109 protein-coding genes and 2 pseudogenes are annotated in these 102981 nt (G+C 56.2%); 56 read left to right on the top strand and 55 right to left on the bottom strand.

The genetic code is table 11. The features are described from left to right. Nucleotides 1-206: 206 nt before the first annotated feature. The 3 genes and pseudogenes from LDK53_RS01130 to paaZ form a co-directional block, all read right to left on the bottom strand. A complete protein-coding gene (locus LDK53_RS01130) occupies nucleotides 207-602 on the bottom strand; it encodes a hypothetical protein (RefSeq protein WP_095440735.1) in 396 nt (131 codons plus the stop codon). Next, a pseudogene (locus LDK53_RS01125) lies at nucleotides 580-937 on the bottom strand (type VI secretion system tube protein Hcp). Before LDK53_RS01125 ends, LDK53_RS01130 begins: the two are co-directional and overlap by 23 nt. A gap of 183 nt (nucleotides 938-1120) precedes the next feature. Further along, a complete protein-coding gene (gene paaZ, locus LDK53_RS01120; RefSeq protein WP_225283392.1) occupies nucleotides 1121-3160 on the bottom strand; it encodes a phenylacetic acid degradation bifunctional protein PaaZ in 2040 nt (679 codons plus the stop codon). 284 nt (nucleotides 3161-3444) lie between these two features. Between paaZ and paaA the strand changes: the two genes are divergently transcribed. The 13 genes from paaA (at nucleotide 3445) to paaY (ending at nucleotide 14687) form a co-directional block, all read left to right on the top strand. Further along, nucleotides 3445-4374: a 1,2-phenylacetyl-CoA epoxidase subunit PaaA gene (gene paaA, locus LDK53_RS01115; protein ID WP_047958490.1), complete on the top strand. Its 930-nt coding sequence runs from the start codon at nucleotides 3445-3447 to the stop codon at nucleotides 4372-4374. Nucleotides 4375-4386: 12 nt separating this feature from the next. Next, nucleotides 4387-4674: a 1,2-phenylacetyl-CoA epoxidase subunit PaaB gene (paaB, locus tag LDK53_RS01110; RefSeq protein ID WP_025757972.1), complete on the top strand. Its 288-nt coding sequence runs from the start codon at nucleotides 4387-4389 to the stop codon at nucleotides 4672-4674. Nucleotides 4675-4682: 8 nt separating this feature from the next. After that, nucleotides 4683-5429 carry a 1,2-phenylacetyl-CoA epoxidase subunit PaaC gene (gene paaC / locus LDK53_RS01105; RefSeq protein ID WP_095449705.1) on the top strand — a complete coding sequence of 249 codons (747 nt, stop codon included), beginning with the start codon at nucleotides 4683-4685 and terminating at the stop codon, nucleotides 5427-5429. An 11-nt stretch (nucleotides 5430-5440) separates the two neighbouring features. Further along, complete coding sequence (gene paaD, locus LDK53_RS01100) at nucleotides 5441-5938, top strand: 1,2-phenylacetyl-CoA epoxidase subunit PaaD (protein ID WP_225283382.1); 498 nt, start codon at nucleotides 5441-5443, stop codon at nucleotides 5936-5938. A gap of 7 nt (nucleotides 5939-5945) precedes the next feature. Beyond that, on the top strand, nucleotides 5946-7016 hold the full coding sequence (gene paaE, locus LDK53_RS01095; protein ID WP_225283380.1) for a 1,2-phenylacetyl-CoA epoxidase subunit PaaE: 1071 nt from the start codon (nucleotides 5946-5948) through the stop codon (nucleotides 7014-7016). Beyond that, nucleotides 7013-7780 (top strand): 2,3-dehydroadipyl-CoA hydratase PaaF, encoded by a 768-nt coding sequence (gene paaF / locus LDK53_RS01090; protein ID WP_225283378.1) that lies wholly within the window; start codon nucleotides 7013-7015, stop codon nucleotides 7778-7780. The genes paaE and paaF overlap by 4 nt, the downstream gene beginning before the upstream one ends. Continuing rightward, complete coding sequence (paaG, locus tag LDK53_RS01085; RefSeq protein WP_025757967.1) at nucleotides 7780-8568, top strand: 2-(1,2-epoxy-1,2-dihydrophenyl)acetyl-CoA isomerase PaaG; 789 nt, start codon at nucleotides 7780-7782, stop codon at nucleotides 8566-8568. The genes paaF and paaG overlap by 1 nt, the downstream gene beginning before the upstream one ends. A 1-nt stretch (nucleotide 8569) precedes the next feature. Next, entirely contained in the window at nucleotides 8570-9994 is a 1425-nt protein-coding gene (gene paaH / locus LDK53_RS01080) for a 3-hydroxyacyl-CoA dehydrogenase PaaH (RefSeq protein WP_225283376.1), read from the top strand. Beyond that, entirely contained in the window at nucleotides 9984-10406 is a 423-nt protein-coding gene (paaI, locus tag LDK53_RS01075; protein WP_225283374.1) for a hydroxyphenylacetyl-CoA thioesterase PaaI, read from the top strand. The genes paaH and paaI overlap by 11 nt, the downstream gene beginning before the upstream one ends. Further along, nucleotides 10406-11611 carry a 3-oxoadipyl-CoA thiolase gene (pcaF, locus tag LDK53_RS01070; RefSeq protein ID WP_225283372.1) on the top strand — a complete coding sequence of 402 codons (1206 nt, stop codon included), beginning with the start codon at nucleotides 10406-10408 and terminating at the stop codon, nucleotides 11609-11611. Before paaI ends, pcaF begins: the two co-directional genes overlap by 1 nt. Nucleotides 11612-11638: 27 nt before the next feature. Next, nucleotides 11639-12961, top strand: coding sequence for a phenylacetate--CoA ligase PaaK (gene paaK / locus LDK53_RS01065; protein WP_225283364.1), 1323 nt, complete (start codon nucleotides 11639-11641; stop codon nucleotides 12959-12961). Nucleotides 12962-13145: 184 nt separating this feature from the next. After that, complete coding sequence (gene paaX / locus LDK53_RS01060; protein ID WP_025757961.1) at nucleotides 13146-14081, top strand: phenylacetic acid degradation operon negative regulatory protein PaaX; 936 nt, start codon at nucleotides 13146-13148, stop codon at nucleotides 14079-14081. A gap of 9 nt (nucleotides 14082-14090) precedes the next feature. Next, a complete protein-coding gene (gene paaY / locus LDK53_RS01055; RefSeq protein ID WP_059385330.1) occupies nucleotides 14091-14687 on the top strand; it encodes a phenylacetic acid degradation protein PaaY in 597 nt (198 codons plus the stop codon). 40 nt (nucleotides 14688-14727) lie between these two features. Here paaY and LDK53_RS01050 read toward each other — a convergent pair whose 3' ends face one another. After that, the gene (locus LDK53_RS01050; protein ID WP_047958500.1) at nucleotides 14728-15348 is read right to left on the bottom strand and encodes a LysE family translocator; all 621 of its coding nucleotides are present in this window, start codon (nucleotides 15346-15348) and stop codon (nucleotides 14728-14730) included. 208 nt (nucleotides 15349-15556) lie between these two features. On the opposite strand from LDK53_RS01050, the gene LDK53_RS01045 reads away from it, so the two are divergent. The 3 genes from LDK53_RS01045 (at nucleotide 15557) to LDK53_RS01035 (ending at nucleotide 17094) form a co-directional block, all read left to right on the top strand. Then, nucleotides 15557-15949 (top strand): hypothetical protein, encoded by a 393-nt coding sequence (locus LDK53_RS01045; RefSeq protein ID WP_095451376.1) that lies wholly within the window; start codon nucleotides 15557-15559, stop codon nucleotides 15947-15949. Between the two features lie 171 nt (nucleotides 15950-16120). Continuing rightward, complete coding sequence (locus LDK53_RS01040) at nucleotides 16121-16603, top strand: glutathione peroxidase (protein ID WP_225283361.1); 483 nt, start codon at nucleotides 16121-16123, stop codon at nucleotides 16601-16603. A gap of 116 nt (nucleotides 16604-16719) precedes the next feature. Next, complete coding sequence (locus LDK53_RS01035; protein ID WP_126801635.1) at nucleotides 16720-17094, top strand: cell envelope integrity TolA C-terminal domain-containing protein; 375 nt, start codon at nucleotides 16720-16722, stop codon at nucleotides 17092-17094. A 39-nt stretch (nucleotides 17095-17133) separates the two neighbouring features. On the opposite strand, the gene LDK53_RS01030 is transcribed toward LDK53_RS01035, so the two are convergent. Together LDK53_RS01030 and LDK53_RS01025 are read right to left on the bottom strand one after the other, a co-directional pair. Continuing rightward, nucleotides 17134-17601 (bottom strand): GNAT family N-acetyltransferase, encoded by a 468-nt coding sequence (locus tag LDK53_RS01030; protein ID WP_128339575.1) that lies wholly within the window; start codon nucleotides 17599-17601, stop codon nucleotides 17134-17136. Between the two features lie 119 nt (nucleotides 17602-17720). Next, nucleotides 17721-18659 (bottom strand): omptin family outer membrane protease, encoded by a 939-nt coding sequence (locus LDK53_RS01025; RefSeq protein WP_059385332.1) that lies wholly within the window; start codon nucleotides 18657-18659, stop codon nucleotides 17721-17723. A 242-nt stretch (nucleotides 18660-18901) separates the two neighbouring features. Between LDK53_RS01025 and LDK53_RS01020 the strand changes: the two genes are divergently transcribed. Next, nucleotides 18902-19813, top strand: coding sequence for a LysR substrate-binding domain-containing protein (locus LDK53_RS01020; protein WP_225283348.1), 912 nt, complete (start codon nucleotides 18902-18904; stop codon nucleotides 19811-19813). Between the two features lie 97 nt (nucleotides 19814-19910). Here the strand turns inward: LDK53_RS01020 and LDK53_RS01015 are convergent, their stop codons facing one another. Beyond that, nucleotides 19911-20381 (bottom strand): hypothetical protein, encoded by a 471-nt coding sequence (locus tag LDK53_RS01015; RefSeq protein WP_225283346.1) that lies wholly within the window; start codon nucleotides 20379-20381, stop codon nucleotides 19911-19913. A gap of 184 nt (nucleotides 20382-20565) precedes the next feature. Here LDK53_RS01015 and LDK53_RS01010 point away from each other — a divergent pair, with 184 nt between their 5' ends. After that, nucleotides 20566-21351, top strand: coding sequence for a phosphotransferase family protein (locus LDK53_RS01010; protein ID WP_225283344.1), 786 nt, complete (start codon nucleotides 20566-20568; stop codon nucleotides 21349-21351). A 159-nt stretch (nucleotides 21352-21510) separates the two neighbouring features. On the opposite strand, the gene LDK53_RS01005 is transcribed toward LDK53_RS01010, so the two are convergent. From LDK53_RS01005 to LDK53_RS00975, 7 genes are all read right to left on the bottom strand, one after another. Further along, nucleotides 21511-22056 carry a cysteine hydrolase family protein gene (locus LDK53_RS01005; protein WP_225283342.1) on the bottom strand — a complete coding sequence of 182 codons (546 nt, stop codon included), beginning with the start codon at nucleotides 22054-22056 and terminating at the stop codon, nucleotides 21511-21513. A gap of 289 nt (nucleotides 22057-22345) precedes the next feature. Next, a complete protein-coding gene (locus LDK53_RS01000) occupies nucleotides 22346-22945 on the bottom strand; it encodes an NAD(P)H-dependent oxidoreductase (protein WP_045284310.1) in 600 nt (199 codons plus the stop codon). Nucleotides 22946-23018: 73 nt separating this feature from the next. Beyond that, the gene (locus LDK53_RS00995; RefSeq protein ID WP_225283340.1) at nucleotides 23019-23612 is read right to left on the bottom strand and encodes a TetR/AcrR family transcriptional regulator; all 594 of its coding nucleotides are present in this window, start codon (nucleotides 23610-23612) and stop codon (nucleotides 23019-23021) included. Nucleotides 23613-23646: 34 nt separating this feature from the next. Then, the gene (locus tag LDK53_RS00990) at nucleotides 23647-26736 is read right to left on the bottom strand and encodes an efflux RND transporter permease subunit (RefSeq protein WP_225283338.1); all 3090 of its coding nucleotides are present in this window, start codon (nucleotides 26734-26736) and stop codon (nucleotides 23647-23649) included. Continuing rightward, nucleotides 26733-27839 (bottom strand): efflux RND transporter periplasmic adaptor subunit, encoded by a 1107-nt coding sequence (locus LDK53_RS00985; protein ID WP_225283336.1) that lies wholly within the window; start codon nucleotides 27837-27839, stop codon nucleotides 26733-26735. The genes LDK53_RS00990 and LDK53_RS00985 overlap by 4 nt, the downstream gene beginning before the upstream one ends. Before the next feature lie 74 nt (nucleotides 27840-27913). Further along, nucleotides 27914-28528, bottom strand: coding sequence for a TetR/AcrR family transcriptional regulator (locus LDK53_RS00980; RefSeq protein WP_047958511.1), 615 nt, complete (start codon nucleotides 28526-28528; stop codon nucleotides 27914-27916). Nucleotides 28529-28663: 135 nt separating this feature from the next. Further along, nucleotides 28664-29575 carry a LysR family transcriptional regulator gene (locus LDK53_RS00975; RefSeq protein ID WP_225283333.1) on the bottom strand — a complete coding sequence of 304 codons (912 nt, stop codon included), beginning with the start codon at nucleotides 29573-29575 and terminating at the stop codon, nucleotides 28664-28666. 99 nt (nucleotides 29576-29674) lie between these two features. Here LDK53_RS00975 and LDK53_RS00970 point away from each other — a divergent pair, with 99 nt between their 5' ends. Beyond that, nucleotides 29675-30781: an alkene reductase gene (locus LDK53_RS00970; protein WP_225283331.1), complete on the top strand. Its 1107-nt coding sequence runs from the start codon at nucleotides 29675-29677 to the stop codon at nucleotides 30779-30781. 22 nt (nucleotides 30782-30803) lie between these two features. After that, nucleotides 30804-31343: an ester cyclase gene (locus LDK53_RS00965; protein WP_225283318.1), complete on the top strand. Its 540-nt coding sequence runs from the start codon at nucleotides 30804-30806 to the stop codon at nucleotides 31341-31343. Between the two features lie 39 nt (nucleotides 31344-31382). Here LDK53_RS00965 and LDK53_RS00960 read toward each other — a convergent pair whose 3' ends face one another. Further along, on the bottom strand, nucleotides 31383-31850 hold the full coding sequence (locus LDK53_RS00960) for a DUF1348 family protein (RefSeq protein WP_032645324.1): 468 nt from the start codon (nucleotides 31848-31850) through the stop codon (nucleotides 31383-31385). Nucleotides 31851-31953: 103 nt separating this feature from the next. Here LDK53_RS00960 and LDK53_RS00955 point away from each other — a divergent pair, with 103 nt between their 5' ends. Then, entirely contained in the window at nucleotides 31954-32556 is a 603-nt protein-coding gene (locus tag LDK53_RS00955; protein ID WP_059385343.1) for a TetR/AcrR family transcriptional regulator, read from the top strand. On the opposite strand, the gene LDK53_RS00950 is transcribed toward LDK53_RS00955, so the two are convergent. Next, nucleotides 32534-33184 (bottom strand): GntR family transcriptional regulator, encoded by a 651-nt coding sequence (locus LDK53_RS00950; RefSeq protein WP_225283316.1) that lies wholly within the window; start codon nucleotides 33182-33184, stop codon nucleotides 32534-32536. The two genes, LDK53_RS00955 and LDK53_RS00950, sit on opposite strands and share 23 nt — an antisense overlap. A gap of 120 nt (nucleotides 33185-33304) precedes the next feature. On the opposite strand from LDK53_RS00950, the gene LDK53_RS00945 reads away from it, so the two are divergent. The 3 genes from LDK53_RS00945 to LDK53_RS00935 all read left to right on the top strand — a co-directional run bounded on the left by LDK53_RS00945 (nucleotide 33305) and on the right by LDK53_RS00935 (nucleotide 35789). Further along, nucleotides 33305-33796, top strand: a complete 492-nt coding sequence (locus LDK53_RS00945; RefSeq protein WP_059385358.1) for an OsmC family protein — start codon at nucleotides 33305-33307, stop codon at nucleotides 33794-33796. A 38-nt stretch (nucleotides 33797-33834) separates the two neighbouring features. Further along, entirely contained in the window at nucleotides 33835-34842 is a 1008-nt protein-coding gene (locus LDK53_RS00940) for an AraC family transcriptional regulator (RefSeq protein WP_225283314.1), read from the top strand. Nucleotides 34843-34958: 116 nt separating this feature from the next. Beyond that, complete coding sequence (locus LDK53_RS00935) at nucleotides 34959-35789, top strand: oxidoreductase (RefSeq protein WP_059385345.1); 831 nt, start codon at nucleotides 34959-34961, stop codon at nucleotides 35787-35789. A gap of 69 nt (nucleotides 35790-35858) precedes the next feature. On the opposite strand, the gene LDK53_RS00930 is transcribed toward LDK53_RS00935, so the two are convergent. Further along, nucleotides 35859-36377 carry a histidine phosphatase family protein gene (locus tag LDK53_RS00930; RefSeq protein WP_225283403.1) on the bottom strand — a complete coding sequence of 173 codons (519 nt, stop codon included), beginning with the start codon at nucleotides 36375-36377 and terminating at the stop codon, nucleotides 35859-35861. Nucleotides 36378-36616: 239 nt separating this feature from the next. Between LDK53_RS00930 and LDK53_RS00925 the strand changes: the two genes are divergently transcribed. Beyond that, complete coding sequence (locus LDK53_RS00925; RefSeq protein ID WP_225283312.1) at nucleotides 36617-37129, top strand: GNAT family N-acetyltransferase; 513 nt, start codon at nucleotides 36617-36619, stop codon at nucleotides 37127-37129. On the opposite strand, the gene LDK53_RS00920 is transcribed toward LDK53_RS00925, so the two are convergent. Further along, nucleotides 37110-37892 carry a hypothetical protein gene (locus LDK53_RS00920; RefSeq protein WP_225283310.1) on the bottom strand — a complete coding sequence of 261 codons (783 nt, stop codon included), beginning with the start codon at nucleotides 37890-37892 and terminating at the stop codon, nucleotides 37110-37112. The two genes, LDK53_RS00925 and LDK53_RS00920, sit on opposite strands and share 20 nt — an antisense overlap. A gap of 1 nt (nucleotide 37893) precedes the next feature. After that, nucleotides 37894-38091, bottom strand: coding sequence for a hypothetical protein (locus tag LDK53_RS00915; protein WP_008502331.1), 198 nt, complete (start codon nucleotides 38089-38091; stop codon nucleotides 37894-37896). Between the two features lie 258 nt (nucleotides 38092-38349). On the opposite strand from LDK53_RS00915, the gene LDK53_RS00910 reads away from it, so the two are divergent. Genes LDK53_RS00910 through LDK53_RS00875 form a run of 8 tightly spaced genes read left to right on the top strand, consistent with a single transcriptional unit; the run spans nucleotide 38350 to nucleotide 44224 of the window. Beyond that, entirely contained in the window at nucleotides 38350-38784 is a 435-nt protein-coding gene (locus tag LDK53_RS00910; protein ID WP_225283308.1) for a nuclear transport factor 2 family protein, read from the top strand. Continuing rightward, nucleotides 38781-39500 (top strand): SDR family NAD(P)-dependent oxidoreductase, encoded by a 720-nt coding sequence (locus LDK53_RS00905; protein ID WP_225283306.1) that lies wholly within the window; start codon nucleotides 38781-38783, stop codon nucleotides 39498-39500. Before LDK53_RS00910 ends, LDK53_RS00905 begins: the two co-directional genes overlap by 4 nt. Further along, nucleotides 39497-40756 (top strand): NAD(P)/FAD-dependent oxidoreductase, encoded by a 1260-nt coding sequence (locus LDK53_RS00900; protein WP_225283304.1) that lies wholly within the window; start codon nucleotides 39497-39499, stop codon nucleotides 40754-40756. The genes LDK53_RS00905 and LDK53_RS00900 overlap by 4 nt, the downstream gene beginning before the upstream one ends. A gap of 1 nt (nucleotide 40757) precedes the next feature. Further along, the gene (locus LDK53_RS00895; RefSeq protein WP_225283294.1) at nucleotides 40758-41480 is read left to right on the top strand and encodes a DUF1365 domain-containing protein; all 723 of its coding nucleotides are present in this window, start codon (nucleotides 40758-40760) and stop codon (nucleotides 41478-41480) included. Then, a complete protein-coding gene (locus tag LDK53_RS00890; protein ID WP_025757924.1) occupies nucleotides 41477-42697 on the top strand; it encodes an SAM-dependent methyltransferase in 1221 nt (406 codons plus the stop codon). Before LDK53_RS00895 ends, LDK53_RS00890 begins: the two co-directional genes overlap by 4 nt. Then, on the top strand, nucleotides 42694-43179 hold the full coding sequence (locus LDK53_RS00885) for a DUF2878 domain-containing protein (protein ID WP_047958521.1): 486 nt from the start codon (nucleotides 42694-42696) through the stop codon (nucleotides 43177-43179). The genes LDK53_RS00890 and LDK53_RS00885 overlap by 4 nt, the downstream gene beginning before the upstream one ends. After that, nucleotides 43176-43700, top strand: a complete 525-nt coding sequence (locus tag LDK53_RS00880) for a chalcone isomerase family protein (protein WP_225283292.1) — start codon at nucleotides 43176-43178, stop codon at nucleotides 43698-43700. The genes LDK53_RS00885 and LDK53_RS00880 overlap by 4 nt, the downstream gene beginning before the upstream one ends. Continuing rightward, nucleotides 43697-44224, top strand: a complete 528-nt coding sequence (locus tag LDK53_RS00875; RefSeq protein WP_045284326.1) for a DUF3833 domain-containing protein — start codon at nucleotides 43697-43699, stop codon at nucleotides 44222-44224. The genes LDK53_RS00880 and LDK53_RS00875 overlap by 4 nt, the downstream gene beginning before the upstream one ends. 2 nt (nucleotides 44225-44226) lie before the next feature. Here LDK53_RS00875 and LDK53_RS00870 read toward each other — a convergent pair whose 3' ends face one another. Together LDK53_RS00870 and LDK53_RS00865 are read right to left on the bottom strand one after the other, a co-directional pair. After that, entirely contained in the window at nucleotides 44227-44685 is a 459-nt protein-coding gene (locus LDK53_RS00870) for a DMT family transporter (RefSeq protein ID WP_095451358.1), read from the bottom strand. A 3-nt stretch (nucleotides 44686-44688) separates the two neighbouring features. After that, the gene (locus LDK53_RS00865; RefSeq protein ID WP_045284328.1) at nucleotides 44689-45123 is read right to left on the bottom strand and encodes a DMT family transporter; all 435 of its coding nucleotides are present in this window, start codon (nucleotides 45121-45123) and stop codon (nucleotides 44689-44691) included. A gap of 93 nt (nucleotides 45124-45216) precedes the next feature. Between LDK53_RS00865 and LDK53_RS00860 the strand changes: the two genes are divergently transcribed. Continuing rightward, complete coding sequence (locus tag LDK53_RS00860) at nucleotides 45217-46149, top strand: LysR family transcriptional regulator (protein WP_059385352.1); 933 nt, start codon at nucleotides 45217-45219, stop codon at nucleotides 46147-46149. Between the two features lie 5 nt (nucleotides 46150-46154). On the opposite strand, the gene LDK53_RS00855 is transcribed toward LDK53_RS00860, so the two are convergent. The 3 genes from LDK53_RS00855 to LDK53_RS00845 form a co-directional block, all read right to left on the bottom strand. Then, nucleotides 46155-47183 carry a methionine synthase gene (locus tag LDK53_RS00855; protein ID WP_021241377.1) on the bottom strand — a complete coding sequence of 343 codons (1029 nt, stop codon included), beginning with the start codon at nucleotides 47181-47183 and terminating at the stop codon, nucleotides 46155-46157. A 23-nt stretch (nucleotides 47184-47206) separates the two neighbouring features. Further along, the gene (locus LDK53_RS00850; protein ID WP_095451356.1) at nucleotides 47207-48181 is read right to left on the bottom strand and encodes a DUF1852 domain-containing protein; all 975 of its coding nucleotides are present in this window, start codon (nucleotides 48179-48181) and stop codon (nucleotides 47207-47209) included. A gap of 141 nt (nucleotides 48182-48322) precedes the next feature. Further along, nucleotides 48323-48814: a GNAT family N-acetyltransferase gene (locus tag LDK53_RS00845; RefSeq protein WP_225283290.1), complete on the bottom strand. Its 492-nt coding sequence runs from the start codon at nucleotides 48812-48814 to the stop codon at nucleotides 48323-48325. 107 nt (nucleotides 48815-48921) lie between these two features. Between LDK53_RS00845 and LDK53_RS00840 the strand changes: the two genes are divergently transcribed. Next, the gene (locus LDK53_RS00840; protein WP_025757909.1) at nucleotides 48922-49461 is read left to right on the top strand and encodes a DUF2058 domain-containing protein; all 540 of its coding nucleotides are present in this window, start codon (nucleotides 48922-48924) and stop codon (nucleotides 49459-49461) included. 7 nt (nucleotides 49462-49468) lie between these two features. Here LDK53_RS00840 and LDK53_RS00835 read toward each other — a convergent pair whose 3' ends face one another. Both LDK53_RS00835 and azoR read right to left on the bottom strand, forming a co-directional pair. Beyond that, entirely contained in the window at nucleotides 49469-50155 is a 687-nt protein-coding gene (locus tag LDK53_RS00835) for an RluA family pseudouridine synthase (protein WP_225283288.1), read from the bottom strand. Nucleotides 50156-50245: 90 nt separating this feature from the next. Next, complete coding sequence (gene azoR / locus LDK53_RS00830) at nucleotides 50246-50851, bottom strand: FMN-dependent NADH-azoreductase (protein WP_025757907.1); 606 nt, start codon at nucleotides 50849-50851, stop codon at nucleotides 50246-50248. Between the two features lie 205 nt (nucleotides 50852-51056). Here azoR and hrpA point away from each other — a divergent pair, with 205 nt between their 5' ends. Then, nucleotides 51057-54959 carry an ATP-dependent RNA helicase HrpA gene (gene hrpA, locus LDK53_RS00825; RefSeq protein WP_225283284.1) on the top strand — a complete coding sequence of 1301 codons (3903 nt, stop codon included), beginning with the start codon at nucleotides 51057-51059 and terminating at the stop codon, nucleotides 54957-54959. A gap of 82 nt (nucleotides 54960-55041) precedes the next feature. On the opposite strand, the gene LDK53_RS00820 is transcribed toward hrpA, so the two are convergent. The 4 genes from LDK53_RS00820 to LDK53_RS00805 form a co-directional block, all read right to left on the bottom strand. Then, nucleotides 55042-55701, bottom strand: a complete 660-nt coding sequence (locus LDK53_RS00820) for an O-methyltransferase (RefSeq protein ID WP_225283282.1) — start codon at nucleotides 55699-55701, stop codon at nucleotides 55042-55044. Nucleotides 55702-55802: 101 nt separating this feature from the next. Continuing rightward, nucleotides 55803-57182: an efflux transporter outer membrane subunit gene (locus LDK53_RS00815; RefSeq protein WP_225283272.1), complete on the bottom strand. Its 1380-nt coding sequence runs from the start codon at nucleotides 57180-57182 to the stop codon at nucleotides 55803-55805. Next, a complete protein-coding gene (locus LDK53_RS00810; protein WP_025759962.1) occupies nucleotides 57182-58261 on the bottom strand; it encodes an HlyD family secretion protein in 1080 nt (359 codons plus the stop codon). Before LDK53_RS00810 ends, LDK53_RS00815 begins: the two co-directional genes overlap by 1 nt. 22 nt (nucleotides 58262-58283) lie before the next feature. Beyond that, nucleotides 58284-59936, bottom strand: a complete 1653-nt coding sequence (locus LDK53_RS00805) for an MFS transporter (protein WP_032672683.1) — start codon at nucleotides 59934-59936, stop codon at nucleotides 58284-58286. Between the two features lie 222 nt (nucleotides 59937-60158). On the opposite strand from LDK53_RS00805, the gene LDK53_RS00800 reads away from it, so the two are divergent. Beyond that, nucleotides 60159-60953: a YdcF family protein gene (locus LDK53_RS00800; protein ID WP_225283270.1), complete on the top strand. Its 795-nt coding sequence runs from the start codon at nucleotides 60159-60161 to the stop codon at nucleotides 60951-60953. 85 nt (nucleotides 60954-61038) lie between these two features. Here LDK53_RS00800 and LDK53_RS00795 read toward each other — a convergent pair whose 3' ends face one another. The 3 genes from LDK53_RS00795 to gap all read right to left on the bottom strand — a co-directional run bounded on the left by LDK53_RS00795 (nucleotide 61039) and on the right by gap (nucleotide 63938). Further along, nucleotides 61039-61692 carry a DUF1120 domain-containing protein gene (locus LDK53_RS00795; RefSeq protein WP_225283267.1) on the bottom strand — a complete coding sequence of 218 codons (654 nt, stop codon included), beginning with the start codon at nucleotides 61690-61692 and terminating at the stop codon, nucleotides 61039-61041. A gap of 104 nt (nucleotides 61693-61796) precedes the next feature. Further along, nucleotides 61797-62459 carry a DUF1120 domain-containing protein gene (locus LDK53_RS00790; RefSeq protein WP_225283265.1) on the bottom strand — a complete coding sequence of 221 codons (663 nt, stop codon included), beginning with the start codon at nucleotides 62457-62459 and terminating at the stop codon, nucleotides 61797-61799. Nucleotides 62460-62936: 477 nt separating this feature from the next. Further along, nucleotides 62937-63938 (bottom strand): type I glyceraldehyde-3-phosphate dehydrogenase, encoded by a 1002-nt coding sequence (gene gap, locus LDK53_RS00785; RefSeq protein ID WP_225283263.1) that lies wholly within the window; start codon nucleotides 63936-63938, stop codon nucleotides 62937-62939. 190 nt (nucleotides 63939-64128) lie between these two features. On the opposite strand from gap, the gene cybB reads away from it, so the two are divergent. Beyond that, nucleotides 64129-64659, top strand: a complete 531-nt coding sequence (gene cybB, locus LDK53_RS00780) for a cytochrome b561 (RefSeq protein ID WP_025759957.1) — start codon at nucleotides 64129-64131, stop codon at nucleotides 64657-64659. Nucleotides 64660-64732: 73 nt separating this feature from the next. Here the strand turns inward: cybB and LDK53_RS00775 are convergent, their stop codons facing one another. The 4 genes from LDK53_RS00775 to LDK53_RS00760 form a co-directional block, all read right to left on the bottom strand. Next, entirely contained in the window at nucleotides 64733-65800 is a 1068-nt protein-coding gene (locus LDK53_RS00775; protein WP_155031148.1) for an oxidoreductase, read from the bottom strand. A gap of 16 nt (nucleotides 65801-65816) precedes the next feature. Next, nucleotides 65817-66557 (bottom strand): DeoR/GlpR family DNA-binding transcription regulator, encoded by a 741-nt coding sequence (locus LDK53_RS00770; RefSeq protein WP_025759955.1) that lies wholly within the window; start codon nucleotides 66555-66557, stop codon nucleotides 65817-65819. A 139-nt stretch (nucleotides 66558-66696) separates the two neighbouring features. Further along, nucleotides 66697-66969, bottom strand: a complete 273-nt coding sequence (locus LDK53_RS00765) for a DUF883 family protein (protein WP_025759954.1) — start codon at nucleotides 66967-66969, stop codon at nucleotides 66697-66699. Nucleotides 66970-67101: 132 nt separating this feature from the next. Further along, nucleotides 67102-67578 carry a GNAT family N-acetyltransferase gene (locus tag LDK53_RS00760; RefSeq protein ID WP_047958539.1) on the bottom strand — a complete coding sequence of 159 codons (477 nt, stop codon included), beginning with the start codon at nucleotides 67576-67578 and terminating at the stop codon, nucleotides 67102-67104. A gap of 89 nt (nucleotides 67579-67667) precedes the next feature. On the opposite strand from LDK53_RS00760, the gene LDK53_RS00755 reads away from it, so the two are divergent. Continuing rightward, nucleotides 67668-68597: a LysR family transcriptional regulator gene (locus LDK53_RS00755; protein WP_225283261.1), complete on the top strand. Its 930-nt coding sequence runs from the start codon at nucleotides 67668-67670 to the stop codon at nucleotides 68595-68597. A 78-nt stretch (nucleotides 68598-68675) separates the two neighbouring features. On the opposite strand, the gene LDK53_RS00750 is transcribed toward LDK53_RS00755, so the two are convergent. Both LDK53_RS00750 and LDK53_RS00745 read right to left on the bottom strand, forming a co-directional pair. Beyond that, the gene (locus LDK53_RS00750; RefSeq protein ID WP_225283252.1) at nucleotides 68676-69179 is read right to left on the bottom strand and encodes a YbjP/YqhG family protein; all 504 of its coding nucleotides are present in this window, start codon (nucleotides 69177-69179) and stop codon (nucleotides 68676-68678) included. Next, a complete protein-coding gene (locus LDK53_RS00745; protein WP_225283250.1) occupies nucleotides 69179-69547 on the bottom strand; it encodes an NlpC/P60 family protein in 369 nt (122 codons plus the stop codon). Before LDK53_RS00745 ends, LDK53_RS00750 begins: the two co-directional genes overlap by 1 nt. Nucleotides 69548-69776: 229 nt before the next feature. On the opposite strand from LDK53_RS00745, the gene LDK53_RS00740 reads away from it, so the two are divergent. The 3 genes from LDK53_RS00740 to LDK53_RS00730 all read left to right on the top strand — a co-directional run bounded on the left by LDK53_RS00740 (nucleotide 69777) and on the right by LDK53_RS00730 (nucleotide 73054). Continuing rightward, nucleotides 69777-70052 carry a metal/formaldehyde-sensitive transcriptional repressor gene (locus LDK53_RS00740; RefSeq protein WP_025759946.1) on the top strand — a complete coding sequence of 92 codons (276 nt, stop codon included), beginning with the start codon at nucleotides 69777-69779 and terminating at the stop codon, nucleotides 70050-70052. A 31-nt stretch (nucleotides 70053-70083) separates the two neighbouring features. Next, nucleotides 70084-71202, top strand: coding sequence for an S-(hydroxymethyl)glutathione dehydrogenase/class III alcohol dehydrogenase (locus LDK53_RS00735; protein WP_225283248.1), 1119 nt, complete (start codon nucleotides 70084-70086; stop codon nucleotides 71200-71202). Nucleotides 71203-71362: 160 nt separating this feature from the next. Continuing rightward, entirely contained in the window at nucleotides 71363-73054 is a 1692-nt protein-coding gene (locus tag LDK53_RS00730; RefSeq protein ID WP_025759944.1) for a methyl-accepting chemotaxis protein, read from the top strand. Nucleotides 73055-73141: 87 nt separating this feature from the next. Here the strand turns inward: LDK53_RS00730 and LDK53_RS00725 are convergent, their stop codons facing one another. The 4 genes from LDK53_RS00725 to LDK53_RS00710 all read right to left on the bottom strand — a co-directional run bounded on the left by LDK53_RS00725 (nucleotide 73142) and on the right by LDK53_RS00710 (nucleotide 78215). Continuing rightward, nucleotides 73142-75523: a glucose/quinate/shikimate family membrane-bound PQQ-dependent dehydrogenase gene (locus LDK53_RS00725; protein ID WP_225283246.1), complete on the bottom strand. Its 2382-nt coding sequence runs from the start codon at nucleotides 75521-75523 to the stop codon at nucleotides 73142-73144. A 250-nt stretch (nucleotides 75524-75773) separates the two neighbouring features. Continuing rightward, nucleotides 75774-76697, bottom strand: a complete 924-nt coding sequence (locus LDK53_RS00720; RefSeq protein WP_225283244.1) for a LysR substrate-binding domain-containing protein — start codon at nucleotides 76695-76697, stop codon at nucleotides 75774-75776. 182 nt (nucleotides 76698-76879) lie between these two features. After that, nucleotides 76880-77761, bottom strand: coding sequence for an SDR family oxidoreductase (locus LDK53_RS00715; protein WP_045284350.1), 882 nt, complete (start codon nucleotides 77759-77761; stop codon nucleotides 76880-76882). A 64-nt stretch (nucleotides 77762-77825) separates the two neighbouring features. Next, a complete protein-coding gene (locus LDK53_RS00710; protein ID WP_225283242.1) occupies nucleotides 77826-78215 on the bottom strand; it encodes a YdeI family stress tolerance OB fold protein in 390 nt (129 codons plus the stop codon). Nucleotides 78216-78353: 138 nt separating this feature from the next. Between LDK53_RS00710 and LDK53_RS00705 the strand changes: the two genes are divergently transcribed. The 4 genes from LDK53_RS00705 to LDK53_RS00690 are packed head-to-tail and all read left to right on the top strand — an operon-like array spanning nucleotide 78354 to nucleotide 80847. After that, nucleotides 78354-78857, top strand: coding sequence for a hypothetical protein (locus LDK53_RS00705; RefSeq protein WP_225283233.1), 504 nt, complete (start codon nucleotides 78354-78356; stop codon nucleotides 78855-78857). A 9-nt stretch (nucleotides 78858-78866) separates the two neighbouring features. Next, the gene (locus tag LDK53_RS00700; RefSeq protein WP_047958546.1) at nucleotides 78867-79313 is read left to right on the top strand and encodes a DUF421 domain-containing protein; all 447 of its coding nucleotides are present in this window, start codon (nucleotides 78867-78869) and stop codon (nucleotides 79311-79313) included. Nucleotides 79314-79324: 11 nt separating this feature from the next. After that, nucleotides 79325-79843 carry a 2-oxo-tetronate isomerase gene (locus LDK53_RS00695; RefSeq protein ID WP_225283231.1) on the top strand — a complete coding sequence of 173 codons (519 nt, stop codon included), beginning with the start codon at nucleotides 79325-79327 and terminating at the stop codon, nucleotides 79841-79843. Nucleotides 79844-79860: 17 nt separating this feature from the next. Next, nucleotides 79861-80847 carry an SDR family oxidoreductase gene (locus LDK53_RS00690; protein WP_225283229.1) on the top strand — a complete coding sequence of 329 codons (987 nt, stop codon included), beginning with the start codon at nucleotides 79861-79863 and terminating at the stop codon, nucleotides 80845-80847. Here the strand turns inward: LDK53_RS00690 and LDK53_RS00685 are convergent, their stop codons facing one another. The 8 genes from LDK53_RS00685 to LDK53_RS00650 form a co-directional block, all read right to left on the bottom strand. Further along, the gene (locus LDK53_RS00685) at nucleotides 80848-82473 is read right to left on the bottom strand and encodes an alpha-amylase family protein (protein WP_225283211.1); all 1626 of its coding nucleotides are present in this window, start codon (nucleotides 82471-82473) and stop codon (nucleotides 80848-80850) included. Between the two features lie 8 nt (nucleotides 82474-82481). After that, the gene (cydB, locus tag LDK53_RS00680) at nucleotides 82482-83492 is read right to left on the bottom strand and encodes a cytochrome d ubiquinol oxidase subunit II (RefSeq protein ID WP_047958550.1); all 1011 of its coding nucleotides are present in this window, start codon (nucleotides 83490-83492) and stop codon (nucleotides 82482-82484) included. Then, nucleotides 83492-84895 carry a cytochrome ubiquinol oxidase subunit I gene (locus LDK53_RS00675; protein ID WP_088244198.1) on the bottom strand — a complete coding sequence of 468 codons (1404 nt, stop codon included), beginning with the start codon at nucleotides 84893-84895 and terminating at the stop codon, nucleotides 83492-83494. The genes cydB and LDK53_RS00675 overlap by 1 nt, the downstream gene beginning before the upstream one ends. A gap of 68 nt (nucleotides 84896-84963) precedes the next feature. Further along, nucleotides 84964-85836 (bottom strand): manganese catalase family protein, encoded by an 873-nt coding sequence (locus LDK53_RS00670; RefSeq protein ID WP_059310143.1) that lies wholly within the window; start codon nucleotides 85834-85836, stop codon nucleotides 84964-84966. A gap of 17 nt (nucleotides 85837-85853) precedes the next feature. Next, nucleotides 85854-86360, bottom strand: coding sequence for a ferritin-like domain-containing protein (locus LDK53_RS00665; protein WP_014883791.1), 507 nt, complete (start codon nucleotides 86358-86360; stop codon nucleotides 85854-85856). A gap of 25 nt (nucleotides 86361-86385) precedes the next feature. Further along, entirely contained in the window at nucleotides 86386-86589 is a 204-nt protein-coding gene (locus LDK53_RS00660) for a hypothetical protein (protein ID WP_013096662.1), read from the bottom strand. A 23-nt stretch (nucleotides 86590-86612) separates the two neighbouring features. Then, complete coding sequence (locus LDK53_RS00655) at nucleotides 86613-87107, bottom strand: ferritin-like domain-containing protein (RefSeq protein ID WP_008502272.1); 495 nt, start codon at nucleotides 87105-87107, stop codon at nucleotides 86613-86615. A 94-nt stretch (nucleotides 87108-87201) separates the two neighbouring features. Continuing rightward, nucleotides 87202-87387: a general stress protein gene (locus LDK53_RS00650; protein ID WP_004150795.1), complete on the bottom strand. Its 186-nt coding sequence runs from the start codon at nucleotides 87385-87387 to the stop codon at nucleotides 87202-87204. A gap of 528 nt (nucleotides 87388-87915) precedes the next feature. Here LDK53_RS00650 and LDK53_RS00645 point away from each other — a divergent pair. Together LDK53_RS00645 and LDK53_RS00640 are read left to right on the top strand one after the other, a co-directional pair. Next, nucleotides 87916-89259: a VOC family protein gene (locus tag LDK53_RS00645; protein ID WP_059386576.1), complete on the top strand. Its 1344-nt coding sequence runs from the start codon at nucleotides 87916-87918 to the stop codon at nucleotides 89257-89259. A gap of 43 nt (nucleotides 89260-89302) precedes the next feature. After that, the gene (locus LDK53_RS00640; RefSeq protein ID WP_225283208.1) at nucleotides 89303-90808 is read left to right on the top strand and encodes a carboxylesterase/lipase family protein; all 1506 of its coding nucleotides are present in this window, start codon (nucleotides 89303-89305) and stop codon (nucleotides 90806-90808) included. Here the strand turns inward: LDK53_RS00640 and LDK53_RS00635 are convergent. Then, complete coding sequence (locus tag LDK53_RS00635) at nucleotides 90795-91637, bottom strand: LysR family transcriptional regulator (RefSeq protein WP_225283206.1); 843 nt, start codon at nucleotides 91635-91637, stop codon at nucleotides 90795-90797. The genes LDK53_RS00640 and LDK53_RS00635 overlap by 14 nt on opposite strands. Before the next feature lie 114 nt (nucleotides 91638-91751). On the opposite strand from LDK53_RS00635, the gene LDK53_RS00630 reads away from it, so the two are divergent. The 4 genes from LDK53_RS00630 (at nucleotide 91752) to rimL (ending at nucleotide 96238) form a co-directional block, all read left to right on the top strand. Beyond that, a complete protein-coding gene (locus LDK53_RS00630) occupies nucleotides 91752-92921 on the top strand; it encodes a pyridoxal phosphate-dependent aminotransferase (protein ID WP_222697707.1) in 1170 nt (389 codons plus the stop codon). Nucleotides 92922-92931: 10 nt separating this feature from the next. Beyond that, complete coding sequence (locus LDK53_RS00625) at nucleotides 92932-93705, top strand: transporter substrate-binding domain-containing protein (RefSeq protein ID WP_225283204.1); 774 nt, start codon at nucleotides 92932-92934, stop codon at nucleotides 93703-93705. A gap of 242 nt (nucleotides 93706-93947) precedes the next feature. Further along, on the top strand, nucleotides 93948-95603 hold the full coding sequence (locus tag LDK53_RS00620) for a glucan biosynthesis protein D (RefSeq protein WP_126800689.1): 1656 nt from the start codon (nucleotides 93948-93950) through the stop codon (nucleotides 95601-95603). 95 nt (nucleotides 95604-95698) lie between these two features. Then, on the top strand, nucleotides 95699-96238 hold the full coding sequence (gene rimL / locus LDK53_RS00615; protein ID WP_225283202.1) for a 50S ribosomal protein L7/L12-serine acetyltransferase: 540 nt from the start codon (nucleotides 95699-95701) through the stop codon (nucleotides 96236-96238). Here the strand turns inward: rimL and ydcK are convergent. Next, a complete protein-coding gene (ydcK, locus tag LDK53_RS00610) occupies nucleotides 96233-97213 on the bottom strand; it encodes a YdcK family protein (RefSeq protein ID WP_047958561.1) in 981 nt (326 codons plus the stop codon). The two genes, rimL and ydcK, sit on opposite strands and share 6 nt — an antisense overlap. A gap of 128 nt (nucleotides 97214-97341) precedes the next feature. Here ydcK and tehB point away from each other — a divergent pair, with 128 nt between their 5' ends. Then, nucleotides 97342-97935, top strand: a complete 594-nt coding sequence (tehB, locus tag LDK53_RS00605; protein WP_225283200.1) for a tellurite resistance methyltransferase TehB — start codon at nucleotides 97342-97344, stop codon at nucleotides 97933-97935. On the opposite strand, the gene pepT is transcribed toward tehB, so the two are convergent. After that, nucleotides 97932-99161 carry a peptidase T gene (pepT, locus tag LDK53_RS00600; protein ID WP_025756397.1) on the bottom strand — a complete coding sequence of 410 codons (1230 nt, stop codon included), beginning with the start codon at nucleotides 99159-99161 and terminating at the stop codon, nucleotides 97932-97934. The genes tehB and pepT overlap by 4 nt on opposite strands. A gap of 111 nt (nucleotides 99162-99272) precedes the next feature. On the opposite strand from pepT, the gene LDK53_RS00595 reads away from it, so the two are divergent. Together LDK53_RS00595 and LDK53_RS00590 are read left to right on the top strand one after the other, a co-directional pair. Further along, nucleotides 99273-100868, top strand: a complete 1596-nt coding sequence (locus tag LDK53_RS00595; protein WP_208283409.1) for an ABC transporter substrate-binding protein — start codon at nucleotides 99273-99275, stop codon at nucleotides 100866-100868. 135 nt (nucleotides 100869-101003) lie between these two features. Beyond that, nucleotides 101004-101678: a DUF3313 domain-containing protein gene (locus LDK53_RS00590; RefSeq protein ID WP_225283190.1), complete on the top strand. Its 675-nt coding sequence runs from the start codon at nucleotides 101004-101006 to the stop codon at nucleotides 101676-101678. Nucleotides 101679-101713: 35 nt separating this feature from the next. On the opposite strand, the gene LDK53_RS00585 is transcribed toward LDK53_RS00590, so the two are convergent. Next, a complete protein-coding gene (locus LDK53_RS00585; RefSeq protein WP_045284367.1) occupies nucleotides 101714-102610 on the bottom strand; it encodes a DMT family transporter in 897 nt (298 codons plus the stop codon). A gap of 173 nt (nucleotides 102611-102783) precedes the next feature. Between LDK53_RS00585 and LDK53_RS00580 the strand changes: the two are divergent. After that, nucleotides 102784-102981, top strand: a pseudogene (locus LDK53_RS00580) (AraC family transcriptional regulator); the annotation flags it as partial.

The following is a 102981-nucleotide window of genomic DNA, read 5'->3' as shown; positions in this document are numbered from 1 at the left end:
CGTACTTGTGTACGCTCCCGGGGATTCGTTCCCTTGCCGCCTTCCTGCCACTCGAATTATTTAGGGTATATTCTGTTGTGATAGCCTTATCCTGACAGGCGCATGAGAAAAGCGTTTGCCTGCATCTGCCAGATTATTTGTCAGTCTTGCCAGGTTAAAAAAAGAGCGAGGATACATCACATCCCCGTGATAACGACCCCATGCGATCAGTCAGCGGATCTATCGAGATGAATAGGTACATCGAACCCAACTGCAGTGAAAGCGTAAATATTTCCGCGAACGCGTAGATAAATTTCTCCGTTGGTAACCGTTGCAGTGGCTTTAGCATCGTTGGTAATCATGACAGGCTTGATGTCTGACAGGTGAGACATAAACTCTTCAGTGCTTTTTCTCGCATCATAGAGATAAAAGTGAAACGTATTTTTGGATAAAGAACTCGCTTCAACCTGGGTGATATAGAGAGTTAATTGATCGTTAACGCTAATCTTTTCCTGAATATTTTCATACACGGTGAAAAGATTACGGAACGGATACATGATAAACACCAGGAAAATGACAACCACTATCCCGGCTCGCCAGTTAAAAACCCGACCGTCGCGCATAATCTATTCCGCTATCCACGAACTGCACGTTACCGTCGCAATATGTCCAGGTTCTTTTATCGTTGCGTAGTTCCACGACTTCAAGATGATTGTGTTTTTCTTTTGTCGGGTCTTTAGTGTCATGCATCAATCGCGTAACAGAAACGACGTGAATATTATCGAGATGCATATTCGACTTCCTGCCCGGCATTATTAATGCGATAGCACCTGAATTCTGCAGTATTAAGGGGGTGGCCAGTGACTTCAATACTTCCCTCACGGTTACGAATATCTACCGAGCCTGTGATTTTTGAGCCGCCATCGTCAGTTAAGAAAAGGTAAACAGGAATTGCCATAATCTATTAATCTTCCATGTAATTTAATCAGGGAACATTCCCGGCATTAAATAATAACCATGCTAACTATCTGGTCAATTTGCTTAATGTTTCTGGTTGTAACTTATCCAGACTACGTTGACTGGATGGTTTGCTTAACCAAATCCATCCAGTCCTTTTCTCTGCAGGTGGTGTTGCTGCGGATTAAAAATCATCCTGCTGGCGTGCCACCAGCGTCAGAATGGAGTAGAGCGCCACCGCCTGCTGGTGCTGGTTGAAAATCTCAACCGCCCATTCCACCACGCCGGTGGGTTTTTCCTCTGCGGTACGCTGTTTCTTCAGCGTTTTACGTTTGCAGGTGAGACGTACCTGAATGGTATCGCCCGGTTTCACCGCCTCGATAAAGCGCAGGTTTTCCATACCGTAGTTGGCAATAACCGGCCCGACGCCGGCGTCGACAAACAGGCCTGCCGCGGCGGAGATCAGGAAGTAGCCGTGCACCACGCGCTCGCCAAATATCGACTCTGCCGCGCCGATCTTGTCCATATGGGCATAGAAGTGGTCGCCGCTCAGGCAGGCAAAGTTCACGATGTCCGCTTCCGTCAGGGTACGACGCGGCGTCAGCAGGCTGTCGCCCGGCTGCAGCTCCTCGAAGTATTTGCGGAACGGATGCACGCGATCTTCCTGCACCGTTGCGCCGCGCACCCACTGTTTACCAATGGCGGCCAGCATGGTCGGACTGCCCTGGATTGCGGTGCGCTGCAGGTAGTGCTTCACCGCGCGCAGTCCACCCAGCTCTTCGCCGCCGCCCGCGCGGCCCGGACCGCCGTGAACCAGCTGCGGCAGCGGGGAGCCGTGGCCGGTAGACTCTTTTGCGGATTCCTCGTTAAGGATCTGAATACGGCCGTGGGCGCGCGCCGCACCGGCAATAAACTGGCGGGCAATGGCCGAATCGGCGGTAACCAGCGTTCCCGCCAGGCTGCCGCCGCCGGCGCGGGCAAGCTGCATCGCGTGCTGTGCATTGCGATATGGCATCAGAGTTGCAACCGGGCCGAAAGCCTCTGTCGCGTGGACCGCAGGGGTTTCATCCGGCTGCGGACAGAACAGCAGGGTCGGTGGGAAGAATGCGCCAGCGGCCTGCATATCCGCTTTTCCACCCAGACGGATCTCACAGCCAGCGGCGATCAGCTGATTCACCTTCTCCTGCACGTCCGTGCGCTGTTCAGCGTTGACCAGCGCGCCCATCTTCACCCCTTCCTGCGCCGGGTCGCCCACCACCACCTTTTCCAGCCGCGCAATCAGCGCCTGGCTGACGGCCTGAATCTGGTTTTGCGGGACGATAATGCGGCGGATGGCGGTACATTTCTGTCCGGCCTTGGCGGTCATCTCACGCACCACTTCCCGGATGAACAGGGCGAACTCCGGCTGTTCCGGGGTGACGTCTTCACCCAGCACGCAGCAGTTCAGGGAGTCGGCCTCCATGGTGAATGGAATGGAATTCGCCACAATGTTGGGGTGCACGCGCAGGCTTTGTCCGGTGCTGGCGGAGCCGGTAAAGGTGACCACGTCCTGGCTGTCGAGCTGTTCGAGCAGATCGCCCGCGCCGCCGCAGATCAGGCTAATGGCGCCGTCCGGCACCAGTCCGCTGTCCACGATGGATTTCACCATCGCCTGCGTGACCTGCGCGGTAGCGGTCGCGGGTTTGATAATGGCGGGCATGCCGGCAAGCCACGTCGGCGCCAGTTTTTCCAGCATCCCCCAGCAGGGGAAGTTAAAGGCGTTGATATGCACCGCCACGCCGGACTTCGAGGTCAGAACGTGACGCGCCGCAAAGCCGCCTTCTTTTGACAGTGGGATCAGTTCATCCTCCGGCCACAGCGTGTCATCCGGCAGTTCACGGCTGCCCAGGCTGGCGTAAGTGAAGAGGGTGCCGATGCCGCCTTCAATATCGACCCAGCTGTCTGCTTTCGTCGCCCCGGTCTGGGCGGAGAGGGCATAAAACGTCTCTTTCTCACCAAGCAGGTGCTTTGCCACCGCCTTCAGCATGGCCGCACGTTCGATAAAGGTCATCGCGTGAAGTGCTTCGCCGCCGCGCTCAATCGCATAGCGTCGGGCGGCTGCCATATCCAGCCCTTCGCTGGTCACGCTCCACAGCGCTTCGCCACTGATGGCGTGATGAATAGTGCGTTCACCTCCCCGGCCAGACTGCCAGGTACCGGACAAGAAGCTGGCTAACTGCTGCATCGCTTATCTCCAAATGTTACGTAATTTCACTATTAATAGTTTGATCGTGAATCATAAAAATCAAGCTGAGTTTTAATGAATTGTTAACATTGTGATCCGGAATGACGAATCATTGCGCTCACATCGCAGTGATGAGAGGGGCTCAGGTAAAGCCTTGCGAGCGACATCACAAAACCAGGAAACAATTCTTGGGGTTATATTTAACCTTTGTGTAACTTTTAAAAAACAAAGTGATTCAGCATTACACTTTAGTTTGCAATCTAACGAATCATAAAGGTGATGACGTGACGCAAGAACAACGGTTTGAGCAGCGCATAGCGCAGGAGACGGCGATTGAGCCTCAGGACTGGATGCCTGATGCCTACCGTAAGACGTTGATCCGCCAGATTGGACAGCATGCGCACTCCGAAATTGTCGGCATGCTGCCGGAGGGGAACTGGATCACCCGCGCGCCGACGCTGCGTCGAAAGGCGATCCTGCTGGCGAAGGTGCAGGACGAAGCCGGACATGGGCTCTACCTCTACAGCGCAGCCGAAACGCTGGGCTGTGCGCGGGAAGACCTCTACCAGAAGATGCTCGACGGCAAGATGAAGTACTCCTCCATTTTTAACTATCCGACCCTGAGCTGGGCCGATATCGGCGTGATTGGCTGGCTGGTAGATGGCGCCGCCATCGTCAACCAGGTGGCACTGTGTCGCACCTCTTACGGGCCCTATGCCCGGGCGATGGTGAAAATCTGTAAAGAAGAGAGCTTCCACCAGCGTCAGGGCTTTGAAGCCTGCATGGCGCTGGCGCAGGGGAGCGAGGCCCAGCGCCAGATGCTGCAGGACGCCATCAACCGCTTCTGGTGGCCGGCGCTGATGATGTTCGGGCCGAACGATGACAACTCGCCGAACAGCGCCCGCAGCCTGGCCTGGAAAATCAAACGTTTCGGTAATGACGAACTGCGCCAGCGCTTTGTCGACAACACAGTGCCGCAGGTGGAGATGCTGGGCATGACGGTGCCCGATCCCGATCTGCGCTTTGACGAAGAGAGCGGTCACTACCGCTTCGGTGAGATTGACTGGCAGGAGTTTGAAGAGGTCATTAACGGACGCGGGATCTGCAATCACGAACGCCTGGCGGCCAAGCGTAAAGCCTGGGAAGAGGGGGCATGGGTGCGGGAAGCCGCGCTGGCACATGCTGAAAAACAACGCGCCCGTCAGGCCGCATAAGAGGAAATAACCATGAGCAATGTCTACTGGCCGCTGTACGAGGTGTTCGTACGCAGCAAACAAGGGTTGTCCCACCGTCATGTGGGCAGCCTGCATGCCGCCGACGACCGCATGGCGCTGGAAAATGCCCGTGATGCCTACACCCGGCGCAGCGAAGGGTGCTCTATCTGGGTGGTTAAGGCGAGCGAGATTGTCGCTTCCCAGCCGGAAGAGAGCGGCGAGTTCTTCGACCCGGCGGAAAGCAAGGTTTACCGCCACCCGACGTTTTACACCCTCCCCGACGGCATCGAGCACATGTGAGGCAAAGAATGAATTCAGTGACTGCCTATGCCCTCCGTCTGGGCGACAACGGTCTGGTGCTCTCCCAGCGTCTGGGCGCCTGGTGTGGCCACGCCCCGGAGCTGGAAATTGACCTCGCGCTCGCCAATATCGGGCTTGACCTGCTGGGCCAGGCGCGCAATTTCCTGAGCTATGCTGCCGGGCTGGAAGGACAGGGTGATGAAGACACGCTGGCGTTTGGTCGTGACGAGCGTCAGTTCCGCAATCTTCTGCTGGTGGAACAGCCGAACGGCAGCTTCGCCGACACGATTGCCCGCCAGTATCTGATGGATGCCTGGAACGTCGCGCTGTACGAACGCCTGACCCAAAGCCGCGACAGCCAGCTTGCCGCCATCGCCGCCAAAGCGATTAAAGAGGCACGCTACCACCTGCGCTTTAGCCGCGGCTGGCTGGTGCGGCTGGGGGACGGCACCGAAACCTCCGCGCAAAAAATGCAGCAGGCCATCGACAACCTGTGGCGTTTTACGGCGGAGCTGTTTGAGGCGGATGACGTCGAGCTGGAATTGATTGACGCCGGCGTGGCGGTTGACCCGCGCACGCTGCGTCAGCCGTGGGAAAGCGAAGTTTTTGCCGGTCTGAATGAAGCCTGCCTGCGGGTGCCCGAAGAGGTGGCGTACCGCACCGGGGGCAAGAAAGGGCTGCATACCGAACATCTCGGTCCGATGCTGGCGGAAATGCAGTATCTCCAGCGCGCGTATCCCGGTCAGCAGTGGTAAAGGAGAACGCTATGCAACGCCTCGTCGACATCGCGCCTGCGCAAATTCCGCAAATCTGGGCGCTGTTAAGCCAGATCCCGGACCCGGAAGTGCCGGTACTCACCATCACCGATTTAGGCATGGTGCGCAGCGTGAAGGCGCAGAGGGAAGGCTGGGTTATTGGCTTCACGCCCACCTACTCGGGGTGTCCGGCAACGGAACATCTGCTGGGGGCGATCCGCGACGCGATGACCGCCCATGGCTTTACCCCGGTGCATATCGTGCTCCAGCTTGAACCCGCCTGGACCACCGACTGGATGACCGCCGACGCGCGCGAGCGCCTGCGGGCATACGGCATCAGCCCACCCGTGGGCCATAGCTGTCACGCGCACGCGCCGGCCGGGGTGAGCTGCCCGCGCTGCGCCAGCACCGACACCTCGCTTATCAGTGAATTTGGTTCGACGGCCTGCAAAGCGCTCTATCGCTGTAATGCCTGCCGTGAGCCCTTCGACTATTTCAAATGTATTTGAGGCTGCCATGACAACGTTTCATTCATTAACAGTGGCAAAAGTGGAACCCGAAACCCGCGACGCGGTGACCATCACGTTCGCGGTGCCGCAGGCGCTGCAGGAAGCCTACCGCTTTCGTCCCGGCCAGCACCTGACCCTGAAAACGACGCTGGGCGGGGATGAGTTGCGCCGCTGCTACTCCATCTGCCGGAGTAGCGCTCCGGGCGAGATCAGTGTGGCGGTTAAAGCCATCGAAGGCGGTCGCTTTTCCCGCTTTGCCCGGGATGAGATCAAAGCGGGTATGGCGCTGGAGGTGATGGTTCCCCAGGGGCAGTTTGGCTACCAACCCCAGGCAGAGCGCGAGGGGCACTATCTGGCGATTGCAGCAGGCTCCGGGATCACCCCGATGCTGGCGATTATCTCCGCGACGCTGGCGACCGAACCGAACAGCCATTTCACGCTGATTTACGGCAACCGCAGCAGCCAGAGCATGATGTTCCGCCAGGCGCTGGCGGACCTGAAGGACAAATACCCGCAGCGGCTGCAGCTGGTCTCCATTTTCAGCCAGGAGCGGCTGGACAGCGACCTGCTTTATGGCCGCATCGACGGGGAAAAGCTGCAGGCGCTGGCGAAAACCCTGATCAACTTCCGCCAGTATGACGAAGCGTTTATCTGCGGCCCATCGGCGATGATGGACGACGCCGAAGCCGCGCTGAAGGCGCTGGGAATGCCGGATAAATCGATTCATCTTGAGCGCTTCAATACCGCCGGAATCACTGTTAAACGCGCGGTGCACGTGCAGGCTCAAGGTCAGAAAGTGACCGTGCGCCAGGACGGACGCGACCGTGAAATAACCCTGACGGCGGACGACGAAAGCATACTTGATGCCGCCCTGCGCCAGGGGGCGGATCTCCCGTATGCCTGCAAGGGCGGCGTGTGCGCCACCTGTAAATGCAAAGTGCTGCGCGGGAAGGTGGACATGGCGACCAACTACAGCCTGGAGCCGGACGAGCTGGCCGCCGGGTATGTGCTGAGCTGCCAGTCGTTGCCGCTTACCGCTGATGTGATCGTGGATTTTGACGCGAAGGGGATGGCATGAGCGAACTGACTGTCACCCGTCATGGCCGCGTGCTGCAGCTGACGCTGAACCGTCCGGCGGCACGCAACGCCCTCAATAATGCGCTGTTAACGCAGCTGGCGGAGCAGCTTGAGGCCGCCGCAGCGGATACCGGAGTCGCTGTCTGCGTGATTTACGGCAACGAACGCTGCTTTGCCGCCGGGGCGGATCTCAGTGAAATGGCGGAGAAAGACCTGCCTGCCACCCTGAACGATATTCGCCCGCAGCTGTGGGCACGTATCAACGCTTTTCCTAAACCGCTGATCGCCGCCGTGAACGGCTTCGCGCTGGGAGCGGGCTGCGAGCTGGCGCTGCTGTGCGACGTGGTGATTGCCGGTGACAACGCCCGTTTTGGCCTGCCGGAAATCACGCTCGGCATTATGCCCGGCGCGGGCGGTACCCAGCGTCTTATCCGCTGCGTCGGTAAATCGCTGGCCAGCAAAATGGTGCTGACCGGCGAGAGCATTTCCGCAGAGCAGGCGCTGAGCGCCGGGCTGGTCAGCGACGTTTTCCCGGCCGCGCTGACGCTGGAGTATGCCCTGAAGCAGGCGAGCCTGATGGCGCGCCACTCGCCGCTGGCACTGCAGGCGGCGAAACAGGCGCTGCGCCAGTCTCAGGAGGTGCCGCTGCAGGCCGGGCTGGCCCAGGAGCGTCAGCTGTTTACGCTGCTCTCTGCCACTGAAGACCGCCGGGAAGGCATCGACGCCTTCTTACAAAAACGCACCCCCGACTTTAAAGGACGCTAATTGTGGAATTTATTCTCAGTCATGTAGAACAGGGCGTAATGACCCTTACGCTGAACCGTCCGGAGCGTCTGAACAGCTTCAATGACGTGATGCATCAGCAACTCGCCGAGTGCCTGAAACAGGCTGAGCGTGATGACACCGTTCGCTGCCTGCTGATCACCGGCGCCGGACGCGGTTTCTGTGCCGGTCAGGATCTGAATGACCGTAATGTCGACCCCAACGGCCCGGCGCCGGATCTGGGAATGTCCGTTGAAACCTTTTACAACCCGCTGGTTCGTCGCCTGGCAAAACTGCCGAAGCCGGTCATCTGCGCGGTCAACGGCGTGGCGGCCGGAGCCGGTGCCACGCTGGCGCTCGGGTGCGACATGGTGATTGCGGCGCGTTCCGCCAGTTTTGTGATGGCCTTCAGCAAGCTCGGGTTAGTCCCGGACTGCGGTGGCACCTGGCTGCTGCCGCGGGTAGCCGGACGCGCCCGTGCCATGGGGCTGGCGCTGCTCGGTGACAAGCTGAGCGCCGAACAGGCGCAGGCCTGGGGGATGATCTGGCAGGTGGTGGATGACGAACAGCTCTCCGCTACCGCGCAGCAGATGGCGCTGCACTTTGCGTCGCAGCCGACCTTCGGACTGGGACTGATCAAGCAGGCGATCAATGCCGCGGAAACCAACACCCTGGACGCTCAACTCGATCTCGAGCGCGACTATCAACGTCTGGCCGGGCGCAGCGACGACTATCGCGAGGGCGTCAGCGCCTTCCTGGCGAAGCGCGCGCCACACTTTACGGGGAAATAAGATGTTGAACATACGGACTGTCGCCGTGATTGGCAGCGGCACGATGGGGGCCGGCATTGCCGAGGTTGCTGCCAGCCACGGCCATCAGGTGCTGATTTACGACATCTCTGCTGATGCGATTTCACGCGCCATTGAGGGGATCCGCCAGCGTCTGGCTTCCCGGGTCACGCGCGGCAAACTCTCTGCAGATGCCAGCGGACAGATCCTCGCCCGGCTGCTCCCGGTCACTGATATCAGCGCACTCTCAATGGCGGAGCTGGTGATAGAGGCCGCTTCTGAGCGTCTTGAGGTGAAAAAAGCACTGTTTGTCCGGCTGGCTGAGATCTGCCCGGCGCAGACGGTACTGACCAGCAACACCTCTTCCATTTCGATCACGGCAATCGCGGCGGATGTACACCACCCGGAACGCGTCGCGGGGCTGCATTTTTTTAACCCGGCGCCGGTGATGAAGCTGGTGGAAGTGGTCAGCGGGCTGGCGACCTCCCCGGAAGTGGCCGACACGCTGTGCGAGCTGGCGCTCAACTGGGGGAAACAGCCGGTTCGCTGCCAGTCAACGCCGGGGTTCATCGTCAACCGCGTCGCGCGTCCGTTCTATTCCGAAGCCTGGCGCGCGCTGGAAGAGCAGGTGGCCGCGCCGGAGGTGATTGACGCTGCCCTGCGCGAAGGGGGCGGTTTCCCGATGGGGCCGCTGGAGCTGACCGACATGATTGGTCAGGACGTTAATTTTGCGGTGACCTGCTCGGTATTTAACGCCTTCTGGCAGGAGCGGCGTTTTCTCCCCTCGCTGGTGCAGCAGGAGCTGGTGCTGGCTGGAAGGCTGGGCAAAAAGAGCGGGAAGGGCGTTTACGACTGGCAGGGTGACAAACCCACCGTACAGTGGATTGAGACCGTAGATGACAGCTACAGCCCGATGCGCGTTGAGAAAGAAGGTGACGGTGTCACAAAAATTGATGATGTATATCTCATCGAAACGCAGGGGGAAACCGCGCAGGCCCTGGCGTTACGCCTGAGCGGCCCGGTGGTGGTGGTAGACCGCATTGAAGGTGACGTGGCGGTGATTGCGGCCGCCGCCAGTAACCCCCTGACCTCGACGCAAAAAGTCATCCGTTACCTGCAACAGCAGGGAAAAAGGGTGGTGCAAATCGCCGATTATCCTGGCCTGTTGATCTGGCGCACGGTGGCGATGATTGCCAATGAAGCGCTGGATGCCCTGCAAAAAGGGGTGGCCAGCGAGAAGGATATCGATACCGCCATGCGTCTTGGCGTCAACTACCCGAGCGGCCCGATCGCCTGGGGGGAACGACTGGGCTGGCAGCGCCTGCTGACGCTGCTGGAGAACCTGCAGCGCCATTATGGTGAAGAACGCTATCGCCCCTGTTCACTGCTGCGCCAGCGCGCGCTTCTGGAGAGTAGCTATGAGTCATAACGCCTGGCACAACGCCCGCGCCATGTACGAACGGGATGCCTGCGCGCAGGCTATGGGGATGGACATTGTCGAGATGGACGAGGGCTACGCGGTGGTGACCATGACCATCACCCCGCAGATGCTCAACGGGCACAACACCTGCCATGGCGGACAGCTGTTTTCGCTGGCGGACACCGCTTTTGCCTACGCCTGCAACAGCCAGGGGCTGGCAGCGGTGGCCTCAGGCTGCTCGATTGATTTTCTGCGTCCGGGCTTTGCCGGGGACACGCTTACCGCGACCGCGCGGGTGAAGCATCAGGGCAAGCTGACGGGCGTGTATGACATTGAGATCCATAATCAACAACAGAAAACCGTCGCCCTTTTTCGCGGGAAATCTCACCGCATCGGCGGCAGTGTGACAGGAGAGGTCTGATGGGTGATGCATTTATTTGTGATGGCGTTCGAACCCCGGTGGGGCGCTACGGTGGCGCGCTTTCCACGGTAAGGACCGACGATCTCGGTGCCGTGCCGCTGCGTGCGCTGCTGGCCCGCTACCCGCAGCTCGACCTCGAGCGGATAGATGATGTGATTTTCGGCTGCGCCAACCAGGCGGGGGAAGATAACCGCAACGTGGCGCGTATGTCGGCATTGCTGGCCGGGCTCCCGCAAACGGTCTCCGGGACCACCATCAACCGCCTGTGCGGCTCCGGGCTGGACGCGATTGGTTTTGCCGCACGCGCTATCAGGGCGGGCGACGGCGATCTGCTGATTGCGGGCGGCGTGGAGTCGATGTCCCGTGCGCCGTTTGTGATGGGCAAAGCCACCGCCGCGTTTCAGCGTCAGGCGGAGATCTTTGATACCACCATCGGCTGGCGATTTGTGAATCCGCTCATGCATCAGCACTTCGGAACGGACAGTATGCCGGAAACGGCAGAGAATGTAGCTGAACTGTTAAATATCAGTCGTGCCGATCAGGACGCTTTTGCGCTGCGCAGCCAGCAGCGTACCGCACAGGCGCAGCAGAACGGCATTCTGGCGCAGGAGATCGTGCCGGTGCAGGTAGCGGGTAAAAAGGGCGCGGTCACCGAATTCAGCGTGGATGAACATCCGCGTGCGGACACCACGCTTGAACAGCTGGCTGCACTGAAAACGCCGTTCCGTCAGAACGGGGTAGTCACGGCGGGCAATGCCTCCGGCGTCAACGACGGCGCGGCGGCGCTGATCGTTGCCAGCGAGCAGACGGCGCTGGCGCAGGGGTTAGTCCCGCGCACGCGGATCGTGGCGATGGCAACGGCTGGCGTGGCGCCACGCCTGATGGGATTAGGCCCGGTACCTGCCACCCGCAAGGTGCTGGAGCGTGCCGGGCTCAGTATTAACGATATGGACGTTATCGAACTTAACGAAGCTTTCGCCTCCCAGGCGCTGGGCGTGCTGCGTCAGCTGGGGCTGCCGGATGATGCCGCACACGTTAACCCAAACGGTGGCGCGATTGCGCTTGGCCACCCGCTCGGCATGAGCGGGGCCAGGCTGGCGCTGGCAGCCAGCAATGAACTGCATCGACGCGGCGGGCGGTACGCGCTGTGTACGATGTGCATCGGTGTGGGTCAGGGCATTGCCCTGATCCTTGAGCGTGTTTGATCAAATTTTCAATGTGAGTACCCTGCAATGACAACGACAAATACAACAAAGCTTGATCCGATTGAGACGGCCTCCATTGACGAGTTACAGGCGCTGCAGACCGAGCGTCTGAAATGGACGCTGCATCACGCCTATAACAACGTGCCGATGTACAAACGCAAGTTTGACGCCGCGGGCGTTCACCCTGACGATTTCAAAGAGCTGGCGGATATCCGTAAATTCCCGTGCACCACCAAGCAGGACCTGCGGGATAACTACCCATTCGATACCTTTGCCGTGCCGATGGAGCAGGTGGTGCGTATTCACGCCTCATCCGGTACCACTGGCAAACCGACGGTTGTCGGCTACACGCAAGGCGACATTGACAACTGGGCCAATCTGGTGGCCCGTTCCCTGCGCGCCGCGGGCGGCAGCGCGAAGGACAAGATTCACGTGGCGTATGGCTATGGCCTGTTTACCGGCGGGCTGGGGGCACACTATGGTGCCGAGCGCTTAGGGGCGACGGTGATCCCGATGTCCGGCGGCCAGACGGAGAAACAGGCGCAGCTGATCCGCGATTTCCAGCCGGATATGATCATGGTGACGCCCTCCTACTGTCTCAACCTGATTGAGGAGCTGGAGCGGCAGATGGGCGGCGATGCCAGCAGTTGTTCCCTGCGCGTGGGTGTCTTCGGCGCCGAGCCGTGGACCCAGGCGATGCGCCGCGAAATTGAGAAACGCTTAGGCATCACGGCGCTGGACATCTATGGCCTCTCGGAGGTCATGGGACCCGGGGTGGCGATGGAGTGTATCGAAACCGTTGATGGCCCGACCATCTGGGAAGATCACTTCTACCCGGAAATCGTCAACCCGAACGATGGCACGCCGCTGGATGACGGCGAGCAGGGCGAACTGCTGTTCACCACGCTGACCAAAGAGGCGTTGCCGGTGATCCGCTATCGCACCCGCGACCTGACGCGTCTGCTGCCGGCGACGGCGCGCAGCATGCGCCGCATGGACCGCATCAGCGGTCGCAGTGACGATATGCTGATCATCCGCGGCGTTAACGTCTTCCCGTCACAGCTGGAAGAGGAGATTGTGAAGTTCGAACACCTCTCTCCGCACTACCAGCTGGAGGTCAACCGTCGCGGGCATCTTGATTCACTTTCCGTGAAGGTGGAGCTAAAAGAGAGCAGCCTGACGCTAACGCACGAGCAGCGTTGCCAGGTGTGTCACCAGCTGCGTCACCGCATTAAGTCGATGGTGGGGATTTCCACCGACGTGATGATCGTGAACTGCGGCAGTATCCCGCGCTCAGAGGGCAAAGCCTGCCGGGTGTTTGATCTGCGTAAGGTGGCGGCCAACGGTTGATACACCCCCCCTCATCCTGACCTTCTCCCCGAAGGGGAGAAGGGACTGTACGGTGCGGTCTTTTCCCTCCCCAGAAAGAGGAGAGGGGACTGCTCGGTGCGGTCTTTTCCCCTCTCCCCTCTGGGGAGAGGGTCAGGGTGAGGGTCCTATGCTATGATTCATCCAGGACAAAAATAACAACAGAATGAATCACATGAATAAACTCGACGCCTTTATCCAGCACGCGGTCAGCTCCGTTCCAGTCAGCGGGACATCCCTTATTTCCTCGTTATACGGTGACGCGCTTTCCCATCGCGGCGGTGAGATTTGGCTCGGTAGTCTGGCCGCCCTGCTGGAAGGTATGGGGTTTGGTGAACGCTTCGTGCGTACCGCGCTGTTCCGCCTCAACAAAGAGGGCTGGCTCGACGTCTCGCGCATCGGGAGGCGCAGCTTTTACCGCCTGAGCGATAAAGGGCTGCGCCTGACGCGTCGCGCGGAGAATAAGATCTACCGCGCGGAACTGCCCGCCTGGGATGGTAAATGGTTACTGCTGCTCTCCGAGGGGCTGGATAAAAACACCCTCGCCGACGTTAAAAAACAGCTTATCTGGCAGGGGTTTGGCACGCTGGCGCCGAGCCTGATGGCCTCGCCGTCGCAGCATCTGGCGGATGTGCAGTCCCTGCTACACGATGCCGGCGTGGCAGAAAATGTGATCTTCTTCGAAGCCCACTCGCCGCTGGCGCTCTCCCGCGCCGCGCTGCGTTCCCGGGTCGAAGAGTGCTGGCAGTTGACCGAGCAAAACGCGATGTACGAGACGTTTATCAGCTCGTTCCGCCCGCTGCTGCCGCTGCTGAAAGAGGCCGCGCCGGAAGAGCTGACGCCGGAACGCTGCTTCCAGATCCAGCTGTTACTGATCCACTTTTATCGTCGTGTGGTGCTGAAAGACCCGCTGCTGCCGGAGGAGTTACTGCCTGCGCACTGGGCCGGGCAAAGCGCCCGACAGCTCTGCATCAATATTTATCAGCGTGTGGCACCGGGGGCGCTGGCGTTTGTCAGCGAGAAGGGCGAAACCTCCGTCGGCGAACTGCCTGTGCCCGGCACGCTCTACTATCAACGCTTTGGCGGTTTGACAAGCGCATAAGGAGTGAGGATGCCAGTTTATCAAATTGACGGTCTGACGCCGGTGGTGCCGGACGAGAGCTATGTACACCCAACGGCGGTGCTGATTGGCGACGTGATTCTGGGCAAAGGTGTTTATGTCGGCCCTAATGCCAGCCTGCGCGGTGATTTCGGCCGTATCGTGGTGAAAGACGGGGCGAACATTCAGGATAACTGCGTCATGCACGGTTTCCCGGAGCAGGACACGGTGGTGGAAGAGGACGGGCATATTGGCCACAGTGCGATCCTTCACGGCTGTGTGATCCGCCGCAATGCGCTTGTGGGCATGAACGCGGTGGTGATGGACGGTGCCGTCATTGGTGAGAACAGTATCGTCGGCGCCGCGGCGTTCGTGAAGGCGAAAGCGGAGATGCCCGCCAACCATTTGATCATCGGCAGCCCGGCAAAGGCGATCCGCGAGCTGAGCGAGCAGGAGCTGGCCTGGAAGCAGCAGGGCACGCGGGAGTATCAGGTGCTGGTGGAACGCTGCAAGCTGACGATGCATCAGGTAGAGCCGCTGCGTGAGGTTGAGCCAGAGCGGAAACGGCTGACGTTTGATGAGAATTTACGGCCGAAGTCGTCGGTGTAGGGGGAGGGTCCGCTTCGCGGCAGAAGCGGACGAAAGAGACTTATCTTGTGCTTAGCGCCAGTTTAGCCGCGAAGCACAAAAACAAGCCTCCTGTTGCCCTGTCCATAACCTTGATCACGCCACTTCTCTTCAGGATGCCTGACGCAAAATGCGTCGATAAAATAAGCGTCACTGACCATATCGTGCCGATTGTCACGTGGATACTGACCAGCAAAAACGTCCAGAGTAAAGGAGAGTGACCGGCAGGTATAAACTGAGGCAAAAAAGAGACATAGAAAATACCCATTTTGGGGTTGAGCACATTACCCATCATCCCTCTCATAAACCAGTTCCCATGAGAAGCATGATTGCCGTCGCTGAGACCGAAAGACGATCGGGGGCGTACCAGCAGCTGTAAGCCCAGCCAGCTTAAATAGGCTGCACCACAAATTTTCAGCACGGTGTATGCCAGCTCAGAAACGGCCAGCAGAGCGCCAAGCCCCAAAGCGACCAGCGCTCCCCATATAAAACAGCCAGCATCGATGCCAAGCGCAGTGTGAATAGCTTTTCGTCCCCCTTCAGCACAGGCCGTTCGAAGAATCAGAGCCGTATCCAGGCCAGGCGTGAGAGTGAGCAGGAGTGCAGCGAAGGAGAAAGTGAGAAGTGAATCAGCAACAGTCATTTTCTTTACCCGAAAGATTGGATTTTACTCATACACCTGTCCCCAGGCAATCCATTGCTGAAATTTAACCGCTGGTTGAGTCGGTGAAGATGGTTTCTTAACCAGTCTTACATCGCAACGCACTATTCTTATCAAGAAACGCTTCAGGGGGCCGATAATAATCTGTGGATTAAACGTAATTCCTGAAAATAAAAAATGGATGATTTCGATGAAAATGACTTATAAGCATATCCAACAACCTTGTCAGCATGAAGGGTGTGGTATTGCTGTTATGGCCCGTTTACTTCAAAAAACTTATGAAGAAACGTTACACATTGCAATGGAAAAAGGTTTCTGTGATAAATATAAACGTGTCAATCTTGCGCAAATGAAACGATTTTTGCTTTATATCGGATTGGAGAATGTTTCGTTTATAAAACACGACGGGGCCAGTGAACCGAAAAATAATGGTATATTTCATGGCCGCTGGGATAATGTTACGAGTGGGGCTCGCCACTGGATTGCTGGCTACGAAGGTCTGTATTTTGATCCTTTATTACCTCATCCCGTACCTCATTTACCTGAGGGATTCCATGTGACGCAAATTTTCAATCATCCTTGAATATTAACGGCTGGAAGACTCCTTTTATTGGGAAAGTAGCACGTATTGGGACTTATATAACGGGCGTATAGATATTTTAATCCTCAATGCCGCTCAGTGGCTGTAAAGATCCGAATCACGTGCTATGTGGTAATGTTGAGGGTGAATACATTCCGCTTTGAGGTTGCCAGTATGACGCATTTTTATCAATTTACAGCCACCCGCCTTGATGGCCGACCGGTCGCTATGGCCGACTACGAGGGTAAGGTGGTGCTGGTCGTGAATACGGCTAGCCTGTGTGGCTTTACGCCGCAGTACGCTGCTCTTGAAGCGTTATACAAGAAATACGCGCCTCAGGGATTTGTCGTGCTTGGCTTTCCCTGTAATCAGTTCGGTAAACAGGAGCCCGGCGGCACCGACGACATCTCAAGAACCTGCCACATAAACTACGGTGTCAGTTTTCCGATATTCGAGAAAATAGAGGTCAATGGCGCCGCCGCGCACCCGCTGTTTCGTTACCTGAAAGACGAATTGCCCGGCGTGCTGGGTGGGCGGATCAAGTGGAACTTTACGAAATTCCTGATTGGACGCAACGGTAAACCGCTCAAACGTTTTGCACCGATGACCACGCCCGAGAAAATGGAATCGGCGATTTGCGCCGCACTGACAGGCTAATTATTAGTAGTTGAGTAGCGACCAGCAGTTACGAAAGAATAGGCCAACACTGTTGAGGTTTAAATGGATTTAGGGAGCAAGACGTGGACGTGTCTGACACAGTAAAGAAAATCGTGATGCTGGCCATTGTGGCGAGCCTGGCTGCGGGATGCGCGCCGTTACATCCATCAGGGTGCCATAAGACCACGGCAACGGGGTCTTGTGGTTCCGGACGCTGGGACGATCAGGATGAATGGGGGGCGCAGGCACGGGCGATCAAGGCGGCAATAGAAGACAAAATTGACGAGCCGCAAAAGTGGAAAGGGAAAAAATGCCGGTTGCATATTGAATTTGCTCAGGATGGCACGGCGTTAGCTATCTCAACCAGTGACGGCAATAAAGCCTGGTGCGAAGCGCTAAAATCAGCAGCCCAAAAAGCCACATTCCCGGCCTTCAATAATCCGGAAGTCTACAGAGATTTTCAAAAATCCGGCTTTGACATGCGAGGTTAGCTCCCGGTTAGTCTTTATGCGCTGCGGTAACAGTGTTGATCAGCCCGGCTTTTTAGCATTGGTATAAATATCAGGTCGCGTAATTGTCCAGGCATAGTTTTCCCTGTTTACGGGCTCGTAGCCCAATTTTTCATAAAGCCAGGGCGCAGTTGTGGTAAATAGCATGATCCTCCGAAATTGCGGAAAAACGGGATGATCGTGGATGCACTCTATTATCCATCTGCCCAGCCCTTCACCCTGATACTCTTCCAGGACATAGACATCGCAAAGATAGGCGAAGGTCGCATAATCCGTGACCAGTCGCGCGAAACCAATCTGCCGTTCATGATGATAAAGACCAAAGTTAAGGCTGTTTTCAACGGACGCCGCGACGATGTCCAGGTGAATGCCTTTTGCCCAGGATGACCGGGTCAGATACTGATGGATTGCCTGCACGTCCAGTTTCGCTCTGTCCGTACTGACCAGGTAGTTATTCTTGCGCCATTCATATTTCGCTGAAACAGTCATTGTTACTTTGCCCGGTTATGAGAGAGTGAATCTACATTATCATCTAATTAACACAGCGTAACGAAAAGGCCCCATTAGGGGCCTGAACTGTATTAACAATCGACTGCGTTTCGCCTGGATTAGAAGCGATATTGCAGACCCGCTGTAATGGTATAGTTGTGGTTAGAAATACCCGCAGCGTCCCCACCAATAGAGCCGGACTGCCCGGTATTGGTATCAATAATCTGCGTACCGCCTTTACCTTCTTCGTAGCTGCTATAGGTAAATTCAGCAAATACTTTGGCATGCGGAGTGACATAATACCCGGCATCGACGGATGCGCCATAATAGCGGGAATCGCTAGTTTTCTCACGGAAGGTCAGATCGCGCATATAGTGCTCGTCGTTATCATGCGCACGGACCCAGTCACTGAATTTAAACAGGGCATTAAACTCAAAGTCATTAAATCGGTACTGTCCTGCAAGACCAATATAGGGCATGGAGAAACGCTGGCTATAACCAATGCCGCGTTCGCCTGCCGGGAAGTTCCCTTTATAGGTGCCGTTATCGTAATTGTAAGTACCGCCAGTCGCCGTCCAGCTGAAGCGGGTTTCCTGATAACCTGCGGTAACGCCCGCTTTATAATTATCGCCCTGGAAGATCCAACCTTTTACGTTGAGATCGTATTCATTGGCATAGTTAACGTTCGTCGCTGGATGGCTCGAATGGTCTGTCCAGGAGGATTGTTTTGCATTCATCCAGTCATAGTCATCCATATGACCAGAGCCTGATGCGAGGGATGTCCAGCCGCGGGCGTTCAGTGTCAAAAAGGAGTAAGCATCCCAGGAAATATCGCCTTTCAGAATGGCGACATTTTTAATTTTCCAGTCCAGCTGGCTAATTTTTCTTCCTGTCACTTCGTCATAAACCATCTCGTGAGATTTTCCGCTCAGCATCCCGGCAGAGGCTGAAACCGTTAAACTCTCTGGTGAAAAATCCGGAGTGACTTGTGCTGGTCCTGCATATACTGCCCCTGAAAACGCGGCCATCATCATTCCCGCAACGACTTTATTTGTCATTTTTATTTCCCTAAATCAAATTAATCAATGAGTTGCAGACAAATCTTAAAAGTCATACAAATAAGAATCAACTGCCAGTTTTGGTATTTTTTTTCGTGTCAGAACTTAAGCGAAATATAATCTTGTGAATACAGGTGTTGTACCCGGCGAAAAGATCGGACACATTAATCCCGTGAGTAACCGCCTAACGGTTATTAGCCAAAAAAATAACGCAATGAATATTCATCACTTAAAGGGAAATTATGTCCTTACCTCCGCTGTATGCCCTGCGCGCTTTTGAAGTAGCCGCGCGGCTGAACTCCTTCAGCAAAGCCGCTGAAGTGCTCAATATCACACCGGGTGCGGTCAGCAGGCATGTCCGGACGCTTGAAACGTGGTTTGACTGTGAGCTCTTTAAACGGCAGGGGCCGAGAGTCGAGGTCAGCGACGCCGGGCGTATCCTGGCAGGACAGCTTAGCGAAAGTTTCTCGAATATCGAGTGGGCCTGTCGCGCATTCCGAAGTGAAAATCATCTGTTGCGTCTTAAAGCGCCCAGCACCCTGACGATGCGATGGCTTCTGAATGTCCTCAAATCCTTTCGCGAGAACCATGCAAAACCTAAACTTGAAATCGCCAGCGTCTGGATGGACTTTGACACCGTAGACTTCAGCCGCGAGCCGTATGATTGCGCGATCCTCCTCGGCAATGGCTACTTTGGCGAGTCAACGGAGAGCCGGTTGCTTTTCAGCGAATGGCTCATTCCGGTGTGTACGCCGTCTTTGCTGGAGTCTGCCCGGCACCAGCTTTCGCAGTGCGATCTTATCCATCCCTCTCCGGACAGACGGGACTGGAAACGCTGGCTGAAAAGGACCGGGTTATATCCGGGGCTCGACATGAGTAGCGGGATCGTGTTCGACACCCTGGAGCAGGGAAGTCTTGCCGCCATGCACGGGCATGGTATTGCGATGGCCGATCTTCGGCTCACGCTGGAAGCCCTGGAAAGCGGACTGCTTGCATTACCCTTCAGGGAAGCCATCGACACAGGCGACGGCTATTATCTTGTCTGGCCGAAAAATTCACTCAGAACACACAGTATCGAACGCCTGCGGGACTGGCTTAACCTCCATACGCCAGTAGTTCCTGCTCTGGATATTGTCTGTCTGAACGTTGAATAGTCACCTTCGCCCGGCGGCGCTACGCTTGCACGGGCCTGCAACAAAGGCCGGGTAAGCGCAGCGTCACCCGACAAAAAGGGCTGCCACAGGCATAACATCAAGCGTAGGGAATATTTGCCATGTGTTTATATCTTTCCGGCAGCGCGCTGTTCAGATTAAGCAATTTATCGATAATATAAAGCGCAGGCGTACCTTTTTCGCGCTCAGCATCAATCAATGCTGAACGTAACAGATTGGCAGCCGTTGTTATTTTCTGGAAATAAGCCTCAGACTCAGGCGTCTGTACTTCACCTGATGCGGCGTAACGCACCCGGGGCCAGTCCGCGAAGTCAAGCAGCGGAAGGAGCCCATCTTCTTTTGGCAGATGCGCCGCGAGCAGCTCCTCGGCGTTACCCGGCGCGCTCTGGGCGAAAGAGAGCAAATGCAGTCGATGAATAAAGGGTGACAGCGCTTCGGAATGTTCTTTTTCTGTTGACAGTATTTTAATTAAGTCATGTAAGCTTTCAGCGATATTATTTTTATGCGGCGCGATAATTTTCATGACCGGGAGTAAAACATCGAGTGTCATAGGTGCTCCATACAGGCAGAGTGGTATTTATAATTTAAAAGGGATGATGACCTGATGGTATTTAACGTGATTACGTTTGAAAAACGATAAATAGTGAGCATCAGTGTGAGTTTTACTCAACATCTTATTTATCCCATCACGCTATACTTACGACCAGAAACCGAACGTATCGAATGAGGATGGTATGTCTAACGACAACTTATCCAGAATGGGCGCAGCAAAGGTACGCCTTTTGACGGATCAACATGGCAATCAGATAATTGAAAAAAGCCCTGTTAGTGATGTTGAATACTGCTTTTATGAGCGTGCGGCGGAGCCGCTCAAGAGGGCTGTTGAATCACCTCGACTGTTGCACGCAGATCCTCATCAACACGTTCTGAGGCTCGAGTACGTTCCGCATAAGATCTCCCAGGATGAGGTTACTGCTGACGAAATATTGAGACGACTTTCACGCCTTCACGATTATCCTGCCGACCCCGCATGGATTTATCACCCCCATAGCTGGCCTGAGTCATCGCTTGAAAGATCGCTGTCTCTTCTGAAATTACCCGTCCGCATTGAGCGGCAGTTGCGCTATTTTCACCATGCGGGCAGCGTTTTGTTTAGCCAGGAATGTTTGATTTCTGGTGATACGAATGCGGGTAACTGGGGCAGAAGAGAAAACGGCGATGTAATCCTTTTTGACTGGGAAAGGTTCGGCACGGGCAGTCCGGCTATCGACCTTGCTCCGCTGGTGAAAGGGATGGGTACAAGACAAAGCATTTTGCAGCTTGCCGAACGCTACTGTTTATTTACTGCTCATTCCGTTGCAGACAGGTTAGCCAGAGAAATCACTATCGCCAAAGCATGGATTGTCACTGAAGTCGTGTTATTACTGCATGAAAGGAAAAAGCCTGATCTGAATATCTACCTTAACTGGTACAGGGACCATCTTCCCGGCTGGCTGGATGAGTCCGTCACCCTTCTTTGAGGCCCATTTTCAGCCTCCAGGCCGATAATTCAGGCAGCGTTTTGTTTCACAAATGCCGTAGCCCACAGCCTGTTGCCGGGCCTGATTTTGCCCCATGGGCACCCGCAGAAAACGCGCCCGGCAAGGCGCGTCGGGCAAAATATCCCGGCTTCTGTCGGATTAACTCACCGAATTAAAATGCCAGTCTCCTGCCGTCGAAATCGTTACAAACGGACCTGCCAGCGTACTGTTGTGATGAGCAATGATGGTATTTGCGGATAAATGTTCATTATCCATTGTGGTATGCGCATCTGTAATTAACACCGTCCTGAAACCCAGTTCCGGGGCGGCCCGGCAGGTGGTATCAACACAAAACTCTGTTTTCATCCCGGCGATGACCAACTGCTTTACGCCCCTGCGCAGAAGTGCGGCCTGTAACCCGGTATCCCGGAAACAACTGGGATAGCGCTTGGTAAAAACGAAATCCTCCTCAGGCTTTACGTCCAGTTCGGGTAAAAGGGCCGTTAACGGGCTGTTCTCCGGGAACGGGGAATCGTCAGGTCCGATATGGCGGGCAAAGAAGAGGGGCACCTGAGCTTGCCGTGCTTTGGCAATTAATAAACGGATATTTGCCAGAATGATGTCACCGGACCAGGGGGTAACGGGGCCCCGGAAGAGACCCTGCTGCATATCGATAACCAGGAGTGCATTGTCAGAAGAATCCATTTTCTTTCTCCATTCAGAGGGTGATGAACGGAGAGAAATTTCCCCGTCCAGGCTGGCGGGGAATGAGGCTCTGTTAGTCGTTCGTCACAGATACGCTCACGCCGCCGGGAGACCGGTGGTGGTGAGAGTGGTTGTTGGCTGAACTGACTTAACCATGAAATGACCTTTGCTAATTCATTCCGCGACAGGCGGAAATATCACGTTTAGTTATAGCGTTGTATATCGCATCGGCTCAATACACCAACTTGAGTAGGTGCGCGGTCTGGTTCGCAAAGGCCATCTGTTGATACTAATCCGCAATATTGAGTCCTTGCAGAAAATCCTCAACCTGAGCAGGTGTTGCCGTATCGGCCTGGTAGAGAATATCGAGCGTGACGTTCTTCAACCCGCAGAAGCCAAATACACCTTCGATGATTTGCGTCTGAATCGCCGTCGAGTAGCCGTGTTTATCAAATCCGGTGAGATCGCTGCCGCCAGTGGCAATCAGGCGGACGGGAACATCCCGTAAGTTGCCCACAATCCGGCCGTCGTCGGCTACCTTATACGCCCAGTTCAGGGTTAATACGCGATCGAACCAGCCTTTCAACAGCGCGGGAACTGACCACCAGTACACCGGGAAGACAAACACCAGCATATCCGCTCGCTCAACGCGTTGCTGCTCGCGCAGAATATCGTCGGGGAGGGCGCCGGGTTCGCCATGATAAAAATCCAGATCGGCGCGCGACATGGCCGGATTAAAACCTTCGGCATGCAGGTCAGCCCTTTCAACCTGCATACCTTGTTCGCGAAGCTGTCCGGCAATGCGATCGGCCAGCGAATGAGACAGCGAGTTTTCGACAGGGTGAGCCGTCACGATCAGCGCATTTTTGATGACATCTTTAGCAGACATAGCAACCTCAGCAGGGAGTGAATTGCTTTCTATATTACTATTGGTAACTTGTCTGTCAATCTGCCTGCTACGATCATTTTGTGCTTTTCGCGTAGGTCTCCAGCACGCCGGACATGGCGCCGCTGAGCATATCTTCCGCAACATTTCGGGCGAGCGCACCGCTCCCTGCGGCGGCGCTGAGCGCGTCCGCAGCACCCAAAATGGCCGTCAGCACCGCTTCCCCCTGGACACCTTTGAGCACGACAAAAGGAGAAAGTGCGGTGCGCAGGCAGTCGGCACACTCTGCCACGCACGCTTCCCGGAAGGTCTGAAGCGCGTGGGACCCGGACAGCGCCGCGGCGATGGGGCCGGTTTCGGGCCCCGCGGTTATGGCGCAATCGATATAGGCGGCGCTGAAAAAGCGGATCGTCTTTTCCAGCGTTTTGCTGTCTACCGCCAGTGTTTCACGGAATTTTTTCAACTGCCGATCGCTGTAATCCTGGTACAGCGGCATCAACAGCCCTTCGCGATCGCCAAAGTGGTCGTAGGGGATCGGCTTTGTCACGTTGGCCCGTTCCGCCAGGTAACCCAGCGTCAGTGCCTCCGTGCCTTGCTGGCGGACAATGCCACGCGCCACCTCCAGCAGCTGCACGCGGCGATCCTCTTTTCTTAAGCGCTTAACAACCATGTTTTCCTCGGGTCAGTTAATTACTGAGGGTAGTTTACACGTTTTCAGCAGGGAGCTGCACGCCTTGTTCCGCAGGGCGGATCCGGAACCAGATTGCATACATCGCTGGCAGGAAGACGAGCGTAATGATGGTTCCCCCCAACGTTCCGCCGATCAGCGTCCAGGCCAGTGTTCCCCAGAACACCGAATGCGTCAGGGGAATGAACGCCAGCACGGCAGCCATCGCGGTCAGTAATACCGGGCGCGCGCGCTGGACCGTCGCCTCAACCACCGCCTGGAACGGATCGAGGCCCGCCTTCTGGTTATGGTCGATTTGCCCGATCAGAATCAGGGTATTGCGCATAAGAATGCCTGACAGGGCGATCAGGCCCACCAGGGCGTTGATGCCAAACGGCTGATTAAACATCAGCAGGGTGGGGACCACGCCAATCAACCCCAGCGGCGCGGTAAGAAACACCATTACCATCGCCGAGAGCGAACGCACCTGCAAAATGATGATCAGCAGCGTCAGGGCAATCATGATCGGGAACAGCGGGAGCATGGCCTGTGTGGCTTTACCTGATTCCTCAATCGACCCCGCCATGTCGATGCGGTACCCGGCTGGCAGCGCATCAACAATCGGCTGGAGATGCTTCATGATGGCAACCGACACATCCGGTGGCTGAAGCGTGTCGGCGATATCGCCCCGCACGGTAATGGTCGGTGTGCGATCGCGACGGCGCAGGATCGGATCTTCCATGCCGATCTCAATCTTGCCGATTTGGGACAGCGGAACACGCTGTCCCGCATTGCCGACCAGGGTGAACCCCTCAATTTTTGCCGGATCAAGGCGGATATCTCCCGCGGCGCGGCCCATCACCTCTACCGAACGGATATCTTCCCGTACGGCGGTAACAGGCACACCAGACAACAGAAACTGGAGCTGGCGGGCGACGTCACTGGACGTTAACCCCGTCGCCTGAAGGCGGTTCTGGTCGAGGGTGAAATGTAATACAGGCACGCGCGAGCCCCAGTCACTGTTGACGGTGCGCATCATCGGGCTTGCCTCCAGCACGGCTTCCACCTTATCAGCGATGCCACGCACGGTTGCGACATCCGGCCCTGAAACGCGCCAGGCTACCGGGAAGGGCGAGTACGGGCCAAACACCAGCTGCGTTACCCGCACGCGGGCTTCCGGCGCAAGGCCGCTGGCGACCGCCTGCCGAAGCCTGAACTTGAGCGCCTCGCGTGAGGTCTCGCTGTCTGTGAGGATCACGACTTTGGCAAAAGACGGATCGGGCAGCTCGGGGGCCATCGCCAGATAAAAACGGGGTGAACCCTGTCCAATATAGGCGGTAACGATTTTGGCTTCCGGCTGTTTGCTCAGCCAGGCTTCAATTTTTGCGGTGGCGGCGCTGGTCTGCGCAATCGAGGTACCGTAGGGCATCTGGACTTCTACCAGCACTTCCGGGCGATCGGAGGTCGGGAAAAATTGTTTTTTTACCAGCCCCATACCGAGCACGGCGAGGATAAAAATGGCGACGACCGAGCCGGCCACCCGCCATTTTCTGGCGATAACGCGGCCAAGCAGCAGGCGAAAACGGTTATAGCGAGGCGTGTTATAGATGGCGGCATGGCCACCTTCCACGACCGGAATGTTTGGCAGGATCTTCACGCCCAGATACGGCGTGAACACCACGGCGACAAACCAGGAGGCAATCAGGGCGAGGCCGACAATCCAGAACATGTTGCTGGTGTATTCCCCGGCGGTCGACTGGGCAAAGCCGTTCGGCATAAAGCCAATGGCCGTCACCAGCGTACCCGCCAGCATGGGCGCGGCGGTGTGGCTCCAGGCGTAGGCGGAGGCTTTGATTCTGTCGTAACCTTCCTCCATCTTCACCACCATCATTTCGATGGCGATAATGGCGTCATCAACCAGCAGGCCAAGCGCGAGGATCAGAGAGCCCAGCGTGACGCGGTCAAAGTTTATTCCTGCGGCCTCCATTACCACAAAGACCACCGCCAGCGTGAGCGGGACCGCCGCTGCCACCACCACGCCCACGCGCCAGCCCATGCTGACAAAACAGACCACCATCACTACCAGCAGGGCGACGAAGAATTTGATCATAAACTCGTCGACCGACGAGCGGATATTCACGGACTGATCGGTGACTTTGGTCAGGGTCATGCCGAGCGGCAGGCCCTCATTAATTTTCGCCGCTTCTGCATCCAGCGCTTTACCCAGTGCCAGACCGTTCCAGCCTTCACGCATCACAATGCCCAGCAGAAGGGCGGGCTCATGCTGATTACGGATCAGCATCGTCGGGGGATCTTCGTAGCCCCGTTCAACCGTGGCCACATCGGACAGCTTGAGGGTCTTGCCCTGAGCCACAAAGGGGGTATCGCGGATCTTTTGCAGTTCGTCGAAAGCACCGTCGAGGCGAATAAAAATCTGTGCGCCCCGGGTCTCAATGGAACCAGCAGCGGCCAGGGCGTTCTGGCTGTTGAGCGCAGTGAAGATATCCTGGGTAGAGAGCCCCATAGTTGCAAGACGGTCATGCGAGAAGGAGATGTAAATCCGCTCCGCCTGTTCACCGATAATGTTCACCTTCTTCACGCCCGGGACGTGCAGAAGCTGCTGGCGCAGGCCTTCGGCATCACGTACCAGCTGCCGCTGCGGTTCGCCTTTCGCTTTCAGGGCAAAGAGGGCAAAGGTGACATCTGAAAATTCGTCATTGATCATCGGCCCGATGACGCCGGACGGGAGACGCCGGGTTTCATCTCCCAGTTTCTTCCGCGCCTGGTAGAACTCGTCCTGCACCTCAGCGGGCGGCGTTTTGTCCTGCAATGACAACGTGATAAAGGCCATGCCGGGGCGGGTATAGGTTTCCGTGCGGTCATACCATTTGAGTTCCTGCAGGCGCTTTTCCAGCGGTTCGGCGACCTGATCCTGGATTTCCTGCGCGGTCGCACCCGGCCAGACGGTAATCACCGTCATCTGCTTCACCGTGAAGGGTGGATCTTCTGCGCGTCCAAGGCCAAAAAAGGCGTATATACCGGCAATTGTTACGAGAACGATCAGAAACAGCGTGACTGAACGCTCGCGAACGGCGAGCGCTGACAGGTTGAAGCGGTTTTCGCTCATGGCGTGGTCTCCGCGAGGCCGGCATGACGTTGTTCGGCCAGCCTGACGGTCTCACCTTCATGCAGAAGATGGGCACCCAGCGCAACAATCTTCTCCCCGGGCTTCACGCCTCCCGTGACCTGCGCGGCATCGTCCCCCACGCTCTGCACCGTAACGGGCGTCCAGGCGACTTTTGCTGACCGATCGGAAATGCGCCAGACGCCGGGGCCGTTGCCTGCATCGTAGAGGGAGGCCAGCGGAACCTGCATCACCTGGTCCTGCTGGCGCACGGCGAGCTGGAGCGTGACGGTTGCCCCCAGCGGTGCGTTTGCCAGAGCGCCTTCCAGAACATAGCGTGCTTCATAGGTGCGGGTGGTGGCGTCGGCGGAATCAGACAGCAGGCGCAGTGTTGCGCTGACCGGGTGTGTTTCATTTCCATACAGCGTGGCCTGCGCGGCGCTGCCAACGGCAGGACGCAGGGTCTCCGGGAACTGTACAAGCGCTTCGCGCTGTCCCGCTCTGGCAAGCCGGATCACCACCTGACCGGCGCTGACCACCTGACCCGGTTCGGCGAGGGTCTCCATCACCACGCCGTCGGCATCCGCCAGCAGTACGGCATAGCCCGTGGCGTTTTGCGCCACGCTGGCCTGCGCCCGGGCAGCGCTGAGCTCCGCTCTGGCCGTATCCGCAGCGGCTTTGATCTGGTCATACTCCGCGGCGGACACGGCGCCAGAGGCCACAAGGCCGCGATAGCGCGCCTCATCGCTGGACGCTTTCCGGGCGCGTGCCTGGGCGGCGTCCACCGCGCGCTGCTGTGCCTGGGCCTGTAATTTCAGATCCACCGGGTCAAGGCGCAGCAACGGCTGACCCTGTTTAACGGTCTGCCCGGTATCCACCAGACGTTCGAGGATTTTTCCCTGCACCCTGAAACCCAAATCGCTTTGCGTTCTGGCGACCACCACGCCCGTGAAGGCGCGGGCTGTGTCGCTGGCAAGTGCGACAGAGGCGGATCTGACAAGCGGCGGCTGAGTGCGCGGATCGTCACTCGAAGACGTATCGCCGCATGCCACCAGGGCGAACGGCAGGAGACAAACGGCAACGCGGGCTGAAGTGAGCCTGAGCATGGGAAACCTTTTAGACGTAACAGAACGGTATCCGCATTCTCTGACTAGTGACCAATATTGTCAATGGTCACAAATCAGGGGGCCAGGCTTCGTAAAATCAGTGAAGAGAGCAGCACTGCCGCAGTTGGGGCCGTTTCGAGGTTGTACTGCAGCTGTACCGGATTGATGTAAGGACACATCACCATGTGGATGGCCTGGGTGACCTCGTCCAGCGGCGTTTTTCTCTCGAACTCACCGGCCTGCCTGCCTTCGATGATGATGCTCTCAATCAGCTTCATCAGGCTTTCTGCATACCGTTCCGTTGAGGGCCACTGTTCGCGTGCGGCGACGGCGGCAATGTCGTAAAGCTTACGATCGTGGAAGAACAGCTCGCTGCCTGCTTCAGTTAGCGCTTTGAAAAGACGGCGCAGTTTTTCGCTGGCTGAGGGCGCGTCCTCGATGGCGGAAAGCACGGCCGCCATGATAAGTTCCAGGCGGTTAGCGCAGATCACTTCACCAATTGCCTGTTTGGACTCAAAAAATTTATAAATGTAGGACTTAGAAAAACCGATAGATTTGGCCAGCTCGGCCACGGTGGTTTTTTCATAGCCGTAGTGGCCGAAGTGCTCAAAAGCCGCTTCGACGATTTGCTCTCTGACAGTGTGGTCAAGTGGACCACGTGATGATGGGGTAGGCATATTTTTAGTCATTATTTAAGCTTAGCGTGACAGGTTACGATTAACAACGAGTGACCATTTTGAATTTTGGTTACCTGTGTTTTCGTACCAGGTCATTCAGACGGGACGATGACCCGGTGAGGGGTAGTGTATCACCGTTTTTTGGGGTTATTGTTTTTTAAGCCAGTCGAGAAAAAACTGACTGAACGCCGTGACCTGAAGCGGCTGCAGGGTGCGCTGCGGGTAGACAAACTGCAGCCCGACGTCTTTGCGGTCGTATCGGCTAAAGCCGGTGAAGCTGTCGGCAAACAGCACCGTGAGTCTTCCTGTCTCAACGTCGTCTTTGACGTCCCACCACGATTTCCCCGCGATGCCCGCCCCGCTGAGGGCCCACTGACGAAGCAGCGCGCCGTCGTCGCACACCATGGCAGGCTCTACGCGTACAATGCTTTCTTCGCCATTGGTTTCAAAGCGCCATTCGTTCATCACCACACCCTGAGACTCAAGTGCCAGGCACCGATGCTGAGCCAAATCTGCAAACGTGGCGGGGATGCCGCGTTCGTTAAGATACTCCCCGGAGGCGACCAGTACCCGATGGTTCGGGCGGATGTTTCTGACGACAAGGCTGCTGTCCGGGAGGTTGCCGAAGCGCACGCTCATATCGAGCCGGTTAGCGACCAGGTCCTCAACGTGCTCTCTTAACGAGATGAAAAATTTCACGTCGGGATGGTGGCGGGAAAACTCAACCACGGCGGGGCTAAGGTACTGCCTGCCAAAGTCAGAGGGGGCAGAAAGGCGAATATTACCGCTGAGCACGCCTTCTTTTTGCGTCAGTAACGACTCGGCATGGTGAACCTCTTCCAGCACGCGCAGCGCGGCATGGTAAAACTCTTCCCCGGCACGGGTCAGCGTGATGGACCGCGTTGAGCGGTGAAACAGGCGGGTCTGGTAGCGCTCCTCAATCGCCTTCAGCCTGGCCGTCATGGTGGCAGGGGAAAGCGACAGGCGTCGTCCGGCGGCAGAAAGACCGCCAGCCTCGGCCACTTCAACCAGTAATGCCATGTCTTCGAGTTTGCCCATTATTCATATTTTCCGAAAAGTGCATCTGCTTTTAGCGTAATTATCAAAACAAGATGCCGTCTGTAAAGTGATTTCATCCAAACCATAAGGGATGAAAACATGCAACGTACCTCACTTTTTGAACGCTACAGGCTGGGGCAGCAAGACCTGAAAAACCGTATCGTCATGGCGCCGATGACCCGCGCACGCTCCCTTCAACCGGGCAATATTCCCTCCACGCTGATGGCAGAGTATTACCGGCAGCGGGCCAGCGCCGGATTAATCATCACCGAAGCCACGCAGATCTCGCCTCAGGGCCAGGGATACTCATGGACACCCGGCATCCATTCGCCGGAGCAGGTTTCAGGATGGCAGCTCACGACGGGTGCCGTGCATCAGGCGGGCGGGGTTATTTTCTCTCAGCTCTGGCACGTGGGGCGAATGTCGCACGCCCGTTTTCATCAGGATGGTCAGCCCGTTGCGCCGTCAGCACTGGCGCCGGACGCGCAGGTGTGGGTGGTGAATGAACAGGGGGAAGGCCAGATGGTTGACTGCCCGCAGCCGAGAACGCTCTCGCGCAAGGACATTCACAGCATCGTCGCGGACTATCGTCAGGCGGCACTGAATGCCGTTCAGGCCGGGTTTGATGGCGTGGAGATCCACGGCGGAAATGGCTATCTGATCGACCAGTTTCTGCGTCAGACATCCAATAAACGCACGGATGAGTACGGCGGCACGCTGGCGAACCGGATCCGCTTTGCTCAGGAGGTGTTAAGCGCCATTGCTGAGGCCATTGGCCGCGAGCGTACGGGCATTCGCCTTTCCCCGTTTATTACCCAGCGCGGGATGAACGATCCGCAGGTGACGGAAGCCATACTCGCGCTCGCGGCCTGGTGTGAGCAAAAAGGTATTGCTTTCATCCACCTGGCGGAAGCCGACTGGGACGATGCGCCGCAGGTACCTGAACAGTTCCGTCGATCCCTTCGCGAGACGTTTAGCGGAACCCTTATCGTTGCGGGTAACTATGACCTTGAAAAAGCGGAAAAGATCCTTGCTGCCGGCTATGCCGATTTGATTGCCTTCGGACGGCCGTTTATTGCCAATCCGGATTTACCCCACCGGCTGGCGCACCAACTGCCTCTGGCCCAGGTGCGAGACCCCGCCACGCTGTTTGGCGGCGCCGGGAGGGGATATACCGATTACCCACAATACAGGGTTAGCGAGTAACGTAAAAATGGTGAGAAAGAAGATGAACGCTTTGAAAACTTTTCGTCCCGCCCTCGCGGCGCTTATTTTTGTTGGACTGTCGGGCGGCGCGTATTCGGCGCAGTCAGAATGGGTGAAACCACAGCAGCTTATTGTGGATAAGAGCCTGTCCCGGACGCAATTAACAGCGAATGAAGCCGTTGCCAGAGAATATGCCACGTTCTGGAACACCGGAGAAGAATCTCTGGCGCGTGATGCCCTGGCAGTGAATTTTATTGATAAAACGCCGCCGGAAGGTCGTAAGCAGGGGCCGGAGGGCGCTATTTTAGCCTCGCGTGCGTTTCGCACGGCCGTGCCGGATTTACGCTGTGAGGTTGAGCAGATGATTATTTCCGGCAATCGCGTGGTCTCGCATTTACATTTTCACGGCACATTCACCGGGACATTTGGCAAGCTGAAGGGAAAGGGGCAGAAAATAGATTTTATCGCCACGGATATCTATGAGATCGCTGACGGCAAGATTGCGGCTAACTGGCATATTGAGGACAACCTGACGCTGATGAAACAGCTGGGCGCACTGTAAATTCACCACTCCGGGGCGGCCCGGAGTGATGCGAAAATCCTATAAGCCAAGATCGCTCAGCGAAGGGTGATCGTCCGGGCGTCTGCCCAGCGGCCAGTGGAACAGCCGCTCGGATTCTTTTATCGGCATATCGTTTACGCAGGCAAAGCGGCGCTTCATCAACCCGTCCGGCTCAAACTCCCAATTTTCATTGCCATACGAGCGGAACCAGTTGCCGGAATCATCGTGCCATTCATAGGCATAGCGCACCGCGATCCGGTTATCCGTAAATGCCCAGAGCTCTTTAATCAGACGATAGTCCAGCTCTTTTTTCCATTTCCGCTCCAGAAACGCCCGGGCTTCTTCACGGTTAGTGGCGAACTCCGCGCGGTTGCGCCATTGGGTATCCAGCGTATAGGCCAGCGCGACTTTCGCCGGGTCGCGGCTGTTCCAGCCATCTTCTGCCAGTCTGACTTTTTCGATGGCGCTTTCACGCGTGAAGGGCGGTAAAGGAGGACGTGTGTTCATGGCGATTACCTCAGTGTTATATGATGTAGACAGGTCTGTCTACATGCGGTAATCTATGCCTGTAAAATAACGCTGTCAACATCCGTTTTGAGGCTACCCAAAAGTGAAAACAGAATCCGCAGGCAACGATACCAAAATCAGCGTCAGAGATAAGATATTACTTACGGCGCACGATCTGTTTTATTCCACAGGCTTCAGGGCGACGGGCGTGGATACGCTGATTAAAGCATCGAAGGTGACCAAGGTGACGTTTTATCGCCATTTTCCGAGTAAAAGTTTACTTATTCTCGCCTATTTGCACTATCGGCACGAAATATGGATTGGCTGGTTTGAATCTACGCTGCGCCGACATCTTGATGAAGGTGAAATACCTTCTGATGCGATATCGGCAACGCTTTGCGAATGGTTTATTTCGCCTGATTTCCACGGCTGCGCATTTATTAATGCCAGCGCCGAGGCAAAATCGGAAGATATTGAAAGCGAAATAAAAGCGATATGCCGCGATCATAAAATCGAAACAAAGAATATTATTGCGTCGCTGACGAAGATCGCGGATGAGCGCGTCGTCAATGAAATCATGCTGCTCATTGACGGTGCCATTATTCATGCGCAAATGGGCATGGAGAAGGATGATGTCATCACTCCGTTGAAGCGGGCATTAGCCGGGTTAACGGGATTTCCCCTTAACCCTCGTCGCGACGGCTGATAAACGTTTTTAGCATTTCTCCGGCACTAAGAATATGTCGCACGACTTCAACTCGTGCATTCCCGGCATCCCGTTCCCTGCAGGCTGTAAGGATACCTGCATGGTCATCCTGAAAAACCGGTGTTGCGGAAAGGAGCTTTCGCTGAAGGTATTCATACCGTTCTATCTGATTGCGGGTATCATTAATCAGCCTCAGCAGGCGTTGGTTTTTGCACCCACTGTAGACAAGATTGTGGAACTCCCGGTTAAGTGTGCCCTGCATGTCAAATTCAGTCGTTCTGGCGAGAAGCGTATGCGTCAGTTCGGCCCTCGCCAGCGTATCGGAACTCAGGTTTTTCACGCTTTGAAAGACGGCTTCCCCTTCCAGTAAGGCACGCAGGGAGTAGATCTCATCCAGATCATCTGCAGAAAGCGTTCTGACAACAGCGCCGCGGTTCCTGAAAATTTCCACCAGCCCATCGCGTTCAAGCTGCCTGATTGCTTCTCTCATTGGGATTCGGCTGACAGAAAAATGACTGGCAAGATCCCTTTCAACAAGCCTCTCTCCATCACGCAGACGACCGCTGTTTATCATCTTTCTTAATTCACTGGCGAGCACGTCCGGGGTCGAAAGGGCGTTAAGTTGCATACTGTTTCTCCTGAAAAGATGGAATAATGGTATACCATCTGATAGCTTACGTCGAGACAGGTGATTGCGAACAAACATCGCCAGCAAAAACCATCGGATATCATTATCGGGAGCATCAAGATGAGCCATCGTGAGCATCATTATCAGGTTAAGGTCGAGTGGAAAGGGAACAAAGGCCGTGGGACGGAATCCTATAAAGCCTACGATCGTCTTTATGACATCACGGCGGGTGATAAATCTCCGATTTCAGGTTCATCAGACCCTGCATTTCTGGGGGATGCATCATGCTGGAATCCTGAAGATCTTCTTGTCGCGTCAGCCTCTGCCTGTCACAAATTATGGTATTTGCATCTTTGCGCGGAAGCGGGGATAAGCGTTTATACCTATATTGACCGGGCGGAAGGAACGATGCGCGAAGGAGAAAAGGGGTGTTTCACCTCTCTTGTCCTGAAGCCTCAAATCACGCTTCGCCCAGGGGATGATATCGATCGCGCTGTGGCACTTCATCACCGCGCGCATGAGCTTTGCTTTATTGCTAACTCACTGAATTTCCCGGTGACCTGCCAGCCAACCATACTGCATAGCGCCCGTTCATCTGTCGATGAACAATAACGCTAAGCGTTGCATAACCTTCAACCGGGAATGAGCAAATGGCTTCTAACCGTACTTTCGCTCTCGATATAAGCTGGAAAACGCTGCTGAAAGACGCGGGGCTTGAGCCAGAACGCATTCTCCGCAGGGCAGGATTACCTGACGATCTCTTTTTGCAAAAAGCGCGCGGACTCGATACAAATGAATACATTCGCTTCTGGAACGCGCTGGAGGCTGAAACGAACGATCCTGCCTTTCCCGTCCCGCTCATTGAGTTGATCTCTGCGGATGTGTTTGACCCGCCCCTTTTTGCCGCACTGTGTAGCAGCAATATGATGCAGGCTGTCCAGCGCCTGGCCAGATATAAACAGCTTATTGCTCCCATGGTTCTGGAGACAACGGTCGACCAAAACGGCAACCTTACCGTCTCACCGCGTTGGCTTTTTGCGACAACTATTCCGCCGTTTCTCCAGGTGGCAGAGCTGGGCTTCCTGCTCAAGCTTCTGCGTCTGGGAACTCGCGAACCGGTTAACCCCTTACGGATCTGCGTTTCTGCGCTACCGTCATCGGTTCAGAACAGCCACTTTTCGCGTTTCTTTGGTGCTGACGTGCAATACGGAGAACAGCCCGCCATCAGCTTTTCCGCAGCCGATGCGCTTCGACCCTTTTTAACGGTCAATGAGGGGATGTGGCAGGTGTTTGAACCGGAACTGCAGCGTCGTCTCGGTCAGTTAAATGAACGGGCTTCAACCGCCGATCGTGTACGAGCGGTACTCCTGGAGCTTATTCCCGGTAACGAAGCGACTATTGAAAAAGCGGCGGAGCGTCTGGGAATGAGCAAACGCACGCTGCAGCGCCGGCTTGAGCAGGAAGGGGAAAACTTTCGCAACCTTGTCAACGCGTGTCGTGAACACCTGGCCCGTCATTATCTTCGCAATACGCGTCTTTCCGGGTATGAGATCGCGTTTTTGCTGGGTTTCGAAGATCCTAACTCATTCTATCGCGCATTTATGACCTGGACGGGCCAGACTCCTGAAGCGGCCAGGACAGCCATGCGTCTTGAGTAAACACGTGCGTATGTATCGCTCTGATGGCGCAGTTTGCGAGTCACATGGCGCGATACGCTAGTTAACATGAGGTCGAAGGAGAGCAAACTAGCCACAGTCTACTCACCGAGGTATCTATGTTTACTCAGGACAAAAAAACTGCGCTGGTCACCGGTGCATCGTCAGGTATGGGCAAAGCCATCGCCCGTCGTCTCATTCAGGATGGCTATCAGGTTTACGCTGCTGCCCGTAGCGTTGAGAAAATGCACGATCTCGCCCAGCTTGGCGCATACCCTCTGCGGATGGATATCTCACGTGATGAAGACATTTTGGCTGCAGTGAATACCATCATGTCGCAGACAGGTGGGGTTGACGTACTGGTCAACAACGCGGGTTTTGGGCTCTATGGACCGGTAGAAGAGATCGGTATTGATGAAGCTCGCTATCAGTTTGAGGTTAACGTGTTTGGTGCGGCCCGCCTTACGCAACTGCTGATCCCGGCCATGCGTGCCAGACGCAGCGGTTACATTATTAATATCACCTCTATGGGGGGTAAGATTTACACCCTTCTGGGAGCCTGGTATCACGCAACGAAACATGCGCTTGAGGGATGGTCTGACTGTCTGCGTCTTGAAGTGGCTGAATTTGGCATTAAGGTTGTGATTGTTGAACCGGGTTTAATCGAGACAGGCTTTGGTGATGTGGTCAGCGGCAATATAGTTAAACGTTCAGCAAATGGCCCTTACGCTCGCCTCGTGGAGAAGGTGGCTAAATCGGTCAAAAATGCATACGGGAATGGCAGAGGCAGCGACCCGAAGGTGATTGCGGACGTGGTTGCCCGCGCCGTTAAAAGCCCTCATCCGCGTACACGCTATGCAGCCGGCAAGTATGCAAAGATGCTCATCCGCATGCGTCTCTGGCTGGGAGACCGTCTGTTCGATCGCGTTATCCTTGGCCAGACGCTATGACCCAGGCACCGAGGATGAAAAAATCCTCGGTGTCAGTATGTGCTCTTACGCAAGGCTGTAAACCCCCGCTCACCAGTAACCGGTACCCGGGGAAGTCTGTTCTTTCCAGCCTGATGCGATCAGTTCCTTCGCAATCAACCGATTGATCATTCCGTGCCCCATGAGCAAGACGGGGCCGTCAGAGTCCTTCGCGACATTCACCAGGATTTCTGCCGCCTTAACGGCACGTTTTTTTGCGACGCTTACGCACTCTGCCTCGCCAGACAGGCCGCAGAGCCAAAGAACGCGAAACAGCGCTGCCCAGTAAAAAGGCGATAGCCGTAACCCCGGAATACGGAACACCGGCAGTTCTGCTTCCCGAAAAACCTCATCAATTAAACCCGGTTCACACCCCAGCGTTTTCAACGATGAAAGGGCTCGCGGGAGAGGGCTGCTGAGAAACGTGAGCGCACGGTACGCCTGAATTTGAGCCCTTTCAGGCGGCCTGTCGCTGCCCGTCGAAGAGAGGTTATAGCTGTCGATCCATTCGGTCATTTCCCTGTACGAGACCCTTGGCGCCCCCCTGTAATGGGGTTCTCCATGACGCATCAAAATAATTTCCATACGTTCTAATCGCTAGTCCTGGTCATCCATTCAACACAGGCAGACTAGCGCGATCTGGTGAGGGTTTTCACCCACCCGTTTTGGTGTGTCGGGCGAGATCCATAACACGCGGGCTGTACTTAACGTCGTTCACCACAATAATATATGCGGCAAGAATGTAACTGTTTTTGTCTTTCTCGTTTCGCACGGCATCACACCTAAAGCGGTTAGTAAGGATACCTTCCATGTCTCTTCGAATTCGACAGGCCACCGGGGCCGATTCAACGCTGTTAAGCGAGCTGGGATATCGCATCTATCCCGCCCATTTTCAGCATCTGTGGGTGTCAGAGGCAGAGATGAAGGATTTTCTGCACGGAGAGTACGCGCGTTCTGTAGTTGAACAGAGCCTGAAAGATAACGCGGTTTCCTGGTATGTTGCAGAGACCGATCGGCCAGTGGGATTCATGAAAGTGACCTGGGAAGCCATGCTTCCAGAAACGGACAAGAAGGGTGTTCTCCTCAATAAGCTCTACCTTGATCCCGCCGCAACCGGCAAGAACTATGGTCAGGTGATGTTCAACAACATCACAGACATGGCCCGGAGCAGGGGGAAAGACTATCTCTGGCTGGAGGTGCTTGAGCAGAACGCGGGAGCGTACCGGTTCTACCAGAAGCAGGGCATGCTCTGCGTTAGGAGCGTCCTTTTCGAAACCGCCTCACAGCAGAGCATACTCAGGATTATGGGGATGCCTCTTTAGAAAGCGTGTCATGCTGTGCCAGCGACAGCGCACTGGCGCTGGCGGGATCGAACAGCGAGATGCTCTCAATCTGATTGAGTAAAATCACTTTGCGAAATGACATGGCGCTGCGGGGTTCCGAGTCGAGCATGATGTCATGCTCCGCATACCACCTGCTGTAATTATTCTCGATGCGAAAGTTCATCGTCTTCGCGTCCCGGTACCCGCTCAACATCGGGATCAGCACGATGTTGGCCGTTTTTTCATATTCCAGCGTCGCGGTGTGGATCATCCCCACGTATATCCGCCTCGACCGCAGCGTGACCTGCGCCAGCTCGCCTTGCTCCATACACTGATAGAGCAATTGTTCGATCCCACTCCCCTGCGCCAGCCGTTTGTAGAGCTTTTTTCGGCTCTCGCCGTCCAGCCTGGCGCTGCCTGCCCAGTTAGAGCGGTAGAGGCAAAACAGGATGGCAAACGCCAGCATCACCACCACCGGCGCCTGAATGCCTAAAAAGCTCCAGTTCATAAAGTCGATTTGCCAGTCGGTGTATTTCGGTGAGGCAAAGTGAAAAGCGTTGTTGGCGGCGGAAAGGGCGAGCAGCAGCAGCCAGAGCAGCCCCGTGGCAATCACGCCCTGCAGAACGAAAATAGAGCCATACAGCGCAACCAGAAAATAGACATCCCAGCCAAAGGAACGCTTGATTTTAAAGCGGGTCGACAGGTCGCGGCTGGTGTACCAGTACCCGCAGACCATCAGCACCATAAATATCGCCGTTCCCATATCAGGCCCTCTTCAGCGCGTTGACGTGACGCAGAAAATCCTGCCGTACCTCGTTGCTTTTGTAGTTCACCGAGGCGTTGCCGTCCTGGTCGATGATGATGCGATCGCCATCTTCGACAGCTTCAATAATTTCCTGCTGACTCATGACCTGAAGTAAGGATTCGGGGCTGGAGAAAAGTGAGAGAAAGAAGCGTTTCATGTCAGGCATCCTTATGAATTAAAAAGAATAAGCCTGGAAGATGGCCGGTGAGTTTGCCTTAAGGATTTCCTGAAAGTGAAAGCCGGGTGGCGGCTACGTCTCACCCGTCTTACAAAACCCTCAATTGAATGAAGGTGCATCTCATTGAAAGTATTAGAAAATAAAAAATAAATTTGCACAAACTTGGACAAATAACGTTAATTGTGTAAGTTTTAATTATGCGATTACGCCACGTTGTTTACAGCCAGGATGTGACCCATGAGCACTTTGCCCTCTGTCGTGAGTCGGTTTGTTGAGTACTACGCCGCACTGGATACCCAGCCGCCCTCGGCGCTGGTGAGGCTTTATCACTCAAATGCGACGCTTATCGATCCCTTTGGCGAGCATGACGGGCTTTTGGCGCTTCAGCGCTACTTCACCCATCTGCTGGCCAACGTTGAGCATTGCCGTTTTACCATCGATGACCCACTGTGCGGCGAAAACCGATTTGTGGTCACCTGGGTGATGCACTGGTCGCACCCGCGCATTGCCGGAGGAGAGCCGCTCGAACTGCCGGGGTGCTCAGTGGTGGAGACGGAAAACGATCTCATCACGCGCCAGCGGGATTACTACGATGCGGGAGAGATGATCTACGAACATCTTCCTCTGCTGGGCTGGGCGGTTCGCGGCGTCAAGCGCAGGGTGAAATCATGAAGACGGTGCTGATTACCGGCGCCAGCTCGGGCATAGGGGCCGGGCTGGCGAAATCCTTTGCCGCTGATGGCTACCATGTGATTGCCTGCGGACGCGATCCGGCGCGCCTGGAAGCCCTGCATCAGACCTGCCCCAATCTCACCGTTCGCCTGTTCGATATGACAGACAGGGACGCCTGTCGCCAGGCCCTCACCGGTAGCTATGCCGATCTGGTTATTCTTTGCGCCGGTACCTGCGAATACCTCGATCGGGGCGTGGTGGATGCGGCGCTGGTGGAGCGGGTGATGGCAACCAATTTCCTTGGCCCGGTGAACTGCCTTGAGGCACTTCAGCCGCAGTTGGTTGCCGGTAACCGCGTGGTGCTGGTGAGTTCGATGGCCCACTGGCTGCCTTTTCCCCGCGCAGAGGCCTACGGCGCGTCCAAAGCGGCGCTGAGCTGGTTTGCCGAGAGTTTGCGCCTGGACTGGGAGCCAAAAGGGATTGCCGTCACGGTTGTCTCTCCGGGCTTTGTCGATACGCCCCTGACGCAAAAAAACGATTTTGCCATGCCGGGCAGGGTGACCGTCGACGAGGCGGTCAAGGCGATCCGTATCGGACTGGCGGCTGGGAAAATGCATATTGCATTTCCGTCCGGGTTTGGCTTCATTTTGCGGCTGCTCTCCGGGCTGCCTGCGTTTCTTCAGCGCGCGCTGCTGCGCAGGATGGTGCGTTCATGAACATTGCGATTATCGGCAGCGGCATTGCCGGGCTGACCTGCGCCTGGCGGCTGGCCGGGCACCATCAGGTTACCCTGTTTGAAGCAGGCGCCACGCCGGGCGGCCATACCGCAACGGTTGACGTGGCAACGCCACAGGGCACATACGCGATCGATACCGGGTTTATCGTCTATAACGATCGCACCTATCCGCGTTTTATGGGCCTGCTCAGCGAGCTGGGCATCAGCGGGCAAAAAACGCAGATGAGCTTCTCGGTACACAATCCTGCGACCGGGCTTGAGTACAACGGCCATACCCTGACCTCGCTGTTTGCCCAGCGTCGAAACCTGGTAAATCCGAGATTCTGGCGGCTGCTGGGCGAGATCGTTCGCTTTAACCGTCTGGCGAAAGCGGCGCTGGACGGGGAGGTGGACCCGAACGCCACGCTGCAGACGTTTCTGGACCAGCACGCTTTCACGGCGTTTTTTGCGCGCCACTATATTCTGCCGATGGGGGCCGCCATTTGGTCATCGTCGCTGCAGGAGATGAAGCGTTTCCCGCTGCCGCTCTTTTTACGCTTCTTTAACCACCACGGCCTGCTGGATATCACCCATCGGCCGCAGTGGTACGTCGTCCCGGGGGGCTCGCGGGAGTATATCCGCGCCATGCTGGAAAAACGGGGTGACCGTCTGACGCTGCACCTGAACGCGCCGGTGCAGCGCGTGAGCCGCCATGAGCGCGGGGTCACTCTCCAGCTTGAAAACGGTAGCCATACCTTCGACCAGGTGATATTTGCCTGCCACTCTGCCCAGGCGCTGGCCATGCTTGCCGACCCGACGCAGGCGGAGCGCGAGGTGCTGGGTGATATCGGCTGGCAGCGCAATGAGGTCGTTTTACACAGCGACCCGCGCTGGCTGCCGGTGCGCAAGCGCGCGTGGGCCAGCTGGAACTACCGTCTCAGCGAGCAGGAGCAGGCCAGCGCCTGCGTCACCTACAACATGAACATCCTGCAGGGGCTGCCTGCGGGCAGCCCGCTGTTCTGCGTCACCCTCAACCCGGAAAGGCCTGTGGACGAACGTTTCGTCTGGCAGCGTTTTGTGTATGAACATCCGCTGTTTAACCCGCAAAGCTGGCGGGCGCAGGCGCGCCGCCCAGAGATCAACGGTCAGCGGCGAAGCTGGTTCTGCGGGGCTTACTGGTACAACGGTTTTCATGAAGACGGCGTGCGCAGCGCGCTGGACGTGGTCAATGCGATAGCGGCCGGAGAGGGGAACTGAGATGAACAGCTGCCTTTATCACGGCGTGTTACGCCACCGCCGCCTTCAGCCGAAAACGCATGAATTTCGCTACACCGTGTTTATGGCCTGGCTGGATCTGGATGAGCTGCCGCTGCTCGCGTCCGTTGGCGTGCGGCGCAATCGCTTTGCCGCCGCCTCGTTCCATGACGCCGACTATCCGCTCGGCACGCCGCTTAAAGAGAACGTGCTGAGCAGGCTGGAGAGCCTGACCGGAGAACGTCCTGACGGGCGGGTTATGCTCCTGACCCAGCTGCGTTACTTCGGGTTTCATTTTAATCCGGTCAACTTTTACTACTGCTATGACGGCAAGGGGACGCTGCGCTGGGTACTGGCGGAGGTCCGTAATACGCCGTGGAATGAACGCCATTACTATGCCGTTAACGGACAGGATGCACAGCCTACGGAAAAGGCGTTTCACGTTTCTCCGTTCAACCCGATGGACATGATCTACCACTGGCGCTTCAACACCCCGGACAACACGCTGCATATGCACATTGAAAATCATCAGGATACAAAGGTGTTTGACGCCACCCTGGTGCTGCGTCGGGAGCCGCTGACCCGCCCGGCGCTGCGCGCACTGCTGCTGCGCATCCCGCTCATGACCCTGAAAACCGTATTCGCCATTTACTGGCAGGCGCTGAGGCTGTGGCTCAAGCGCGTGCCGCTGTATAACCATCCCGTCAGCAGGAGTGAACGCTCATGACCGATCCCGTCTTTGCGCTTGAACCCGATATCCCGCGCAACGTCCGCATCGCGCGCTGGCTGCTTTTCAGGCTGTTAAGCGGCATCCGCGGCGGCTCGCTCACCCTGCGTGAAGGGGCGCAGAGTTTCCATTTCGGCGAAACATCCTCCGCGCTGCATGCCGACGTGCAGATCCTGACGCCCGGGGTCTACTGGCGTGTCTTAACGGGCGGGAGCCTTGCCGCAGCAGAAGCCTGGATGGACGGCGAATGGGAAACCGCGCAGCTTACGCCGCTTCTGCAAATCCTGGCTCTCAACGGCGAGGTTCTTGGCCGTCTGGAGAAAGGCTTTCGCCTGCTCGGCAGGCCGCTTGAGCGGCTACGCCACTGGACGCGGCGTAACTCCCGTGCCCAGGCGCGGGAAAATATCGCCGCCCATTACGATCTGGGCAACACCTTTTACAGCCATTTTCTGGATAAGGAGCTGCTTTACTCCAGCGCGCTGTTTACCGCGGATGAGCAGGATCTTACCGCGGCACAGCAGGCCAAAATGGCGCGCCTGTGTGAACAGCTGGCGCTGAGTCCGGGGGATCACCTGCTTGAAATAGGCACCGGCTGGGGGGCAATGGCGGAATACGCCGCCCGGCATTATGGCTGTCGGGTGACCACCACCACGCTTTCGCAGGAGCAATACGTCTGGGCGACCGAGCGGATTGCCCGTGCGGGGCTGCAGGATCGTGTTGAGGTGCTGCTCTGCGACTATCGCGACCTGACCGGGGAGTATGACAAGCTGGTCTCAATAGAGATGATTGAGGCCGTCGGGCAGCGCTATCTGCCCACGTTCTTCCGCACCTGTCAGGCGCGGCTGCGGCCGGGAGGACGGATGGCGATTCAGGCCATCACCATTCAGGATCAGCGCTATCGCGACTACAGCAAAAGCGTCGATTTTATCCAGCGCTACATTTTCCCCGGCGGCTTCCTGCCGAGCATTACCGCGATGAATGAGCTGATGACGCGCCACACCGACTTTGTGGTGCGCAACCTCTTCGACATGGGGCCGGACTACGCCCGCACGCTGGCCCACTGGCGGCAGCGTTTTGTCCATGCCTGGCAGGAGATTGAAAAGCTCGGCTTTGATGACCGGTTCCGCCGGATGTGGCTGTATTACTTTGGCTACTGCGAAGCCGGGTTTAACGCCCGCACCATCAGCGTGGTGCAGCTCACCGCCGAGCGCGTATGAGACGTTACCTTCAGGTTTTCCTGCTGGCCGTCGCGTTCGATCTTTACTGGGCGCTGGTGGTGCTCTTTCGCGAACAGGGCCTGATTCTGTGGCTCGCGCTGGCGATCCTGGCGTGTCTGCTATTGCCGTCGGTATACCGTCCTTACGCCATTGGGCTGGCGGCGGCGGGCAGTTTGCTGGACGCGCTCTGGGCCCTGACCGGGCTCATTGACTTCGCGGGCGAGTCGCTGATGCCGCTATGGATGGTGGCATTGTGGCTGATGTTCGCCACCGTCTGGACGCAGCTGACGCGCACCACCACGTTGCCCGGCTGGCTGCTGACGCTGCTTGCCGCCGTGGGAGGGCCGGTGGCCTATCTGTTCGGCGAGCGGCTGGGCGCCATCACGTTTCTGGAGCCGACCGTTATCGTCGTCGGCTGGATGGTGCCGGGGTGGCTGGTGTTGATGCTGTTTTACCACCTGCTGATGGGGAGACAAAAATGAGAACTGCGGTACTGCTGCTTTGGCTCACGCTCGTCGCGCCCGCGGCCCTGGCGGCTGACTGGCTGGCCTGGCGTAAGGTAGGCGACGCCACGCTCACCTGGGGACCCTTCACCGTCTATACCTCCCAGCTGCGCACCCCGGACGGGCGTTACGGTCAGGAGAATGCCCGTCAGGCGCTGATTATTACTTATGCGCGCGATATCGATCGCGAGGCGCTGGTTGAGGCGACCCGCGACCAGTGGCAGGCGCAGGGGATCCTGGCAGAGGAGCCGCAAAGCGACGCCTGGCTGCGGATGCTCCAGTCGCTGTGGCCGAATGTTCGCGCGGGCTCGCAGCTGGCGTTTGTTGTTAACGATAAGCAGGGTCAGTTCTGGTACCGCAACCCCGCCACCCAAAAGACCTTTACTCCACTGGGACCGCGTCAGTCAGAAGCCTTCAGCACCCGCTTTCTGGCCATCTGGCTGGGTCCCCGCACGCAATATCCTGAGCTGCGTCAGCAGTTAATCGGAGGCCAAAAATGAAACGTTTCCTGACCCTGGCGCTGGCATTGACGATGCTGCTGGCAGGCTGTAGTACCGAGGTGGCCGAGTATCGCCAGCAGCAGCCGCGGCTGGATATCTTCCAGTACTTTCAGGGCAAAACCGAAGCGTGGGGGATGGTGCAGGATCGCAGCGGTAAACAGATCCGCCGCTTTCACGTGGAGATTGCCGGGGATGTTATCGGCGATACGCTGACCCTCAATGAACACTTTGTTTATGACGACGGTGAGAAGCAGCAGCGGGTATGGCATATCCGGCGCGTGGGGAACGATCGTTACGAGGGCACGGCGGGGGACATTGATGGTGTCGCCACGGGGCAGGCAGCGGGCAACGCCTTTAACTGGCATTACAGCATGAATGTAAAAGCCAACGGGAGCACCTGGCGACTGACGTTTGACGACTGGATGTACCTGCAGGACGAGACCCATCTGTTTAATAAAACGGAGATGAAAAAATTTGGCGTCACCGTCGCCACGGTGACGCTGTTCTTTACCCGTAAGACATGAGTCTAGTCGCGGGCGCGGTGGATTTTGCTGCCCGAGTAGATGAACCAGAGCGCAATACCCAGGCAAACTACCGCCCCGAGACGACTTGTTGAAAACGGAATGGCAGAATTACCCAGCCAGCCAAAGTGATCAATCAGCATGCTCATCGCGAGCTGGCCGAAGATCACCGCCACCGTGGCGACGGCGGTGCCGATCCGCTGCACGGCCAGCACCATTATCACGATATAGGGCACGCCGAACATCGCGCCGAGGAGCTGCCATTTTGGCACGTCCAGCAGCGTAATGGCCTGCTTAGGCTCAACGAAGAAAATCAGCAGGGCGGTCACCAGCGCGCCGACGGAAAAGGTCAGAAACGCACTTTTAAATACGCCCACGCTGCTGCCGAGCTGTCCGTTGATTGCAGCCTGGATGCTCAGCGTCGCGCCGCCGCAGACGGCCAGAAGGATCATAATCAGTGTCATACGTTACCCCTGTGCGACCAGAACCAGTGCCGCAATGATGAAACCCAGCGCGATAATGCGTTTCGCGTTTATTCTCCTGTGCGGTGTCCCCAGCAGACCATAGTGGTCAATGATCAGGCTTTTAAAGACCTGACCGGCCAGAATGCCGATCATGGTCATGGCGATGCCGATGGCGGGTGTCGCAACGGTCAGAATGACCACATACACAGGGCCAAGCACGCCGCCGAGCAACTGCCAGCCGGGCTGAGCAAAAAACGACGGGCTGTTGCGCGGGCTAAAAAACAGCATCAGCAGAAACGTTAGCGCGGCACCGACGCCAAAAATGCTGAACGTCGCCCATAAATCCCCAACTTCACTGCCCAGCGGACCGAGCAACCCCGCCTCAACGGACAGGCCCATCCCGCCGGCAATCACCAGTAAAATCAAAACAAACTGCATATCTTTCCTCCGTTTCAGGGGAAGAAGATTACGTCGCAAGCTTAGTGAGAAAAATGCCATAATGCAGCAAACACCTTTGCAAGGTATGCATTAATGGTCGACGCCAGTAACATCAATATCCGCGCGCTGCTGATCTTTATTGACGTGTATGAAGCGCAGAACTTCTCCGTCGTCGCGCGCAGGCAGGGGATCTCGGCCTCGCAGATATCCCGCGTGATCCATCAGCTTGAAGATGCGCTGGGGCAGCAGCTTTTCTATCGCAATACGCGGGCCGTTATCCCCACGGAAAGCGGCCATCTTTTTATTCGCTATGCCCGTTCGATGGCGGAAAACCTGGAAGAGGCGCGACGGGAGCTGGACGCCCGCGCGGTGGAGCCGTCTGGCGTAATCCGTATTAACGGACCGGTATTTTTCGGCCAGAAGCACATTGCACCGGGGCTTCCCGGTCTGGCGGAACGCTACCCCCGACTCAGCGTAGAGCTGACGCTGACCGATGATTTTATCGACCCGCACCGGGATGCTGCCGACGTGATCTTCCGCATTGGCGTGCTGACCGACTCCTCTTTTCGCGCCCGGGTGTTCGGTCAGCAGGTGTATCACCTGGCCGCATCGCCAGAGTACCTGCGTAAACACGGTGCGCCGGACGGTCCCGACGAACTGACCCGGCATCACTGTCTTGTTTATCGCGGATCGTCGGGGCCTAACCGCTGGCTGTTTCGCAGGCCGGGCGAGGCGTGGATGCACTATCCCGTTACGCCACTGATGACCTCGAATAATGCGGAAGCGTTACTGGCGGCGGCGCTGGGCGGAATGGGGATTGTGTTGTTTCCGGACTGGCTGCTGAGCGAGCCCCTCCAGCGCGGCGAGCTGATCCCGCTTCTGCCCGCGCTGGAGTGCGCCATTAATACGGAACAACAGGCTATCGCGGCGATTTATCCTGATGCCCGACATCCGCCCCTGAACGTCAGGGCGGTGATTGATTATTACGTCGAGCGTTTTGGTTCGCCGCCGTACTGGCAAGCGTAAGGGGATTACGCGCCGAGCTCCTGGCGGATAATCTCTGCGCCGGCGCTGAGCGCTTTCAGCTTCCCGTTAGCAACCTGGCGGGAGAGAGGGGCCATGCCGCAGTTGGTGGAAGGGTAAAGCTTGTCGGCATCAACGAACTGCAGCGCTTTACGCAGCGTATCGGCCACTTCCTCCGGCGTTTCAACCGTGTTGGTTGCCACATCAATCGCGCCCACCATCACTTTTTTACCGCGGATCAGCTCCAGCAGATCCATCGGCACGCGAGAGTTGTGGCACTCCAGGGAGATGATGTCGATGTTAGAGGTCTGCAGCTTCGGGAAGGCCTCTTCGTACTGTCGCCATTCTGAACCCAGCGTCTTTTTCCAGTCGGTATTGGCTTTGATGCCGTAGCCGTAGCAGATGTGTACCGCGGTTTCGCATTTCAGCCCTTCGATGGCGCGTTCCAGCGCGGCGATGCCCCAGTCGTTGACCTCGTCAAAGAAGACGTTAAACGCCGGTTCGTCAAACTGGATGATATCGACACCTGCGGCCTCTAACTCTCTCGCCTCCTGGTTAAGGATTTTGGCGAATTCCCAGGCCAGCTTTTCACGGCTTTTGTAGTGCGCGTCATAAAGAGTGTCGATCATGGTCATCGGCCCCGGCAGGGCCCATTTGATCGGCTTATCCGTGAGCTGGCGTAAGTATTTGGCATCGTCCACGAAGACCGGTTTCTGCCTGGCGACGGCAGAGACTACGGTCGGCACGCTGGCATCATAGCGGTTACGAATGCGCACCGTCTGGCGGTTCTCAAAATCAACGCCGCTCAGGTGTTCAATAAAGGTGGTGACGAAGTGCTGGCGGGTCTGTTCCCCGTCGCTAACGATATCAATTCCCGCGCGGATCTGCTCATCCAGCGATAAGCGCAGCGCATCCTGTTTACCCGCCAGTAATTCCTGATCCTGTAATTTCCACGGTGACCAGAGCGTTTCAGGTTGCGCAAGCCAGGTCGGCTTAGGCAGGCTGCCAGCGGTGGACGTCGGGAGCAATGTTTTCATAATAAAAGACCTTTTTGGATGAATTAAAGCGTGTAGTTATCAGACCACTGCTCAAGAATATGTTTGTAAGGCTTAATAAAGTATTCTTCGGTAAACCGACCCTGTTCAATGGCCAGGCGGCTTCGCTCTTCACGGTCATACACAATTTTGGTTAATGAGTGATCCTGCTGGTTCAGATCGGGTCGATAGCACAGGCCCGCCGCCGAGTTGGCGTTATAGATCTCCGGGCGATAAATTTTCTGGAATGTTTCCATCGTGCTGATGGTGGCGATCAGTTCCAGATCGGTGTAATCATTCAGCAAATCTCCGGTAAAGAAGAATGCGAAAGGCGCCACGCTGTTTTCCGGCATGAAATAGCGCACGTTCAGACCCATCTTCGCGAAGTACTGTTCCGTTAAGGATTCGCCCTCCGGCAGATACTCAATGCCCAGAATGGGGTGCTGGTTGCCCGTGCGGCGATAGGTATCCTTGCTGGAGACGCTCAGGCAGATCACCGGTGCTTTTCTGAAGTTCTCTTTGTATTCAGGTGAATTCACAAAGTGGCGGAAAATATTGCCGTGCAGTTCGCCAAACTTTTCCGGAATAGTGAAGTGTTGCTGGTTCTTGTTGTGTTCCAGCAGCAGGACGCTGAAATCATAATCCCGCACGTAAGACGAGAAGTTATTGCCGACAATCCCTGGAGTACGCAGGTTGAGTTTTTTGTCGATAATATACGTTTGCAATATCTCAATGGCCGGGAACGGTTTTTCCGCGCCGATATTCAGGTCGACAGAGATGATTTCCAGTTCCACCGCGTAGCGATCGGCGTTGGGGTTATCCCAGCGCGCCAGAGCGTTGAAGCGGTTGTTGATCATCACCAGCGTATTGCGCAGGTTTTCCTGACGCTTTTCCCCGCGCGCCAGGTTGGCAAAGTTGGTGGTGGTACGCGTGTTTTCTGACGGGTTGTAATTCTCATCGAAGCAACTGCGCTTAAGGGTATATGTGAAAGCTTTGCTCATTGTGGTTATGCATCCTAAGTTCATGTTGCCAAGAAGTTATCGATGCATAATTTATGCCTGAGCCCGCGGCACAGGGGAAGTGACTTAATTTCAACGCAACATGAGGGAAGTTCATGATGCTGATCACATATTCTGACCGTGTCAGGTCATCATGATTTTTTTAGCGAAACAGATGGCTTCTTGCCTGCCGATGTAGGGGCCATAGTTGTCGATCGCACGGTAGCCATTGCGCTCATAGAAGTTCACAGCACGCCTGTTCACTTTCCGGGTTTCAAGCCAGATCTCACCGTAGCCTAAACGTTGCGCAGAGGCTTCAAGGAAAGCCAGTAAAGCCTGACCAATTCCGGGTTCGCTTCTGTCTGAATACATGCGCTTTAGCTCGGCAACCTGTTCGGTAAGCGGGCGCAATGCCGCACATCCTACGGCATCACCTGTTGCATTTCTGGCGATAACCCACACAGCGCGTTCACCCTTCATTGAGTCAACGGCAAAATGACGCGTACCGCTATCCCCGGTGATCGTTGCCAGTTCTGATGACAAATTTTCAATCAAACGCAGGGATTCACAGGCATGCAGGTCAGCGGTGTTAATCGTTATCATGGGATGGTTCCATTGCGGATTGTTTACAGCCATTAAATTATCAGACAGTTAGGGTGACTTGTCCTATGTTTTACTTATGTTTCGGCACGCGCGTAATGACGCTATAATCGCCAAAATTTCCAACCGGTTTAGAAACAATCATGACAAAACTCACCTTACAAGAGCAGATGCTGAAAGCAGGCTTAGTCAGCAGCAAGAAAGCGGCGAAAGTGCAGCGCACGGCCAAGAAATCACGCGTTCAGGCGCGTGAGGCCCGGGAAGCGGTCGAAGAGAATAAGAAAGCGCAGATCGAGCGTGACAAGCTGCTGAGCGAGCAGCAGAAGCAGGCCGTGCTGGCGAAAGAGTTCAAAGCGCAGGTGAAGCAACTGATTGAGATGAACCGCATCACCGTGGCGAAAGGCAATATCACCTTTAATTTCACCGACGGCAATGTGATCAAAAAGCTTGAGGTCGACAAGCAGACGCAAACTCAGCTGATCAACGGCCGTCTTGCGATCGCCCGTCTGGTCATCAACGCCAGCGGCGACTGTGAATACGCGATTATTCCGGCGGTGGTGGCCGATAAAATTGCCCAGCGCGACGCCGACAGCATTGTGTTAAACAGCGCGCTCAGTCAGGACGAGCAGGACGAAGACGATCCGTACGCGGACTTCAAAATCCCGGACGATTTGATGTGGTAAATCACTCTCAGAACGGGGCGGGGTGACGGGCGTTAACCGGCGCACCGCTCACGGGATGAATAAAATTCAGAACGCTTGCATGCAGCATAAGCCGCGGTGCCGTTTCGGTGCCCGGCACGTTAAGCCCGCCATACAGATCGCAGCCCAGAATCGGGTGCCCCAGTTGCTGGCAGTGAATACGCAACTGATGGGTGCGCCCGGTCTCCGGGGTCAGCGTCACCCGCGTTAACGGTACGCCCGTCTCCTGATAAAAACGTTCCACCACCCGGTAACGGGAGCGTGCCGGTTTTCCGGTTGTAGCGCAGATCGACATTAACGGGAACAGCGCCGGGTCTTTGGCAATGGGCGCGTCTATGACTCCCTCATCGTTTTCCAGATGTCCGCAAAGCAGGGCGCTGTAACCTTTCTCCACGCTGCGCTGGCTAAACTGCTGGCAGAGCGCAGCGTTAATGGCCTTATTGCGCGCAACCACCATCAGCCCGGACGTGCCAAAATCCAGACGATGCACCAGCGTGCAGTCGGGGAAGGTTTGAACCAGACGATAGTGCACAGAATCGCGGTTTTGCGGATTTTTGCCCGAGAGACTCAGCAGACCGGAAGGCTTATTGATCAGCAGCAGATGTTCATCCTGCCAGAGGATCGCAATGTCGTCGTGACACGGTGGGGCAATAAAAGAATCAATAATCGCAGACATCAGGCCGCCGGGCTGGAGAGTGGGAGCGGATGATAACGAAATGCGGGGAAAAAGAAAAACCCTCCCACCGGGCGGTGAGAGGGGGAAATCTTAGGCGGCAACCAGGCTGTCGATTGCGGCTTTCGCGTCGGTCTGCGCTTTGGTCGCCACTTCAGGACCGTAAGCGATACCTTCAGCGAACACGAAGTTCACGTCAGTGATGCCGATGAAGCCCAGGAACAGGCTCATGTACGGCGCTACCAGGTCGGTTGGAGTATCTTTGTGAATACCACCACGGCTGGTCAGCACGATAGCGCGTTTACCTTTCACCAGACCTTCCGGGCCATTCTCGGTGTAACGGAAGGTTACGCCAGCGCGGGCCACCAGGTCGAAGTAGTTCTTCAGCTGGGTCGGGATGTTGAAGTTGTACATTGGGGCGTTGATCACGATTACGTCGTGCGCCTGCAGCTCAGCAATCAGCTCGTCGGACAGGGCCAGGGCTTCCTGCTGACGCGGGCTCAGCGGTGCGTCGCTTGGGCGCAGTGCGCCAACCAGCTCGCCATCCAGCACAGGAATCGGGTTTGCAGCCAGGTCACGCACGGTGATTTCGTCAGCGGAATGCTGTTCACGCCACTGTTCAACGAAGTAATCAGACAGCTGACCAGACTGAGAGTACCCTGCCAGAATACTGGATTTCAAAACTAATACTTTGCTCATGGGTGATTCCTGTTGTTGCATTTGATTGAAGGGGGTTGCCCCGTTGCTTGTTGACACTCTATTCACAATCCTGCCACAGAGATAGCGCAATATATCGAAGCCTATGTTCGAATTTTTTGAATAAGGCGCGAAAGGCGTCAATGTGGTACTCTATAGCAATCATTAAAAAGAGAGTTTATCAGGGCGTGTACTGCCCTTTAACGCTATGACAGAACAACAAAAATTCACCTTCCCGATGCTCCTGCAACAGCTCGATTCTCTGACGCGGCGCGATAAACAGCGCTTCGCCCGCCGTCTGCACGGCGTGAAGAAGGTTAAAAATCCTGATGCACAACAGGCCATTTACCAGGAGATGGCGAAAGAGATTGAACAGGCGGCAGGGAAAGTTGTGCTGCGCGAAGCCGCGCGTCCGGCGATTACCTACCCGGAAAACCTGCCCGTCAGCCAGAAGAAGCAGGACATTCTTGAGGCCGTGCGCGACCACCAGGTGGTGATTGTCGCAGGCGAAACCGGTTCGGGAAAAACCACCCAGCTGCCGAAAATCTGTATGGAGCTGGGGCGCGGGATAAAAGGTCTGATTGGCCACACCCAGCCGCGTCGTCTGGCGGCGCGTACCGTCGCGAACCGTATTGCCGAAGAGCTGCAGACGGAGCCGGGCGGCTGCATCGGTTATAAGGTGCGCTTCAGCGATCATGTCAGCGATAACACCATGGTCAAGCTGATGACCGATGGTATTCTGCTGGCGGAAATTCAGCAGGATCGCCTGCTGATGCAGTACGACACCATCATCATCGATGAAGCGCACGAGCGCAGCCTGAACATCGACTTCCTGCTCGGTTACCTGAAAGAGCTGCTGCCGCGTCGCCCGGACCTGAAAGTTATCATCACTTCCGCGACCATTGACCCGGAACGCTTCTCGAAGCACTTCAACAATGCACCGATTATCGAAGTATCAGGACGCACGTATCCCGTGGAAGTGCGCTATCGCCCGATTGTTGAAGAGGCGGATGATACCGAGCGCGACCAGCTGCAGGCTATTTTTGACGCCGTTGACGAGCTGGGCAACGAAAGCGCGGGCGACATCTTGATCTTCATGAGCGGCGAGCGTGAAATCCGCGATACCGCCGACGCCCTCAGCAAGCGCGACCTGCGCCACACCGAGATCCTGCCGCTATACGCGCGTCTGTCGAACAGCGAGCAGAATCGCGTATTCCAGCCGCACAGCGGACGCCGCATCGTCCTGGCAACCAACGTGGCGGAAACCTCGCTCACCGTGCCGGGGATTAAATACGTTATCGATCCGGGGACGGCGCGCATCAGCCGCTACAGCTACCGCACCAAAGTCCAGCGCCTGCCGATTGAGCCCGTCTCCCAGGCGTCCGCCAATCAGCGTAAAGGCCGCTGCGGGCGCGTGTCGGAAGGGATTTGTATTCGCCTCTATTCCGAAGACGATTTCCTGTCGCGCCCGGAGTTTACCGATCCGGAAATTCTGCGCACCAACCTGGCGTCCGTTATCCTGCAGATGACCGCCCTGGGGCTGGGCGACATCGCGGCGTTTCCGTTCGTCGAAGCGCCGGACAAACGCAACATTCAGGACGGCGTACGTCTGCTGGAAGAGCTCGGGGCCATTACCACCGACGAGCAGGCGACGGTCTACAAGCTGACGCCGCTGGGCCGCCAGCTCAGCCAGCTGCCGGTCGACCCGCGCCTGGCGCGTATGGTGCTGGAAGCGCAGAAACACGGCTGCGTGCGCGAGGCGATGATCATCACCTCGGCGCTCTCTATTCAGGATCCGCGCGAGCGTCCGATGGACAAACAGCAGGCCTCTGACGAAAAACACCGCCGCTTCCACGATAAAGAGTCCGATTTCCTCGCCTTCGTGAACCTGTGGAACTACCTCGGCGAGCAGCAGAAAGCGCTCTCCTCGAACCAGTTCCGTCGCCAGTGTCGCGTGGATTTCCTCAACTATCTGCGCGTGCGCGAGTGGCAGGATATCTACACCCAGCTTCGCCAGGTTGTGAAAGAACTGGGGATCCCGGTCAACAGCGAACCGGCGGCGTACCGCGAAATCCATATCGCGCTGCTGACCGGCCTGCTGTCCCACATTGGGATGAAGGACGCCGAGAAGCAGGAGTATACCGGCGCGCGTAACGCCCGTTTCGCCATCTTCCCCGGTTCCGGTTTGTTCAAAAAGCCGCCGAAGTGGACCATGGTCGCGGAGCTGGTGGAGACCAGCCGCCTGTGGGGACGCATTGCCGCGCGTATCGATCCAGAATGGGTTGAGCCGGTGGCGCAGCACCTGCTGAAGCGTTCGTACAGTGAACCGCACTGGGAGCGCGCGCAGGGGGCGGTGATGGCGACCGAGAAAGTGACCGTTTACGGTCTGCCGGTGGTGGCCGCGCGTAAGGTCAACTACAGCCAGATCGATCCGGCGCTGTGCCGCGAGCTGTTTATCCGCCATGCGCTGGTGGAGGGCGACTGGCAGACGCGTCACGCGTTCTTCCGTGAAAACCTCAAACTGCGCGCCGAAGTGGAAGAGCTGGAGCATAAATCCCGCCGCCGCGATATTCTGGTGGATGATGAAGCGCTGTTCGAGTTTTACGACCAGCGCATCAGCCACGACGTCATCTCCGCCCGCCACTTCGACAGCTGGTGGAAGAAGGCCAGCAAAGAGACGCCGGACCTGCTCAACTTCGAAAAGAGCATGCTGATTAAAGAGGGGGCGGAGTCGGTCAGCAAACTCGACTACCCGAACTTCTGGCACCAGGGCAACCTCAAGCTGCGTCTTACCTATCAGTTTGAGCCGGGGGCAGACGCGGACGGTGTGACCGTCCACATTCCGCTGCCGCTGTTAAACCAGGTGGATGAGAGCGGGTTTGAATGGCAGATCCCTGGCCTGCGTCGCGAGCTGGTGATTGCGCTGATCAAATCCCTGCCAAAACCGGTGCGTCGCAATTTTGTGCCTGCGCCAAACTATGCGGAAGCGTTTTTAGGCCGCGTTACGCCGCTGGAGCTGCCGCTGCTGGATGCGCTGGAGCGCGAGTTCCGCCGCATGACCGGGACCACCATTGACCGCGACGACTGGAACTGGGATCAGGTGCCCGATCACCTGAAAATCAGCTTCCGCGTGGTGGACGACAAAAACAAAAAGCTGCTGGAAGGGCGTTCGCTCGGCGAGCTGAAAGAGGCGCTGAAAGGCAAAGTCCAGGAGACGCTCTCTGCGGTGGCGGATGACGGCATTGAGCAGAGTGGGCTGCATATCTGGAGCTTTGGACAGCTTCCGGAAAGCTACGAGCAGAAGCGCGGTAACTACAAGGTGAAAGCCTGGCCGGCGCTGGTGGACGAGCGCGACAGCGTGGCGATCAAGCTGTTTGATAACCCGCAGGAACAGCAGCAGATGATGTGGCGCGGGCTGCGTCGCCTGCTGCTGCTGAACATCCCGTCGCCGATCAAGTATCTGCACGAGAAGCTGCCGAACAAAGCCAAGCTGGGGCTGTACTTTAACCCGTACGGTAAAGTGCTGGATCTGATTGACGACTGCATTTCCTGCGGTGTGGACAAACTTATCCACGAGGCGGGAGGCCCGGTCTGGACGGAAGAGGGCTTTGCCCAGCTTCATGAAAAGGTGCGTGCGGAGCTGAACGACACCGTGGTGGACATCGCGAAGCAGGTGGAGCAGATCCTCACCACCGTGTTCAATATCAACAAGCGCCTGAAAGGGCGCGTGGATATGACCATGGCGCTGGGGCTGTCGGACGTGAAGGCGCAGATGGCGGGGCTGGTGTATCGCGGGTTTGTTACCGGCAACGGCTTCAACCGTCTCGGCGATACGCTGCGTTATCTGCAGGCGATTGAAAAACGTCTGGAGAAAATGGCCATCGACCCGCATCGCGACCGCGCCCAAATGCTGAAAGTGGAGAGCGTCCAGCAGGCGTGGCAGCAGTGGCTGAACAAGCTGCCGCCTGCGCGCCGCGACGATGAAGACGTTCAGGGGATCCGCTGGATGATTGAGGAGCTGCGCGTCAGCTTCTTTGCCCAGCAGCTCGGTACGCCGTATCCGATTTCGGATAAACGTATTCTGCAGGCGATGGAGCAGATTTCCGCTTAAAACCCTTGCCCGGTGGCGCTGCACTTACCGGGCCTACGGGAGAACAGGTAGGCCGGGTAAGGCGTAGCCGCCATCCGGCTGGTTATCGTTCTACAATCGCCAGCGTAAACCCATCCCACCCCTTAACTCCCACCGTTTGCAGCGCGGTGGCGGTTAAGCGCGGGTTATCCCCAGTCATCTCGATAAACCGACGCACGCCCTGCACCCGCGCGTCGTCGCTTTGCCCGTTAATCACTTCGCCCTCGCGCACCACGTTATCGCCGATGATCAACGTACCCGGACGGGAGTAGTGCAGCGCCCATTCCAGATAGCCCGGATTGTTTGGCTTATCGGCATCAATAAAGATCAGATCGAACGGCGGAATGTCACCGAACTTTTCAAGAGAGTTCAGGGCCGGGCCTTCAATCAGTTCAATGCGTTCGTTCAGCCCCGCGAGGACGATATTCTGGCGCGCAACGTCGGCATGCGTAGGATCGGCCTCAAGTGTAATCAGCTTTCCGTCCGGCGGCAGCGCGCGTGCCATCCAGATGGAGCTGTAGGCACCCAGCGTCCCGATCTCCAGAACACGCCGCGCCTGCGTCATGCGCACGAACAGCGCCAGCAGTTGACCCTGATTGGCCGCTACATCATGTTCGGGGAGTCCGGCGCGTTTGTTATTTTCCAGGACCTGATTAAGGATGTCATCTTCAGGAATAAGCGACGAAATCATGAAATTATCGACTGCAGACCACTGTTGTTGCATACATTGACTCCTTGCGGGTAATCGCCGGGTGGCCGCTGCGCCTTACCCGGCCTACGGGACGAAATCCAGGCCCGGTAAGCGCAGCGCCACCGGGCAGGTTTTCAGGCACTGACCCAGCCGCCGCCCAGCGCTCTGTACAAATCAATCTGCGCCAGCAGCAGGTTATTTTTCACCTGCACGACGCTGGTCTGGACCGAGAACAGCGTGCGCTGCGCATCCAGCACGTCGAGATAGGATGAATAGCCGTTGCGATAGCGGTTCTGCGCGATGCGCAGGGTCTCCCGGGCGACATCCTGCTGGGCAAGCAGCTCCGTCAGCTGTTCCTGATAGCGCGTAATGGCATCAAGGCTGTTGTTCACTTCGGCAAACGCGTTTCGCACGGTTTTCTCATAGGTGTACAGCGCCTGGTTACGCTGGGACTGAGAAATATCCACCTGCGCATTCAGCGCCTGGCGGTTCAGGAGCGGGGCGAGAATACTTCCCCCTGCGCTCCAGAGCTGCAGCGGGTTATCCAGCAGGCCGGAAAGCGTGCGATCCTGTATCGATCCGCTTGCGGTGAGATTGATCGACGGCAGCAGGCTGGCACGCGACGCGGCAAGCGAGGCATCCGCTGCCACCAGCTGTCGTTCGGCCTGGACGATATCCGGGCGGCGGTTCAGAAGCGCAGAAGGCAGCTGTGACGGCAATTTCAGCGGCGTCAGCGCCGCAAAGCTTTCACTGCGCGCCACGTCGCCCGGGTTGCTCCCCAGCAGCAGGCTCAGGGTATTCTCCTGCTGTGCAATCTGATGCTGAAGCACCGGAATCTGCGCCCGGGTTGAACGGAGTTCGGAATCCGATTGCATCAGCTCCAGGCGCGAGCTGTAGCCCGTTTCAAACTGACGCTTCGCGAGGTTAAATGCCTCTTCGCGCGATTTCAGCGTGGACTCGGTTACCCGCAGCTGTTCGTCAAGGGCGAGCAGGGTGACATACCCGGATGCCACGGATGAGGCCACGGTTAAATCCGCGGCGGCAGCGGCGGCTTTTTGCGCCGCCAGCGAGGCTTCGGCAGCACGAGACGTGCTGCGGTTGACGCCCCAGATATCCACGTCATAGCTCGCCGTCAGGCTCCCTCTGTACAGCGTGCCGTAAACCGGCAGCCCGGTCGCGGCGGACTGCGAACGGGCGCGCGTCCCGGTTATGCCCGCATCGAGTGAGGGAAACAGGCTGCCGTCGGCAGCATAGACCCGCGCCTGATACTCGTTTATCCGTTCGCGGGCGATCAGGACATCGCTGTTATGCCCAAGCGCCTGGTCCACGTAGCGGTTCAGGTGGTTATCATGAAAATTGCGCCACCAGAGCTGCTCCGTCGGGCTGGCAGGGCCGGAGACAGTGCGCCACTGGGTGGGGATGTGCAGCGTCGGCTGAGCCGGTTTGACATCCACGGACTGGCATCCGGCCAGCATGACTGCCACCACCAGTGCGGCTATCGGGCGAAGGATCATTACTTCGCCTCCCGCGTATCAATGGTCACCTGTACCGACATGCCTGGACGCAGCAGCGCGGAATCTTCTGGCTTACCGAGCACCTCAATGCGTACCGGAATACGCTGGGCAATTTTGACAAAGTTCCCGGTGGCGTTATCCGGCGTGATGGCGCTGAATTCTACGCCGGTTGCCGGAGAGATACTCTCCACGCGGCCCTGATAGGCTTTGTTATTGAGGGCATCGACGGTGAATTTCACCGGCTGGCCGACGCGCAGCTCCGCGAGCTGGGTCTCTTTAATATTGGCGATAACCCAGTGCTGCGGCGGCACCAGGGTGGTGAGGTGGGTCCCGGCGGTCACATATGCCCCGAGACGCACGGCGATCTGACCGAGCTGGCCGTCGCGCGGGGCCACAATACGCGTGTTTTGCAGATCGATCTGCGCCAGCTCAAGCGCCGCTTTCGCGTTTTCAACATCCGCTTCCAGCGCACCGCGGTTTACTATCACCGTCTGCAGATCCTGACGCGACATCTCAAGCGCGGCTTTCGCCTGGTCGATATCCGCGCTGCCCTGGGCGGCGCTGGCCAACGCCGCGTCGCGTTCACGAATGGAAAGCGAACCGTCAGCCGTCAGCTCTTTCACCCGCTTTAAATCCGCCTGGGTTTTCAGGCTCTGGGCGCGGGCATTTTTCAGCGCGGCGTCATTTTTGGCGATGACGGCCTCAGCGCTTTTACGCTGCTGCAGATTGTTATTCAGGGCGGCAATTTTCATCGCCAGCTGGGCCTCGGCCTGATGCACCCGCTGACGATAAATACGGTCATCAATCTGCAGCAGCAGGTCGCCTTTTTTGACCTGTACAAAGTCCTGAACGTGCACCTCAGTGATATAACCGTTCACCTGCGGGCTGATAAACGTCGTCTGGCCGCGCACGTAAGCGTTGTCGGTAAACTGGGCATGGCGGGTGAATGGCGGAAGCTGCCACGCGTAAAGGATCACCAGCACGCCGACGATACCGATGGCGGCGGCAGTGAAAACGGAAACAATGCGCACATTTTTGCGGGTGTTGGCCTGCTCTTTGGCGGCATCCTGCTGACTCATAAACTCTCCAGAAATATTTCAATTATTTGTTGCCGGTGGCGTTCTTGAGCGCCATACGGGCAGTGATGCGCAGGCGCAGCAAGCGCCATAAAATCCAGACCAGCGTGGCGGCAGCGATACTCGCCGTCAGAAGATAAGTATCGTTATAAGCCAGAATATTCGCCTCCAGGCTGGTGACCGTTTGCAGCTGCGTAATCGCCTGGGTGCCCAGCAGCGCGCTGTCGCCAATCAGGCTTTTGTACATCTGGGTATAAAGCTGGATCCGCTCGTTAACCAGCGGGTTGAGCGTGGTGAGCTGGTCCGCCAGCAGGCTGGAGTGGTACTTCTCGCGCCAGGTCTGGAAGGTACCGAGAATAGCGGAGCCCAGCAGGCCGCCGAGGTTCTGGCTCATGCCAAACATGACCGAGAAGCTGACCAGGTTGCGCGGGTCGGCGATCACACCGCCGATCGCGGCCAGCATTGCCGGAGCCAGGAAGAAAGCGCTGCCAAAGCCCAGCAGGAACTGGCTCAGCATCAGCTGATCCGGTCGGGTCAGGTTGTTAGACTGGCTGTCCAGCAGCGAGGCAACAATCATCAGCGCCAGCGAGGTGATTATCGGCCACGCCAGTTTCGTCGGCTTGATGGTGAGACAGCTGGTGACGATCCCGCAGACGATACCGGCGAAAATGGACCACGCCAGATGCGTCATCTGCTCGTTCTGTAAACCCACGTACTGCAGCCAGCCGATGACGCCGGTATTTTGCTCGGCCAGCACGATACGGATCAGCAGCATGATCAGCCCCAGACGAACGATGCTGCCGCTCGACAGCCAGCGAGTGTTCAGCAGCGGGTTGCTGCGGTTATGTTCAAAGACGATGGCCGCCACAATGAGCACCAGCGATAGCGCCAGCGACCAGCCGATCCACGGCGCCTCGAACCACCAGTCAAGACGGCCTAAAGAGAGCACGGCGCAGAGCAGGGCCATCCCGGGGGCCATTAAAAAGAAGGTGATAAAGTCTTTCTTCTCAAAAACCTTTCGTCGGTCACCCGGAGGCAGTTTTAAGGCTATCACGCAGGCGAGGGAGATCAGCGCCAGCCCCAGCTCGAAGAAATAGAGCCCGCGCCACTCGTCCAGCTGCAGCAGCTCGGTCGAAAACAGGCGGGCGAGAGGGATGGCGAGTGACGATCCGGTGATGCCGATGGTCAGCGCTTTCAGGCGATGTTTCGCCGGCCAGGCCTGGATCTGGTAGTAAATCCCCAGCGAGCTGAGCGCGGCGGCCACCATGCCGTGCGCGGCGCGGACCATCAGCGCTGAACTGAGATCGTTAACAAAGAGGTGGAAAAAGGTCACCAGCACATACAGCACCAGAAAGCCTTCCGTAAAGGCGCGCAAACCGTACTGCTGGCGGAACTTCACCAGCAGCAGGTTAATGGAAATGTTGGTCATCACATAGACCGCCGGTAACCAGGCGATTTCCGTAGACCAGGCGCCGAATGTACCCTGCAGATTTTGCAGGTTGGCGGTGACCACCGCATTGCCCAGGGCACCCGTCAGGCAGACCAGCAGGCCAACGACGCCGTAGGCAATCCTTTTGGGCGTGCTGTGGTTCGGCGTGGAGGGTGACCCCAGCAGCGCCGGTTTCTCGTGTGGCTGCCACTCGCGAGGAGCATAAGGGTCGCGTTCGGGCAGGCGCATAACGTTGTTTACCTTTGAAAAAATTGAAAAATTAACGGGCTCGCGATTCTACGTCTGCCTTAAATCATAATTCAAGTGAATATGATTTACGCATGTTAATCAAATGTTGAAGAGGACGTTTAAGGAAAAAGAGCGGCCTGACCAGACGAACTTTAGCCATGAAAGCCTGTTTTGCGGCGCTAAGTGCGGTACGCTAACCGCAGATGCTGTAAGGAGATGACGATGATACCGACTTTTTTCCCCTGCGTGCCCGCTGGCACGCTAAGTGCCATTAACACAGTAGGACACTGGCTGGCACAGGATGATCTGCTGCCGGGGCAGCCCGTTGATTTGGTCATTCTGGCGGGTAATGCTGTCATTCCTGCCATTGATGCCGCCTGTCGCCTGGCGGCCGAGCAGGGTGTACCCTTGATGATTAGCGGGGGAATAGGACATTCCACCTCCTTCCTCTATGCCGCAGTTGCCAGACACCCGCGCTATCACATCGTCCCTACGGCAGGCCGTGCAGAGGCGGCCATTCTGGCCGATATCGCCCGTCAGTTCTGGCATATTCCGGCGGAGCGAATTTATGTTGAGGATCAGTCAACCAACTGCGGTGAGAACGCACGGTTTAGCCGGGCGTTAATGAAACATCTTCATCTTGCTCCTGAACGCGTGCTGGTGGTGCAGGACCCCACCATGCAGCGGCGCACAATGGCAACGTTTGCCCGCGTATGCCGGGATGAACCCGCCGCACCAGAATGGGTAAGCCATCCCGGATTGACGCCTGTGTTACGTAACAGCAACGATGGACTGCTCTTCAGCGGGACAGGGGAAGGGCTGTGGCCGGTTGAACGCTATCTGTCGCTGGCGCTGGGTGAACTGCCGCGTCTGCGCGACGATGTTAACGGTTACGGACCGGCCGGGCGTGATTTTATTGCCCACGTGACGATACCCGCACAGGTGGAAGCCGCATGGCAAATCTTACGTAACGATGCGATTCTGACAGAGGCGCTCGTGAGCCGTTCTTTGCTGTAATGGCCTGTATGCAGGCATAAAAATAACGGGTACGTATGATGCCGTACCCGTTATCGTTATAGACAAGTCGAGTATTTAATCGCGATCAGAGGTAAACCAGGGTAAAGGTTGTCTGACCATCCAGTTTCGTATCATCCGTTATCGCCAGCGTCGTGGTGTCCTCAATGACCAGATTCGCCTTCATATCAAATGTTGCCGCCTTAAAGGCCAGTGGCTGAAGGGTGCCTGTTGCGGCAGCGGTGATATTACTGACGCCATCACTACGCATCTCAACGCCTTTTGCCCAACTGGTCAGATCGTTATTACTGATAATTGCGTCAGCAGACGCACCATCAACGGTCACGCCAGTGATCCATAGACCGTAGTCGCCAATTTTCACACCGCCATCTGTCAGACCCACGCCATACTGATAATAAGCATCCGTTTTAGCGCTACCGTTCACCGTGGGGGCAAGGCCGGCGTTGCTGGCGCTTTTGTCGTCCTGGGTGGTAAAGGCGACTCTCGTATCCACCGGACATGTAATGGTCAGCGAAATAGTCTTATCGCCCAGGTTATTATCCTCTGTCGCGGAGAGATCACGAAGATTAATGGCGCCATAATCGATGATCCCGCCGTTACTCAACTCGGGTGTACACGATGCATTTGTTAACGTACCCGTGACCTTCAGGACGGCCGTGGGTTCTGCGTATACGGATGTGCAGGAGAGGGCTACAAGGGTAGCCAGAAGAATTTTTTTCATTGTTGATCCTTAACTAAATTATAGGTTTTACATTCATCATTACAATTTCCATGATTGTAATGTCGCAATTAAACAATTGATCTATTTTGGTGTTTTGTTTCTGCTTACAGATATACCAGCGTCATCGTGGCCTGACCGTCAAGTGCGGTATCGTCGGTAATCGCCAGGGATGTCGTATCGCGAATCACCAGTCTGGTCAAAAAGTCAAAGTTAGCTTGCGTAATGGCAACCGGTGTGGTGGTCCCAGCCGCTGCGAAAGACATGGTATTAAAATCATCGGAACGCGGAACAGAGGAAGTTGACTTCCATAAATCGGCATTCCAGTCATCATTTCTGACAATAATACTGACGGTTTTGCCATCTGCAACAGCGTTGCTCAGTAATAAACCATAGCTACCAATTTTTACCCCTTTGGATGTGCTACCAACGCCATAGGTGTAATACGTTGCGCTCATTGAATACTCATTAATTTGCACCGGAATCCCAGCATTGCTCTCGCTGCGGTTATCGAGCATGCGGAGGCCCACTTTAGTGGGAGCCGTACAGGTAATGGTGACCGGGAGCGATCTCTGCGCAAATTTGTTGTTTTCGGTGGTAGATAATTCTCCGAGACTAAGTGTGCCGTAATCGAATACCCCGCCGTTCCCCAGCAGTGCATCACAGGTGGAGCTGGTTAATGTTCCCTCCACCTTCATCACGGTGGTTTCTGCTGCGAGAGCAGAGGTGGTGCAAAGTGCGATGGCCGTAGCCAGAATGATTTTTTTCATCCTTGATCCTTCCTTGTGTTGATGTCATTCAGGTATGCAGTGAAGAAACCGCCAGAGGGCTTCCTTACAAATCAACAAAGAACAATATGGATTAATTTATATTTTGTATATTTATTAAAATTAAAATCATTTTTAAGAAAAAAACCTACAACAGATGATATTCGGAGCGCACGCCCCTGATACACCAATTGCCGCTCGCGTTTTTATTACTCAGAGTGACTTTTTTCATTGTTGTTCTTTCACAAAGTCAATGTGGTGTTTTTCTTTTCGACATGATTGCCTGTCCTGTAGTTATATTATTCGACCGATGTATCGAGTTAAAGTAACTATATTTAAAAGTTGATTTAAGAAGTTTTAATGATGATTTCAACTTAATTCAAAGGGAGGGTGAATGTTTTTACCCTCAAAGTGAGGGGGTAAATAAAATGTGCTTTGCTGTTTATTTACGACGGATGGACGCGCCATCCGTCATGGTGATTACAATTTGGCGAATTTATCCAGCGTACGCACCAGCTGCGTGACAAAGCCATACTCGTTGTCATACCAGGCAACCGCTTTCACCAGCTGCAGATCGCCAGCCTCACTGACTTCCGTCTGCGTGGCGTCAAATACCGAGCCATAATGCGAGCCGATGACATCTGACGACACAATCTCTTCATCGGTATAGCCAAAGGATTTGTTGCCCTGGGTCGCTTTTTTCAGCGCGGCGTTGATCTCCTCAACCGTCACTTTTTTCCCCAGAACAGCGACCAGCTCGGTTACCGAACCGGTTTTCACCGGCACGCGCTGGGCGTGGCCTTTGAGTTTACCGCTCAGGGCCGGGATCACCAGACCAATGGCTTTTGCGGCCCCGGTGGTGTGCGGAATGATGTTCTCTGCCGCCGCGCGCGAGGCGCGCAGATCTTTCCCGCGTGGACCATCCACCAGCGCCTGCGTACCGGTATAGGCGTGAATGGTGGTCATGGTACCGACTTTAATTTCAAAGGCGTCGTGCAGGGCTTTTGCCAGCGGGGCGAGGCAGTTGGTGGTGCAGGAGGCGACGGAGATGATGGTGTCACTGGCGTCGAGGGTATCGTCGTTCACGTTATAGACGATGGTTTTCATCTCACCCGCAGGGGCGGAGATCAGCACCTTTTGGGCACCTGCATCCAGATGCGCCCGGGATTTCTCTTCAGAGGTATAAAAACCGGTGCATTCCACGACAATATCCACTCCGGCGGCTTTCCACGGAATATGCCTGGCCTCTTTTTCGGCGTACACCGCGATCGTTTTGCCATCCACAATCAGCGCGTCTTCGGTGAAATCCACGCTCCACGGGAAACCGCCGTAGTTAGAGTCATGCCTGAGCAGATAGGCCAGCACTTTGGGCGAGGTAAGATCGTTGATGGCGACGACAGTGTTGCTGTCCTGGGTTTCAAGCAGGCGACGCAGGACAAGACGTCCGATGCGCCCGAATCCGTTAATGCCAATTTTACTCATGGTGTTCTCCTGTAAACGTGTCGGTGCGACAGTTTGAACTCATCCAGGCTTAGACCATGACGGGCAGGGCGGCAATTGAAGATGCTTCATGCGCGGGGAAGTATTTGAAAAACCATACAGTAAAGTTAATGAATTTTTAAGGAAAGGAGATTATGTTGGCGCGGTGACTGTTTTTTTTCAGGAAATCCCCATGCGTACTAAATATACAAGCCTGCAGATTGCGATTCACTGGCTGGTGTTTCTGTTAATCATCGTCGCCTACTGCGCGATGGAGTTTAAAGGCTTCTTCCCACGAACCGCACGCCCGACGATCAATATGATCCACGTGTCATGCGGTATCAGTATCCTGGTGCTGATGGTGGCACGTCTGCTGGTGCGTCTGAAATTCCGCGCGCCACCGATTCAACCGAAGCCAAAAGCGATGGTGACAGGCCTGTCCCATCTGGGGCATCTGGTGGTGTATCTGCTGTTTATTGCGCTGCCGCTGATTGGCATTGTGATGATGTACAACCGGGGGAGCGACTGGTTTGCTTTTGGCATGACGATGCCGCATGCGGCGGAGTCCAATTTTGACCTGGTGGATACGCTGAAAGAGTGGCACGAGACGCTGGCAAATCTGGGCTATTTTGTGATTGGCCTGCATGCCGCCGCAGCGCTGATGCACCACTATTTCTGGAAGGACAATACGCTTCTTCGCATGATGCCGAAAAAGCGTCAGTAGTCTTTAACGCTTGCCGGGTGGCGCTGCGCTTACCCGGCCTACATTTGCATCGTAGCAGCCACCCGGCTTGTTTTTAACCCAGCAGAGCACGCTCTTCAGCCGTTAACGCCAGCGGCTGCGTTGACCCCGTCTCCGACGATTTCACCGCCGCTTCCAGCACCGCCATCACCGCTAATGCCTCAACCGGATGCACCGGGTTGGCGATCTTCCCGAGCAGGGCATCGCGCACGTTGATGTAATACTGGCGCTGATCGCCTTTCGGCGTGGTAATCGTCTGCGGTGCGCCATCAGCCCCATAGAACACCATACTGTCACTGTCTTCCCCCCAGGCTTCACTGCCTGGAATGACGCCAGACAGCAGTTGTGCCTCCTGCTGGTCGATTCGGGCTTTCACCACGCTGCCTTTGTCCCCGTGGACGGTAAAGCGTGCTGTTCCGCCAGCCACCAGCATGCTGGCGTGCAGAATGACCTTGTGCTCCGGGTAGTTCAGGACCACGTGCGCCCAGTCGTTAACTTCTGCGCCGTCGCGCAGCGTCGCAATATTCCCCTGCACCGTCTGCGGCAGGCCAAAGAGTTGCAGCGTCTGGTCGATCAGGTGCGGACCCAGGTCAAACCACAGACCGCTCCCGGGGACATTCTGCTCGCGCCAGCGCACGCGCACTTCCGGGCGGAAGCGGTCGATATGTGACTCCAGATGTTTAACCTTGCCGAGCGTGCCTTGCTCAATAATCTGCTTAATGCCGAGGAAATCGCTGTCCCAGCGGCGGTTGTGGAAGACGGAGAGCAGTAGCTGCTTTTCATCCGCCAGGGCGATCAGATCCCGGGCTTCCTGCATATCAAGCGTGAAGGGCTTATCGACGACCACATGTTTCCCTGAATTCAGGGCCAGGGTTGCCAGCGGAGCATGCGTGGCATTGGGGGAGGCGATCACCACCAGATCGACGTCCGGGTGCTGAATCGCCTCTTCCGGCGTGGCCACCACCTGCACGTCAGGCAGATCGCGTTTCACCTTCTCTTCATCCCGGGAAGAGACCACGGCCAGCCTGATGCCGTCCACAGACTGGATCAGCGGAGCATGGAACGTTTTACCGACGAAACCATACCCGATCAGCGCAATGTTGATTGTTTGAACTGTACTCATGACCTTCTCCACGTTATTACGCGCACACCGTTACCTGCAATGCGCCAGGGTCCCCAAGCTCAGGCCAGGGACGATCTAAAAAGAGTTGTTGAATGCCGGATAGCCCGGAGACCAGATAGGGTTCACAGCGGTTGACTTTCAGATGGTCGGCGACAATCCAGTGCGCATGACTCGCGGCAAGCATCGCGCGTTTAACCTCGGCATCCGCTTCTTTACCGGCACTCAGGCCGAGTTCGGCATGAATGGCGCACGCGCCGAGAATGGCGATATCTGCCCGATACCGGGACAGCAGCGACAACGTTGCGCTTCCGGCGAACAGGCGTTGTTTTGGGTCCCATTTCCCGCCGAGCAGGATCAGTTCAATGTCTTCCCGCTCGCTAAAATGCTGGGCGATATCAAGCGACGTGGTAATGACGGTAAGCGGTCCCTGAAGAAAAGTGGCGACTGCCATCACCGTGCTTCCGGCATCCAGAAACAGGGTGGAACCCGGGGGAACCTGCTGCGCGACCTGTTTACCCAGGCGCTGTTTAGTTTCCGGCAGCAGCGTGTTGCGGCCCTGACGATTCATGGCGGAGAGATTCAGGGCGATGGCCCCGCCGTGGTTTTTCTGCGCCAGGCCCTGGTTTTCCAGGTCGGTCAAATCCCGACGGATGGTGTCGGCTGACACCTGCAGCTTCTCTGCCAGTTCGGTGATGCTGGCCTGGCCCTGCTCACTGAGCAGATCGAGAACGTAGCGTTGACGAGCGGTTTTGTGCATGGCTGCAATCCTGCAAAATGTCGCAATAGTTTGCATAATACAGCATTTTGACGCAGAAGGAAGAACGATGTCGGGGGCAAACAGGAGAGAGGGGGAGCGACCGGCAGAGGGCGAAAAAAAAGCCCCGAAGGGCCTTTGATTATTTGCGACCCAGCAACAGGCCGAGAACAATACCCACCGCTCCCGCGGCGATAAGGCCGGTGAGGGGGTTATTTCTGACAGCTTCAGTGACATCGGAGACGGCATCGCTGGCCTGTGCGGCATATTTTTTAGCGGCACCTTTTACCTGATGCTTTGGTGAATCCACGAACTCACCAAACTGCTGCTGCGCTGAACCTGTCAGTTCATCAAGCTTATTTTTTGCTTTGTCTTCAGCAAACTGGGTGTTTTTATCAGTACCGAAATCAGACATTGTGCCTCCTTTTGTTAACAGGTAAAGGATAGCCTCTCTTAACAGATGTGAGGCCCGCAGGGCTAAATTCGGCCCGCAATATGGCTGTTTTCGGATATCTCTGTGCCTGAAACGCCACAGCACGCGACGCCGCTAATCGGCAAATTTCAGCAGCGCTTCGCCATCCAGGCGATAACGCACCCATTCAGACTGCGGCAGTGCACCAATGCTCAGGTAAAAGTCGATGGCAGGCTGGTTCCAGTCCAGCACGCTCCATTCAAGGCGACCGCACTGCCGTTGTACGGCGAGCTGCGCAATATGTTTCAGCAGTGCTTTTCCCGCACCCAGACCGCGATACGCCGGGGAAACATACAGATCTTCCATATAAATCCCGTTGCGGCCAAGCCAGGTTGAATAGCTGGTGAAGAACACGGCATAGCCAGCAATTTGTCCTTCACACTCAGCGATCAACGCTTCGGTTTTACTGCCTTCGCCAAAGAGTGTTTCCCGGATCTCATCCGGGGTGGTGACGACGGCTTCCGGCGCTTTCTCATACACTGCCAGTTCATAGATCATGGCGTAAATGGCCGCTGCATCGTCGGGACGGGCCTGGCGAAGGGTGATATTCATGGTTTTTCCTGATTTTTGCCTGTGTGTTGATTGATGGCGTTAAGCATACGGAGTATTGTCCGAAGAATTAAGTGCAATGAAATCAACAAATGATGAATATTATGCATCCAGCCCTGAGACGTCTTGATTTAAACCTGCTGCCTGTTTTTGATGCGATATATCGCCACCGCTCCGTTCGGCTGGCCGCTGACGAGCTGGCGATGAGCACGTCCGCACTCAGCCATGCGCTGTCGCGTTTACGTACGACCCTGAACGATCCGCTCTTTTTTCGCGAAGGGCACCGCATGTCCCCCAGCGTGTATGCCTCTCAACTCGCACCTTCTATTGCTTCCGCCTTATCGTTCCTCAACCACGAGTTAACGCCGCAGCCGCCGTTTGACCCGGCCAGCAGTACTGAGACCTTACAGATTGCGATAACCGATTTTACCGCGCTGTGCATTTTCCCGGCCCTGATGCACACCCTGCAGCTGTCCGCCCCGGGATTACGTTTTGAATTGCGCTACCTGCCGCACAGCCTGGCGCTGACGGAACTGCTGGCGGGCGAGGTGGATCTGGCGCTGGGATTTAGTACGCCGGAGGATATCCGACATCCGGAACTGGAAGAGATCGGCTGGTTTGAAGATGAGTATGTGGTCATCAGCAGCGCGAGCCGAACGCGGCTGACGCTGGAGGATTATCTCGCGGCCCGACATCTGGTGGTCACGCCATGGAATGAGAAACAGGGCGTTCTGGATGTGCGGCTCGAGCAGTTAGGCTATACCCGACACATTGCGATCAAAACGCCGTCGATGCTCAGCGCGCCGTTTATCGTGGCGGAAAGTGACCTGCTGATGGCCATTCCACGGTATGCGGCCGAGAAGCTGATGGCGGCAGTGGATATTAAAATTTTTGACTTACCGTTCTCAATACGAAGATTTGAGGTGAAAATTTACTCCCATAAACGCAGCGGTCAGCGGGGCGCGACGCGCTGGCTTAAGGAAGAACTACAAACGCTGGCGCAGGCTTGCAGGGGAGAATAGGCCGGGCAAGCGCAGCGCCACCCGGCAAGCAAGGGGGTATCGCAATATTCCAGGCGTGGAGACTGTTAATCTTGCTAATTATGGAGAAGTTATACTGGCCGCATATCGTTGTGCGGCAGCAATCGTCCTGTCGTCAAAAATATACTGTTCGAAATGATGGCTCGCATCGGTGACGCGATAAATTTTCCATTTACCGTCTTCATTGCGCAGATACACGTTTAACCGCTGTTTTTGCCCATTACCTGTCCCCAGGTCGACGTTAACAACTTTTCCGGACACCGAGTTTATCGCGTTGCTTACGCTTAGGTCAGGGATCCACTCCGCCGCATAGTCTTGCGTATAGGTAAAATAATCAGAGCCGATAATTTCTTGTTCACAGAGAGAGGAAATTTTCTGCAGCCGGGAGAGCGTGTCTTGCGCAATATAATCACGCATTTTTGGTGAATCGAGATTATCTTCTTTGCTGTCTGTAACGAAAGCAGTGAGGTAAAACGTGTAAAAGTCATGAGTACGTTTTTCCGGCGCATCCATTTGTGTCGAACATCCCGTAAGAAACAGGCACATCAAGAGAACGTAACGCATCAGCTTTTCCTGTAAATTTTGTAAGCAGGGCGTGCGGAGCGATATCCCGGGCCACCCCACATATCTCTTTGTCTGAAATCAGAGTACCAGGTAGTGCCGTCATAAATTGCCATGTGACCCGCAGGATTACCTCCCGTATAGGGCTGAATAACAACCACATCGCCTTCCTGTAATGTTTCACCTTGTCCTAAAACTCGGAAACCTGCCCGTTCAAGGTTACTGCCATAGTCTTTTGCGGTAGGTGCATTGCCAATATCCACGCCACCTGCACGTATTGCCTTACGCGTAAATTCTCCACAGCGTTTTTGCGATGAAGTGCCTGCATTTTGGCGTGCATGCAGGGCCGCTGCGTGTTTGTTCCATGCCATGTGTTAACTCCTGTTGTATATGAAACCGTCACTAAACAACGGGAGCCTCATTCCGGTTAGGCAAATAATGTCATTAAAAAATTATATATTTCAGTGCATTACTATTTTTGAAGTTTTATTCGCTTGGTTGATGATATGCGGTAGATATGCTGATGTTGCAACGGAAACAGAAGGTTTACATCGACATAAAAGTTAAATACCATACCCCCCTATAGTATCAGGAGGGCGTATGCCGCATTCACCCGAAGATAAAAAACGTATTCTTACCCGCGTCCGTCGCATTCGGGGCCAGGTTGAGGCCCTTGAACGCGCGCTGGAGTCGGGCGACCCCTGTCTGGCCATTTTGCAGCAAATTGCCGCCGTGCGCGGGGCTGCCAATGGCCTGATGGGCGAAATGGTCGAAATTCACCTCAAAGATGAGCTGGTGACGGGAGAAACCACGCCGGATCAGCGAGCCGTACGCATGGCGGAAGTCGGCCATTTGCTGCGCGCTTATCTAAAATAAACCCACACACCTCACAATAAGGGAAGACAATATGAAATCTCGCGCTGCAGTTGCATTTGGACCCGGCCAGCCGCTCAAAATCGTTGAAATCGACGTCGCGCCGCCAAAAAAAGGCGAAGTGCTCATCAAAATCACCCATACCGGCGTATGCCACACCGATGCGTTTACGCTGTCCGGTGACGATCCGGAAGGCGTCTTCCCGGCGGTGCTCGGCCATGAAGGGGGCGGGATTGTGGTGGAAGTGGGCGAGGGCGTGACCAGCCTGAAACCAGGCGACCACGTGATCCCGCTGTACACGGCGGAATGCGGCGAGTGTAAGTTCTGTAAATCCGGTAAGACCAACCTCTGCCAGGCGGTTCGCGCCACCCAGGGGAAAGGGCTGATGCCGGACGGTACCACCCGCTTCTCGTACAACGGCGAACCTGTCTATCACTACATGGGCACCAGCACCTTCAGCGAATACACCGTTTGCGCGGAGATCTCGCTGGCGAAGGTCAATCCGCAGGCGCCGCTGGATAAAGTCTGCCTGCTGGGCTGCGGTGTCACCACTGGCATTGGCGCGGTGCATAACACGGCAAAAGTGAAAGAGGGCGACACCGTGGCGGTATTCGGGCTTGGCGGCATCGGTCTGGCGGTGATTCAGGGCGCGGTTCAGGCGAAAGCCGGTCGCATCATCGCGGTTGACACCAATCCGGAGAAATTCAAACTGGCGGGTGAAATGGGTGCGACTGATTTTGTGAACCCGAAAGATCACGACAAGCCGATTCAGGACGTCATCGTCGAGATGACCGACGGCGGCGTTGACTTCAGCTTCGAATGTATCGGCAACGTTGACGTCATGCGCTCCGCGCTTGAGTGCTGCCACAAAGGCTGGGGCGAGAGCATCATCATTGGCGTGGCCGGTGCAGGCCAGGAGATCAAAACCCGTCCCTTCCAGCTGGTCACCGGGCGCGTGTGGCGCGGTTCCGCCTTTGGCGGCGTGAAGGGCCGTACCCAGCTTCCGGGGATGGTTGAAGATGCCATGGTCGGCAAGATCCAGCTCGACCCGTTCATTACCCACCGTTTACCGCTGGAGCAGATCAACGAAGCGTTCGATCTGATGCACGAAGGAAAATCTATCCGTACCGTGATTCATTTCGGCGACAAGTAACTCTTCTGCCAGCGGTTTTTCGCCGCTGGCGTTGCTTTAATATTCTTCTCTAAAGTGTGACCAGTGCGGCGTTTTTAGCCGTAATCTAAATCTCTGCCGTGCCGATGACTATCTGACAGGCGTGTTTTTACGCATCTTACCTACAAGAGAGTCGACGGTCATGGACAACACTACTTCGATGCCGGCGCAGCGTAAGCTGAGCTTCTTGCATCACATCAGGCTGGTTCCGCTGTTTTCCTCCATTCTCGGTGGCATTATTCTGCTTTTTGCCTTGAGCTCGGGTCTGGCAGGGTATTTCCTGTTACAGGCCGATAACGATCAGCAGGATGTTACATCCGAAATTCAGGTGCGTATGGGGCTGTCGAACAGCTCAAACCATCTGCGAACCGCACGCATCAACATGATCCACGCCGGTGCGGCCAGCCGTATCGCAGAGATGGATGCCATGAAGCAGAACATCCGTGAGGCGGAAACGCGGATTAAGCAGTCCCAGGATAGCTTTACCGCCTACATGAACCGTTCCGTGCGTACCTCTGCCGACGAAGCGCTGGATGCTGACCTGAAAGCGCGCTACGACGCCTATATCGCGGGCCTGCAGCCGATGGTCAAATTTGCCAAAAACGGCATGTTCGAGGCGATCATCAACCACGAAAACGAAACGGCGCGTCCGCTGGATGACGCCTACAACGCCGTACTGCTGAAGGCGATTAAGATCCGTACCGATCGCGCCAATGCGCTAACGGCACAGGCGCACAGCCGCACGCAGCTGGGGCTGATGTTTATGGTCGGCGCGTTTGCGCTGGCGCTGGTGCTGACGGCGATGACCTTTGTTGTGCTGCGCCGCACGGTGATCAACCCGCTGCAGCGTGCCGCAAAACGCATCGAAAATATCGCCAAAGGCGACCTGACGATGCCGGACGACGTGGCCGGACGCAGCGAAATTGGCCGCCTGACGCGCGATCTGCAAACCATGCAGCACTCCCTTGAAAACACCGTCGGCACCGTCCGTCAGGGGGCGGAAGAGATCTACCGCGGCACCAGCGAGATTTCAGCTGGTAATACCGATCTCTCTTCCCGTACCGAGCAGCAGGCGGCGGCCATTGAGCAGACTGCCGCCAGTATGGAACAGTTGACCGCGACGGTGAAACAGAACGCCGATAACGCCCACCATGCCAGCAAGCTGGCGGAAGATGCCTCCGGGAAAGCCAGCCGCGGCGGTCAGATGGTCTCCGGGGTGGTCAAAACCATGGGCAATATCTCCAGCAGTTCGAAGAAGATCTCTGAGATTACCGCGGTCATTAACAGTATTGCGTTCCAGACCAATATCCTGGCGCTGAACGCGGCGGTAGAAGCCGCGCGTGCGGGCGAGCAGGGGCGCGGTTTTGCCGTGGTGGCAAGTGAAGTCCGAACGCTTGCAAGCCGCAGTGCGAATGCTGCAAAAGAGATCGAAAGCCTGATCAACGAATCGGTTTCGCTGATTGACCAGGGCTCCGGTGAAGTGGTTGCCGCCGGTAATACCATGAATGAAATTGTCGAAGCGGTGAAACGCGTTACCGACATCATGCTGGAGATCGCCGCCGCGTCCGATGAGCAGAGCCGCGGTATCGTGCAGGTCAGTCAGGCGATTTCTGAGATGGATAAAGTGACCCAGCAGAACGCCTCGCTGGTGGAAGAAGCCTCTGCCGCGGCGGCGTCTCTGGAAGAACAGGGCGCACGTCTGACCGAGGCGGTTGGCGCGTTTCGTCTGAGCGGCGCGAAGCCGGGCCGCGCGGCAACCTCTGCGCCAGTGGCGAAGAGTGCGCCGTTGCGTCCCGCGGCAGCGGTTTCCGGAGATAACTGGGAGACGTTCTGAGTCGCCAGCAGTGTCGGGTGGCGCTTCACTTACCCGACCTACGTATGGCCTACAAAAAAGGGACCTTTCGGTCCCTTTTCTTATCTGTTACTGCTTATCGGGTAACGCGTACGCGATAACGTAATCACCGCGATCCGGCGACTGACGAGCACCGCCGGCGTTAATGATGATGTATTGTTTACCGGTTTTTGGCGACACGTAGGTCATCGGGCCGGACTGGCTGCCGACCGGCAGGCGGTCTTTCCAGATCTCTTTCCCGGTGGCGGTATCAAACGCGCGCAGGTAGAAATCTTGCGTGCCGGCAAAGAACAGCAGGCCGGACTGCGTTGACAGCGACGCACCCAGCGTCGGCATCCCGATCGGGATGGGCATGTGCATGCGAATGCCGAGCGGGCCGGTATCTTCCACCGTGCCGACAGGAACCTGCCACACCAGCTTGCCGGATTTCAGGTCAACCGCCGACATGGTGCCAAACGGCGGTTTCTGGCACGGAATGCCCAGCGGTGACAGGAAGCGCTCGCGCATCGCACCGAACGGTGTGCCGTCCATCGGGACAATCCCCATTTCAATGCCGCTGGCGTTTTTCGCCACGTTAGCGCGCGGCACCATGTAGTTTGCCAGACCCAGGCGCATGTCGTTGACGAACATCAGGCTGTTGTTTGGGTCAATGGAGACGCTGCCCCAGTTCATCCCGCCGAGAGAGCCGGGGAACTGCAGGGAACGGTCGAGGCCCGGCGGGGTGAAGACACCCTGATGACGCATCTCCTTAAACTGAATGCGGCACAGCAGCAGGTCAACAGGCGTCGCCCCCCACATATCAGACTCGGTGAGCGTCTGATTGCCTATCATTGGCATACCAACGGAGTACGGCTGGGTCGGAGAGTAGCGTTCACCTTCAACGTTGCCCGCCGGAACGGGACGTTCCTCAACCTTCGCCACTGGCTTACCGGTTTCGCGGTTAAGCATGAAAATCATGCCCTGCTTGCTGGTCTGCACCAGCACAGGCGTGGTGCCGCCTTTACCGTCTGGCAGATCGTACAGCAGCGGCTGGGAAGGCAGGTCAAAGTCCCACAGGTCGTGGTGAGTGGTCTGGAAATGCCAGCGGACCTGACCGGTGGCCGCGTCGACGGCGACGATGGACGAGCTGTACTTGTCGTCCAGCGCGGTGCGTTCACCTGCCCAGAAGTCTGGCGTGGCGTTGCCGGTTGGCAGGTAGATCAGGTTCAGTTTGGCGTCGTAGGACATCGCTGACCAGACGTTCGGCGTACCGCGGGTGTAGGTCTGGCCTTCCGGCGGCAGGCCGGTCAGGTTCGGATTACCCGGATCCCACGCCCAGGCCAGTTTACCGGTGTGAACGTCATACGCGCGCACCACGCCCGGCGGTTCGCCGGTGGAGTAGTTATCCGCGACGCGACCGCCGACCACGACGACATTCCCGGCAACCAGCGGCGTGGAGGTCTGCTGATAATAACCCGGCTTGATCTCGCCCATGCCGACGCTCAGGTCAACGGTGCCATGGTCGCCAAAGTCTTCACAGAGCTTGCCGGTATCCGCATTGATGGCAATCAGGCGCGCATCAGTGGTCGGCAGGAACAGGCGGCGAGGGCAGGCCGCAGGCTGTGTGTCTGCCTGTGACGTTGTCACGTTTGAACGATCTTCAAAATAGCCCAGACCGCGGCAGCGCTGCCAGTTAGGCGCCGTGGCTTTGGGATCGTAGCGCCATTTTTCTTTACCGGAATCCACGTCCAGGGCCAGCACTTTACTGTACGGGGTACAGACATAGAGCGTGTCGCCAACCTGCAATGGCGTGTTCTGATCTTCCGCGCCGGAGCCGTTGCTCTGCGGAATATCGCCGGTGTGCGCAACCCAGGCGACCTTCAGGTCGTTGACGTTTTGCTTGTTAATCTGATCCAGCGCGGCGAAGCGGTCACCGTGCGTGGTGTTGCCCCAGTGCTCCCAGTTTTTTTGCTGCTCGCCGGGTGCGACGGGTTTAACCGGAACGGGCTCGTTTGCCGCCACGAGGGTCTGCGGCTTGAACATCCAGCCCAGGCTGACCAGCATAGCCACCGCGAGCAGCGCCGCAACGCCAAATGCAGGCGCTTTATTCGCCGTGCGGTGGTTGGCTGTACGCAGGAAAGGCCAGACGACGGCACAAAGGAACGCCAGCACTGCAAAGGTAAACAGGCGGGAGAAGAGCGGCCAGAAATCCCAGCCTGCATCGCTTACTGCCCAGAACAGCGAGGCGATAAACGCGATGGCGTAAAGCACGATCCCACTGCTGCGGTTGAGGAAAATCAGGACTGCGGCAATCACCATCGCCACACCCATCATCAGGAAGTAACCACTTCCGCCCACGGTGGCGAGCTTAAAGCCCAGACCGCCGACGGCCAGACCGATGAGCATCATCAGTCCGGCAAGAAGCCACTGCAGAATACGCGGTATTCCACGTGGCGCGCTGCCAAATGCCATTTCTCTCTCCTTTAGATCCCCCGCCGTGTCGGGAATGTACCAGTTGGGTAATAAATGCGGTGGGATTGATGATTGATACAGGTGAATTCGTTTTTATCAAACCGTTTGTGAACCATTTGGTGAATTCGTGGCTATGATAAAACTGTTAAATTGTTTTACGCAATTGTTAATGATTTATTCCGCATTATTTGATTAACGCACAGGTCAGTCCCCTCTCCCCTCAGGGGAGAGGGTCAGGGTGAGGGGGGTATTAAACCGGCATCGATTTACGAATAGCGCTCAGCAGCGTCTGCGCGCCGGTGGAAAGCGGGGTATCCACCCGGGTTAAAATGCCGATAGGTTCACCGGCGCCGGGAGAGGTTATCGGCAGGGCGGTCAATGTTCCCTGGCGCAAATCATCTTTCACCGCCCCGGAGGGGACGAACCAGACGTAGTCATAGTCCAGCGTGAGCTGGCGCGACAGCGAGGCCGAGAGCGTTTCGATACACCCTGAAGGGAGCGTACACCCCTGCATCTGCAGCAAGTTTTCAGCGGCCTGGCGCGGGACGGTCCCTTTCGGGCAAACCACCACTGGCCACTCCATGACGCGGCTTAAGGTGACGGTGTCCTGCAGCAGAGGATGATCGGGACGTACCACCAGCTTCAGCGATTCAAGGAACAACAATTCGTAGTTAAGACCGACCATCAGTTCGGGGTCGGACATCCGACCGATGCCAAGATCCAGTTCGCCCGATTTCAGCCCGGCGAGCAACATGGTGTTATTCATGGTGGCAACCTGAAGCGTGGTATGCCGCTGTTGCTTGTGGAACTGGCCGATAACCGGAGGGAGAATGCCCAGCGCGGCGGTTGGCAGGGCACCCACGCGCACGACCTCGTGGGTTTGCTCTTCTTTTCGGTGCAGGGACTGGCCTGCGGTATTGAGCGCATCCAGGACTTTCACCGCGTGCGTCAGGAACTGTTCGCCCACGAGAGTAAGCTGTGCCCCTAACCGACCGCGGTCAAAAAGACGGGCACCGGTCAGCTGTTCCAGTTCATTAAGGGTTTTGGAGAGCGCGGGTTGGCTCAGGTTAAGGGTTTCAGCCGCACGCCCCAGTGTTCCCTGTTGAGCGACGGCCACAAATGTATGCAAATGGCGCAAGCGTATGCGCTGACTGAACAGACCATTTTTTTCCATAGGCGATGTTAAAAACAGAGCGATGCGGGTGACAAGTTAAGTTGTTTAATTTTGATAACTTGATAGCAAAATATTTTTAACATTTGATCTGTTTGAGTTACAACATGTTTTTCGGCAGGATCAGATAAGCGAACGTCCTTGTTCATTTATTGCTCATTGCAGGGTGGGAAAGGGAAACAGGTTTAGATCACGCCATCACCGCCGTCAGAACACCATACCTGACCGGAGGTAAATGAACACTCGTCCGAGGCCAGCGTGACGTACAGCGGGGCAATCTCAACGGGTTGACCCGGACGCCCCAGCGGCGTATCTCCCCCAAACTCCTTCACTTTTTCCATCGGCTGGCCGCCGCTGGATTGCAGTACCGTCCAGTAAGGGCCGGGGGCGACCGCGTTGACGCGAATGCCTTTCGGGCCGAGCTGTTTGGCTAAGGATTTGGTAAATACCGCCAGACAGGCTTTGGTCTGGGCATAATCCAGCAGCACCGGGCTGGGCTTCACCGCCTGCACGGAGGAAGTATTAATGATGACGGACGACGCTTTCAGATGGCGCAGCGCCGCCTTAGTGATCCAGAAAGGCGCGTAAACGTTGGTTTTGAACGTCGCGTCAAAGTCTTCGGTAGTCAGCTCCTCAAGGGATTCCCGGAACTGCTGACGACCCGCGTTATTCACCAGAATGTCCAGACCGCCCAGTTTCGCAACGGCTTCCTCAACCAGGTTCTGGCAGAAGGTCTCATCCCGCACGTCGCCCGGCAGCGCCACGGCGGTGCGGCCCTCCGCTTTAATCAGGTCGATGACCTCAGCGGCATCTTTTTCTTCTTCAGGCAGGTAGTTGATGGCCACGTCAGCGCCTTCACGGGCATAGGCAATCGCCACTGCGCGACCGATACCGGAATCCCCACCGGTTATCAGCGCTTTTTTACCGGCAAGGCGACCATGCCCTTTGTAGCTTTTTTCCCCGTGGTCGGGTACAGGTTGCATTTCAGATGCCAGTCCCGGCGGCGTTTGCGGCTGTTCCGGGAACGGGGGTTGCGGGTAAGCGTTCGTACGTTGTGTATCACTCATAGCTGACTCCTTAAGCCAAGGGGTAAGATTTGATGGATAGATGCAGCGTTAACGCTTCGCTGAATTATTTCTGCAAACGATCAACACGGACGACGGCAGGGGATGATTTTTTATCAAGCGAACCGTTGATACTGATCATCTGGTCGGGTTTTACCGTTCTGCCGTCGAAGACTGCCTGGGGAATAATAACGTCGATTTTTCCGGTTTTATCCTGAAATACAAACTTATCGCCGCTACCATCAATAAGATTACCGCGTAAGGAAATGGTTGCACCATCGTGGAGCTGTTTCGCCTGATCGATGGTCCTAATTCGCGCGTCATCGGTTCCGCGATATCCGCTATCAAGTGCGTGCGGCGGCGGTGGCGCTTCACCTTTTTGTAACCCGCCGTTATTATCTGCCCATGCGGCCGGAACCAGAAATATCAAAAAAGCGGAAATAAGCGATAATTTCATCGGATATCCTTCATTTTAGGTGTCTTGACTTATTAAGTATTGTTGCTATTCCTTTAGGTGGCAAATGTGATAAGTCCTAAAAACATTCGCGTTAGAAATCAAAATTATTGGATAATAAGCGAAACGGTGACGATGGCCATGAAGCGTGAAAATGAAAAGTTACCCGGGATAGATGAAAGTTATCGCTTGCTGACGTTTGAATACGCGTTTCGTCAGGTAGGGTTTATTGTTCTTTTAGGTATTATCGTGGCGGCTATTGCCGGTCTGTTTTCAAGCGGAATGGTCAGCGATACGGCTAAGGCGAATGCCGATAAATCCCTGACCATCAATTATGAGCGCTTTGGCCGACGGGAGACGGAGACACGGATGCAGCTCGCGTTTCCGGTGAAAACGGAGGGGACCTATACCCTCATCATCACCAGCGAGAGCAGCGATGCGTATGAGCCTGGCAGCGTCTGGCCTCAGCCGGACAGCATGTTGAGCCACGGCAACAGCCTCTATTTTGTGTATCACAACCTGAAAAAGACAGACACCTTTTCGGTATTACTCTTCACCACACCGTCCCGGGCCGGCAAATGGAACTCGGTCATCCGCGTAAATAACGGGCCGGAGATTAACATCTGGCAATTTATTTACCCGTAGGAGGCTGATATGGATATGGTCTTTCGTGCGCTGGCGATTTATCTGTTCCTCGTGGTGGTATTTAAAGTGGCCGGGCGACGCGCGCTGCTGCAGATGACCAGCTTTGATCTCATCCTGCTTCTGATAATTAGTGAAGCCACGCAACAGGCGCTTCTTGGCGAGGATTTTTCAGTCACCGGGGCGATGATTACGATTACTACCCTGGTGGTAGTGGATATTATTTTCGGGTTAATGAAGAAATATTTTTCGCCTGTCGAAAATATCCTTGATGGCACCCCCGTGATTCTGGTGGAAAACGGCATCCCTTTAGCGGATAAACTCAAAAAAGTCGATGTCTCTTGCGATGATATTCTGGTATCAGCGCGACAGAATAATGGCATTACTGAAATGAGTAAAATTAAATATGCCATACTTGAACGCAATGGACATATTTCAATCATTCCTTTCGAGAAATAAGAGGCGGCAAGATGAGCAATCTTTTGCACGATAACCATTACACGGTGGGTGAACTGACGAAAAAGGTGGCGAGCAAATTAACCGATCTCGGGCTTCGCTTAACCACGGCGGAATCCTGCACCGGGGGAAAGCTCTCGGTGGCGCTTTGCGCAGAAGAGAACACCGCCGATTTTTATGATGTCGGTCTGGTGGTGTTCAGCGATGGCGCAAAAGAGCGGATCCTCGGCGTAAGCCCGCAGACGCTTGAACGGTATACCGCCGTCAGTGAACAGACGGTCACCGAGATGGCTGCCAGTATCCGCGACATCGCCCAGGCGGATATTAGCATTGCCATCAGCGGCTACGCAGGCCCTGAAGGGGGCGACGATGGTACGGCGGCGGGAACGGTCTGTTTCGGCTGGAATATCTGTGGCCAGACGCACACCCGCACCGTGCTGTTCTCCGGCGACTGTCAGGACGTGGTGGAAAAGGCGGTGCAATTTTCATTGGCTGAACTGGTGAGCCTGTTATCCGACGGCAATAAAGGCTGAACGCAGGGGGAGGTTATATGGCAGTCATCGTGATTACCGGCGGAACCGCGGGGGTGGGAAAAGCCACGGCGCTGCACTTTGCCAGGGCAGGTTACGACGTCGGGCTTATCGCCCGCGATGAAGCCAGCCTGCACTCCACGCAGGAGGAGCTGCGGCGGTTTGGCGTTAATGCCCACGCCGTGCAGGCGGACGTCGCCGACAGTCAGGCGGTGGTGGATGCCGCCAACGAGATTGAGTATCGCCTCGGTGCGATTGATGTCTGGGTGAATAATGCCATGGGCGCGGTGCTGGCACCGTTTCGCACCCTGACACCGGATGAGTTTCGTCGCGTGACGGAAGTGACGTACCTCGGCTTTGTCAACGGCACGCGCGCCGCCCTTGAGCTGATGGTTCCCCGCGACAGGGGCGTGATTATCCAGGTTGGCTCGGCGCTGGCGTACCGATCCATCCCGCTGCAGTCAGCCTACTGCGGGGCCAAAGCGGCGATCCGCGGCTTTACCGACGCGGTGCGTACCGAGCTGATGCATGAGAACAGCCGGGTACAGATTTCGATGGTGCAGATGCCGGGGCTCAATACCCCGCAGTTCGAATGGGCGCGCAATAAGTTCGCCTGGGCGATGCGCCCGGTGCCGCCGGTGTTTGAGCCTGAAGTGGCCGCCAGCGCCATTTTCCGGGTCGCACAAAAACCGGTTCGGGAGCTGTGGGTCGGCGGCAGTACCATCCAGTCGATTGTCGGGCAGTTCTTCTTCCCCGGTTTTCTTGACCGGCTGATGGTGAAAAAAGCCTGGGAAGGGCAGATGACCGACAACCTGAACGCACCGGATCGCCAGGACTATCTCGATCAACCGGTTAACGATCTGCACAAAATTCATGGTCGTTTTACTGACGAGGCGAAAACCCGCGCGTCGTCCGTGACCTCCGGTATGCCGGGCAAAGTGGCGTTAGGTGCCCTCGCGGTGGCGGGGATTGTGGTCACACGTCTGCTCACCCGCCGGAAGCCGTAATCAGCGCAGCGCGCTGCGGTGCGTCCAGAACCAGCGATAACCGTAGCCGCCAAGTGTGAGCTCAACGGTTTTACCGCAAATCAGGGCGTCATCGTAGCGCTTGTCCGCGAGGCAGGCAGTCCAGGTGGCGTTACGGATCCCCTTCGCCGTAAACTGCACCGGCTGGTCGCTAAAGTTAACGAAGGTGAGGATGCTGCGCTCGTCGGTCTCATAATAGAGACCCAGTACCGCGTCATGATCGAGGGTGATAAGCCGAAACGGCGCCACGGCAATTTCAGGAAACTCCGAGCGGGTATTGGCAATATCAATGATCCGGTGCAGCAGCGAATTGCGGTGAAGCAGAGAATCGGCGACGTTCACCTTTTGATAGCGGTACGGACCGTGGTCGATGATTGGGGCAATGAAACGCTGCGGATCCGCCGCAGAAAAACCGCCCCCCTGCGATCCGGCCCACTGCATCGGGGTGCGGACAGCGTAGCGCTCCTCCAGGTCGAGGTCGTCACCCATACCTATTTCATCACCATAGCGCATCACCGGGACGCCCGGCAGGGAAAAGAGCACCGCGTGGCAGAACGCCAGCCGCTTCTGATCGCCATTGAGCATCGGTGCCAGGCGTCGGCGGATCCCACGCTGGTAGACGTTCATCTCTTCGTCAGGGGCGAAGGTGTCGAGAACAAACTGTTTATCTTTCTGAGAGATGCCTTCCAGATCCAGCTCGTCATGATTGCGCAGCCAGTTGGCGAAACAGCATGAATCCGGCGGGACGATCATTTTCTTCACCGCGTTGCGCAGCGGGCGGGCGCTCTTCCGGGCCAGGCTGACGTAGAAATACTTGTTAAGCCAGAAATTGAGGACCAGATTCAGCCGGTCATTGTTGCCAAAATAGTCCCGATAGGCTTCCACCTCGACATCTACTTCTCCCAGCAGGATTGCGTTCGGATTGTGCTCCTCAATCAGACGGCGCATATGCTCGAGGATCCAGAGCCCTTTTTTCTCATCACCGTTTCCTGCCTGAGTGGTGAGATGGGACGCGGCATCCAGGCGGAATCCCGACACCCCCAGCTTGAGCCAGAAAAGAATGATGTTCTCAATCTCTTTTAGTACCGCGGGAGAGGTCAGATTCAGATCAGGCTCGTGGCGATAGAACATGTGCCGATAGTATTGCCCCGCCTCGTCATCCCAGCTCCAGATGCTTTTTTCCACGCCGGGGAACATCGGGGGCGTATCATCGTCGTCATTATCCGACCAGAGATAGTAATCACGATACGGTGACGCCGGGTTGCGACGGGCCTGCTGGAACCAGGGATGGGTATCCGAGGTATGCTGGATCAGCAGCTCAATAATGACCTGCATGCCCAGCTCCCGGGCCTGCTCGATAAAGGCGATGATGTCGGCCAGCTTTCCGAAGCGGGGATCCACCTGGAGATGGTCGCTGACGTCGTAACCTTCATCAAGAAAAGGGGTGAGATAAAACGGGGTGATCCAGATAACCGTCGCGCCCATGCGGCGAATATAACGCAGCTTGGCCGTGATCCCGGCGATGTCCCCGCAGCCATCGCCGTTTAAATCATAAAAGAGCGCGGTATCAATCTGGTAAATAATGGCCCGTGTATGCCAGCCTGCCATCCTGCACCTCAGTGGTAACCTTCTGTATCAGAAACCTTGCCCCGAAAGACGTAATAGCTCCAGGCGGTGTACACCAGAATCACCGGAATAATGAGCAACGTCCCGACCAGCATAAACAGCTGGCTGGCGGGCGGCGCCGCGGCTTCCCACAGGGTGATGCGCGGCGGAATAATATTAGGCCACAGGCTGATACCGAGCCCACTGAACCCGAGGAAGATCAGCCCCAGCGTCAGCAGGAAGGGGCGCGAGTGGCTGTCCGGGTTGCGGGTCAGGCGCCAGATCAGCACGCTGAAGAGCCCCACCAGCAGCGGCACCGGCAGGAACCAGAAGAAGTTGGGCAGGGTAAACCAGCGTTCGGCCACGTACTGCCAGCCGAGCGGCGTCCAGATGCTGACCACCGCGATAACCACCACCAGCGCCAGCAGCACGTGGCGGGTTAACTCGCGCATGCGGGCCTGCAGGGCGCCTTCGCTTTTCATAATCAGCCATGTGGTGCCCAGCAGGGTGTAGGCGACAACCAGCCCGATACCGCAGAAGAGGTTGAATGGTGTAAGCCAGTCCAGCGCCGAGCCAACAAACCGCCGACCCTCCACGTCGAAGCCGTTAATCACCGCGCCCACGACCACCCCCTGGCTGAAGGTGGCGAGCAGGGAGCCGCCGGCAAAAGAGTAGTCCCAGAATTTGCGGTGGGAGGGCGTGGCTTTGAAGCGGAACTCAAAGGCGACGCCGCGAAAGATAAGGCCGATCAGCATGGCGGTGAGGGGAATGGTCAGCGCATCAATAATTACCGCATAGGCCAGCGGAAACGCGCCGAAGAGGCCCGCGCCGCCGAGAACCAGCCAGGTTTCGTTGCCGTCCCAGACGGGCGCTACGCTGTTAACCATCACGTCACGCTCTCGGGCGTCGCCGACGAAGTTAAACAGCAGGCCAATCCCCAAATCAAAGCCATCCATAATGATGTACATCAGTGTGGCGAACACGATGATGGCAAACCAGATCACTGAGATATCGACACCCATCAGATCCTCTCCTCTTCCGGAACAGACTCCGCGGCAGACAGCGGACGGGCAGGCGTGCCCGACGTGTTTGACGTCAGCGTAGCAACAGGCTGAGGGCCTTTCTTAATCAGCCGGATGAGATAAACATAGCCCACGCCAAACACCGACGAGTAGACGACGATGAACGCCAGCAGGCTGATGCTCATCTGCAGGGTGCTGTGCAGCGATACCGCATCGACCGTGCGCAGATAGCCGTAGACGACCCACGGCTGACGGCCCACTTCGGTGGTTACCCAGCCGGCGAGCAGCGCCAGCAGACCGGCAGGCCCCATACAGAGCGCAAACCAGTGGAACGGGCGGGAGTGGAACAGTCGATGTCGATAGCGCAGCCAGAGGCTGATAAGACCCAGCGTGATCATCAATAGGCCCATCCCGACCATGATGCGGAACGACCAGAAGACGATGGTGGAGTTAGGGCGATCCTCTTTCGGGAAATCTTTCAGGGCCGGAACCTGTTTATCCAGGCTGTGGGTCAGGATCAGGCTGCCGAGGGCAGGGATCTCCAGACCGTATTTGGTACGTTCCTCTTCCATATCCGGCAGGCCGAACAGCAGCAGCGGGGTGGCTTCGCCAGGCGGGTTTTCCCAGTGCCCCTCAATGGCCGCGATTTTTGCCGGCTGGTGCTCCAGCGTGTTCAGGCCGTGCATATCGCCGACGACGGCCTGGATGGGCGCGACCAGCAGCGCCATCCACATCGCCATGGAAAACATGGTGCGGATGGCGGGGGTATCGTTACCGCGCAGCAGATGCCACGCGCCCGATGCGCCGACAAACAGGGCGCTGCTCAGGAAGGCGGCGATAGCCATATGGATCAGACGGTACGGGAAGGAGGGGTTAAACACGATCGCCAGCCAGTCTTCCGGAATAACCTGGCCGTTCTGAATGGTGAAGCCCTGCGGTGTGTGCATCCAGCTGTTGGAGGCGAGGATCCAGAAGGTCGACATCAGCGTGCCGAGTGCGACCATGCAGGTTGAGAAGAAATGCAGCCCCGGGCCAACCTTATTCCAGCCAAACATCATGACGCCGAGGAAACCGGCTTCCAGGAAGAAGGCGGTTAACACCTCGTAGGTCAGCAGTGGGCCGGTAATACTGCCCGCGAACTGGGAGAATCCGCTCCAGTTGGTGCCAAACTGGTACGCCATGACCAGCCCGGAGACGACGCCCATACCGAAGTTAACGGCAAAGATCTTGAGCCAGAAATGATAAAGCGATCGCCAGACGTCGTTTCTGGTGCGCAGCCACATCCCTTCCAGCACCACCAGATAGCTGGCGAGCCCGATGGTGATAGCGGGAAAAAGAATATGGAACGAGACGGTAAAAGCGAACTGAATTCTGGCCAGATGAAATGCATCGAGTTCGAACATGGTCCGTACCTCTGAAACGATGGGGCACGAGAATTGCCAGGCAGCGCAGGACTGCCTGGCAAAACCGATTACGGTTTTTTCTTACCTGCGCCCAGCTCGGCGCCGGTCAAAGGGTCGGCGTGTGGATCGGATTTCGTGCGGGCAGACATCGCCTTAACCAGGGTTGCCTGTTCGGTCGTGAGCGTCACGCTTGCGCTACCATCTCCGCCGTCAACCGCAGGCTGGGGTGACTCAACGTAATCGAAATGCTTATCGCTGTTCCAGCTTCCGCGAACCTCTCCACCTTCAGACATATTGTAGTACTTGTTGGTGAATTCCTCGATTGGCGGCAGTTTTCCCGGTGGGAAGTTATTACGGATGGACTGCAGCGCCTTCTCAAAGGAGAGCTGATGCGCCGCCTCACGGGTCATCAGAAATGCCAGCGCATCCTTGACGCCGGGATCGTCGGTCACGTTGATCAGCCGCTCGTAGATAATCTTCGCCCGGGCTTCTGCTGCCACGTTTGAACGCAGGTCGGCCGTTGGCTCGCCAATGGTGTCGACGTAGGCCGCCGTCCAGGGGACGCCCGCCGAGTTGGTCAGCGGAGTGCCGCCGCCGTAAAGCAGGGAGGTGATGTGGCTGTCGTTACCGTTTTCGGTCATCGACCGGTACAGCTCAGCCTCGTTTTCCACCCCTTCCGCCAGGGCGCCTTTCGCGCCCTTATTCAGCATTCCCACCAGGGTACCGATGATTTCGAGATGGCTTAGCTCCTCGGTAGCGATATCCATCAGCATATCTTTTCGGCCCGGATCGTCATCGCTCAGGCCTTGCGTAAAGTAGCGGCAGGCGGCAGCCAGCTCGCCCTGCGGCCCGCCAAACTGCTCCAGTAAAAGATTGGCCAGGCCCGGGTTAGGTTCAGCTACGCGAACCGTGTATTGCAACTGTTTAACGTGTCGAAACATGCGCACTCTCCTGTGGGTTATTTTTTCGCTTCGACACCCGACGCGTCTGAACGCAGCAGGAACTGTTCCGTCGTTTGCGGGATATGGCGAATCAGCCAGTCGGCCATTTCGCGCTCTTCGGCGAGGATGGTCTCAATCGCGGGGATCGAGGCGGTATCGCCCGCTTTTTTAGCCGCCGCCAGCAGAGAGGTATAACAGGCGATTTCAAACTGCTCGAAGACATAGCCGCTGATGGAGCCTTTCACGATCTCATCAGACGGGAACATGCCGCCAATGGACTGACCCAGCGCCGCCATTTTGCTCATTGAGTCTTTTAAAACCGAACGAGAAATATCATTACGGTCGAGGATTTCTTCCAGCAATGTGATTTGCCGTTTTGTCTCATTAATATGTTGCTCAATTCGGGCGCGAACATCAGGATAATTATCGATACGGCTGGCCATGGATTCCAGCATAGATTCGGCTTGCTTTTCCATCGCATGGGCATCGCGTAGCCAGTCGTGGTAGTGTTCTACGTGATTCATCATTGTATCCTCATAATTGGTTCGCTTATTTGGTCTCACTTTCAGCAGCCTGATCGGCACGCGCGGCACTGTAGCCAGATAAATGGCCAACAATATTGGCGTAAATGCTGATGATAATGACCCATAGCACGCTGTTCTTCCACCATATTACTGAAGGGATAGCGAGAATGAACCATATTATAGCTGCCGTTAAATGGCACCGTTTAATAGTCCTGGGACTGATGCTCATTTTATTTAACCTGTGTTATCGCGTTATTTCTGCGCTTTTTGGTTAATATTTCCAACGGCCAGGTCGGTGAGTTTAAGGTCGGTCTCTTTTTCTTCTTCCAGCGTTTCGGCAAGAAGCTTAACGGCTTTTTTATAGCCCAGTTGTTCAGCGAGAGTAGCAAGGGTACCGTAACTGGCGATTTCGTAATGCTCCACTTTTTGCGCAGCGGCAATTAAAGCGGCATCACGGACTTCATTTTTTTCCGTACTTTCGATGACTTCATTGGCTTCTTCAATTAAGCCTTCCATCGCGACGCATTTCATACGCTTGAGCTTGATACCGTCTTCCTGTTCGACGATCTGGTCGATACGCTCAATCTGACCCTGCGTCTCTTCAAGGTGGGCGGTGAAAGCAGCGCTAAGTTTCTCACTGGACGCGGCACGGGCGAGCTTACTCAGCGCTCGGGTAAGCTGTTTTTCTGCGCTGTAGGTATCGGATAGAAGATGAATAAAGACATCCTCAACACTTTTCATATTCATAATAATTACGCTCCGGTAAAATAATGAAAGGGTACTGCGAGCTTTTCAGCCCGCAGTATGCTCTCTGGTTTTATTAAAAGAGTATTAAATAAGATCAGGAGTTATCAGATTTACGGCCTCCGCCGTGACTGTTCTGTCCCCCTTTCTTACCCGCTTCAGATGCGCGTTGCGGATCGTTTTTAAAATTACCACCGCTATGCTGGCCACCTTTACGTCCAGCTTCTGATGCTTTTTCACGGTCTTCAGCGAAATTACCGGAACCACCACGATGCTCTGCCATATTAAACCTCATAGTCATATATTGGTTATGTCAGTACGATACGAAAATATTCCGTATCACTCGTCGTTCGAGTAATAACTTTAGTCGCTGTGGGCGATCCGTCAAATGCGTTTTGCTATTTGCGGTTGCGTTATTTTTAAATATTTGTAAATTTGCGCTTCGCTTGAGCAGGAAATATGGATAGGCAGGAAGGACTTGTAAACAACCATTAAGATTATTCCTAACTTCGGGCTAAAAATTTGAAAGGTGAGGATAAAAATAATGGCGCGCGCAAATTGGTTAATTTGCAGTCAGGAGAAAATCAAAAAGTACTCCTTTATAGCTAGTCAGCGAAACCATAAATAATTATAAGGAAAATCCTGGATAAAAGCGCAAGAGGCGAAAGGGCGGCTTCGTTGAGGCGTGTTCAGAGGCCAGTAGCACACGGTTTGACCACTGTCGTCTTAAGATCACAAATCCGAAATTCTTCCCCCCGGAAGGAACGGGTTTCTCTACACTCCAGGTAATATTCACTGGAGGCATGACATCATGGCGAACACCATCACGGCTGATGACATTCGGGAACACTTTTCGCAGGCTATGTCGGCGATGTACCAGCAGGAAGTTCCGCAGTACGGCACCTTGCTTGAACTGGTTGCGGACGTAAACCTGGCGGTTCTGGAAAATAACCCACTACTACATGAACAACTGGCAAACGCCGATGAGCTTGCGCGCCTGAACGTGGAGCGTCACGGAGCCATCCGCGTCGGCACGGCGCAAGAACTTTCTACCCTGCGCCGTATGTTTGCCATCATGGGCATGTACCCGGTCAGCTATTACGATCTCTCTCAGGCGGGGGTGCCCGTTCACTCCACAGCGTTTCGCCCGATTGATGATGCGGCGCTGTGCCGTAATCCGTTCCGTATCTTTACCTCGCTGCTGCGTCTTGAGTTGATTGAAAACGTCGCGCTGCGCGAGCGTGCGGCGGAAATCCTGTCTCACCGGAACATCTTTACCCCGCGCTGTCTGGCGCTTCTCGATCTGTACGAATCAGAAGGGCAGTTTACGCAGGCACAGGCACACGAGTTTGTGCAGGAGGCGCTGGAAACCTTCCGCTGGCACCGCCATGCAACGGTCGATCAGGAAACCTATCTGGCGCTGCATAACGAGCACCGGCTGATTGCTGATGTGGTCTGCTTCCCGGGGTGTCACATTAACCACCTGACGCCGCGCACGCTGGATATTGACCGGGTGCAGGAGCTGATGCCGAAGTACGGCATTGAACCCAAAATTCTGATTGAAGGGCCGCCTCGTCGCGAGGTGCCTGTCTTACTGCGTCAAACCAGCTTTAAAGCCCTGGAGGAGCCGGTGCTGTTTGCCGGGGAACATAAAGGCACCCACACCGCACGTTTCGGTGAGATTGAGCAGCGCGGCGTGGCGCTGACCCCGAAAGGCCGTGAACTGTACGACAGCCTGCTTGCCCAGGCCGGTACCGGCAAAGATAACCTGACGCATCAGCTGCATCTGCAGGAGATTTTTAGCGCCTTCCCGGACAGCGAGCTGTTAATGCGCCGTCAGGAGCTGGCTTATTTCCGCTATCGTCTGACGCCAGCCGGGGAGGCGCATCGGCATGCGTTCCGGCCTGGCGACGATCCGCAGCCGCTGATAGAGCGCGGATGGGTTGTCGCTCAGCCGATCACCTACGAAGATTTCCTTCCGGTCAGCGCTGCCGGGATCTTCCAGTCTAATCTCGGCAATGAAACCCAGGCGCGCAGCCACGGTAACGCCAGCCGCGATGCCTTTGAAGCGGCGCTGGGCTGCCCGGTGTATGACGAGTTTGCCCTCTATGAGGAGGCTGAAACGCGCAGCAAACAGCGTTGCGGTTTGCTCTGAAATCGTTACTCTGCTGGGGTGTGTTGGAAAAAATAAGGTCGTTATGCAAACTCCTTCCGCCCCTGTGGTTGAAACGCGCTACGGCGCACTGGCTGGTTTTACTGATAATGACGTGCATGCCTGGTACGGGATCCCTTACGCCGCGCCGCCGGTAGGCAACGGACGCTGGCGTTCACCGCAGCCGCCTGCACGCTGGGAAGGCCTTCGCGAGGCCACGGCTTTTTCGCCTTCATGCTGGCAAAGCAGCGAGTATTGCCAGACGCTGGGCGGCGGCGATCCGGGCCAGTTTTCTGAAGATTGTCTCTATCTTAACGTCTGGTCTCCGGTTGACCGCGCAACGCCGCTCCCGGTGATGGTCTGGCTGCACGGCGGCGGGTTTACGATTGGCGCAGGTGGCTTGCCACCGTACAACGGCACCTCGCTGGCAGGACGCGGCGTGGTGGTTGTGACCCTCAATTACCGACTCGGCCATCTCGGCTTTTTCGCCCATCCGGCGCTGGAAGGGGAAGAAGATCGCGTGGTGCATAATTTTGCCCTGCTGGATCAGATCGCCGCCCTCGAATGGGTACGGGACAATATCGCCGCGTTTGGCGGCGATCCGGCTAACGTAACCCTGTTTGGTGAATCTGCTGGCGCGCGCAGCGTGCTGTCGCTGCTGGCATCACCCCTGGCAAAGGGGCTGTTCCATAAGGCGATAGTGCAAAGTGGCTACACCTTGCCGGACACGCCGCGTGAACAGGCGCTGCAGAAAGGAGAAGCTCTGGCCGCCCATTTTGGTCTCAAGAACGCAACGGCCGAGGAGCTGCGCGCCATTCCACCCGAGTCGCTCTGGCCGTTAACCGCGCCGCTGAACGTCGCGCCGGCGCCCATCGTCGGGGATTGCGTGCTGCCGGAAGCGATGCTGGACGTTTTTTTCGCAGCCCGTCAGCACCCTGTGCCGGTGATGATTGGCTCTAACAGCGACGAGGCCAGCGTGATGGCGGTGTTTGGCATCGATCTCGCGGGGCAAATCCAGAAGCTTCGCCGGGAGCGGCGGTTTGGGCTGGGGCTGATTAAGCTGCTCTATCCCGGCGTGAAAGGGGATGAAGAGCTGGGCAGGCAGGTATGCCGCGACATGGCGTTTACCACGATGGGGTATGTGGTAATGCAGGCTCAGCAGCGTGTGGGAGGGTTGTGCTGGCGCTACTGGTTTGACTATGTCGCCGAAGCGGAACATGCCACCTATGTCAACGGCGCCTGGCACGGCAACGAAGTGCCTTACGTCTTCGACACCCTCGGCCAGGTGGAACCTTCACGTCAGTATGTCAATGAACGGGATCTGCAGTTTGCCGCCCAGGTGGCCGACTACTGGGTAAGCTTTGCGCGAGAAGCTGGGCTTCGCGAGATCCTGCCAGGACCGACGCACTGGCCCGCCTGCCGCAAAGGGCGGGACGTTTTGTTACGCATTGGTTTGAATAAACATGCAGGTTTCAGGCTTGAAAACCGCTTTATGCGCGCCCGCATGAGCCTCTTCAAACGGGTGATGAAGCACCACGTCAGTCTCGATTAAGCAGACACGCGCGAAACGCCGCCAGACCATTTTCCGCGTCAGGCGTTTCGCGCAGCACCAGCCGGTAGCTGGCGCCGGTTTTAATGCTTGTCTCATAGGGCCGCATTAGCCTTCCGGCGCGGACATCTTCGGCCACCAGCGTTTCGTCAGCAATGGCAACCCCCAGCCCCTGAATGGCGGCGGTGATCGCCAGATCCATGGTGTCGAAGTGTTGATTTTTGTGCATGACAAAGCCGGGCCCTTCCTGTTTTGTGAGCCACAACGACCAGTCGGTCTTATCCCGTGTCGGGTGCAGGAACGTCAACGCACCCAATGCTGCACCCGCGCGCACCGGGCTTATCACCGGGGTGAGCGCCTCTTCGAACAGCAGATCGCCTGCGCTCATGTGCGTGCCGAACACGATGGCCGCGTCATAGGATTCAGTTTTGAAATTGACGTTATGATCGGTAGTGGTGGTGAGAGCGATTTGCAGATCCGGCTGTTCGCGCTCCACCTCCAGCAGGCGCGGCACCAGCCAGCGCATCGCGCAGGTCGGGGCTTTGAGCCGGATCACGGTTTGCTGGCTCCGGGCCTGGTCCGCCACGGCCAGCAGCTGTTCAAAGGTGGACTGCAGCTCCGGAAGCAGGGCGCTGCCCTGCGGGGAGAGGCGCAAGCCGCGCGCGTGGCGTTCAAACAGCGGAAAACCAAACCACGTCTCAAGGGAGGCAATCTTGCGGCTGACGGCCCCCTGCGTCAGGCAAAGTTCCGCAGCGGCGTGCGTAAGATTCAGATGACGCGCGGTGACTAAAAATGCGTCAATGGCATTGAGCGGGAGCGAACGGCGCGACATGGAAACACCTCAGCTATGCATTTTTCTCATGGCTATTATGACAACAATTCGATTGTCCCGACAATCAACTTGTTGTTTGAATAGTTATGCAAAGACCATGAGAAGGGTAACAGGATGACTTTACGAACGCCGGTACAGACGCGCTCCAAACTGCCAGATGTGGGAACCACCATTTTCACCGTTATCGGCCAGCTCTCGGCGCAGCATAACGCCATTAACCTTTCTCAGGGCGCACCGAATTTCTCCTGCGACCCGAAGCTTGTTGCGGGCGTCACTCGCGCAATGGAGGCAGGGCATAACCAGTACGCGGCGATGACCGGTCTGCAGCCGCTCAAGGAGCGCATTGCCGATAAAATTGCCACCCTCTACGGCACGCAGTATGACCCGGGCCGCGAGGTGCTGGTGACCGCCAGCGCCAGCGAAGGGCTCTACTCGGCGATAAGCGGGCTGGTGCATCCGGGCGATGAGGTGATCTACTTCGAGCCTTCCTTTGACAGCTATGCGCCAATTGTTCGTCTGCAGGGGGCCACCCCGATCGCCATCAGGCTCACGGTGCCGGATTTTGCCGTCAACTGGGACGAAGTTCGCGCCGCGATTACCCCCCGCACGCGGATGATCATCATCAATACGCCGCATAACCCGAGCGGTCAGGTCTTCTCAGCCAGCGATCTGAATCAGCTGGCGGCGCTGACGCGCAATACCGACATCATTATTTTGTCTGATGAAGTGTACGAACACGTCGTGTTTGACGGTGAGCCGCACCACGGGATGGCCACGCATCCGCAACTGGCGGAGCGCAGCGTCATTATCTCATCTTTCGGAAAAACCTATCACGTCACCGGGTGGCGCGTGGGTTACTGTGTTGCTCCGGCGGTGCTGATGGATGAGATTTGTAAAGTGCATCAATTTTTAATGTTTTCTGCCGATACGCCAATGCAGCACGCATTTGCTGAACATATGCTCGATCCGCAAACCTGGCTGTCGCTGTCGGCGTTTTACCAGCGTAAGCGCGACCTGTTGCACAGCCTGCTGGCCGATTCGCCGTTTACGCTGCTGCCGAGCGCCGGTTCATTCTTCATGCTGGCGGACTATAGCGGGTTCAGCGACGAGCGCGACAGCGAGCTGGTGAAACGGCTGATCGTTGAGTACGGCGTTGCAACCATTCCACTGTCGGCGTTTTATGCGGACGGTACGGATAATAAATTGATTCGTCTCTCTTTTGCGAAAGATGAGGCAACGTTACGGGCAGGTGCCCAGGCCCTGTGTCGGGTCAAACCACGCTAAGGAGTATGAGATGAAATTACGCGCGTTAGTTGTCGGCATGGGATTGCTGTGTACGTTTTCCTCCTTCGCGGCCACCGAGCTGCGTTACGGTCTGGAAGCGGAATATCCGCCGTTTGAGAGCCGTAATGCGGCGGGCGAGCTGGAAGGGTTTGACGTTGAGCTGGGGAATGCGATTTGCAAAGCGGCTGCGCTGAAGTGCAGCTGGGTTGAAACCTCTTTTGATGCGCTGATCCCGGGGCTGGTGGCGAAGAAATTTGACGCCATCAACTCGGCGATGAATATCACCGAACAGCGCCGCAAGAGCATTGATTTCACCCAGCCGATTTACCGTATCCCGTCACAGCTCGTCGGCAAGGCCGGGACGGCAGTTGAGGCGACGCCAGAAGGGCTGAAGGGCAAAACCATCGGCGTGCTGCAGGGATCCATCCAGGAAACCTATGCCAAAGAGCACTGGGAAAAGCAGGGTGTCACCGTGGTGTCTTATAAAGATCAGAATATGGCATGGGGCGATCTGCTGAATGGCCGTATCGACGCCTCGCTGGTGATGTCCGCGGCCGGGCAGGCAGGTTTCCTCAGCAAGCCGCAGGGTAAAGGGTTTGGCTTTATCGGCAAACCGGTGTCTGACGACACCATCCTCGGCAGCGGGATCGGCTTTGGGCTGCGTAAAGGTGACGAGGCCACCAAAAAGCAGCTTGATGCCGCGATTGATAAAGTACGTGCCGACGGCACGATCGCCAGACTCGCTGATAAGTACTTCCCGGGTATCGATGTCAGCGTAAAATAACCACCTCATTCGCCCCGTCAGATGATGTCCTGACGGGGCATTTTTATACACATTTTCCAGGCTTTCTTTACACCACTTTCGGGCCGTTCTGGTCGACAGAAAATATTTCTCACTTTGTTCAGATTATCACCGGCCAACAATTGGATTCTTAACCATTTTTGTTTAGGCTGTGCGTTCTTTCTTGCCGTCATTTCGCCATGCGCGAAACACATTCACACGACCATAAGGACGTTTTTCCAGGCATGAATCGCAGACGTTTTTTAAAAGGCTCGCTGGCAGTGGCAGCCCTGAGCGGCACATCTGGCCTTGCTTCCCTGTTTTCCAGAGCGGCATACGCTGCTGACTCTGACATTGCTGACGGTCAGAGCCGTCGTTTTGATTTTTCCGTCCTGCAATCCATGGCGCATGACCTGGCGAAAACCCCATGGGGTGGCGCGCCTCGTCCGCTGCCAGACACGCTGGCCACCATGACGCCGCAGGCGTACAACGCCATCCGCTACGATGAAAAACAGTCGCTGTGGAACAATATTGACGGGCGTCAGCTGGACGTACAGTTCTTCCATATGGGGATGGGCTTCCGCCGCCGCGTGCGAATGTTCTCGCTGGATCAGTCCACGTCAATGGCGCGCGAGATCCACTTCCGCCCGGAGTTGTTTAGCTACGGTGAAACGGGCGTGGATACCAAACAGCTGGAAGGGCAAAGCGATCTCGGTTTTGCCGGCTTCCGCGCCTTTAAGGCACCTGAGCTGGCGCGTCGCGATATCGTCTCTTTCCTGGGGGCGAGCTACTTCCGCGCGGTGGATGACACCTACCAGTACGGCCTGTCTGCGCGCGGCCTGGCGGTCGATACCTTTACCGACACCCCGGAAGAGTTCCCGGACTTTACTTCCTTCTGGTTTGAAACCGTGAAGCCGGGCGACACCACCTTTACCGTGTATACGCTGCTCGACAGCCCGAGCATCACCGGGGCCTATAAGTTCGTGATCCACTGCGAGAAGAGCCAGGTGATCATGGAGGTGGAAAACCACCTCTATGCCCGTAAGGACATTAAGCAGCTCGGCATCGCGCCGATGACCAGCATGTTCAGCTGCGGCAATAACGAACGCCGCATGTGTGACACCATTCACCCGCAAATTCATGACTCGGATCGCCTGGCGATGTGGCGCGGCAATGGGGAGTGGATCTGCCGTCCGCTGAACAACCCGCAAAAACTGCAGTTCAATGCCTATATGGATAAAAACCCGAAAGGGTTCGGTCTGCTGCAGCTCGATCGCGATTTCTCGCACTATCAGGACGTGATGGGCTGGTACAACAAACGCCCGAGCCTGTGGGTGGAACCGCGCAACGACTGGGGGAAAGGCGCGGTGGGCCTGATGGAGATCCCGACCACGGGTGAAACGCTGGATAACGTGGTCTGCTTCTGGCAGCCGGAAAAAGCCGTCAAAGCGGGCGATGAGCTGGACTTTAAATATCGCCTCTACTGGAGCGCCATGCCGCCGGTGCGTTCCCCGCTGGCCAACGTCTACGCGACCCGTACCGGTATGGGCGGCTTCCCGGAAGGCTGGGCGCCGGGCGAAAATTACCCGAAAGTGTGGGCCCGTCGCTTTGCCATCGACTTCGTCGGCGGTGACCTGAAGGCCGCCGCGCCAAAAGGTATCGAGCCGGTGATTACGCTCTCCAGCGGAGAAGCAAAGCAGGTGGAGATCCTCTACGTTGAGCCGTTTGACGGATACCGTATTCTGTTTGACTGGTACCCGACGTCGGATTCGACAGAGCCGGTGGATATGCGCCTGTTCCTGCGCTGCCAGGGCGACGCCATCAGTGAAACCTGGCTGTATCAGTATTTCCCGCCAGCGCCGGACAAACGTCAGTACGTTGATGATAGGGTGATGCGTTAACCCTTGTGCCGGGTGGCGGCTTCGCCTTACCCGGCCTGTGTTTCGATACTGTAGGCCGGGTAAGCGTGAGCGCCACCCGGCAATTGAGAGGCACCATGTCTGCAGAAATCATCACCGTTTCGCAACACATCGAACTTCGCGCCGTCGAAGCGCGCTATGCCACTGAGCTTTATAACCTCGTCGTCAAAAACAGAACCTGGCTGCAAAGCGCGTTTGACTGGGCGCATCATGCGGTCAGCGAAGAGGATACCCGCCGCAACGTGCAAAGTAACCAGATGCTGCACCAGCGCGGCTACGCCAAAATGTTTTTGATCTTCAGCGATGATACGCTGGTCGGCGTGCTGTCGTTTAACACCATTGAACCGACCAACAAAGCCGGGTACATCGGCTACTGGCTGGATGAAGACCATCAGGGGCAGGGTATTCTCTCTCAGTCACTGCAGGCATTTATGCGCTACTACGCTGAGCGCGGTGAGATCCGTCGTTTTGTGATTAAGTGTCGGGTCGCGAATCAGAACAGCAACAACGTTGCCCTGCGCAACGGCTTTACGCTGGAAGGGTGTCTGCGGGAAGCGGAATACCTGAAGGGCGCCTTTGATGATGTGAATATCTACGGCAAGATTTACGCCCTATAGCGCCCCCAGCAGCGGGGTGCGGGTAATGCGCTGCGCGCCGTTAATCACTTTTTCGCCGCGCAGGTGAATGCTCTCGCCAGCAAAGGCTTCAACTACCGCATCGTCGGTGATTTCAACCCGATGCTCAATCAGCACGTCACCGCTGATCCGCGCGCGGCCCTGAATCACCACCTTATCGTCCAGCATGATCGGCCCTCCGCGCAGCCATGCCTGACCGCCAATCAGCACGTGATGTTTGATGACGCAGTTGCCTTCCACTACTGCATTTTCTGCTACCTGGGAGCTATAGCGCAGCGTCGGGATGGCATCGTCGTCAAGACCGGCAATCACCCGGGCGTTACCATAGACTTTTGCGCAATCGCACACCCAGACGTTATTCAGATCGTTACCGTCGAGGATGGCGTTGTCGAATATTTCGGCGCGGTGCTCAACAAACGCAAAGCTGACCATCGCCTCACCGTAGATTTGCGCCTGGTGGACAATGCGCGACTGGCTCACCGTCGCCTTATCGTAAATTCGCAGGATCTGTTCGTGGTCCGGCGTCAGTCCTTTGGCCGCAATGACCACGCTGTGATGCAGCACGCGAGCCTCGCCGTAAATATGGCATTCACCCCGCACGCAGGATTGCTGAATGGTGACGTTGTCACTTATTCGCGCCCCGTGGCTTACCTCCGCGCCATCCAGCCAGCAGTTGTCCCCGATATGCGCATCATGGCTCACGGTGCACGGCAGGGTGAGGCGCGCGTTGCCGGCCACGGTTGCCCCGGCGAACACTACGCTGTTTTCATCGTAGATCCAGCAGTGACCGTCCTGCGCGAGGGCGCGTTCATCGTCTATCCAGCCGCCTCGGGTACCGGCTTTTACGTCGTTAAAATCCGCCGTGGCGATAATCTGTCGCAGCGTCGTTGAGTGGGTAGTCTCGCCGTTTTTCCATTGCCAGAGGCGGGTTTCGTCGCTGAGGCGATATTTATTCATGTTCGTGTCTCTGATAAGCGTCATAAGTAAACGTAGCAAAGTTTTCGGTTTTCGAAGGGCTGGCAACCCTGCGGCAAACGCCATAAAATGGCATTCAAAATGCATTTTAAAGAGACGCAGGAAAAACAATGACCGTCGATGAGAATTACTTCACAGAAAAATATGGACTCACCCGCACGCACTCAGAGGTGCTGTACAGCGCGAAAATCGTGAAGCCTGGTAAAACCCTCGATCTCGGCTGCGGCAATGGTCGCAACAGCCTGTATCTCGCCGCCAACGGCTACGAGGTGACCGCGTGGGACAAGAACCCGATGAGCATTGATAACATCGAGCGCATCAAAGCGGCGGAAGGTATTGAGGGTCTGCAAACGGCGATCAAGGATCTCAACAGCCTGAGCTTTGCTGGCGAGTACGATTTTATTCTCTCCACCGTGGTGCTGATGTTCCTACAGCCAGACACCATCCCGGGTCTTATCGCCAACATGCAGCGCTGCACCACGCCGGGCGGTTACAACCTGATTGTCGCCGCCATGGATACGGCAGATTATCCCTGCACGGTCGGTTTCCCGTTTGCATTCAAAAGCGGTGAGCTGAGCAACTATTACGAAGGCTGGGAGCTGATTAAATACAACGAAGATCCCGGCGAACTGCACCGCACCGATGAAAACGGGAACCGCATTAAACTGCGCTTTGCCACTCTGCTGGCCCGCAAGCCCGCTTAACGGGCGGCCAGCAGACACAGCTGCAGGGCGGTATGGTAAGAGGCCTCGAACGACGACAGCGGCAGGAATTCAAACTTCGAGTGGAAGTTATGCGCGCCGGTAAAGAAGTTCGGCGTGAGTAAGCCTTTTGCCGAGAGCGCCGCCCCGTCCGTACCGCCGCGCATTGGCGTCGGTTTTGGCGTGATGCCGAGCGATTCCATCGCCTCAAACATCAGATCGATAGCGCGCCTGTCTTCGCCAATCGCATTGCTGATATTGCTGTAGGTATCTTCAATGCGATAGTCCACTTTAGCCGTCGGATAGTGGGCGGCAATCCGCGCGGCGACGTCGGCAATCTGCTGTTTGCGGGCAGCAAAGTTCTCTTTATCGAAATCCCGGATATTGGCCTTCAGTACGGCCTCGTTCTGCCCGGCCTGGAGGCCGTTAAACCAGATATAGCCTTCGCGGCCTTCGGTACACTCTGGCGTTTGCTGGCGGTCAAAATGGCTGATGTAGTCAGTCGCCATCAGCAGGGGATTGACCAGCACGCCTTTCGCGGACATCGGGTGCGCCGTCACACCGGTAAAACGGATCTCGGCGGCGGCCGCATTGAAATTCTCGTAAACGATTTCGCCCAGCTCGCAGCAGTCGATGGTCCAGGCGAAGTCGACATCGAAGCGTTTCAGATCCAGCGCCTTGGCACCGTTCAGACCGATCTCTTCGTCAGGCACGAACGCCACGACAATATCCCCATGCTGATGTTCTGCCGTCAAGTTTTCCAGCACCGTCATCACGACCGTAACCGCCGCTTTATTATCGGCGCCCAGTACGCTGGTTCCGTCGCTGAAAATAATCTCTTCATTCGGGTAGGCGAGAATTTCGGGGTGCTCTTTTACCCGCAGCCAGATCCCTTTCTCTTTATTCAGACAGAGGTCTTCACCGGTAAACGTTAATATTTGTGGATGAATATCCGGTGATAATCCCACATCGACAGTATCAATATGGGTTATAAAGCCGATGCGCGGCGCACCGGGGACGTTGCCTTTTTTGACCGCTGTCACCGTGGCGAATTCGTCAATCACAATGTCGTCTAAACCAAGCTGTGTCAGCTCCTGCGCCAGTTCCCGCGCCATGTCGTGCTGGCCCGGGGTCGAGGGCAGGGTTTTTACTCTGGGATCGCTCTGGCTGGTGATGGCGAGATAGCGAAAAAAGCGGTGCGTTAATTGTCTGGAAAGTGGCGAGCCCATAGTGATTTGTTCCTTATTTATTTTTCGGGTGTTTGCCACATCACTTTAATGTTATTTATGAAATGGCAAAAGAATTAATTAGCCGTCGAATTAAAAAGACAGGAATATACGATGACAAGCAAACTTACAACTTTCACGCTGGCACTCGCGGCGCTGACGGTCAGCTCCGCTGTCGCCGCGAAAACGCTGGTGTATTGCTCCGAAGGATCGCCGGAAAACTTTAATCCTCAGTTATACACCTCGGGAACCAGCGTCGACGCCAGCGCCGTGCCGGTCTATAACCGGCTGGTCGATTTCAAACCCGGCACCACGGAGCTGGTGCCGAGCCTGGCGGAGCGCTGGGAGGTGAGCGACGACGGCAAGGTTTACACCTTCTATCTGCGTAAAGGCGTCAAGTTCCAGAGCAATAAATCCTTCACGCCGACCCGCGACTTTAACGCCGATGACGTGATTTTCTCGTTTATGCGGCAGAAAGACGTCAACCATCCCTATCACAACGTCTCAAACGGCAGCTACTCCAACTTCGAAAGCCTGGAGTTTGGCAGCCTGATTACCGCCATTGATAAAGTTGATGACCACACCGTACGGTTTACGCTGGCGCACCCGGAAGCGCCGTTTGTTGCCGATCTGGCATGGTATTTTGCCTCTGTTTTGTCGGCGGAATATGCCGACGCGATGCTGAAAGCGGGGACGCCTGAAAAGGTGGACATGGAGCCGATCGGCACCGGTCCGTTTAAGCTGGCGCAGTATCAGAAAGATTCTCGCATTTTGTTTACCGCCTTCCCGGACTACTGGCAGGGGAAATCGAAGCTGGATCGGCTGGTGTTTACCATCACCCCGGATGCCTCCGTGCGTTTTGCCAAAATCGAGAAGAACGAATGCCAGGTGATGCCGTTCCCGAACCCGGCAGACCTGCCGCGTATGAAGGCGAACAAAGATATCAGCCTGATGAGCAAGGCGGGGCTGAATACCGGCTTCCTGGCGTTCAATACCCAAAAGCCGCCGCTGGATAACGTGAAAGTCCGCCAGGCGCTGGCGATGGCCATCAACAAACCGGCCATTATTGACGCGGTGTTCCACGGCACCGGCACGGCGGCGAAGAATCTGCTGCCGCCGGGCGTCTGGAGTGCCGACAGCGAGCTGAAGGATTACGACTACGATCCGGAGAAGGCGAAAGCGCTGCTGAAAGAGGCCGGTTTTGCCAACGGCGTCAGCATCGACTTATGGGCGATGCCGGTCCAGAGGCCCTATAACCCGAATGCGAAACGCATGGCGGAGATGATTCAGGCTGACTGGGCGAAGGTTGGTGTGCAGACCAAAATTGTCACCTACGAATGGGGCGAATACCTTAAACGCGTGAAGGGGGGAGAGCATCAGGCCGCACTGATGGGCTGGACGACGGCCACCGGCGATCCGGACAATTTCTTCGGCCCGCTGTTTACCTGCACCTCGGCGAATGGCGGCTCAAATTCGGCGAAATGGTGCTACAAGCCGTTTGATAAGATCATCGCTGAGGCCAAATCGATAACCGATCATGATAAACGGGTGGCGCTCTATAAAGAGGCGCAGCAGATGATGCATGACCAGATGCCTGCGGTGATGATTGCGCATTCAACGATTTTCGAGCCGGTACGCAAGGAAGTGAAGGGCTATGAAATAGACCCGTTTGGCAAACATCTGTTCTGGCAAGTGGATATAAATCAGTAAATTTTCACTGCCCGGCACGCGTCCGGGCAGTCTTTTTGCAATTTGTGCTACCCGCATCATTTTTTGTCACAACAAACCCGCCAGACTTTTGCTATAACTTCAAGTGCATACTTGCATATAACATGGAAAATCATCATGCGTACTCACTCTTTTTATAAAGTTGCAGTGCTTACTGGTCTGTTGGCGTTGGCGGGATGTTCTTCAAAAGTCGCCGCACCTGAGCAATATTCTGGCTTTTTAAAAGATTACTCGGGCTTGCAGCAAACGACGTCGGCGACAGGTAAGCCTACCCTGCGTTGGGTAGATCCTGCTTATAACGAAGCTAACTACGACAGTATTATCTGGACGCCAATTACCTATTATCCAACGCCAAAACCCACCACTCAAATCGGGCAAAAAACGCTTGATGAGCTGTTGAATTACACCAATAACAAAATGAAAACCGCTATTGGTACACGTAAGCCGATTGTGACTACGCCGGGTAAACACAGCCTGATTTTCCGCGGTGCCATTACCGGGGTAAGTTCGCAGAAAGAGGGACTGCAGTTCTATGAAGTGGTGCCTGTTGCGCTGGTGGTTGCCGGTACGCAGATGGCAACCGGACATCGCACCATGGATACCCATCTCTACTTTGAAGGTGAGCTGATTGATGCGGCGACCAATAAACCGGTCATGAAGGTGGTACGTAAAGGCGAAGGTAAAGAGCTGAATAACGAAAATACACCAATGACCTTCGCGACGCTGAAGCAGGTTGTTGATGACATGGCAACGGACGCCACCATGTTTGATGTGAAAAAAACCGCGAAATAATCTAAAACGGCCTGCGTGATGCAGGCCGTTTTTATTTACGCCGTCCGCAAGCGTCTGAACCAGGTTTCCGGTTTCGTAAACATCACCATATTCCCTCCCAGAATCAGCACTAATCCAACAATGCCGTTGATATGCCAGACGTAGCCTTCATACACCGTGGAGATGGAGAGCGCCACCAGCGGAAAAAGCAGCGTGCTGTAGGCCGCTTTGCCCGGGCCGATACGTCCCACCAGCGTGAAGTACGCGCCAAACGCAATCACCGAGCCAAACAGGGCCAGATAGACCAGCGCGCCCATATAGCTCAGCGTCCACTCAGGCACGAAGCTATCACCTCTGAACAGCGCAATGCAGCCCATCACCAGCGTGCCATAGAGCATCGCCCAGGCGTTGGTGGTCATGGTTTCGAGGCCTCTGCGCTGATGGCGCATGCTGATCATATTGCCCAGCGAAAAGCCGTAGGTACCGAGTGCGGAAAGCCCAATGCCCGTCAGCAGTGACGCACTCCAGCCGCTGGCCAGCAGATCGTCCCAGAAGAGGGTGATGATCCCGACCAGACCCAGTGCCGCAGCCGTCCAGAAACGCGCCGGTGGGCGCTGCCCGAAGAAAATAAAGCTGTTAATGGCGTTATAGAGCACGGCCATGGAGAAGATCACCGACTCCAGCCCGGTGTTGATATGTGCCGCTGCCGTGTAAAAACACCAGAAGTTAAAGCAGAAAACACAGCATCCCTGCAGCAGGCAAAACAGGTGATCCCGTAGCGCCAGCGTGCGCAGACGGCGCAGGGCGAGTAACACCACCATCATCGTGAGGCTGGCGACCGCGAAGCGCCAGAAAATCGACACCGGCGCCGCCACCGGCCCCTGCTGCAGGAAAATCGCAATCCAGGTGGTTCCCCAGATAATCACCACCAGTCCGTATAATAATGCGTTCATATTCTTCTCTTCTTAAACCACCGAAGCCCGCAGTATGGCGCGGCATCCCGCACCGGGCTTTCACCGGCTTGCGGGAGACTTGCAAAATCTTGCGCTTTTTTCTTTCCCGGGGACTGGCAACGGGCGACAACTCTTCTTAGACTGAGATCCCTGTCCATCACGCGCTAACGGTTATGTCTCACGCTTACGATACCTTTGAAACGCTCAGCCAACAGAATGCAGTCCTGCGGGGAACCGTCTCGCTGAATTCCGGTATTCAGCTGGCCGCGTGGTACAACAAGCACGATACGATAACGGTGAAAAGTAACCATCACACCCTGAGCCTGTACGTGGCGGACGGTTACGAAAGCTATCAAAAAACGCCGGGCGGC

The sequence above is a fragment of the Enterobacter sp. K16B genome (genome assembly GCF_020216105.1).
GTDB classification, from domain to species: domain Bacteria; phylum Pseudomonadota; class Gammaproteobacteria; order Enterobacterales; family Enterobacteriaceae; genus Enterobacter; species Enterobacter sichuanensis.
Note: the sequence above shows the minus strand (reverse complement) of the source record. Positions and strands in the feature narration are given on the sequence as shown.

Coding starts and splice junctions, on each gene's coding strand:
- LDK53_RS00735 (WP_225283248.1), top strand. CDS start 70,084: ATGAAATCTCGCGCTGCAGTTGCATTTGGACCCGGCCAGCCGCTCAAA.
- LDK53_RS00840 (WP_025757909.1), top strand. CDS start 48,922: ATGACAAAACTCACCTTACAAGAGCAGATGCTGAAAGCAGGCTTAGTC.
- LDK53_RS01045 (WP_095451376.1), top strand. CDS start 15,557: ATGAAAATGACTTATAAGCATATCCAACAACCTTGTCAGCATGAAGGG.
- paaE (WP_225283380.1), top strand. CDS start 5,946: ATGACAACGTTTCATTCATTAACAGTGGCAAAAGTGGAACCCGAAACC.
- LDK53_RS00905 (WP_225283306.1), top strand. CDS start 38,781: ATGAAGACGGTGCTGATTACCGGCGCCAGCTCGGGCATAGGGGCCGGG.
- cydB (WP_047958550.1), bottom strand. CDS start 83,492: ATGGGTGTCGATATCTCAGTGATCTGGTTTGCCATCATCGTGTTCGCC.
- LDK53_RS00890 (WP_025757924.1), top strand. CDS start 41,477: ATGACCGATCCCGTCTTTGCGCTTGAACCCGATATCCCGCGCAACGTC.
- gap (WP_225283263.1), bottom strand. CDS start 63,938: ATGAGTAAAATTGGCATTAACGGATTCGGGCGCATCGGACGTCTTGTC.
- pepT (WP_025756397.1), bottom strand. CDS start 99,161: ATGGGCTCGCCACTTTCCAGACAATTAACGCACCGCTTTTTTCGCTAT.
- LDK53_RS00985 (WP_225283336.1), bottom strand. CDS start 27,839: ATGCTCAGGCTCACTTCAGCCCGCGTTGCCGTTTGTCTCCTGCCGTTC.
- LDK53_RS00820 (WP_225283282.1), bottom strand. CDS start 55,701: ATGCAACAACAGTGGTCTGCAGTCGATAATTTCATGATTTCGTCGCTT.
- LDK53_RS00835 (WP_225283288.1), bottom strand. CDS start 50,155: ATGTCTGCGATTATTGATTCTTTTATTGCCCCACCGTGTCACGACGAC.
- paaB (WP_025757972.1), top strand. CDS start 4,387: ATGAGCAATGTCTACTGGCCGCTGTACGAGGTGTTCGTACGCAGCAAA.
- paaX (WP_025757961.1), top strand. CDS start 13,146: ATGAATCACATGAATAAACTCGACGCCTTTATCCAGCACGCGGTCAGC.
- LDK53_RS00685 (WP_225283211.1), bottom strand. CDS start 82,473: ATGGCAGGCTGGCATACACGGGCCATTATTTACCAGATTGATACCGCG.
- LDK53_RS00895 (WP_225283294.1), top strand. CDS start 40,758: ATGAACAGCTGCCTTTATCACGGCGTGTTACGCCACCGCCGCCTTCAG.
- LDK53_RS00920 (WP_225283310.1), bottom strand. CDS start 37,892: ATGGGAACGGCGATATTTATGGTGCTGATGGTCTGCGGGTACTGGTAC.
- LDK53_RS00965 (WP_225283318.1), top strand. CDS start 30,804: ATGAACGCTTTGAAAACTTTTCGTCCCGCCCTCGCGGCGCTTATTTTT.
- LDK53_RS00620 (WP_126800689.1), top strand. CDS start 93,948: ATGAATCGCAGACGTTTTTTAAAAGGCTCGCTGGCAGTGGCAGCCCTG.
- LDK53_RS01025 (WP_059385332.1), bottom strand. CDS start 18,659: ATGACAAATAAAGTCGTTGCGGGAATGATGATGGCCGCGTTTTCAGGG.
- LDK53_RS00730 (WP_025759944.1), top strand. CDS start 71,363: ATGGACAACACTACTTCGATGCCGGCGCAGCGTAAGCTGAGCTTCTTG.
- LDK53_RS00765 (WP_025759954.1), bottom strand. CDS start 66,969: ATGTCTGATTTCGGTACTGATAAAAACACCCAGTTTGCTGAAGACAAA.
- LDK53_RS00935 (WP_059385345.1), top strand. CDS start 34,959: ATGTTTACTCAGGACAAAAAAACTGCGCTGGTCACCGGTGCATCGTCA.
- paaK (WP_225283364.1), top strand. CDS start 11,639: ATGACAACGACAAATACAACAAAGCTTGATCCGATTGAGACGGCCTCC.
- LDK53_RS00860 (WP_059385352.1), top strand. CDS start 45,217: ATGGTCGACGCCAGTAACATCAATATCCGCGCGCTGCTGATCTTTATT.
- LDK53_RS00900 (WP_225283304.1), top strand. CDS start 39,497: ATGAACATTGCGATTATCGGCAGCGGCATTGCCGGGCTGACCTGCGCC.
- LDK53_RS00875 (WP_045284326.1), top strand. CDS start 43,697: ATGAAACGTTTCCTGACCCTGGCGCTGGCATTGACGATGCTGCTGGCA.
- LDK53_RS00795 (WP_225283267.1), bottom strand. CDS start 61,692: ATGAAAAAAATTCTTCTGGCTACCCTTGTAGCCCTCTCCTGCACATCC.
- paaD (WP_225283382.1), top strand. CDS start 5,441: ATGCAACGCCTCGTCGACATCGCGCCTGCGCAAATTCCGCAAATCTGG.
- LDK53_RS01020 (WP_225283348.1), top strand. CDS start 18,902: ATGTCCTTACCTCCGCTGTATGCCCTGCGCGCTTTTGAAGTAGCCGCG.
- LDK53_RS00635 (WP_225283206.1), bottom strand. CDS start 91,637: ATGTCGCGCCGTTCGCTCCCGCTCAATGCCATTGACGCATTTTTAGTC.
- LDK53_RS01015 (WP_225283346.1), bottom strand. CDS start 20,381: ATGACACTCGATGTTTTACTCCCGGTCATGAAAATTATCGCGCCGCAT.
- paaY (WP_059385330.1), top strand. CDS start 14,091: ATGCCAGTTTATCAAATTGACGGTCTGACGCCGGTGGTGCCGGACGAG.
- LDK53_RS00800 (WP_225283270.1), top strand. CDS start 60,159: ATGATACCGACTTTTTTCCCCTGCGTGCCCGCTGGCACGCTAAGTGCC.
- pcaF (WP_225283372.1), top strand. CDS start 10,406: ATGGGTGATGCATTTATTTGTGATGGCGTTCGAACCCCGGTGGGGCGC.
- LDK53_RS00645 (WP_059386576.1), top strand. CDS start 87,916: ATGGCGAACACCATCACGGCTGATGACATTCGGGAACACTTTTCGCAG.
- LDK53_RS00885 (WP_047958521.1), top strand. CDS start 42,694: ATGAGACGTTACCTTCAGGTTTTCCTGCTGGCCGTCGCGTTCGATCTT.
- tehB (WP_225283200.1), top strand. CDS start 97,342: ATGACCGTCGATGAGAATTACTTCACAGAAAAATATGGACTCACCCGC.
- LDK53_RS00695 (WP_225283231.1), top strand. CDS start 79,325: ATGAGCAATCTTTTGCACGATAACCATTACACGGTGGGTGAACTGACG.
- LDK53_RS00990 (WP_225283338.1), bottom strand. CDS start 26,736: ATGAGCGAAAACCGCTTCAACCTGTCAGCGCTCGCCGTTCGCGAGCGT.
- LDK53_RS00750 (WP_225283252.1), bottom strand. CDS start 69,179: ATGCGTTACGTTCTCTTGATGTGCCTGTTTCTTACGGGATGTTCGACA.
- LDK53_RS00655 (WP_008502272.1), bottom strand. CDS start 87,107: ATGAATATGAAAAGTGTTGAGGATGTCTTTATTCATCTTCTATCCGAT.
- LDK53_RS00760 (WP_047958539.1), bottom strand. CDS start 67,578: ATGAATATCACCCTTCGCCAGGCCCGTCCCGACGATGCAGCGGCCATT.
- LDK53_RS00945 (WP_059385358.1), top strand. CDS start 33,305: ATGAGCCATCGTGAGCATCATTATCAGGTTAAGGTCGAGTGGAAAGGG.
- LDK53_RS00720 (WP_225283244.1), bottom strand. CDS start 76,697: ATGGAAAAAAATGGTCTGTTCAGTCAGCGCATACGCTTGCGCCATTTG.
- LDK53_RS00740 (WP_025759946.1), top strand. CDS start 69,777: ATGCCGCATTCACCCGAAGATAAAAAACGTATTCTTACCCGCGTCCGT.
- LDK53_RS00595 (WP_208283409.1), top strand. CDS start 99,273: ATGACAAGCAAACTTACAACTTTCACGCTGGCACTCGCGGCGCTGACG.
- LDK53_RS01040 (WP_225283361.1), top strand. CDS start 16,121: ATGACGCATTTTTATCAATTTACAGCCACCCGCCTTGATGGCCGACCG.
- LDK53_RS00755 (WP_225283261.1), top strand. CDS start 67,668: ATGATGAATATTATGCATCCAGCCCTGAGACGTCTTGATTTAAACCTG.
- ydcK (WP_047958561.1), bottom strand. CDS start 97,213: ATGAATAAATATCGCCTCAGCGACGAAACCCGCCTCTGGCAATGGAAA.
- LDK53_RS00665 (WP_014883791.1), bottom strand. CDS start 86,360: ATGAATCACGTAGAACACTACCACGACTGGCTACGCGATGCCCATGCG.
- LDK53_RS00845 (WP_225283290.1), bottom strand. CDS start 48,814: ATGGCTGTAAACAATCCGCAATGGAACCATCCCATGATAACGATTAAC.
- LDK53_RS00725 (WP_225283246.1), bottom strand. CDS start 75,523: ATGGCATTTGGCAGCGCGCCACGTGGAATACCGCGTATTCTGCAGTGG.
- LDK53_RS00715 (WP_045284350.1), bottom strand. CDS start 77,761: ATGAGTGATACACAACGTACGAACGCTTACCCGCAACCCCCGTTCCCG.
- LDK53_RS00810 (WP_025759962.1), bottom strand. CDS start 58,261: ATGAGTCAGCAGGATGCCGCCAAAGAGCAGGCCAACACCCGCAAAAAT.
- LDK53_RS01005 (WP_225283342.1), bottom strand. CDS start 22,056: ATGGATTCTTCTGACAATGCACTCCTGGTTATCGATATGCAGCAGGGT.
- LDK53_RS00710 (WP_225283242.1), bottom strand. CDS start 78,215: ATGAAATTATCGCTTATTTCCGCTTTTTTGATATTTCTGGTTCCGGCC.
- LDK53_RS00950 (WP_225283316.1), bottom strand. CDS start 33,184: ATGCAACTTAACGCCCTTTCGACCCCGGACGTGCTCGCCAGTGAATTA.
- LDK53_RS00700 (WP_047958546.1), top strand. CDS start 78,867: ATGGATATGGTCTTTCGTGCGCTGGCGATTTATCTGTTCCTCGTGGTG.
- LDK53_RS00850 (WP_095451356.1), bottom strand. CDS start 48,181: ATGAGCAAAGCTTTCACATATACCCTTAAGCGCAGTTGCTTCGATGAG.
- LDK53_RS00865 (WP_045284328.1), bottom strand. CDS start 45,123: ATGCAGTTTGTTTTGATTTTACTGGTGATTGCCGGCGGGATGGGCCTG.
- LDK53_RS00975 (WP_225283333.1), bottom strand. CDS start 29,575: ATGGGCAAACTCGAAGACATGGCATTACTGGTTGAAGTGGCCGAGGCT.
- rimL (WP_225283202.1), top strand. CDS start 95,699: ATGTCTGCAGAAATCATCACCGTTTCGCAACACATCGAACTTCGCGCC.
- LDK53_RS00745 (WP_225283250.1), bottom strand. CDS start 69,547: ATGGCATGGAACAAACACGCAGCGGCCCTGCATGCACGCCAAAATGCA.
- LDK53_RS00880 (WP_225283292.1), top strand. CDS start 43,176: ATGAGAACTGCGGTACTGCTGCTTTGGCTCACGCTCGTCGCGCCCGCG.
- paaI (WP_225283374.1), top strand. CDS start 9,984: ATGAGTCATAACGCCTGGCACAACGCCCGCGCCATGTACGAACGGGAT.
- LDK53_RS01050 (WP_047958500.1), bottom strand. CDS start 15,348: ATGACTGTTGCTGATTCACTTCTCACTTTCTCCTTCGCTGCACTCCTG.
- LDK53_RS00910 (WP_225283308.1), top strand. CDS start 38,350: ATGAGCACTTTGCCCTCTGTCGTGAGTCGGTTTGTTGAGTACTACGCC.
- LDK53_RS00790 (WP_225283265.1), bottom strand. CDS start 62,459: ATGAAAAAAATCATTCTGGCTACGGCCATCGCACTTTGCACCACCTCT.
- LDK53_RS00855 (WP_021241377.1), bottom strand. CDS start 47,183: ATGAAAACATTGCTCCCGACGTCCACCGCTGGCAGCCTGCCTAAGCCG.
- LDK53_RS01035 (WP_126801635.1), top strand. CDS start 16,720: ATGCTGGCCATTGTGGCGAGCCTGGCTGCGGGATGCGCGCCGTTACAT.
- LDK53_RS00930 (WP_225283403.1), bottom strand. CDS start 36,377: ATGCGTCATGGAGAACCCCATTACAGGGGGGCGCCAAGGGTCTCGTAC.
- paaF (WP_225283378.1), top strand. CDS start 7,013: ATGAGCGAACTGACTGTCACCCGTCATGGCCGCGTGCTGCAGCTGACG.
- LDK53_RS01000 (WP_045284310.1), bottom strand. CDS start 22,945: ATGTCTGCTAAAGATGTCATCAAAAATGCGCTGATCGTGACGGCTCAC.
- LDK53_RS00805 (WP_032672683.1), bottom strand. CDS start 59,936: ATGCGCCTGCCCGAACGCGACCCTTATGCTCCTCGCGAGTGGCAGCCA.
- LDK53_RS00585 (WP_045284367.1), bottom strand. CDS start 102,610: ATGAACGCATTATTATACGGACTGGTGGTGATTATCTGGGGAACCACC.
- LDK53_RS00670 (WP_059310143.1), bottom strand. CDS start 85,836: ATGTTTCGACACGTTAAACAGTTGCAATACACGGTTCGCGTAGCTGAA.
- azoR (WP_025757907.1), bottom strand. CDS start 50,851: ATGAGCAAAGTATTAGTTTTGAAATCCAGTATTCTGGCAGGGTACTCT.
- paaZ (WP_225283392.1), bottom strand. CDS start 3,160: ATGCAGCAGTTAGCCAGCTTCTTGTCCGGTACCTGGCAGTCTGGCCGG.
- LDK53_RS01030 (WP_128339575.1), bottom strand. CDS start 17,601: ATGACTGTTTCAGCGAAATATGAATGGCGCAAGAATAACTACCTGGTC.
- LDK53_RS00660 (WP_013096662.1), bottom strand. CDS start 86,589: ATGAGCATCAGTCCCAGGACTATTAAACGGTGCCATTTAACGGCAGCT.
- LDK53_RS00915 (WP_008502331.1), bottom strand. CDS start 38,091: ATGAAACGCTTCTTTCTCTCACTTTTCTCCAGCCCCGAATCCTTACTT.
- LDK53_RS00925 (WP_225283312.1), top strand. CDS start 36,617: ATGTCTCTTCGAATTCGACAGGCCACCGGGGCCGATTCAACGCTGTTA.
- LDK53_RS00650 (WP_004150795.1), bottom strand. CDS start 87,387: ATGGCAGAGCATCGTGGTGGTTCCGGTAATTTCGCTGAAGACCGTGAA.
- LDK53_RS00775 (WP_155031148.1), bottom strand. CDS start 65,800: ATGAGTACAGTTCAAACAATCAACATTGCGCTGATCGGGTATGGTTTC.
- LDK53_RS00675 (WP_088244198.1), bottom strand. CDS start 84,895: ATGTTCGAACTCGATGCATTTCATCTGGCCAGAATTCAGTTCGCTTTT.
- LDK53_RS01010 (WP_225283344.1), top strand. CDS start 20,566: ATGTCTAACGACAACTTATCCAGAATGGGCGCAGCAAAGGTACGCCTT.
- LDK53_RS00815 (WP_225283272.1), bottom strand. CDS start 57,182: ATGATCCTTCGCCCGATAGCCGCACTGGTGGTGGCAGTCATGCTGGCC.
- LDK53_RS01130 (WP_095440735.1), bottom strand. CDS start 602: ATGCGCGACGGTCGGGTTTTTAACTGGCGAGCCGGGATAGTGGTTGTC.
- paaC (WP_095449705.1), top strand. CDS start 4,683: ATGAATTCAGTGACTGCCTATGCCCTCCGTCTGGGCGACAACGGTCTG.
- cybB (WP_025759957.1), top strand. CDS start 64,129: ATGCGTACTAAATATACAAGCCTGCAGATTGCGATTCACTGGCTGGTG.
- LDK53_RS00640 (WP_225283208.1), top strand. CDS start 89,303: ATGCAAACTCCTTCCGCCCCTGTGGTTGAAACGCGCTACGGCGCACTG.
- LDK53_RS00770 (WP_025759955.1), bottom strand. CDS start 66,557: ATGCACAAAACCGCTCGTCAACGCTACGTTCTCGATCTGCTCAGTGAG.
- LDK53_RS00690 (WP_225283229.1), top strand. CDS start 79,861: ATGGCAGTCATCGTGATTACCGGCGGAACCGCGGGGGTGGGAAAAGCC.
- LDK53_RS00590 (WP_225283190.1), top strand. CDS start 101,004: ATGCGTACTCACTCTTTTTATAAAGTTGCAGTGCTTACTGGTCTGTTG.
- LDK53_RS00630 (WP_222697707.1), top strand. CDS start 91,752: ATGACTTTACGAACGCCGGTACAGACGCGCTCCAAACTGCCAGATGTG.
- LDK53_RS00940 (WP_225283314.1), top strand. CDS start 33,835: ATGGCTTCTAACCGTACTTTCGCTCTCGATATAAGCTGGAAAACGCTG.
- LDK53_RS00970 (WP_225283331.1), top strand. CDS start 29,675: ATGCAACGTACCTCACTTTTTGAACGCTACAGGCTGGGGCAGCAAGAC.
- LDK53_RS00980 (WP_047958511.1), bottom strand. CDS start 28,528: ATGACTAAAAATATGCCTACCCCATCATCACGTGGTCCACTTGACCAC.
- paaH (WP_225283376.1), top strand. CDS start 8,570: ATGTTGAACATACGGACTGTCGCCGTGATTGGCAGCGGCACGATGGGG.
- LDK53_RS00870 (WP_095451358.1), bottom strand. CDS start 44,685: ATGACACTGATTATGATCCTTCTGGCCGTCTGCGGCGGCGCGACGCTG.
- LDK53_RS00995 (WP_225283340.1), bottom strand. CDS start 23,612: ATGGTTGTTAAGCGCTTAAGAAAAGAGGATCGCCGCGTGCAGCTGCTG.
- LDK53_RS00960 (WP_032645324.1), bottom strand. CDS start 31,850: ATGAACACACGTCCTCCTTTACCGCCCTTCACGCGTGAAAGCGCCATC.
- hrpA (WP_225283284.1), top strand. CDS start 51,057: ATGACAGAACAACAAAAATTCACCTTCCCGATGCTCCTGCAACAGCTC.
- LDK53_RS00705 (WP_225283233.1), top strand. CDS start 78,354: ATGAAGCGTGAAAATGAAAAGTTACCCGGGATAGATGAAAGTTATCGC.
- LDK53_RS00625 (WP_225283204.1), top strand. CDS start 92,932: ATGAAATTACGCGCGTTAGTTGTCGGCATGGGATTGCTGTGTACGTTT.